This window comes from uncultured Phascolarctobacterium sp. (assembly GCF_958349595.1).
Lineage (GTDB): Bacteria > Bacillota > Negativicutes > Acidaminococcales > Acidaminococcaceae > Phascolarctobacterium.
Genome location: NZ_CATWDQ010000001.1, coordinates 173,015 through 288,357, shown reverse-complemented (window position 1 = coordinate 288,357; position 115,343 = coordinate 173,015). Strand labels below are relative to the sequence as shown.

Below are 115,343 nucleotides of genomic sequence, written 5' to 3'. Positions count from 1 at the left end.
TTTGGTATCCTCGTGGCTACCATTTTTCTTGCCCTTAAATAGCAAGAAAATGAGCCCAACATAAGTATGCGGGCCCATCTTCAAGTCTACATTGTTACGAGATGAGCCAACGCGACTAAACATTTGCTATCTCTTTTGCTAATATTATATCGCATTTGTCAAGTAAAAGCAAAAACCGCATAACCTTGCGGCTAAGCGGCTTCCTGTCGAATTCAAAATTCTAGAGAGGAGAGCCGACTTACCCAATCAGCTATCTCTACTTCGTATTATAGACTGTTCGTCAAAGAATTTCAAGTGAAAGTATTTTACGATCTATGGACGGCAAACCTTGCAAGGAACCATACCCATATCAATAGCTTCCTGCCGGCTGGAAAAATAAATACGGTTACTTTCATTCATTTTACGTTCCCAGCGGCAGCCCTGATAATGGAACTTCCAACTGTTGCGGTTGCCAATATAAGTTGTAGCATATGCTGCCAGTGGAATAGCCAGAGCAATAATAAACGCTAATGTGATAGTTATAAATTTCTTCATAAGAAATCACTTCCGTATTTCATTTAATTTTATTATCAAATTCAATAATAGAATCAGCGTAGAATAAAAATATAAACGACAAAAGTCGCATAACCTTGCGGCTAAGCGGCTTCCTGTTGATTTTAATATTCACGGGAAAGCCAACTTACCACAATCAGCTATCTCTACTTTGTATTATAGATTGTTCGTCAAAAAATTTCAAATAGATTTTTATTTACTGATAGTTAAATGAGCAGTTGTTCCCCGCCTACTTTGGTAGGCGTTTTTTTTATGCCTTTTTTGGGGTAAGACGGGTCAAAACTGCATCAGGCGGCAGCCTTTTTAGCTGTATAGAAAATTTTATTGCTGCCTGGCCACGTAAAGAGTTGCAAGACAAGCTTAAACATTTACTTACAGTTAAAGTAAATGTCTTGCGGGGGGGGACAGAGATGTTATAATACTTATAATTACCTCTGTATATAAATTGTATGTATTAGTTAAACTACTTGAAATAAAAGAAAGAATAAATTAAAGAAAATTAAAGTATACAGGGGGTTCAGCTAAGGGAAGCGGGGATAGGGATGAAGAGATCAAGCAAGCATAACAGACGTTTAGCCAAGACAGTTGGGCTGACGCTCCTGTTATCCGCAGCAGTTGCCAGTCAGGGCATGGCGGCGGAGGTCATTACTGATGGGATCACTTTAAATGGGGGCACGAGAACATTAACGGAAGATACTGAGGTTTCAAATTCCGCTGCAGGCACGGTTATCAGTTTAAGCGGCGGCGCTGAATTGACAGCCGAAAAAGATTTAACGGTCACAGCAGCCAACGGAACAGGTAAGAGCGAAGGGATGAATATCAACGGCTCTACGCTTACAGTGGCCGGCAAAACAGTGATCGGCGTTACATGCACCAGCAGCAACACTAGTCACTATGCTTACGGTATCAGTATGTCAAGTTTGTCTGGAGCCAGCAGCGCCAGTTTTCAGGATCTGGAGATCAACTCCTCCTCTGCGGCAGGAGCGGCATTTGGTATATCCGGTAGTGATGCTTGCACCAATACGGTTAACGGTACAGCGAAGCTGAATGTGACGGCTGGAGGCAGCAGTGGTGCGATCGGTATTCAGACCATCGGTACTAATAATTTTGGAAATTTAGAAATCACTGCTGTTTCGGCAGCAGGTAGTGCTACCGGCATCAACTATCAGTCTAAGGCGGGTAAAACGGCGTCAGTTACAGTTACTGGTACTGCTTTACTTACAGTTAAAGGTCAGTCGGCCTGGGGCATCAAATCACAGCAAGGCAGCAAAAGCAATTTTAATGAGTTAATGATCATAGCTGAAGCGACTCAAAGTGATGCTTATGGCATACATTCGCTTAGCGATGCAGAAAATACAGCAGCAGGCACTGCTGCTATTACTGCTAATGCCATCGGTACTGCTGCCTCCAGTACTGCCCGTGGTATCTATGCGCAAAACACGAGTAAAAATACTTTTGAAAAGGATCTGACGCTTACCTCCATCTCAGAAGCAGGTGCTGCAACGGGTATTAGTAATTATAATGATGCAAGTACTGCTGTAGGCGGTAATACCATGATCACTGTTCGTGGTAATAGTGAAACTTCGGGAATATATTTGGGTAACAACGCTACAGGAACATTTGGCAAGGATCTGACGATAACTGCTGAATCGTCTGTATATCATAGCCGCGGTATCCGTATAAACAGTACGGCGGCCAATGCGTTGACGGTAGGCGGCAACACCAATATCATGGTCACTGCCGGCGCTCAGGCTCAAAATGCGGAGGTCTGCGGAATCAGTCTTGAGTCTACTGCCACCAATAAATTCCAGGGTAATACCGTGATCAGCGTAATTGATCATAGTCTTGCTGCCACCGGGACTACTTATGGGATCGCCTACGGCGTTAAGGAAAGTTATGGATCAAATACCTTTGAAAAGGATCTGACGATTACCGTTGTATCTGACAACAATAAAGCTTACGGCATGAATTTAGTTGGTAGTGGTTCAGCGCCAACCCAAGTGACAGGCGGTGATAATATTATCACTGCTATTGGCAAAACAGGGGCTTACGGCATCAATATCAGCAATGGTGCCGGCAAGACCTTTGCCGGAGGTACGGCTACCTATATCAATCTTGGCAACACAGACGCAGGCGTTAGCGGCAGGGCGCCTGTCGAGAATTACGGTATCCAAACTAGCAGGGAAAGCGCTGCTTTTGCAAATAAGGTCATTATCAACAATGCCGGCTGCCTGCAGGACAGCGTTACTTATGGCGTTTACGGCGAAAATAAATGGAATTATATCCCGGTAGTAATAGATTTTCAAAAGGGGCTGGTGTTTGCCAACCAGACGGACGGCTATGCCCTGTATGCTACGGGTGAGGATAATAGTAGTCTTACTAAAATCTTAGCCAATAGCAGCGGCGGCAGTCAGGTTTATCTGACAGGAGCAATCAAGGCCTGCCAAAACGGTGAGATCCACTTGAAGCTGGATACGCAGGATTCCTATTACAAGGGCACGGCGACCATAGAGCAAGCAACCAGCGGCAATAATGCAGGCGTCATTGATCTGGAGCTGGCTAACGGAGCCAAATGGGACGTTACAGGCGACAGCCATATTACAAATCTGGTACTGGGGGCCGGCGGCGGCATCGATCTGCAGCAGCAGGCAGGGCATCAGGAATTACAGGCCGATAACTTGAGCGGCAGCGGCGGGACGATCGTCATCGGTTCTGACCTGCGCAGCGATCAGGCGGATAAGCTGATTATCGGCTCCGGTTCCAATGCAGGCAGCCAAAATATTATAGCTAAGGATGCCAATGGTACTGCCAGCGGCAAAGCTTTGATTGCCAGTGACGCCAGCAACACTTTAGATTTAGAGGGCGGCAGCGGTTATTTTGGTGGACTGCATACCTATACTGCTGATGTTGCAGCGGAAAGCAATGGTTCAGGCACAGACTGGTATCTGCGGAGCGTAACAGAAGAACTTACCGAAACAGCGGCAACGCTGCTGCAGAGCAGTGACGCTGTCTATTCCGGCTGGGTGCACAATAACGACAGCCTGAACGAACGGTTGGGAGAAGTACACGCCGACGTGTCAAAACAAGGTGTCTGGGCCCGTGTAAGCGGCGGCAGATTAAAGGGCAGCGGCTTAAAAAATAATTATCAAACTTATCAGCTGGGCTATGATGCGCTTTTGGAAGCCGGTAAGGACAATGCGGCTAAATATAAGACCAGCAAGTGGCTGGGCGGCGCGGCTATAGAATATACTGCGGGCAGCACCGGGTATACAGCCGGCAGCGGTGAGAACAATATGACTTCCCTGGCTCTGTATGGTACGAAATACAACGAAAAATCAGGCGATAAGCTGGATATTGTTTTGAAACACGGACAGATCAAAGGCGAGCTGACGGCCTACGGTATTGGCAGCGACAGGGCCGACTATAAAACCAGGGCCAGCTCGCTGAGCCTGGAATACGGCAAGCGGCTGCAGCAGCAAAGCGGTTGTTTTCTTGAACCGCAGCTGCAAATGACTTTGGGGCATATCAACGGCAACAGCTATACTACTGCCGGCGGGACCAGAGTAGACTACGACAGCATCAACAGCGCCGTAGGGCGGTTGGGCATAGCTGTAGGCAAACAATTCCGTCAGGGCAATGTGTATTTGCAGGCTTCAGCTTTGCATGAATTTGGCGGCAGCGGCGGCATCAGCCTAACGGCGGCCAACGGCGAAACTGCGCAGGAGAAGAAGGATTACAGCGGCAGCTGGTATGAGCTGAAGGTGGGCGGCAACGTCAGTCTGAACCCAAACAACGACCTGTATTTTGATGTGGCACGCTCTTTTGGCGGCGATTTCCAAAAACAGTGGCAGATCAATGCCGGATTGAGGTTCAGTTTCTGAGCAGTATCTGCGCGATCACCCTGAGCTTGTAAGCAGGTAAAAAGTAAAGCTTGTATGAGGATAAGGCAGCCAAGCTGCGGCGAAAACATCTGCTTATATGTCTTGCGGGGGGGTACAAACGTGCTATAATGAATGCGGATATTATCTTAACAAATGTTTTTGAAGTTTTAATAAATAAAATCTGTTTTTTAACAATGTAAGTGACAGGAAAAACAATATTTTCAAGAGTGCAGGAGTGGTGATGTAAAGGTGTACGATGAAAAATGCCTGACGCGTATCGGCGGCAATATCCGTTTTCTACGCACTGCCTGTCAGCTCAACCAGCAGGAAATGGCAAAACGCATTGGTATCAGTCAAACCCATCTGAGTAATTTAGAGCATAATCATACGCAGGTCAGCCTGAAGCTGCTGCTGCGGATCGCCAATGTGCTGGAGTGCCCGCTGCAAGTTTTTTTGGATACCCAGGCGGCACTGGATTGGGGCAAAGAACAGGCTAAAAAAGATGCGTCTGAGCAGGAAGAAATTACAGAAACCTATACCTTAGAGGAAGTGCGGCAGCTTTTGCAGCATGTGCGGCTGCCATACAAGTAAAACGCTGTAACCGCAGCAGTTGCTGCGGAGGATATATATTTAATCTGCAAAACGGGGAGGCGGTAACGCAGGCAGAGCAGGAAAAATAAAAATGCTGTAATGGCAAAGAGAGGAGGAGTAAAGTGCCCGAACAAATACATCTTGGTTTCGGCATTGATAAGAATTTTGGCAAATTCGCCGGCATCACCATCACCTCATTGGTGCATAACAATATCGAGCATGATCTGATCGTGCATATCGTCTACGACGAGCTGCTGCAGGAGGATATGGAAAAATTACTGCAGATGGAAAGGCTGTACCGTAATCTGACACTGCGCTTTTACCAGATCACAAGTACCGAAGGCATGACCTTCGTCGTACCGCCGGGACATATCACGCAGGCGATGTATTACCGCTATCTGTTTGCCGATATGCTGCCGGAAACGGTAACGCGGCTTATCTACATGGATGCGGACATCATCTGCAAAGGCGATATCCTGCCCTTGTGGCAGCTGGACTTGCAGGGGAAGGTGCTGGCAGCGGCGCGCGATTACGGCGAGGACCGCAGCTGTGACCGTATCGGTCTGAAAAACGGCCGCTATTTCAATTCCGGCGTGCTGCTGATGGATCTGACTAAGTGGCGGCAGCAAAAACTGACGCAGAAGCTGTTTCAGTGGCTGGAGCAGGTCGGCGGCACGAAGATCCTCTGGGGCGATCAGGACGCGCTCAACGGCGTTATCGACGGCGAGTTTACCGAGCTGCCGAAGAAGTACAACGGTATCGTTATCAACAACACGACATTGAATGAGAATTTGGAATTAGTGATCGTGCATTATATCGATTACGTGAAGCCCTGGCATATTTATTATGTAGACAGCAATGCGAAAGAACTGTACTGGCAGTATGTCAAAAAATCCCTGTGGAGCGATTTGAAACCGCAGGATGGTAAGACTGTGCAGACAGTGATGATGACGGCGCGGCTGCTGCACAAGCAAGGCAAATATGCCGAATCAGCGTCGTATTACGAAGCCTTATTAAAGTATTTTCTAAAAGATAAATATGAATAAAAATGATGGATTTGAGAAAGAAGGATGCAAATGTCTCGTAAAAAGAGCTTAACTAAGAAAATAGCCCATACTTTAATGGCGATGTCGATAGTTTATTCCAGTGGTATCAACATTGTAGTCAACGAGGTTTATGCCGCAGAGACAACAAAAAACATTACCAACAATAGCAATACTGGCCCTTTTACTGAAACCGGCGCAGCTGGCACCGGCTCTTCATCTGGTTCCGTTACCGATGGTGAAAATGTTGAGCTTACCGGCAAGATCACAGAGGCTACTATCAACGATGCTATTGAGGTTACAGCGACCGGGGGTAAGGGCGGTAATGATGATAGAGACTCACCAACAGTAATGTTAGGCGCTAAAGGCGGCGACGCTGTGTCCAGGGTAACGGTAGATGAAAGTCTCAGCAATATTGAAGTAGGCAATATATCAGTTACCTCCTACGGCGGCGTTAATGGCAGCGCTTATCAGGGGGCAGCTCAGGTTTCCGGGGCTGCTGCGGCATATGGCATAGAGGTCAAGCATGATCTGACGATCACAGCGGCTGATATAACAGTAAAAGCAGAATCAAAATTCGTAAATCCAAGTGTTGACGATCCGGTAGAGATAAACGCAGCTAAACATAGTGGTGCAGCAGCAACGGGGCTGCAGGTCAATGGAGGGAAGGTTGCTTTTACCGGCAATAGTATCAATGTTTTAGTTGCTGCGAGCATGGGAAACTCCTTCAAGAGTGTAGAGGATGGTGTAAATAAGCTTGCTGCCGGCGGTGATATCGAGGCTTATGGGATCAGGGTCACTGGCGGCGAGTTAACGGCCAAACTGACAGGCGCAGTGGATGTTAGTGATTTGACGAGTTCTAAAGGCGATAGTATTGGCGCAACAACTTCAGCGTCACTAGGTCATGCCGTAGCCGGCGGTGACGGCGGCAATGTGTTGGCTTATGGTGTTGCTGTAGATGGCGGTATCGTCCATTTAGATTTGCAGGATATAAAATCGAGCAGTAATTATGCAAGCGGAGGTGCAGGCGGGGACGGTTCTCTTGGCGATGCCAGCATCGGGGGAGGCAATGGCGGTAAGGGCGGTAAGGCTGATATTGTCGGCGTCCATATTGCCAGTGGTAAGGCAGACGGCAAGGTAGGTACAATAAGCGTAAAAACTACTTTAAGTAGTGCTGCTGGCGGCAAAGGCGGTACCGGCGAAAATTGTATCAGCGGTTTTGGCGGCGCTGGCGGCGCTATTTATGCAGCAGGTATCAGTAATAATGGCGGCGAGGCAGAACTGACTGTTGGTGGAATTGATATAGAGATAAAAGGCGTTACAGGAGGCGCTTTACAGGATGTAAAAATAACTGATTTGAACTCAATAAAAGCTGCAGGGGAAATACAGGCTGCTGCCGGTAAGGGCGGCGAGGCGCTGGCAGTCGGTGTGGATAACCGGGGTGGTAACAGCAGTATTACTGTAAATGAAGAGATTTCGGTTCAGGCTAGCGGTGGTGCTGGTGGCAGTGGCGCCAATGTAACTTTCGGAGATAATATAACAGCAATAGATAGCAGTGTTGATCAGATACTGCGGTCAGAAAAGGCTTGCGGAGCTGGCGGCGAGGCCATAGCCGTTGGTTTGCAGAATACGGACGGCAGCTTGACGGCGAATGTGAAGAAGCTTTCAGTCACAGCTACTGGCGGCAGGAGCGGAACAGGCTGTAAAGGTTCTATTATGGGCGCTGGCGACAGCAATTTTGGCGGAGCCGCTGCCGCTTATGGCATCAATGTTTTAGGCGGATTGGCTGAAAGTTTAACGGCGTCTGAAATTGAAGTAACAGCTACTGGTGGTTCCAGTTATTATGCCGGGGATGCTAATGTTGGGGGGAGTGCAAATAATCAGGGCGCTTCTGGCGGCAATGGCGGCCAGGGGGCAAACGGTGCTGCGTATGGCGTCAGCAACAGCGGCGGCAGTGTCGGTTTGACAGTCGGCAAAATCACAGCTAGTGCCAACGGTGGCAATGGTTGGGGCGGCGGTATCGGTGGAAGAAATGGTACCGGCGGCGATGGCGGCGACGGAGGCAGTGCTTATGCTTATGGTGTTTTTGGCAAAGGCAGCGGCAGCCATACGGTGATCGCGGTGGATCAGATCATTGCAGAGGCGAAGGCTGGTGATCGCGGTGTTGGTGGTGAGGCAACAGGAGGTCAGAAAGGTCAGAATGGCCAGAAGGGTGAAGCAGCCGAGGCTTACGGCATATATGCCGAAGATGGCGCTGTGATAATTTTAAGCGCTACACCTGATAATACTGACAACGGCACGATCAAGATAGCCGCAAAAGCAGGTAATACTGCGATCACAGCGGGCAGTAAAGCCTATGCCGTATATGCCGATAATGCGACAGTGCTGTTCGACAGCAATGCCGAGCTGAACACCAGTGACGGCACAACGGCTAATCCTGATATCATTACTTATCTGAAGGATGCGACTTTAGGCTTTGGTACTCCAGGTGAAGGGCAAAATGTGGGCCGCACTATTACCGGCAGCACTTTGCAGCTGGAGGGCAGCAATACCTTCCGGGTCGCTACCGACCTTGCCAATAACAAGGCTGACAGCTTTAAGTTTGAGAGTCTGGCAGGCAGCAGCACGGCAACGCAGTATATAACTGTCGGTTACGACAAATCTTTTGACGGCAGCAAGCTGGACAGCCTTGTGGGTGATGTGACGGTACTGACGATAACTAATTTAGGTGCTGACCAGAACTTGAATAATTTTGTGGGTAAAGAAAGCGAAATGGACGACCCGCTGACCAGATTCCTGGCAACGCCGACCGTAGAGGTGGGTGCTGACGACACTGGCAATGGCGGTGTCGTTAAAATCACGCAAATAGATTTTAAAGAAGATGGCGCTTCTGAAACAGTGCTGACAGTAGCTGACGCCCAGATGTCGATAGCGAACCTGTGGCGCGTCGAAGGCAACAATCTGATGAAACGCATGGGCGACCTGCGCAGCGACCCGGAAGCTGCTGAGGGCGGCGTTTGGGCCCGTTACTACCGGGGCGAGATGAGCGCCGACAGCGCCTATGACCGCAGCTTTGACCAGGATTACACAGCTTTCCAGGGCGGTATCGACAAGATGCAGGACTACAAGGGCGGCAAGCTCTATACCGGTATCGCCGTCAACCGCATCGACAGTAATGCTAATTATCTTGCCGGCAGCGGCGACCTGAGCAGTACCGGCGTAGGCGTATACGCCAGCTGGCTGGGCAGCAAGGGGCATTATCTAGATGTTATCGCCCGCGGCAGCAAGCTTGCCAACGACTTTAAGCTGGTAGATAAAAACGGCAGGGAAGCCAACGCCGATTATGATACCTGGGCTTACGGCATCAGCGCCGAATACGGCTACAGACAGAACCTGAACGCAGGCTGGTTCGTAGAACCGCAGGCAGAGCTGAGTTTGGGACGTATCGGCAGCGCTGATTATACGACCAGCAACGGCGTCAGCATCAAGCAGGACGCAGTCAACAGTGCTGTGACCCGCTTAGGCGTTTTGAGCGGTAAGGAATTTACCATGAATGGACGGCAGGGCAACGCTTATGTGAAAGCCTCGCTGCTGCACGACTTTGGCGGCAACGGCGGCGGAGCTGCCTATTACAACGACAGAAGCACTGTTGTGGAAAGCGCCGATATGAGCGGCACCTGGTGGGAAATCGGTCTGGGAGCCAATCTGGGGATTGCCAAAAACAGCAATCTGTATTTTGACGCCTTGAAAACCTTCGGCGGCGACTTGCGCACCGACTGGCAGTTCAATGCCGGGTTGAGATTTACGTTCTAAGCGGCGTACCTTTAGACTTGCTTTTAAGAAAGTCTAAGCAACAAAAATAGGATCTGAATTTAAAGAAAAAGAATAAATAAGTTTTCTGAACCTTATTCACCACTTTAACAACATACATAAAAACAATGACGGTATGAATATTATTTTCGTGCCGTCGTTGTTTTTTTATGCCTGTTTGCGGCAAAAATGCAGTTACACAAATTTTATTTTGCAGAAAATTTTTGTAATGAGTGCATAAAAACGCGAATTTGCTGCTCTTTTATATATAGAGGCTGTTTTACCTTTTCTTTTATTAAGTTTTCTTTTGGTCTTACGTTCAGGTTTTAAACCGAAGGTTTTTAAAACCGACTGTATCCCGTTGTAGCTGGCTATGGCCAGCGTAGAACAAAGAAATTTTTAAAAGAAATCATAGTTATACTAACGTAGTAAGTACCTGCATAGCAGCGGCAGCCTTAAATAAAAATGCGAAGGAGCAACAACATGACAAAATCTGGAAACACAAACAAAAAGAAAAAAATCAGCCCTATGGCGGCTAATCTGCAGGGGCGGCTGGTGCTGATGGCGCTGCAGTGCCCGCTGGTGAACGGTGGCAGCTGCGGTATGGCAAAGCGTCAGTCACAGGCTAAAGGGCAGCGGACGGAAAGGACGTTTGCGCCGGATGAGCTGGTGACGGTACATGTGGCGCTGCCGTATGAACTGCGGCGTCAGGCACGTAAGGCCCGTTTAAATTGCAGCGCTTTGCTGCGTGAGGCTTTGCGCAGTCAGCTGCGTATTTTGGCCGATGTCTGAAACGGCAGGTTTTTTTAAGTTGGAGGAGATGTGGCTGCGATGCAGAGAGCCGCAGGCCGTATGTGGGTGCAGTTGGTGCGGCTGCCCGATCTATGCCGGTGAGGAATTTGCCGAGCTGGATAATGCGGGGGCCGTATGTTTGGAATGTATTGAAGGCTTGAGCGGCAGGGAGCTGGTAGAGGCTTTGTCGATAGGAAAAATAAAAACAGCGGATACAGATAGGAGATAGGGATATGAACAAGGTAACGACAGAGCTGACAGCAGGCAGCAAAGAGATGGAGGACGAGAATTTTATGGTATTGGTGAAGCTGGCGCAGGCTGAGCCTAATCTGAAACTGGAGGCAGTGATGGAGGGGTTGAAGTTTTTGCTGCTGAGAGTGCGGCGGCAATATGGCTGGGGCTTGGAGGAGGATGTGGAGCGGCAGATGGAACGGATCGGCGTGTTTACGGCGCTGCAGCTGTGGCATGGCAGCGACAGGCGTCAGTTTGCGGCACTTGCTGCCTGGCAGGTGCGGCGTGAGTTGTGGAACGAGGTGCGGCGTGAGCGTGATTTTAAGAAGCACCGTGCTTACGAAAGTCTTGACGAGCACGGCGAACTGGCGCAGGAACAGGAGGTGGTGAATGATTTTTACCAGCTTGACGAACGTCAGACACAGCTTTTGGCTGTGCGGGTGCTGCTGCCGCGGCTGCCTGAGGTGCAGGCTGTGGTGATGCGGGCGCTGTATATCGAGGGCAAGGAACCACAGCAGGTGGCACGCGAACAGCGGATCAACGTCAGCAGTGTGTACAGGCGGCGCGATCGGGGGATCGCCAATCTGCACAAACTGCTGGTTACGGCCAGGGAGGTGGCCTGATGCAGGAACCGTATATGATGATGCGGCGGGTGATGGTGCTTTTTAAGGCGGCCGGGTTAAAGGTGCCGGCAGTTACCCGTGGCGAGAAGCTGCGGCTGCTGGATGTGTGGGTGGCGCGTTATGGCGCGGTGGATGCGGCTGTATTTTTGGCGGCGGTACGCAGGCTGATGGGCGGTTGTTATTTTCCGCGTTTTTGTGATATGGACGCGGCTGTGCGTGAGGAGCAGCGCCGCCGTAAAAGGATGGCTGAGGTGATTGCCGGGGCGCAGCGGGCTGATGCTGGCGACAGGGAAGCTAACCGTCGGCGCGTACAGGTTTTGATCGAGAATTTGTCAAAGCGGCGGCTGTAGCTGACCGCCTGACTGCTGTTAAGTGGCGTCAAGCGGCATGGGCAGCGGCTGGGCGCTTATTCCCAAAAAGAATGAAGCCGATAGTTTTTTGGAAATTCCGAAAACGCATATCCTTGCGATGTAACTGAATTGCTATTAGACGCCGTCAGTTCTAGTATATAGATAAGGGGTAAACCTTACCAAGTGCAACGATGACAAAGGAGGTCAAAAACATGGCAAAAGTTTACAAAGATTTGAGAGAATTCTTAAAAACATTAGAAGAAGAGGGTCAGCTGATCCGCGTTAAAGACGAGGTCGATCCGGAACCTGATATTGGCGCTGCCGGCCGTGCCTGCGCTAATATGGATAAAAAACCCGCAGTTTTGTTCGAGAAGGTGAAGGGTTACAAGTATTCTGTTGTAACTAACGTTCACGGTTCCTGGGCTAATCATGCTTTGATGATGGGCATGCCTAAAGACACTCCTGTCAAGGAGCAATTCCATGAATTGAACCGCCGCTGGGATAAATTCCCGGTACCGCCGGTAGTTCTTCCTCGTGAAAAAGCTTTGTGTAAAGAAAATACTATCAGCGAAAATATCAATTTGTTTGATGTTTTACCTCTTTACAGGATCAACGATCAGGACGGCGGCTTCTTCCTTTCTAAAGCAGCTGTTGTTACAGGCGACCCGGCTGAACCTGATAATCTGGATAAACAGAATGTCGGGATTTACCGTATCCAGGTCAAAGACGTTGACCGTATCGGTATCCAGGCTCTGCCTTTCCATGATATCGCTATCCAGCTTGCTAAAGCTGAAGAAGTGAACGAGCCTTTGCCGGTTGCTATCGCGCTGGGCAACACGCCGCTGGTAAGCTTTATGGCAAGTACGCCTGTCAATTACGACCAGAACGAATATGAATTCGTAGGCGCTTTGCAGGACGGTGTGCCGACTGAGATCACTAAAGCTGATACTGCCGAGCATCTGTATGTTCCGGCTCATGCCGAGGTCATTCTTGAAGGTTACATTATGCCGCGCGTTCGTACCTGCGAAGGTCCGTTCGGCGAGTTCCCGGGTTCTTATTCCGGCGCCAGAAACCAGTGCGAGATCAAGATCACACATATCACGCACCGCACCAATCCGATATTTGAAAACCTCTATCTGGGTATGCCCTGGACTGAGATCGATTATCTGATGGCTCTTAATACCAGCGTGCCGCTGTACAAACAGCTGAAAGCTACCATGCCTGAAGTTCAGGCTGTCAACGCTATGTATACTCATGGTATCGGCGTTATCATTTCTACGAAGGTCCGTTACGGCGGCTTTGGTAAGGGCGTTGCTTTCCGTCTGCTGTCTACGCCGCATGGTATGCCTTATTCCAAGGTCATTATCGTTGTCGACGAGTTTGTCGATCCGTTCAATCTGGAGCAGGTCATGTGGGCGCTTACTACCCGCGTCAAACCCAGCAAGGACGTTGCGATCATTCCCAACTGTGCAGGTATGCCGCTTGATCCGTCTTCGGTACCGGCAGTCATGCATGATAAGCTGATCATCGACGCTACGACTCCGGTCGCTCCGGAACCGAATCCGCGTTCTGTTGAATTGCTGAAACCGTCTCCGGCTACTCCGAAATGGGAAGCTATTTTCAGAGATTTTATGGCTGCACAAAAAAATAAATGATAATTTAAGGTACAAAGGAGGCAGATTTTTATGAAATGTCCACGTTGTGGTGCTGATACTATTAGAGTTATGACTAAATCTCCGGTCGGTAATGTGTGGGAAGTTTATGTATGCGATACCTGCTGCTATTCCTGGCGTTCTACCGAAGAGATCCATGTGCATGATGTGTTTAAACTGAAACCGGAAGATATTCCTAATTTACAGCAAATTCCGCCGGTTCCACCTTTAAAGAAATAAACGGCTGCTTGGGGCTTTGACAAGTCCTTGTTGGCGGGGGAGTTAGCTCCTCCGCCTTTTTTATATAAGACGGGGTGATGAAGAATGGCTGATTTGAAAACGCAGCTGGATCTGCGGCAGATACCAAAAATAGTAGGCGAAGATGGGACGCGGCTTTTGGAGTGCTGTTACGCGGTGCTTGAGCATACCCGGTGGCCGCTGTATATCGTGGGGCCTTCGGGCAGCGGCAAAAGCATTATCGCGATGAATTTGGCGAAGCAGTACGCGCTGGCAAAAAACGTGCCGGCCTATTATGTGCAGCTGAGTCCGGAGCAGACGAAAACCAGCCTGATTTTGGGGCTGCGGCTGGAGGGCGGCAGTTTGACGGTCAAAAACGGCGTCGTGGCCGATTGTATGGAACGGGGCGGGGTGATCGTCGTCGATGAGGCGACCCATTCGGTGCAGGAGATTCTGCTGATGTTCAACAGTATTTTAGACCGTACTTCGGTGACGGCGATCGGCGACAAGATGATCTATGCCCACGAGGATTTCCGCATCGTGTTCTGCTCGAATGACAGCCGTTATGCGGGCAATGTGAAGCTGCCGCAGAGTTTTGCGCAGCGGCTGGTGTCGTTTTATTTCGATTATCCGGCAGCGGCGGACGAGCTTTTGATCGTGGAGCAGATCGTAGCGGAGGAGTGCCGGGCCGCCGATGTGGTGCCGGCAAGCTTAAAGCGTTATATCATCGAGCTGATGCGGGAGGTGCGCAGTAATACTTATCCGCTGTCGGTGCGTAATGCGGCGATCGCCGTGGTGCTGTGCAATCTGGAGCTGCTGCGGCGCCCGGACTGGCGTCAGGCGGCAGTCGATCCGTATTTTTATGATGACCGGAATGTGGAGAGCGTCAAACGGTATCTGGCGAAACGGGTCCTGGGCTGTGAGGCGGCCAGCGTGTCTGATCTGACTGATAAGCGGATCACAGAGCTTGAGCAGGCGGTGAGCGCGATTGGGATCGGTAATTTTAAAGAGATCATTTTGCAGAGCTTTATGTATTATCTGGATGTGGATCTGGGCTTTTATGATTTGCAGCTGGTGAAGGAGAAGCTTGATTCCTCGATCATTTGAGGTGGCTGGTATGGAAAATTTTGCGGTATTATGCCCGGAGCTGGCGTTTAAAATAGAATATTATGCGGAGGCTGACGCCTATAAAAATGCTGTCGGTACGGAGTGCGGGCAGTTTTGCTGCTGCACCGGCAGCCGTGAGGACGGCTATATCCTGTCGCTGAACAGTGAGCTGCTGCAGGAGGCCTGGGAGCAGTCGGCGCTGCACGGACTGCTGACGTTAGAGCGTTTTACCGATTGCTTTATCGTCAATGAGTTAAGCGCGCTGCGCTACGAAAAGGCGGCGCTTTTTGCAGGGGCGGAGGGGTACAGGCATACGGCGCGGCTGCAGGAGGACAGTTTATACCGCTGCGTCTATAAAAGTTTGTTTCAGACTTTCTGCGAGTATAAGCTGGCGCGTGAGCTGCCCGAGTTCGGCAAGCTGCTGACATTGTTCAATCTGACGACGCAGGATGCGGAGCTGGAGCGGCTGGCGAAATATCTGCCGCGGCGGCAGCAGCTTGCTGAATTGCAGGCATTTTTGAAGTACGGCATTATCGAGCGGCGGGCTGACAGCAGTTTTTATGATTTTATGGTGCCGCTGGCGCTGTCGGCGGTGCGGACGGAGCTGCGCAATGTGATCGTGGTGACGGGGCTGCTGACCCGATGGCTGCAGGGCTTACAGGCAGGCGACACTGCTGAGGAAGCGTGGGCGGAAAAAGCGGCAGCAGAGGCGGCAGGCGCAGCAGGTTCGCTGCCAGAGGTGAAGATGCTCAGCGACGAAGAATTATGTGAGGTCGTGCGGAAGGAACATATCCGTGAGCTGAAAGCGAAAATGCAAAACGCCGCTACCCAGGTCGGCAAGCTGGCCGGGGCAGGGCGCATGGTCAGCCGCGCCGGCGATACTTCACAGTTCTTTTTGGATACGGTGCACAAATACAGGCGCGAGATCAGCGAACTGGAATATATCTTTAAGCAGAGCTTTACGTCGATGAAGATCATTGACGCTTACGACGGCGACGTGAATCTGAAAAAGCAGCAGGAAGCTTATCTGGCTTCCAAAACAGCCGAGGAAAGCAAGGTCTATCAGTATTATCTGCGGCGCAAGGTCTCGGTCGATATCATGATCCTGCGCGACGTATCGGGCAGCACCTACCGCTTTGAACGCGAATACGCCGAAGCGCTGGTCGAGATTCTGGCGGCGGTCAATAATTTTGACGGCATCAGAACGCTGGTGATAGATTTCGAGGGCGGCGCCAAAGTGCGTAAAAGCTTTACCGATAAGGCGGAGCAGACTTCGATCGTGCCGCTGTCGGGCGGGGGGACCAATCTGCTGCCGGCAGTCAGGCTGCTGCAGGAACAGGCGCTGAAGGGCAAGCGGCGGTTGCTGTTCCTGTTATCGGACGGCGAGATCAACGACCGTGAGCAGGCGGAAAAGGAGTTGGCTGCTTATTGCCGCCAAAACCTGATCGAGCTGGTGAAGATCACCTTTGAAGAAGAAGATAAATACGGCTACGAGCATACGACGATCGTCAATCTGCACAAGTTTCTGGCCCGCAGGATCATCGAAAAGGGGGCGGTCTACTGATGGAAAGCTTATTGAAATGCCCGCACGGGCTGGCAGCAGGCTGTGAGCAGCGGCAGGGGCTGAAAATCTACCGGCATCTGCAGGACGGGGCAGCGTGCGCTTTACTGAACGGTTTGCAGCTGACGCCGGAGGAAATTTTGCTGGCTATGGGGCAGACCTTCGTCAGCAGCGGCAGCTGTGCTGCTTTGGCGCCCTATGTGCGGTGCGGCGAGCTGGCTGCAAGTTATGTGCCGCCGCAGGTCAGCACAGCGCTGAACGAATTTATTTTGTTTTTTCACGAATGCAGCGAGGTGCGGCAGCTGGTATATCAAACAGTGCTGACGGCAGCCACAGGCGGCGACGTTAAAGCTTTTGAGGAACTGCTGGAATTGACGCTGTTTGCCTTGTGCTATGCCCGCTATCAGGAAGACGCCAGAAGTTATAAAAAGAAGATCAAGGAGCTGCTGGCATATTTTGGTACAGGGCTGCCTGATATTTTAATGGCGTTTAAAATAGACTGCTCAAGGCAGACGGCGGTCAGCAGCTTTTATGACGAGGTGTGCTTTCAGCTGAAATATGAATATTGGGACAGGGAAACGGGCACAGACAGGCAAAAGCAGCGGCTGGCAGTAAAGCGGCTGCTGGAAAGCAGGAAGTAAAAAGTAAAGAGCGCAAATAAAAGAAGCGGAGTAGTTAGATGCTACTGCCGCTTCTTTTATTTGTTTCGGTGAAATTATTATATTAAACAGAAAAGTGTAAAGTCATTCTGTTATTATGAAAAAATGTAAAATTTGGAAAAACAATGCATACGTCTTGCGTATTTTAAGACAAAGTGATATTCTTTTATATAATAAAAGAATATTAACAAATATAAAAATAATATAATTGGCAAAACTGGTGAAAACCAGCGACGCAAAGCTACAGGGTCTAAACCGTATGGAATGACAGCCAGCTGCGCTTAACAGGGATGTGCTACGCAGTTGTGTGACATCTCTGTTTTTTATTTCTCAAGAAAATTTTAAAATAAAAAGTAAAAAGTCTTGTGGGGGGGTACAGAGGTGCTATAATAATTTAAAAGCGACTTTTACAATCGTTAATAAAATATTGCGATTGAGGTAGAAGTGGTTTGCTTGCATTTCCAGTGAATAGTGTTGGCAAAATTTGGAAAGGTGGTCGTGATGATGTCCGGAAATTCTATAAGAAAAAGAGAATTGCAAAGAAAAGTATTATGTTCGCTGCTTGCAGCAGGTGTAATGTCCGTTTGTATATCTGGGGGGGACGTATGGGCGGCAGGAACTATCAAAGATAAGGATACTACTATTACTAGTAATATGAACATTATTGCAGACGACGGTAATTTTGAAGGTGCCAATAACAGATATGCTGCGATAGGAAATACACAGGCGGAAACAATGACAGTTACTGCTGCGTCAGGAGTTGTTGTCAGCAGTAGTGTAACGACGACAAATGGCAGAGCTATGGGTATTGTTAATACAGGTAATGGAATTTTAAATGTCAACGGCAGCTATATTTTTGACTTAGAAGCTGATACTGTAAGGGGTATTAGAAATAATGGTTACAATGACCTAAATTTAAATGGCGATTTTACGATTAAAGCAGTAAGTAAAAGTACAAATGCCGCTAATGATGTAGTTGTTGGAGTAGAGGCATTTAACGGGACTAATATTACTGTTAATGGAGATAAATTAGATATTGATATTACAACTGATAATGCTAGAATAATTGGCGTACAAAATTTTGCTAATAACGGTAACGTTATTACTTTTAACAGTAAAGATATGTCAATAAAAGCCGTGCAAACAGGTGAGGGTAGTTATTGTCAAGGTGTTCTAGGATACCAAAGCACGACTAATTTTAATGGGAATGTAGTTATTGATCTTAAAGCTGATCAAGTATCTTCTCAGGTTCATGGTGTAGATATTCAATGTGATCCTGGGAATGCTTATGAAACTGTTGTCAATTTTAATAATCAAAATACTGACATAAAAGTTGAAGGTGGATCAACGGCAACTGTAGCTGCCATCAGGGCATCAGGTGTTCCTGGAATCGTAAGCTTGAACGGTACGGTAACCAATCTCACAGCTACAAACATTGACGATGGATTGGCTGCTGCAATCATCAGTCAATATGGAGCGCACGTTAAATCCGGCGCCGATACGAATGTCAATGCTATTGTAAATTCTAAGAATGGCGATGCAGTTGCGATTTATATAAGTGAGTATGCCGGTTATAATGGAAATGTTGAATTAAAAGGAAATCTTACAGCAGATGTCATTAGCGAAAATGGTGACGCTTATGGTGTTATGGGAGAATTGTCTGATGATGTAAAGTCGGAGAATGATGGAAAGATTTATATCGGTAAAAATTTAGATTTGGATGTTCAGGCAAGTAATGGCAATGCCATAGGTATTGGTGCTGTTGGTAAATATAATAAAACTGTGATTGATGGCGATACCACTATTACAGCGGTAGGTAAAACTGCTGCAACTGCTTTATCAGCTAAAGATAGCGGTCAGATCATCGTCGGCAGTGCAGGTAAAACTGTTACGCTAACAGCAGGAAGCACAGGTGGAAAAGTAATAGGTATAAATGCAACTGGCGGTTCTGATGTTACTGTAAATGGTGAAAAATTAGTTCTTGATTTAAATTCCAAAGTGACCAATGGAACAGTCGATGACAGGATTATAGGTATTGACGGTTCAGCCAATGAGGGCGGTAAAATAACTATCAACAGCGCTGAAACATTACTTACAGGAGTACAGGAAGGTTCCACAGTATATAGTGATGGTGTACGCGCTAACATGAGTACGATCGATTTCAATGGTAATGTAACGATTGATCTAAAAGGCGATTTAAAAGATAATGTCAAACAAAGTCAGTTTGCCGGTGTTAATGTACAATGTGATCCTGGGGATAATTGGGATACAGCAGTCAATTTTAATGGTATAAAAACAGGCATCAAAGTTGCTGGTCAATCGTCCTGGCTTGCTGCTGTACAAGGTTCTGGCGTTCCGGGTTCGATAAATTTTACTGGTGAAAAGGTTGATTTAACGGCAATAAATAATAAAGCTGTTAGCGATGGCGCATCGACAACTGTCGGCATTTATTCTCAGTATGGCGCAACGATAAATTCCGCTGCGGATACTGATATTACGGCAACGGTACAGGCAAACGGTTATGCCAATGGTATTTATAATACCAATGCTTATGGTTATAATGGTAAGGTAAAATTAAACGGCAGCTTTACAGCAACAGTTACCAGTAATGAAAAAAGTGCCTATGGCATTTATAATGATCCTCTTGCCGAAGACAGTACCGGCGGCTCTGTTTTGATAGGTAAGAATTTGCAACTGCAAGTTACAGCTGCAAATGGTGAGGCTATAGGTATTTATGGAGAAGGTAAATATAGTAATACTACTGTTTTAGGCAATACAACTATCACAGCTGCAGGTAAAAATGGTTCTTATGCCCTGTACGCTGAGGACGGCGGCCAGATCACCGTCGGCAGCGAAGGCAAAACTGTCAGCCTGACGGGCGACGTGGTTGCTGAAAACAGCGGCGTTGTTACGCTGGCAGGCGATACCAACACTGTTAAAGGCATTGTTACAGCTGATGGCGGCAGCGTTGTTTTGAATGGCGGCGACAAGGCGACTTATACTGTGGATAAATTTGTTGCTGCTAACAGCGGCAAGATCATTGTCAGCGGCGGTACTTTGAATATCGATGAGTTAAGTAACGCAAATAAATTTGAATTGGGTAAAAAAGATAACCCTAATAACAATTCTCTGGAAGTTACCGGTAAAGGTGTGCTGCAGGCAGCAGCAAAAAATATTTTTGATGCAACGGGAAGCTCTGCTTCTAAAGTAGCCGATGCTGTAGATGCGAAGGTTCTCTTTAGCGGCGGTAAACTGGCTATCAGCGACGCCAGCTATAAGTTGGCTGACAGTAAAGCCTACAGCACTGCTTTGGCAGCAGCGGAAGGTAATGCGGCTAAAACAACACTGGTCATGACCGGTACTTTGCAGCAAGAAGATATTCCTAACAATACGGCAGGTGTAGAAGATTTAGCGCCTACTGGCGCAGTACATACCCAGGTCACAGGTACGGTAGAAAGTGATACGTTGAATATAGGTGGTGCAGGTATTGGATCGCCTGATACTGGTACGTCTGTTAATAATGATCTGGGCGTCAAAGACCTGGATTTCAGCGGCGGCAGTAGTGGTACAGTAGAGAGTGCAAAGGTCAATATCAGCAACGATACCGGACTGACGTTAGTCGGCGACGGCAGCGGAGATTTGCTGAAAGGTACTAATGGCTCCAATAATACTGTAACGGTAGGGAGTATTGATTCCAGTGGAAAAGGTTCAGCCGGAACGCTGACCTTGGGCAGCACTGCGGTAACCAATAGCGGCGGCACTTTGAACGCCGAGGTAAAAGTGCAGGCTGACAGCCAGATGAAAGTTGAAGCAGGCAGCTTCACCGTTAATAAAATCGAAGCATCCCAAGGCACAGTAGCCGTCAATGAAGGTGCGGCCTTAAAAACCGCAGAGCTGACAATCGGCACGTCTACCGGCAATCCTGATACCAGTACCGCAGGTGCGGTACACGCGGCAGGCAGTGTAGAAGTTGATAAGCTGACCGTAAATAAAGGCACAGTAGCCGTTACCGGTACCTTGGCAGCGACTACCGAATTAAAAGCTTCCAGCGATACCTCTATCGCAGTCGGCGATTCTACAAGCGCCGGTACGCTGACAGCTACAGGCGTACAACTGCAAGGTGCAAGCATCGTCCTTGACCCTGCCTGGAGAGACGGCAATACTATTGAGACAGCTTCCAAAGCAGGCTTGGAATTTGCCAATAGTCATCAAATCGACGGCAAATTGACCGTCGGCCAGAACTCAGTTTTAAGCTTGGGTACCACTGATACCAGCAAAGCCGAAGCTGCCTTTGCCGCTACGGGCCTGACCTGGGGTCAAAATGATATCACCGCCGCCTTATATATCGATGCGACGCAGACTTTGGATAACTCTAACGGCGGGCTTAAAGTAGACGGCACGCTGACTCATGAAAGCTTAAGTGGTTTCGCCGAAGCCAACACGGCAGAATTTGCCGATAAATCTCTGCTGATGGTAAACAGTGCTGCGGCAGCGGCAACTGACGGCGCATTAAAAGCCAACAGCGGCAAATTGACCGTAGACGCCGGTGCTAAACTGTACATCGCCAACGCCCAAGCCGGCCAAACTTATACGGTGGTCAGCGGCTTTGGTGGTGCTGGCAACAGTGTCGATAAGAACGGCTGGACGGGAACGAACCTGCTTCTGAACAAACTGCTCAAAGGCGAAGGCAAATTTGACAGCGGTAACTTTACCGTAACCACGAAAAAAGTGAAAGCCAGTGAAGCCTTGCCGGGCGTAGCCCTGCCGAATATTTTGGACGCCATGACATCAGATACCAATTCGGAGTACGCAGGCGTAAAATACCTGAGCAATGCGATCAGCGGCCTTAACACCGACGCACAGACCATCGCCGCCATCAATAGCTTCGCCCAGGGCGCAGAAAACAGCGGTGCCAGCCACAGCAGTGTTTTAGCAGCCTTTGATATAGGTTCTATCGTACAGGGACACTTGTCACTGGCAAACAAAGGCAATAAGCTGGCTGGCGGCTTTGGCAAAGCAGCAGCAGACCGCGAAGATAACGGCGGTATCTGGGTACAGTACCTCCACAACAAAGACAAATCAGACGCCGGTTATGAAGGCCAGTATAACGACTTTGTACTTGGCGGAGATTTTGCCGACAAAGGAAAATACAGCAGCGGCGTAGCCTTCAGCTATGGCAGCGGCGACAGTACAGGCAGCGCCTCGAAAAACGAATATGATTTCTGGGGCCTCAGCTACTACGGCGGCATTCGTAATGACGATACCAATTTGATCTTTGACGTTGGCTACAGCAAAAACAGCAGCGAGATCAAAGGTGTGGTCAACGCCGATCCCGATACCCGGATCATTACCTTAGGCGTGAAGGGTGAAAAAATGTATACTAACGGTCACGATACTAAATTTGTACCGTATGCCGGCCTGCGGTATATGAATGTGGATACTGACAGATATACAGGTACGATCGACGGCAAAACCGCGGCTCATTACAGACCGGACAAAGCCAATTTGTGGCTGCTGCCAGTAGGCGTCAGCATTACCAACGAAACCGTTAGCGAAAGTGGTTGGAAGGTGCGCCCGACAGCAGATATCGCTTATGTCTGGACGATGGGCGATAATGATAATGCCATGGGCATCACTGTACCGGGCATCAACGCACAGGACCGTTTGGGCTATGAGCTGATGGACAGCGGTTTCTTTGTAGGCCGCCTGGGCTTGGAAGCCGAGAAGGATGACTGGACTTACGGCGTCAGCTACAGCTACCAGAAGGGCAGCGACGCACAGAGCAATAAATGGTTCGTGGATGTGAAATACAGTTTTTAAAAATTAGCAAACCTCAGTAAACATAATTTAAGAGTTTCAATAATATAAAAAGAACACCCGCATTGGTGATTACTCACTAATGCGGGTGTTTTATGTTTTCTGCTCAGTACTTATTTTTTAAATAATTCAGGTACCCATTTTGCCGGGTCGACTTCTTTAAATTTGCTGCGCTCAAAGTGGTCTTTCAGTCCGAAAGGCACGGTGCAGTCAAAAATAGTTTTGCAGGAGATGCCTACATCACGCACAGAGGGCGAGAAGTCGGGGCGTTGGGAAGGATCGAGCGGATGGCAGCGGACGCCGGGGATCGTGATAACGTCGACGTCGCCCTGGAAGCGGGTATTCAAAGCCCACAGCACGTCATCGGTATCGAACAGATCAACGTCGTCGTCGACCAGGATAACGTGTTTCAGTTCCGAGAAAGCGGAGAAGGCAAGCAAAGCAGCCTGTCTTTGACGTCCTTCGTCAGGCGGAGCTTTTTTGACGAACTGGATAACTGCCATATATTTGCCGCCGCCGGAGCAATGGGCGTAGACGTTTTTAACGTTGCCGGGCAGAGCTTTTTCGGTCATACCGAGGATAGATGCTTCGGTCGGGATACCTGCCATGTTGACATGTTCTTCAGAAGGACCGATGCAGGATTGCATGATCGGGTCGCGGCGGTGGGTAACTGCTTTGACTTTGATCAGCGGGATCGCGGGTTTCATAGCGCCGGTATAGCCTGGGAATTCCGGCATGGCTTTACCGGTGTTGGTGTTCTGGTCTTCGCGGACGCGTACGTCTGGCAGCAGTTCGCCTTCGATGACGTATTCAGCGCGGGCGATCGCTTTTTCGTTGATGGTTTTACATTGTACCAGCTGTACGCCTTCACCACGCAGACTGCCGGCGATGCTCAGTTCATTGAAGCCGAGCGGAGTAGTAGGCGGCTCGAAGCAGGCTGCGATCTCGATTGCGGGATCAACGCCGATGCTGATGGAGATCGGCATGGGTTTGCCTGCTTTTTCGTATTTCTGACGGAAGGTGTCTAAATGACGACCGGGAACGAAATACATGGAAATTTCATCTTTGCTTTGCAGACATAGTCTGTGGATGGTAATATCCGTATTGCCGTTTTCAGGATCGGTGCCGTAGCACAGGCCCATGGTAATATACGGGCCGGCGTCTTCTTCAGTATTGGTCGGTGCCGGGATAAGTTTGCGAATATCGAAGCCTTCGTCAGTTGCCAGATGCACTACTTCCTGGCAGGGGGCCTGATCTGCGCCGACAACTACAGGTGGGATCGGGGTAGCGACGGAATCTTTTAAAAGGAAACCAAGTTTTTCAGGCTCGCAGCCCAGCAGGTGACCAACACGTTCACGGCTGGAAAGTACGCCGATAGCGACTTTAGCGTCAGGATGTCCTTTGACGTTGTTGAAGATCATGGCAGGGCCCAGGCGGGTCGGGCGTTTGACGGTGCCTTTGGCGCCGACGTAGCGGTAAATGCCGGAGATCTCGGCCATCGGGTCTGCTTCGACATCGGTTTCTACCAATTGTCCGGGGATAGTACGCAGGTAATCAAGTGCGGAACGTAAATCATTGATTTTGGTTTTCATAAATAGAAGCCTCCTTAAATTTCCTCAATAAAAAATAGTATTGATAGGATACGAAAGAAACTGCCGCCTGTAAGAAAGTTGGAATGTTTTTGCGGAGACTGTTTTTTGCAATATCTAACAGTTTGCTGAACCGGCGCCGGAGCTGCACCAACCGGCGGCGGATTCCAGGCAGCGTTTCCTGTTACAAACATCATAATACTTTCAGCCACTGCAAGGCTATTCTAAATGACGAAGCTGTTGTGACATATTGGAAAGATAGGATCAGACCATTGCTTTAAGGTAAAGTTTATGAACTTTTAATTCAATAAAGGCAAGAGGTTATGCTGTATTGGAATAAGCCAAAGCTTATTTTTAACGTATAATCGAAGTAGATTAAGATGATATGGACCGCAAGAGGGCAGGTGAAGAAAATGAATTTTAATCAGTTGAAATACTTTGTTGCGATCGTGGAACAGGGAAGTTTCTGGGCAGCGGCGCTGGAAGAATATATTTCTCAGTCTTCACTGTCCAAGCAGATCAAGGCGTTGGAAAACGAGCTTGGAGTAGTGCTTTTTAACAGGAGCGGCAATAAAATAACATTGACAGAAGCCGGACAGTGCTTTTATGAATACGCTTTGAAGCTGCTGGAAATAAAAAACAGGATGCAGCAGGATTTGATGGATTTTAAAGAAACGCCGATCGAAGAGGTGAAGTTTGCCTCTATCCCTATCGTCAGTTCTTATAAAATATCGTTGTTGCTTTCTGAATTTCAAAAGGTCAATAAAAACCGGAAGCAGGTAGTCAACTATAATATTCTGGAAGAAGAGCAGAAAGACGTGCTGATGCTTCTGAAAAACGATAAAGTAGATTTTGCTTTTGTGCGTGACGGGTTTAATATGCTGCCTGATTATGAGCACCGTTTGTTCCTGACAGATGAGATCGGTTTGATCTGCTCACAGGAAAGCGGATTAGCGCAGCTGGAAAAATTTGATTTTTCGATGCTGCGGGATGAAAAAATCATTCTTATTTCGCCTAAATCGGAAATCTACCGCCTGCTGATGGAAGAACTGCATAAGGTGAACAAGGAATGCAATGTGACAGCGACAATGACGCGGCACCGCAATGTTTTTTCGATGGTAGCCAATAATGTCGGCATTACTTTCTTCACTAAAAGGATGTTTGAAGAAGGGCATACGATCAAAGGTTTGAAATATGTACCTTTAGTTATGCCGATCTACAGTAATGTGTATATCGTCAAACGTAAGGAAAAGGCTTTGAATGCGACTACGGAACGCTTTTGGGAATTTCTTTGCAGTAAGTATCAGGAATATCTGCTTTAAAAGTAATAATAGATGTTATAAAAAAACCACTGCGATGCAGTGGTTTTTATTTATTCCGGTTTTGGTTTTTTCTGCCAGAAATTCCAGAAATCTTTGGTGATCTTATTGAGTTTCCGGTTTTTCAGCTTGATCAGCGCCACATTGCTGGTAACTTCTTCCGTTAGGGGAATAGTAGTGATATGCGGGAACTGGTGCAGATCGACCAGACTGTAAGGCAGCAGAGTGATGTCGTTGGAGGTCTGTAGGATCTCCATCAATATTTTATGACGGGTTGTAAGACATTTGGCGCGTTTTTCAACACCATACTTTTCAAAAGCTTTTCTTACGATCGTATTGATTACCGATGAGGTATCGAGCAGTGAAAGCGGATAGGGAATAATATCTGTAGGAGAAATGGACGCTTTTACTGTCAGCGGGTGATTTTTATTGCAGACCAGAACGAAAATATCTTTTTTATAAGGCATTATATCAAAGGCTTCAATGTTTTCTAAATAGTCTGTGCGAACCAGGGCAATATCAATAGTACCTTCAAAAAGTTCTTTCATGACACGCTGCTGATTGTTTTCGTGCATATCGATAACGACGTTGAGATTAGGGTTGTAGTGATTGGTAAAATCGGCGATCAGTGCGCTGATACCATAGGATGAAACGACGGGGATCGAACCAAAACGAATAGTGTTGGATTTTTTGGTAGCAAATTCGTCCAGATAAAGCAGCATCTCGTTGTGCTGTTTGATAGTTGTTTCGGCATATTTGGCAAATTCTGCGCCTATTTCTGTTAAATAGACTTTGGAATGTTCGCGTTTGAACAAATCGACACCCAGTTCGGTTTCCAAAGCTTTTATCTGCTTCGACATTGATGATTGGGAAATATACATATCATCAGCAGCGTTTGAAAAGCTGCCTGTTTTAACGATGGCGAGAAAGTATTTTAACTGATTAAGATTCATATAATATCAACCCGCCTTTCTGTACCGGTTAATAATTGGATAGCATCGTTGAACAAGTTAAATTGCGATAAGGGAACATAACTGCTTTCCATTTAAATTATATTCGATTTTGGTATTTACACATATTCGAGTATGGAATACAAACTTGCGGCTTTGGAAATTCCTAACAAGAATGACGTGTTTATTTAACTGAATTGCCTTTTGAACGGGCTGGTTCTATGATGAAAAGCAAGAAAGAGTTTTGCTGGAGATAAAAGGCAGGGAGGCGAAAAAGATCTATCAGGAGCTGTGGAAAGCTCGATTCTCAAGTATAATGATATGCTATGACTTAATAAATTGCAATAATTATATTTGCTGCACATGAATTTAATTATTGAGAGAGATAGTTTATTGGTTGTAGATGGTTGAAATCGTAAGAGATAGGAGGTTTTATTGTGAAACTGAATAAGGCAAGGATTGGATTTATTTTAGGCATCATCGTAGCGCTGCTTATTGGTACGGCTGATATCCCCGGACTGGCAAGAAACGGTCAGATCTGTATGGCGCTTTCGTTTATGACGGTAATCTTCTGGGGCTTTCAAATTGCTCAGCCGGGTTATACTTCAGGACTTTATTTATTGTTACTGGCAGTTTTTGGTGTTGAAAAACCAGGACTTATTTTTTCGACCTGGACCGGGCCGATGATGTTTTTGATCGTGGGTGCGTATCTGATAGCCGGCGCGGTTAAGGAGTCGGGACTTGGTGAACGTATCGCTTATAAGTTTATTATTTCGTATGTAACTTCGTTTAAGAGTATTATCGTGGCGATTTTTATTCTTACTTTTATCCTCAGTCTTTTGATCCCGCATCCCTGGCCGCGTGCATTTTTGATCATGTCGGTTATGGCGGTCGTTATCAAGAGTGCTAATATCCCCAGAGAAGATGCTGTCAAGATCGGTTTTACCGTTTTTGCTTCGTCTGTTCCTGTTTCGTTGATTTTCCTGACCGGCGACGCTACGATCAGCCCGCTGGCAGTTCAATCTTCCGGTGTTCCCTTGGGATGGCTGGGCTGGTTCAAGCTGATGGGGCCTCCCAGTATCATCGTCAGTATCATTACCTGCTTCATGATTTTGTTCCTGTTCAAACCAACTCAGGAAGTGCATGTCAATAAAGACGATATGCGTGAGAAATTAGCAGGTTTGGGACCAATGAGCGGTAAAGAAAAACGTACTGCTTTCTGGGTAACCCTGGCAATCATCTTGTGGATGACTGATACCCTGCACGGCGTTGATATTGGTTGGGTAACGCTCTTTATCGCTATGGCGATGAGTATGCCTTTGATCGGCGAGATTTTGACGCCTGCCAGCTGGAACGGTGTGCCGCTGCATGTTTTGATCTTCTTGACTGCTGCTGTTGCTATCGGACGCGTTGGCGGAGCTACTGGCATGAATGCCTGGATCGCTCAGACCGTATTACCGGGAACTGTACCGACTGATCCGTATATCCTGGTAGCGTTTATCACTACTGTTTCCATCATTATCCATATGCTGCTGGGCAGTGTTATCGCGGTTATGGGCATCATTATTCCGGCCATGATCACTTTTACCAGCCAGATGGGTATCACGCCGTTAGTACCGGCATTGATCGCTTATTCGGCAGTTGCTTCTCACTATGTACTGCCTTTCCAGCATTTGAATATGCTGGTCGGTATGGGTGAAGATAACGGTATGTATACGCAGAAGGAAACGATCAGGCTGGGTATTCCGTTCATCATCGTTATTTATGTAATGACAGTACTGATCGAAGTTCCGTATTGGTCGCTGTTAGGTTTGTTCGATAAATAATTTTTCTTGAAGGAGGGCTGGAGATGCGTCTGATCGTTGGTATTTCCGGAGCCAGCGGGGTCGTTTTAGGCTATGAGATGCTGAAGGCTTTAAAACTGATCCCCGATTGTGAAGTCCACTTAGTTGTAACTGAAGGTGCAGTTAAAAATTTTGAGTGTGAAACGGAGCTTACCGTACAGGAGGTCTGCGCTCTGGCCGATGTTGTTCACAGTAATAAAAATATGGCTGCCAGCATTTCCAGCGGCTCGTTTAAAACTGACGGGATGATCGTTATTCCCTGCAGTATGAAAACAGTCGCTGGGATCGCAGCCGGGTATGCTGATAATCTGCTGCTGCGTTCTGTTGATGTTTGTCTGAAGGAGGGCAGAAAGGTGGTCATCGTACCGCGCGAGATGCCTTTGAGCAGGCTGCATCTGCGGAATATCAAGGAAGCTGCCGATTACGGCTGCATCGTAGTGCCGCCGATGCTGACTTTTTACAACGGGTCTAATTCGGTCGAAAAACAGATGCAGCACATCATCGGGAAAGTCCTGATGCAGTTTGGCATTGATTATAAGCATTTTGTGGCATGGAAAGGAGAGGACTGAAATGCAGGCGAAGTCTTTTTCCTTAGGTACGGAAGCGTATTTACTGGAAGCGGTGGCAGTACGCTGCGGTGACGATCTGACAGTCGTTATCGGAGGCGGCGAAAAGCAGCATATCGGCGCTGTCGCTGTAGGCGTGCCGCGTCCCAGCTTAAAAGATAAAAATGTAGTTTCTTCTTCGGCATCAGTCTTGTGCCTGACGGGGCATAAGGAGGATCTGCTGGCCCGCAGCGCCGCTTTAGAGCTGGCTAAGCTGCTTGGACATACGGTCACAGTGACCGTGGGGCTGCATATCGACGATGCGCCGGCAGCTGCGATCATGCTGCTGGAAGAAAATTTTCAAGAGCTGTTACGGCAGATCTGTCATTGGGCTGTTTCTGCTAAACAATAAGTTTACACCTCAATTCCTCCATCTTTGGAAGCGGGCGGGAAGAGCAAGCTCGCCTGCTTCCAAAAAATCAGTCAGTGCCAGACGGCACGCTGTTTGTTCACAGGAAGTTCGCTTTTAAAAAATTGACGCTGTGAATATTTTATGCTATATTTAAAAGGTAATTGAATACGGTAGCCTTTGGGGCAGGGTGCGATTCCCTACCGGCGGTTATAGTCCGCGAGCTTCTTCGGGAGCATGATCCGGTGTGATTCCGGTACCGACAGTACAGTCTGGATGAGAAAAGGCGGCTATGAGTTTGTTTTGCGAGCCATAGACAAAACCCCCAAAGGTTTTGCCTGTGGTTTTTCTAATTTCAGGGCAGGAACCGTAACTTGCTTGAAGAAGGTGACTTGATGGACGATGAATTATATATGCGGCAGGCTTTAGCTTTAGCCTGTCTGGCTGAGGGCGATACCAGCCCCAACCCGATGGTGGGGGCAGTGATCGTCAGCGCTGACGGGGAAGTTGTAGGCGAAGGCTATCACCATAAGGCAGGGCAGCCTCATGCCGAGATCAATGCGTTGAAGGAAGCGAAGAAGCTGGCCCGCGGCGGCACGATCTATGTGACGCTGGAGCCCTGCTCACACTTTGGGCGCACTGGTCCCTGCTGTGAGGCGATCATTGCTGCCGGTTTAAAACGGGTGGTAGCTGCGATCGAAGACCCGAATCCCAAGATTGCCGGCAACGGTTTTCAGCGTTTGCGCGCTGCCGGGATCGAGGTTACTGTAGGCGTGTGTGAGGAAGAAGCGCGGCTGCTGAACGAGAAGTTTTTTCACTGGATCGTAACCGGCAGGCCCTTTGTTTCACTGAAATATGCAATGACCTTAGACGGCAAGATCGCGACCAGGACCGGCGATTCCAAATGGATCACCGGCGAGGACGCCAGGGCTTACGGTCATTATCTGCGCAAAGCCCACGACTGCATTTTAGTTGGCAAGAATACGGTGCTGGCTGATGATCCTGAACTGACGACACGGCTGGTAGAGGGCAGAAACCCGCTGCGGATCGTGCTGGACAGTAACTGCGAAATTCCCATGACGGCAAAGGTTTTTGACGGCGAAACGGAAACGCTGCTGGTTACCGGCAATGCTTTATCAGGTGCGAAGCAGGCGAAAGCAGACGCCTTACGGGAGCTGCCAAAGGTAGAGGTGCTGCAGCTGCCGGCTGTCAATGGCAAGCTGCCGGTAGCACTCCTGCTGGAAGAGCTGGCCCGGCGCAATCTGACCAGTATTTTGGTGGAAGGCGGCAGTACGGTGCATGGCGACTTTTTAGAAGCCGGTTTGGTCGACCGTATTTATGCTTTTATCGCGCCGAAGCTGATCGGCGGCAGGGAAGCGCTGACTCCGGTCGGCGGTACTGGCCTGGCGCTGATGGAAGATTGCTATATTTTGAAGGATACGGAAACGCTGCCTTTGGGAGCAGATATTTTGCTGACGGGCAGAGTGGAAAGGAATAAATGCTGATATGTTTACGGGTTTAGTTGCAGAGCTTGGCACGGTGCGCGGTTTAAAAAGAGTGCAGAACAGTTATCATCTGACTGTAGCCGCGAAAAAAGTGCTGGAGAATTTAAAGATAGGCGACAGCGTCGCAGTCAACGGTGTCTGCCTGACCGTAGTTGTTTTAGGCAGCGGCGAGTTTACAGCCGATGTGATGCCGGAAACAGTACGTCTGAGCAATCTGCGTGATCTGCGCAGCGGCGACCGGGTCAATCTGGAACGGACGCTGCGGCTGATGGATGGTCTGGACGGGCATATCGTCAGCGGGCACGTGGAGGGCATCGGTGTGATCGCAAAATGCCGTCAGGACGGGATCGCCAATGTGGTGACAGTCAAAACGCCGCCTGAGCTGATGCGGTATATCCTGCATAAGGGTTCTATCGCTATCGACGGTATCAGTTTGACGGTGACGGAGGTAACAGGTGACACCTTTTCCGTCTCGCTGATCCCGCATACATCGAAGGAAACCACTTTAGGCTTTAAGACGGTTGGCGACGAGGTCAATCTGGAAACGGACATCATCGGCAAATATGTCGAGCAGATGCTGCGGTTTGGCGAAAAGACAGAGCAACAGGATAAAGCCAGTGTTTTGAGTAAAGCGACTTTATTCGAAAACGGATTTATTTAAATAAGGAGGCTATGAAAATGGAAGAGTTTAAATTTAATACAGTTGAAGAAGCGATAGCGGCAATGAAAGCCGGAAAAATGGTGCTGGTGACTGATGACGAGGACAGGGAAAACGAAGGCGATCTGATTATGGCGGCCGAGCTGTGCACGCCGGAAGCGGTCAATTTTATGGCAAAATATGCCCGTGGGTTGATTTGTATGCCGGCAGCGCCTGAGATCATGGACAAGCTGCAATTTGGCGCTATGGTGGCTAAAAATACCGATAATCACGAAACTGCGTTCTCCGTGTCGGTCGATCATGTGGATACCACAACAGGCATTTCGGCACATGAACGTGCTTATACAATGAAAAAGTGTGCTGACGCTAACGCACAGCCTGAGGATTTCCGCCGTCCGGGGCATGTGTTCCCGCTGCGTGCCCGTGAAGGCGGCGTGCTGCGCCGTACCGGACATACCGAGGCGACTGTTGATCTGTGCACTTTGGCAGGCTTGAAGCCGGTCGGTATCTGCTGCGAGATCATGAGTGAGGACGGCAATATGGCCCGTACTCCCGAATTGAAAGAATTTGCTAAAGAGCACGGTTTGGTATTCATTACAGTAGCGGCTTTGGTTGCTTACCGTAAAGCACATGAAAAAATGGTGCACCGTGCGGCTGAGGCAGCTCTGCCGACTAAATACGGTACTTTCCGTGCCATCGCATACGAGAACGATCTGGATGATCTGTGCCACGTAGCTATCGTGAAGGGCGATGTGGCTGGCAAAAAAGACGTTCTGGTACGCGTCCATTCCGAGTGTCTGACCGGCGATGCTTTCGGTTCACTGCGCTGCGACTGCGGCGATCAGCTGGCAACAGCGATGCGGATGATCGAAAAAGAAGGCTGCGGCGTCGTGCTGTATATGCGTCAGGAAGGCCGTGGGATCGGACTGGCAAATAAGATCAGGGCTTACGCGCTGCAGGATCAGGGGTATGATACAGTGGAAGCTAATGTGAAGCTGGGCTTTGCTCCCGATCTGCGTGATTACGGCATCGGCGCCCAGATCCTTGCTGACCTGGGGTTGACCAGCGTGCGTCTGATCACCAACAATCCGGCGAAACGGGTAGGGCTTTCCGGCTATGGCATTACTGTCAGCGACAGGGTGCCCATCGTTATCGACGCCAATCCTTTCAACGAATTTTATCTGGAAGTCAAAGAGGAAAAAATGGGGCACGAGCTGCACGAAGGACATACGCATAAACACTGCAATTGCTGCAGCTGATATAAAAAATCAAATCAACGAAGATGGAGGCAATGAATATGAAAACTTTAGAAGGTCAATTAACAGCACAGGGTATGAAAGTGGCTATTGTTGTAGCCCGTTTTAACGAATTTATCACCAGCAAGCTTTTGAGTGGTGCTATCGATTGTCTGGAACGTCATGGTATGGAAAATGAAAATATCACCGCCGTTTGGGTGCCGGGTGCTTTCGAGATCCCTTTGGCTGCCCAGAAGCTGGCTGTCAGCGGCAAGTATGACGCCGTTATCTGCTTAGGCGCCGTTATCCGCGGTTCAACTCCGCATTTTGATTATGTTTGCGCTGAAGCTTCCAAAGGCGTGGCGCATGTGGGACTGCAAACCGGGGTACCAGTAGCCTTTGGCGTACTGACTACTGAAAATATCGAACAGGCTGTAGAACGTGCCGGTACCAAAGCTGGCAATAAAGGCGTTGACGCTGCGATGACTGCTATCGAAATGGTCAACCTGCTGAAAAACATCTGATTTAAAAACGTAAGTTAAGCGTAGAATTCCAAGAGGTAAATATAATGAAAGATATTCTGACTAAAGGCACGGCTGAAGGCGTGCGCATTTATGCACTGTGTACTACCAATCTGGTACAGGAGGCTGCCGCCAGGCATCATACCTCCCATTTGGCTAGTGCCGCTTTAGGCAGGGCAATGAACGGCGCCCTGCTTTTAGCAGCCACTATGAAAGATAATGAACGCATCACCCTGCGTCTAAAGGGTGACGGTCCGATCGGTGAGGTTGTTGCCGATGCCGAAGGCACGAACGTGCGTGGGTATGTAGGCGACCCGGACGTGTTTTTGCCGCTGAAAAACGGTAAGCTGGATGTGGGCGGCGCTCTCGGTGCCGGCAATATCATCGTGACCCGCTATCTGCAGAACGCTGAACCCTTTACCGGTTATGCCGAGCTGGTTGACGGCGAGATCGCCAGCGACCTGACTAATTATCTCTATACTTCCGAGCAGACTCCGTCTTCGGTGGCATTGGGTGTTTTGGTCAATAAAGAGGGACAGGTCATAGCCTCCGGCGGCTATTTTATTCAGGCCATGCCTGGCTGCGCCGAGGAGACGCTGGCAAAACTGGAAGAAAATATCAGTTTAACGCCTTATGTTACACAGCTGCTGGAGCTGGGCTATACTCCCGAAAAGATGATCGAAACGATTGCCCGCGGTCTGGAGGTAACGATCCAGGAGAGCGTGGAGCTGAGCTACAAATGCCGCTGCAGCAGAGAAAAGATTCTGGGTGCGCTGGCGACTTTGGGGCAGGAAGATCTTACTGCCATGAGCGAGGATGAGGAAACAGAAGTGCATTGCCAGTTCTGCAACGAAACCTATAAATTCAGCGGGGCAGAAATTGCCGGCCTGCTGAAAAAATAAAGCAACTGCCTGAAACCGCAGGAACATTTTGTTTTTGCGGTTTCAGTGTTTTTGTCAGGTGGGCTGCAGGCAGCTCTTTAAAGCTGGCAAGGTTTGATTTTGCGGCAGCAGATAAATAAATCTTGACATATCGAACAGCTGTTTGTATACTATTGATAGATGATAATTGACAGCAATTAAACAGGAGGCTTGATTAAATGAGTACGGAAAAACTGAACGCTGACAAAACAAAAGCGTTAGAAAATGCAATGCGCCAAATCGAAAAAGATTTCGGTAAAGGTTCGATCATGAAATTGGGCGAAGCCAGCGCAAAAATGAACATTGAGGTCATTCCGACCGGTGCTTTGTCTTTAGATATAGCTTTGGGAGTAGGCGGTATCCCCCGCGGCAGGGTCATCGAGATCTACGGTCCTGAATCTTCCGGTAAAACTACTGTTGCCCTGCATATGATCGCCGAAACACAGAAAATCGGCGGTTACGCAGCGTTTATCGATGCTGAGCATGCTTTAGACCCTGAATACGCACGTAAATTAGGCGTTGACGTCGACAATCTGCTGATCTCTCAGCCTGATAACGGCGAACAGGCTTTGGAGATCGCCGACGCTCTGGTACGCAGCGGCGCCATCGACATCATCGTTATCGACTCCGTTGCGGCTTTGGTACCGCGTGCCGAGATCGAGGGCGAGATGGGCGATTCGCACGTTGGTCTGCAGGCCCGTTTGATGAGCCAGGCGCTGCGGAAGCTGACCGGTATCATTTCCAAATCGAAATGCGCCACTGTTTTTATCAATCAGATCCGTGAAAAAGTCGGTGTTATGTTTGGTAATCCTGAAACGACTACCGGCGGCAGGGCACTGAAATTTTATTCAACTATCCGTCTGGACGTACGCCGCATCGAAACACTGAAAAACGGCAACGATATGATCGGCAACCGTACCCGTGTTAAAATCGTCAAAAATAAAATCGCTCCGCCTTTTAAACAGGCTGAATTTGATATCATGTACGGCGAAGGCATCTCACATGAAGGCTGTATCGTTGACCTGGGCGCAGAGTTTGACATCATCAACAAAAGCGGCGCCTGGTATTCCTATGGCGAAGTACGTTTGGGCCAGGGTAAGGAAAAGGTCAAAGATTTCCTCAAAGAAAATCCGGAAATGGCTGCCGAGATCGAAGCGAAGATCCGTGAGCTGACCATTGCCAAACCAGCCAGTGCAGAAAGCGGTGTAAGCGATGCTGAACCGGTCGTCCAAGAACTTAACGACTGAGCAGGAAGCGTATGATTATGCTTTGGATATGCTGAGCTACCGTGATTACAGCCGCAAGGATATGGAGCTGAAGCTGAAACGCAAAGGCGCAGCTCCCGGCATTATCGCAGGCACTATGCAAAAGCTGCTGGAATATGGTTTTCTGGATGAAAAACGTTATGCCCAGAAGGTTTTTGAAGCATGGCTGGCTAAAAAATATTATGGCAGAAATCATCTGCGGCTGGAGCTGCAGAAAAAAAATGTAGCTGAACGTTATATCAACGGTATTTTGGCGCAGCTTTCTGAAGCAATGGAGCAGGAACGGGCCGAGTATGCTTTGGGAAACTGCCTGAAACGTAATCCTGAAAAATATGATCCTGCTACCAGGGAAGGACGTGCCGCTATCGGCAGATTCCTGTATGCGCGGGGCTTTGCAAGTAAATATATTCAAAAAAGCATTAATAATATACATGGCTCAGTGATACTAATGGATGATTGTTAACTTGACTTTTATATAAAATCCATTTAAAATTATAGTATCCAATCGTGTTAATAATTAATGAATGTTATCCACGAGGCGACAATAGTTTGTTGCCTCATTTTTTTTAAAAATTAATAAGGAGGTGAAAATCATTTTAGAACTTATCGGTATTACTATCGGTGCTGGTGCCGTTGGTGGTGCGATCGGTTATTTAGTACGTAAAAATGTTGCTGAAAACAAAATTGCTACTGCTGAAGAAACCGCTATTCGTATCATTCAGGACGCGGAACAGACCGGTGAAGCCAAACGCAAAGAAGCGTTAGTAGAGGCTAAAGAAGAAATCCACCGCATGCGCAGTGAGATGGAACGAGAAAATAAAGAGCGTCGCAGTGATATCCAACGTCAGGAAAGACGTCTTTTACAAAAAGAAGAAAATCTTGACCGTAAGATAGAATCTTTTGAGAAAAAAGAGGAACACTTAGCCGTCCGAGAGGCATTCCTCAGTGACAGTCAGGCTAAAGTCGATGCATTATATCAAAAACAACTGGGTGAATTGGAACGTTTGTCCGGTTTATCTACCGAAGATGCTAAAAAAGAACTTCTTCAATCCGTTGAAGAAGAAGTGAAACATGAAACCGCTATGCTCATTAAAGATTTGGAGCAGCAGGCGAAGGAGGAAGCAGACAAGAAGGCCAGAGAGATCATTTCCCTGGCGATTCAGCGTTGTGCTGCCGACCACGTAGCAGAAACTACTGTTTCTGTAGTAGCCCTGCCTAATGATGAAATGAAAGGCCGTATCATCGGTCGAGAAGGCAGAAATATCCGGACTCTGGAAACTTTGACCGGTATTGACCTGATCATTGACGATACTCCGGAAGCGGTAATTATTTCCGGCTTTGACCCCGTACGCCGTGAGGTCGCCCGCGTTGCTCTGGAAAAACTGATCAACGACGGCCGTATCCATCCGTCCCGTATCGAGGAAATGGTTGAAAAGGCACAAAAAGAGGTTGAGCAGAAGATCAAGGAAGCAGGCGAGCAGGCTACTTTTGCAGTAGGTGTGCACGGATTGCATCCTGAGCTGATCAAGCTGCTGGGCCGCTTAAAATATCGTACCAGCTATGGTCAAAATGTTCTGAATCATTCTATCGAGGTCGCTCATCTGGCAGGCCTGATGGCTTCCGAATTGGGTGTAGACGTAGTTTTAGCCAAACGTGCGGGCTTACTGCATGATATTGGCAAAGCTATCGACCACGAGATGGAAGGTTCTCACGTTGAGATCGGTATGGAAATCGCTAAGAAATATCGTGAATCTGAATTGGTACTCAATGCTATCATGGCCCATCATGGCGATGTAGAGCCTAAGAGTGTTGAAGCAGTTCTGGTAGCTGCAGCTGATGCTGTTTCTGCCGCAAGACCTGGCGCGAGACGCGAAACATTGGAAAGCTATTTGAAACGGTTAACTCGATTGGAAGAGATTTCTGAATCTTTTGAAGGCGTTGAAAAATGCTTTGCTGTCCAAGCAGGACGCGAGATCCGCATAATGGTCAAACCTGACCAGATCGATGATGCTACATCTATTTTGTTGGCACGCGATATTGCTAAAAAGATCGAAGCCGAGATGGAATATCCCGGTCAGATCAAGGTTGTCATCATCCGTGAAACACGCGCTGTTGACTACGCAAAATAATAGGTTTGAAAATAAATCCCCGAGCCGTCAGGTTCGGGGATTTTTTACATAATTGTTACGATTTATTCGTTTAAAGCACTGCGCTAGCTGTTTGTTTTATGTTATAATATGAGTACTGATTCATTATTTAAAATTTTCTGGAGGTCAGTTGATGAGAATTGATGGTGCCGGCGGTTGTTTTGATAACCGCATTTACGAAATAAACAATAAAAGTGCGTGGAATCTGCTGCTGCTTACAGTCAACGAAATGGGCGTGACGGTTGATTCCCGTGACGACGAAAACTGTATTCTTGAGTGTCACAGCGAGCAAAAACTGATGCGTTTTTCGGCACAGGCAATGGATGAAGAAACGACGCAGGTTTTTGCTGATGTGCATGGAAAAAGGATCCAGGTCTATAATTGGAAGCCTCAGGATAAAGAGGTCAACCTTTTTTATGACTTATTTGAAAACAAACTGCGCGAATACAGGGCTTTTATTCTTTGCCCCGGCTGTAAAGCAAAAATCAGTTCACTGGTAAAATTTTGTCCGGAATGCGGTGTACCGGTAAAATAAAAATAAACCAAATACCGTTAGGTATTTGGTTTATTTTTAATAATCATAGATTAGATAGCGCGGGTAACTTTACCGGAACGCAAGCAACGAGTGCAAACATTAACGCGTTTTACAGAATCGTTAACAATAGCCCTTACTTGTTGAATGTTCGGTTTCCAAGCACGTTTAGTATGTCTATTGGAATGGCTGACGTTATTGCCAGCGAGAGTACCTTTGCCGCAGACTTCGCAAATGGATGCCATGAGTCCCACCTCCTTAACGTATTACGAGCATTAGTTACAAATTTAACAAAAGTATCATACCATAGACTGTAGGTAAAAGCAAGTAAATTTTATAGATTGGCAGTGATTTTATGTGGTGGCGTGAGCCTGTTACCAGTTTAAAGGGTATAGGGATAAAAAAGGCTTTAGATTTTCAGAAATTGAATATTGAAACAGTCGGCGATCTGCTCAACAGGTTTCCGCGCATGGACAGTTACCTTGATTATTCCAAGGTAAAAAGCATCGGCGAATTGACTACTGATAACGAAAAACAGCTTTTCAGCGGCGAAGTATTTCGGATCGCCGATAAATATTCCGGCAAAGGCAGACGTTATACGGTAGTTACAGTTCAGGATGAGAACGGTTATGCCGATATTTTTCTTTTTGCAGCACAGCGTTATCAGGCGCGCAAATATAAGCCGGGGATGCGGTTGATCGTTATTGGCAGGGTGCGGCGTGGTCCAACGGCTAAATTTGTTTCTGAGGCGTTTATTCAAATTGCTGACAGCGACGATAATGTAGCTGCTTTGGGGATTTTACCTGTCTATAGTCTGGCTGGCTCGTTAACGCAGGGTGTTATACGTACGGCGGTCAAACAGGCGCTGGCTAAAGCCGCGCAATATCTGCCGGAAACGCTGCCGGCAGGTCTTATTGCTGCAAGGCAGCTGCCGGACCGGTATACTGCTTTGAAGAATATTCACTTTCCTGAGAACTTTGCCAAATTGGCAGAAGCTAAGCAAAGATTTATTTTTGAAGAACTGTTTTTACTGCAATGCGGGCTGCTCTATTATCGTGACCGGATCAAAGAGGTCAGGCAGGGGATCAAGCACAGCGCGGACGGTAAGCTTGTTCAGGCTTTGAAAAGCTCGCTGCCCTTTGAGCTGACTGAAGCCCAGCAGAAGGCCTGGCAGGAAATATCGCTGGATATGCAGGATAATAAACCAATGCACAGATTGCTGCAGGGCGATGTCGGGTCCGGTAAGACCGTTATATCGGCTCTGGCTTTGGCTAAAACTGCTGAAAACGGTTATCAGGGCTGCATTATGGTGCCGACAGAGATTTTGGCGCAGCAGCATTTTGAGACCCTGACAGAGTATTTAGGCAAACAGGGCTTGCGGGTAGAGCTTTTGACCAGCAGCGTGAAAAAAGCTAAACGCCGGGAAATCTTAGAGGATCTGGAGTTGGGTGAGATAGATGTGCTTGTGGGAACCCATGCCCTGATCCAGGACGATGTTGTGTTTGCCAGATTAGCGTTGGTAGTTACAGACGAACAGCATCGTTTCGGTGTCGAGCAGCGGGCAAAATTATCTAATAAATCCCAGTTTGCTCCCGATATTCTGGTTATGACAGCGACGCCGATCCCACGAACTCTGGCTTTGACTATTTATGGTGATCTTGATACTTCCATGATGCAGGGCAAGCCGGTGGGACGCAAGCCGATCGAGACCTTATGTTATACCGGGGAGAAGCGTAATGCCGTTTATGAGGGACTGGTGCGTCAGGTCCAGTCTGGTCATCAGGCTTATGTTGTCTGCGCTCTGATCGATGAATCTGAAGGTGTGGAAGCGCGTTCGGCAATAGAAGTTTATACGGAGCTGCAGGCAACGTATTTAAAAAATATTCCCTGCGCTCTGCTGCATGGGCGGTTGAAAAATCAGGAAAAAGAAGATATTATGACCCGCTTTGCCGCAGGTGAGATCAAAGTGCTGATCACAACGACAGTTATTGAAGTCGGGGTCAATGTTCCTAATGCAACGCTGATGATCATTGAAAATGCCGACCGATTCGGCTTGGCACAAATGCATCAGCTGCGCGGCAGGGTAGGACGCGGCAAGGACCAGTCATACTGCGTGCTGCTTACGGACAACGATAATCAGGAAACACTGGAGCGGCTGCAGGTGTTGCGTGACAGCGATAACGGTTTTTTCCTGGCGGAAAAAGATCTGGAACTGCGCGGCGCCGGTCAATTATTCGGTTTACGTCAGCACGGCTTGCCTGATTTATATATTGCTGATATACTGCAGGATATAGGTGTTTTGATAGAAGCGCGCGAATTAGCTAAAAAAGCGTTTCAGGACCCGCAGATGCTGCGAGAGATAGAAGGTGCCCTCAGCAGTCAATTTGATGAACGGTTCCAGCGTATTTTTTATTCTTAGATTACTGAGGGAGATAAAATGGAGAATGGAACAAAATGGTATCGCGATCCCGATATCATAACTAAACTTGTTGCAGTAGCGTTATTAGTAGTGCTGGGGTGCTGCATTCATTTCTTTGCACAGGATTTTTTTGATAAAGCTCTGAGGCTGGTAGTCAGCGGCAATGTCAACGCATTAGCGGAATACTTGCGTTCCTTCGGCCCCTGGGCAATAGTCATCAGCTTTCTGCTGGATGTTTTTATCAATGCTGCCAGTATTTTTCCGTCGATCTTTCTTTCAACTGCCAACGGTTTGATTTTTGGTTTGCCTTTAGGTATTCTGATCTCCTGGCTGGCAGAAACAGTCGGCGTTGTTATCAGCTTTTTGCTGATGCGCTATTTCTTTCGCGGAGCAGCTGAAAAAATCATTGCAACCAGCAACAGCTTAAAAAATATCGATGAAGCCAGCGGCAAAAACGGTCTGCAATGGATGGCCTTTGCCAGAGCGCTGCCGTACTTCCCGTCGGGGATATTGACCGCTGTAGGCGCGCTCAGCCGGATCAGCGTCCGTGATTATATCATTGCCAATCTGATCGGTAAATTCCCTTCAACGGCGCTTGAAGTAGTTATCGGGCATGACGTAGTAAATTTTCGGCAGAATAGTATGCGTCTGACGATTTTAGTCATAGTTACAGGCGTCGTATTTTGGGCATATAAAAGATATAAAAAATAACTGTATAAGCTGAAAAATTGAATTATATCACATTTAAAATGTAAATATATATACTTTTGGCTAATAAGGTGTATTAAACAAATCGGTATTTGCTGGAGGGATAAAATGAATGTAGAATATCGAGCATATAAAGATTTACCTTGTGATAAGTTATATCAATTATTTCTGGCGGTAGGCTGGGCGGAAGATAGTACAACATCACAAGGAATGATAGATAGTTTTAATATTGGTTTCGTTAATTCAACGTTTGTTTTTTCTGCGTGGGTTGATGACAAATTAATAGGATGTGTAAGGGTTTTAAGTGACTTATATTTTCGTTCGATTATTTATGATTTGGCCGTTTTGCCTGAATTTCAAAATAAAGGTATTGGTAAAGAATTAGTGCAAAGATGCAGAAATGCTTGTGAAAGTTCAGAATGGTTAGTGCAGACAGATATAGCAAAAGGTTTTTATGAGAAAATCGGTTTTAAAGAAAATAATGATTCTTTTCTTACAATTCCTTGTAAATTGTTTCAAACAATGAAGGTCAAAAAATAACTGCTTAATTGCAGTTATTTTTTGGTGCAATCAGGATAATAATTTTCTTTTAGTATCTCTTGTAAGAATAATTGAAAGCAGTTATAATATGTAGAGTAATAAAAGAGGAGGGTCTTTTATATGAGTAAACATCAATTTACGGATAACCGTGTTGCAATCGAGCCGGATAATCCTGCTGTACAAAGGCTTGAATTCAAATGCATCAAATGTGGTTCCTGCAAAACAGTCTGCACTGATTATATCGGTGTCTGCGGCACCTATGATCTTAAGGCGACCGGAGATGTGCCTATCTGCATCAACTGCGGCCAGTGCGCTAATGTGTGCCCGGCAGACAGCATTACCGAAAAGGTTGAGGCTTATGAAGTAGCGGCTGAAATGCGCGATCCTGAAAAGATCGTGATTTTCAGCACTTCTCCTTCTGTGCGTATTGCTTTAGGTGAAGAATTTGGTATGGCGGACGGCAGCTTCGTTGAAGGTAAAATGGTAGCGCTGCTGAAAAAACTGGGTGCAGACTATGTGCTGGATACTAATTTCGCCGCTGATTTGACGATCATGGAAGAAGCCAGCGAGCTGGTGGAACGTATCACTAAAGGTGAAAAGCCGCTGCCGCAGTTTACCAGCTGCTGCCCGGCCTGGGTCAAATTCGCTGAAACCTATTATCCGGAAATGCTGCCGCATATTTCCAGCGCAAAAAGCCCGATTGGAATGCAGGGGCCGACGATCAAAACTTATTTTGCCAGGAAAATGGGCATTGATCCTCAAAAAATCGTTAATGTTGCCGTTACTCCCTGTACGGCTAAAAAATATGAGATCCGCCGCGACGAGATGAATGCGGCCGCCAGACATTTGGGCATTGAAGGTATGCGTGATATGGATTATGTGATCACGACGCGTGAGCTGGCACTGCTGGCGAAGGATGCAAATATTGATTTTACCACTTTGGAAGATCAGGTATATGACGACTTTATGGGTCTTGGTTCCGGTGCCGGCGTGATTTTCGGCAATACCGGCGGCGTTATGGAAGCCGCTGTACGCAGTGCTTACACCTTCGTTACGAAAAAAACTGCGCCGGCAGCTTTATACGACCTGCAGCCTGTGCGCGGTCTGGAAGGTATCAAGGAAGCTTCGGTAGATATTGACGGTCTGGAAGTAAAGGTCGCTATCGTCTATGGTACTGCTAATGTCCGTAAATTGATCGAAAAAATTAAAAGCGGCGAAAAAAGCTATCATTTTGTTGAGGTCATGACTTGTCCGGGTGGCTGTATCGGCGGCGGTGGTCAGCCTAAAGATAGGGAATATAAAGGCGATGCTTTGCGCGCCAAGCGTATCGAAGGTCTTTATAAACGTGATGACTCGATGCAGCTGCGTTTAAGTCATGAAAATCCTGAAATCATCAAATTATATGAAGAATTTTATGGTGAACCGCTCAGCGAACTGGCCGAGCAGATGCTGCACACCATGTATTTCGATAGAAGCGCTGATCTGGGCGGAGTTTATATCGCTCCGACAGAAGTTAAACCTGCGGCTGGCTTAAAACAATTCCGCTGTAAGGTCTGCGGTTATATCTACGAAGGCGCAAGCCTGCCGGAAGATTATACCTGCCCGACCTGCGGCGTTGGCGCCGAAATGTTTGAAGAAGTACAATAAAGTTTAAGTAAAAAGCTGAAACCAAAAGGTTTCAGCTTTTTATCATTTATCCAGCAGTTTATAAATTTGAGGGAAGGGCTCGACCGTACGTTTTAAAATGCCGTTGATGTAGGCGATAGTAATACCGTAGTTGGTGATGGGAATATTTTGATCGACGGCACATTTGAGGCGGTACTGCATTTCCCGTTCATTCAGCATACAGGCGCCGCAGTGGATGATCATTTTATAAGGGGAGAGGTCAAGCGGAAATTCTGTGCCGCTGGTAAAAATAAATTCAGGATTTTTACCTGTATATTCTTTGATCCAGCGGGGCAACTTGACAGTGCCGATATCGTCGCACTGGCGGTGATGGGTACAGCCTTCGCCGATCAGTATCTTGTCACCGTCCTGAAGGCTGTCGAGTGCTGTAACGCCCTGGACTGCGGTTTGCAGGTTGCCTTTATATCGGGCAAAAAGGATCGAAAAAGAAGTCAGATGAATATCGGCAGGCGTTTCTGCGGCAACTTTTTTAAAGACCTGGCTGTCGGTGATAACCAGCTGTGGACGTTTGCCTAAATTTTGCAGTGTGTTTGCCAGTTCATTTTCTTTGACGACGATGGCGGTAGCGTCTGCTTCCAAAATATCACGGATCGTTTGCTGCTGCGGCAGGATCAGGCGTCCTTTGGGAGCGGCAGAGTCAATGGGGACGACCAGAACTACGAAGTCGCCTGGAGATAGCAGATCAGCAACCAGGCGTGCTTTGTTTTCATCTACAGGTGCTGCTTTAGCAATGGCTTCTTTAAGTTCAAAAATATTGAGCTTCTGTGCTGCGCTGACGAATAGAGGCTTATTTTCTGGCAGCAGCGCCTGGCAGGCAGTTTTTTTATCTTCATCTATGGTTTCGCATTTATTGATAACCACGAGCAGAGGGATTTTTTTGGCATTGATCCGTTCTATCAAACGCAGGTCTTCAGCAGAAGGCCCGGCAGCGGCATCAATAACCAAAAGCGCTATATCGGTTTTATTAAGAACCTGATAGGCTTTTTGGATGCGCAGGCTGCCTAGCACGCCTTCGTCGTCAATACCGGGAGTGTCGATAATCATTACGGGCCCCAGAGGCAGGATCTCCATAGCTTTATAAACAGGGTCGGTAGTGGTACCCTTTGTTTCAGAAACGATTGCCAGATTTTGACCGGTGATAGCATTGATCAGACTGGATTTTCCGGCGTTGCGTTTACCGAAAATACCAATATGAACACGTTCTGAAGCTGGGGTGGTATTTAAACTCATAAAATCACTTCCTTCTATATAAATTATATACTAAAATAGTGCAGAAATAGTACAAATAAGTTTTCTGAAAAATATACAATATCACACTTGTATACAAAATTGCTAAATTTTTGTAACAGTTATTGACGATGCTGTTAGTTTTAAAGTATATTATATATGCGTGTGGAATAATTCACAACCAAACCAAAATAAAGGAGGCGTATGAATGAGTACTAATAATGATTCAACGCAGCATGTTCAAATCGCAGTAGCCGACCCTACACCCTTGGGACTGTTTGGTCTGGCCGTCGTAACAATGGTGGCTTCTGCACAAAAATTGGGTATCGTTGAAGGTGTATCCTGGGTTTTGCCGTGGGCACTTTTCTGCGGGTCCTTTGCCCAGCTGTTAGCTGGTTATTTTGATTATTGTCATCGCAATATTTTTGGCGCAACCATCTTCAGTGCTTTCGGCTTTTTCTGGTCCGCAGTAGGTATGAGCTGGATGATTAAAGCAGGAGCTTTTGGTCCTGGTCTTGCTGCCGGTGTGGACACTAAAGCTATTGGTTTTGCATTTTTGGCCTATTTTATATTTGCCTGCATTGGTACCATTGCTGCGTCCTCTGCAAGTCTGTTCTTATTCGTAGATATGGTTTTCATTGATATCTTACTTTTAGGTTTAGCTTTAGACGGGCTTGGTATCGGCGGTCATTTCCCGCATACCATGGCTGCTTATGCTGAAATGGCAGTAGCGCTTATTTCCTTATACGGCGCCGGAGCAGGCTTCCTCAATAATTTCTATGGCCGTCAGTTCTGGCCGGTTGGAGCTCCGCTGGGTATCTGGAAAAAATAATCTTGTTTGCTAAAAAAGCACTGTGAATTGCTCACAGTGCTTTTATTTTTTCAAAATTACTTAACCAGTTCCAAACGGGGGTTGGGCAGATAAACGCGTCCTGCTTTGGCGCATTCTTTGCCGTTGACCATAACTATATCGGCAGTAAAGTTGATGTTGCCGTCAAAAAGGCTTGAGCCGACGGCATAAGTATCTACAGGTATATTTAAAGCTTCAAATTCAGTGATGCGTTCGACGTCGAAACCACCGGAAACGATGATTTTTACATAATCGAAACCTTCTGCGTCTAAAGCTTTTCTGACATTCTGCACAAGTTCTTTGCAGACGCCAGTCGGTTTGAACATGCCCATCTGGCTGAGCAGACTTTTGTCTACCATAGTGCCGGAGGTGTCAAGGCGTACTCCCGCTAATTTGCGGCCTAATTTGCGCGCTACCTGCAGGGATGTTTCAACACAATCATTATCAAAATCAACTAAAGCGATACGGGCGATGTCGGGTGCGACATACTTATCAAAAGCACAGGTTGCCGCTACCGTGTCGCCGTTGTAGGCAGCGATCAGAGCGTGGGGGATAGTTCCCAGGCCGATGCCGTTGCTGGCTAAAGCGTTAGCGTCAGTAGAAAAGCCTTTGATGCCGCCGATCATCGCGGCATAACCGTCAGATTCCTGGGTTTGCCAGGTGTCATAGCGGGCGGGGAAGAAAAGTACAGGTTTGCCGTTGGCGGCAGTTACGACGCGGCGTACGTTAGTGGCGATACGGCTCTGACGCGCCAGAAAACCAAGATAAACCGTTTCCAGATGGGCAAAGTCGGCCAGATCACCTTCGATAGTCATCAAAGTTTCCCACGGAGCGACTTCGTCACCGTCGTGTAAAGCGTGGATCGTAATATTTTCAGGATTGTGTGCGCAGGTTTTGATCAGGGCGATACTTTCATCAATACCGCAAACAACTACCGGTTCACGGGTGAAAAGCTGCATCATGACCCTGGGATGGTGATTATCGCCATTCAGTATCTCCTCGGTACGCATAAAATAAGCGTCGGTGTAATAACCGGCTTTGATTTTTTCTACCGGAAAATGAAAATGTTCAACTGGTAAACGATTTTTCATGATAACCTCCATCATTAAATATAGAATAAATTAGCTCTTGATATTGTGCTAATTACATTTTATGATACAATAATAGCGCTACAGGTTCAAGTTTTTTGATAAATTTTTCTTAAATGGAGTTTCTAAATGGCATCTTGCGAGAAGAAATATACAATATTATTATTGTCAGCTCCGATAGGCTCAGGGCATAAACTGGCTGCTCAGGCACTGGAACAGTCTTTTGCACTGGCAGAGAATGTGTGTGTTGTGCACGGAAGTGTTTTTGATTTTTTCCCGGGCAGTATCGGCAAGGCTTTCTTAAGTTTTTATTTATGGGTACTTTCTTACTGTCCCTGGTTGTATGAACTGGCGTATAAGTGGGGAAATCGTCAAAGCGGTTCTTTATGGCTGCGCAATTTGATCAACAGTATCTTAGCAGGGCTGGCACAGGATTTTCTGACCAGAACAAATCCTGACGCTGTAATTGCGACGCACGCTACACCGGCAGGTATCATGGCGATCTATAAGAAAAAATTCAAGCCTGATTTGTTGTTGGGCGCGGTGGTTACTGATTATACGGTGCATAAATGGTGGCTGTGCGAAGGAGTAGATGTATATTTTTCGGCGGCAGAAAACCTGCTTCCGCAGTTTGCTGCTTTGAGCACTGAGGTTTTACCAACAGGGATACCTGTTCGAAGGCAGTTTTATCAGGAGCACGACCGTCAGGAGCTGCGCCGTAAATTTAACTGGTCTGAGCAGGATATAGTGTGTCTGCTGATGGGCGGCGGCGAGGGACTGCTGCCTATGGAAAGTATTGTTAAAGCTTTTCACGGTAATTTACCGCAGCATTTGAAAATTATTGCGGTCGCCGGCCATAATGAAGGCTTACAGCACCGGCTGGAAATTTTTAAAGAGGTGCCTTTGACGGTCTATGGATTCACAGATGATGTGCCTGAGTTATTACTGGCGGCAGATATAGTTGTGACCAAAGCGGGCGGCTTGACAGCGGCCGAAACTTTGATTGCCGGCTGCAGCTATATTATTTATAAACCGCTGCCGGGGCAGGAAACCGGTAATGCTGTTTATTTGGAGCAATATTGCGGAGCGCAGGTGGCACGATCGCCGCAGGAGGTAAAAACTATGGTTTGCCGTTATGCAAAGCTTGCCGCGCCTGTACGTCTTGCAGAAAGGCAGCAGCGCAGCATGAAATATGGCAAGCCTGAAGCAGCCCGAAAAATCAGCGATTACATTTTAAAAAAACTTGAAAAATAAGTAAAAACTTGACCGCTGGCTAAATCAACTCTATAATGAAATGGATTTGGAAAAAATAATATTTTGCGACACCCGGTTTTCGTGTGGATGCCTGCAATCTATCGGAGGCATTGACTTGGAACGTTATTATTGGGGTGCTTTAAGCGCTTCTGTCGGCTTGGGCAACAGCAAGCTTGAAGCTTTAGTTACAGTATTTGGCAGTGCGCGCAGTACATATCTGGCTGAACGCCAGGAGCTTTTGGCTGCTGGAATATATAAGGAAGCTGCTATTGACAAGTTTTTGAAGTTCAGGGATCTGTATTTACCTGAGCAGCTGCAGCGGTTTTGTGAGCGTCAGAAGGTGCGTCTGATGACGAGCAGTGATGCTGATTATCCAGCTATGTTAAAGCATATTGCCTTACCGCCGAAGGTTTTATATATCAAAGGTAATTTGCCAAGACTTGATTACAGTCTAGGTATCGTTGGTTCGCGCAGAGCTTCTGCTTATGGTTTGAAGGCGGCAGGAGATTTTGCTGCTGATCTGGCGGCTGCGGGACTGGTTATCGTCAGCGGCGGGGCCAAAGGTATTGACAGTGCTGCCCACAAAGGCGCGCTGCAGGCTGGCGGCAGTACCGTCGCAGTGCTTGGCTGTGGTATAGATGTTGTTTATCCTCGTGAAAATGCAGCGCTTTTCGAGCAAATATGTGCAAATGGGGCACTGGTTACAGAGTTTGCCCCGGGAACAGAACCGCTTGCGGCTAATTTCCCTTCGCGCAACCGGATTATCAACGGAATGACGAAGGGCATACTGGTGGTGGAAGCGGCAAAAAAGAGCGGTGCCATGATCACGGCGGAGTTTGCCGCGGATGAAGGACATGATGTTTATTGTATTCCAGGAAGTATCTACCTGCCTAACAGTATCGGCTGTCATAGCCTGATAAAATCCGGGGCACAGCTTGTGGATAGGCCGGAAGATATTTTGAATGATCTGGAATTGGGCCGCGGCAGCAGGCAGAAAATAGAGAATTTATCATTGTTTGCCGGTACTGAAACAGAAACTGTTTCAGAGCTGGCGCAGCAGTTGATGGATATAATGACACAGGAACCGGTTACTTTAGAAGAACTGGTAGAATTAAGCGGTCGCTCTCTGGCAGAGATCAGCGGGGAACTGCTGGATCTGCAAATGCAAGGTAAACTGGGCCTGGCAGACGGGCGCAGATATTACCGAATTTAGGAGGACTTATTATTATGACGAAAAATTTAGTAATCGTGGAATCACCTACTAAGTCAAAAACTATTGAAAAATTTTTAGGGCGTAACTATACGGTACGCGCTTCGATGGGACATTTGCGTGATTTGCCGAAAAGCCTGTTCGGTGTTGATATTGAACATGATTTTGAACCTAAATATATCAATATTCGCGGCAAGGGCGAACTGATCAAAGAATTGAAAACTCTGGCTAAAAAAGCTGATAAAATTTATCTGGCAACTGACCCTGACCGCGAAGGTGAAGCTATCGGCTGGCATTTAGCACATATTCTGGGCGTCGACCCGGAAGCAAACTGCAGGATCGAATTTCACGAGATCACGTCCGGCGCCATCAAAGACGCGTTGAAAAATCCTCGTCCGATCGATCTGGATAAAGTCGACGCGCAGCAGGCACGCCGTATTATTGACCGTATCGTGGGTTATCAGCTCAGCCCGTTGCTGTGGCGGAAAATCAGAAAAGGCTTGAGTGCCGGACGCGTGCAATCTGTAGCAGTAAAAATTATTGCTGACAGGGAAAAAGAAATTGCTGATTTTGTACCCAAAGAATACTGGACGCTGAATGCGAAGCTGCGCGAAAAAGCAAAAGCACCGATTTTTGAGGCAGAGGTCATCAAACATCTGGGTAAAAAGCTGGAAATTCGCTCGGCTGAAGAAGCGGCTGTTGTAGAAAAGGCTTTGGCTAAAGCTGCTTATGTTGTTGAAGAAGCAACGAAAAAGGAGCGTAAACGTAATCCGCTGCCGCCGTTCACTACCAGCAGCCTGCAGCAGGAAGCAGTGAAGCGTCTGAATTTTACTACTAAAAAGACGATGATGGTAGCGCAGCAGCTTTATGAAGGCGTCGCTGTGGGTAAAGAAGGCTCTGTCGGTCTGATTACCTATATGAGAACTGACTCTGTGCGTATTGCTGACGTCGCCGCTGAAGATATTCGCGGTTATATCGAAAGTGAATTTGGTAAGGAGTTCCGCCCTGCGCGTGCCAACAGCTATTCCAGTAAGAAAAATGCTCAGGACGCACATGAAGCGATCCGTCCTACCAGCGTACACCGTACACCAATGGAAATGGCAAAATATCTGAATAAAGATCAGCTGAAGCTATATTCTCTGATCTGGAACCGTGTCGTTGCAAGTCAGATGGCTCCTGCTGTTTTTGATGTCACTACCTTATTGATTGCCGCAGGAGATTATCAGCTGCGGGCGACAGGTTCGGTTTTGAAGTTTGAGGGCTTCTTAAAGCTCAGCGATAAAAAAGATCTGCTGGAAGAGAAGGATAAAAGCGTTCCCTATCTGGCAGCTAAAACACCAGTAGAATTATATAAGCTTTTACCGGCTGAACAGCACTTTACCGAGCCGCCTGCTCATTTTACCGAGGCTACGCTGGTTAAAGAGCTGGAAGATAAAGGTATTGGCCGCCCAAGTACTTATTCGCCTACGATCCAGACTATTCTGGACCGCGGTTATATTGCCAAGGAAGGCAAGAAACTGATGATTACTGAGCTGGGGCTCATGATCGTCGAGATGCTGACTAACTATTTTAAAGATATCATCGATATTCCTTTTTCGGCTGAATTGGAAACAGAGCTGGATGAAATTGCTGAGCATAAAGCCGATAAAACCCAAATACTGGAAAAATTCTATGGGCCGTTTGCTAAATTGATGGAAAAGGCCGATAAAGAAATTGAAGCGGTAGAAGCACCGGTAGAAGTCAGCGATGTGCAGTGTGAAAAATGCGGACGCATGATGGTGATCAAACAGGGGCGATTTGGTAAATTCCTGGCCTGCCCTGGCTTTCCTGAATGCCGCAATACAAAACCTATCCTGCATAAGATCGGTGTCAAATGCCCCGAATGCGGCGGCGAGGTTATCGAACGTAAAACAAAAACGCGCCGTATCTTTTACGGCTGCGCTAATTATCCTGACTGCAAATTTACTTCCTGGGACAGACCTACGGAAGAAAAATGTCCTAAATGCGGTAAGGTAATGCTGGAGCGCCTTGAAAAGAACGGTAATAAAAAATTGTATTGCTCCAACGAAAATTGTGAAAATGGCTTGCAAGTCAAAAAAGGAAAGGCAGGGCGTAAAAGTGCCAAAAGCAAATGAGCCGATTCATGTTATCGGCGCAGGTTTAGCCGGCTGTGAGGCCGCTTATCAAATAACCAAATATGGTATTCCTGTGATTTTGCATGAAATGCGTCCTGGAAAATCTGACGAAGCACATAAAACGGCAGATTTTGCTGAACTTGTTTGCAGTAATTCTCTGCGCGCCAATAATCTGGAAAATGCTGTCGGGCTTCTTAAAGAAGAGATGCGTCGCCTTGACTCGCTGATCATGCAGCAGGCTGATAAACATCAGGTCCCTGCAGGCGGAGCCCTGGCAGTTGACCGGGAAGGGTTTGCGCAGGGTATTACGGAAGCTGTCAAAAAACAGCCTTTGATCACTGTAGTTCATGAAGAAGTAACTGATTTACAGAAGCTTGAAGGTTATGTTGTTGTTGCCAGCGGTCCTCTTACTTCGCCGGCATTAGCCGAAAATATCAAACAACTGGTGCAGGCCGATTATTTTCATTTTTTTGATGCTGCGGCGCCGATTGTTACCGCAGAGTCTTTGAATTATGAAAAGGTCTATCGCGCCTCGCGTTATGATAAAGGCGATGCCGATTATCTGAATTGCCCGTTTGAAACAAAAGAAGAATATCTGGCCTTTTGGGAAGCGTTACGGACAGCTGAACTGGCGCCTGTCAAAGAATTTGAAAAAGAGGTCTTTTTTGAAGCCTGTATGCCGATCGAAGAAATGGCCCGCCGTGGCGAAGATACTATGCGTTTCGGACCGCTTAAGCCTGTAGGATTGGTTGATCAGAGAACGGGCAGGCAGGCTTATGCCGTAGTACAGCTGCGTCAGGACAATGCTGCTGCTTCGCTGTATAACTTAGTCGGGTTCCAGACCCATTTGAAATGGTCGGAACAAAAACGTGTTTTTGGTATGATACCAGGATTGGAAAATGCTGAATTTGTCCGGTATGGTGTGATGCATAAAAACTCTTATATAAATTCGCCTAAATTATTGAATGATAAATTTAATTTTACAGCCGCACCCAGATTTTATTTTGCCGGGCAAATGACCGGTGTGGAAGGTTATGTAGAATCGGCTGCCTCAGGCCTGATGGCTGGCATCCATGCCGCCAGGGCATATTTGGAGCTGCCGGCGGTAACCTTTCCGGAAGAAACGGCTCACGGTGCTTTGGCGCATTATATAAGCAATCCTGAAATCAAAGATTTTCAGCCGATGAATGTTAATTTTGGTCTGCTGCCGTCTTTAGGCAAAAAGATCCGCAATAAAAAAGAAAAAAACGGTCTGATTGCAGAACGTGCTTTAAATGCTTTGCAGGATGTACTGCAGGCAATCAAATAAATCGTTATGAGCAGGAAAGACACGCATACTTTATTTTATAAACTGCTGCGGCTACACTTTGGGCTGGCCTTATATTCTATCGGTTTGACGCTGGGAATACAGGCTAATATAGGTTTGGCGCCCTGGGAGGCTTTCGGTATCGGCGTTTCTTATGTTACCGGATTGTCCTACGGGACGATCAATGTTTTGACCGGACTTTTGATTTTGGTCGTGACAGTTGCTATGGGTGAGCGTTTTGGTTTAGGTACGATCCTCAATGCTGTTTTGATTGGCTTTGGCGTTGATGTACTTCAGTATTATCACGCTGTACCGCTGATAGAAAATTACTGGCTGGGTATTATCATAATGTTTTTAGGTCAGTTTTCTATCAGCCTGGGTACTTATTTTTATATCAGCGCCGGACTTGGTTCGGGTCCGCGTGATTCCCTGATGATCGGGTTAAAAAGGAGAATGCCCAGGGTGCCCATAGGTATGATCAGAGGCTTGATCGAAGGCAGTGTACTATTGGCCGGCTGGCTGCTGGGAGCGAAGGTCGGCTTAGGTACTGTGATCGCTGCTTTTGGTATCAGTACCATTTTACAGATGACGTTTAACTGGCTGCATTTTGACGCCAAGTCGGTTCAGCACGAAGGCATCTGGCAGACTTTGGGTATAAAAAAAGTTTGAAATTTTAAAAATAGCGGTCCAATGATTGGGCCGTTATTTTTGTTTATATTCAGATTTTTACACATTTTTGTGTATTCAATAAAAAATTCAAAAAATTTAGCACTTGGTTATTGAAATAGTTTCCTGGTTTATGATACTATAAGTCTACATAAGAAGAAGAGGTTTATTATGGCAGAATCAGCATTGCAATATCCAATGGTAGATAAGTTCCTCAGATACCTGCAGGTTGAGAAAAACACTTCGCCGCTGACTGTTAAAAATTATGCTGCTGATATAAGTTTATTCAGCAATTTTTTAACAGAACGGTTGGGCGGAGATTTTCAATGGCAGAAAATTGGAGTACTGGATATTCGTGCCTATCTGGCGCTGCTCAATAAAGAAAAGTATGCGCGGACAACTATTGCCAGAAGGATTTCTTCGCTGCGTTCTTTTTACAAGTTTTTGCTGCGCGAAAATTATGTAGAACAAAATCCTTTTGTAAAGGTAAGAACGCCGAAGCTGGAAAAAAGGCTGCCGGTATTTTTGGAAGAGCTGGAAATCAATGAAATTTTGACTATGCCTGACAAAGATACACTTGGACTGAGAGATCAGGCTATTTTAGAACTGCTTTATGCTACAGGCTGCCGTGTTTCCGAATTGGTAGGGCTTACAACAACTAACATTGATCTTGGCAGTCAATATGTCTTACTGCTGGGCAAGGGAAACAAAGAACGCATCGTGCCGATAGGGCATACCTGCTGTCAGGCTGTGCGGCAGTATTTGCAGGTTACACGCGGAGCTTTGATGGAAAAGTATAAAACAGCGGTGCATGATAAGGTTTTTGTTAATAGCAGGGGAGGTCCGCTGACGGATCGCAGTGTCCGCAGGATCTTAGATAAATATATAACCCAGCTGGCTATGCAGAAAAAAGTCAGTCCTCATACTATCCGGCATACTTTTGCCACACATCTTTTGGATCATGGTGCTGATCTAAGGGCTGTTCAGGAACTGTTGGGGCATGCCAACCTGTCTACAACGCAGATTTATACTCACATCACAACCGAACGTATTACTTCTGTATATCAGAAAAATCATCCGCGCGCTTAAAATTTGAGGGAGGAATCATCATGGAACTTTTGGAGAAAACAAGAAAAATCAACAAATTGCTGCAACGGGGGGAAAAAGTAGAATACAACGCTATCGCACGTCTGCTGCGCGATGTTATCGGCGCGAATATTTATATTGTTGGGCGTAAGGGCGGCGTCAAAGGCAGCGCTCTTCAGGATGATTTCGAATGTGATATTATGCGCGAGCAGGTTTTGGATGTCAAAAGATTTCCGCAAAAATATCTGGATTTTATTATGGATGCAAAAGAAACAGTTTCCAATATTGAACATAAAAATCAGGAATGTTCCTTTGTCAAAGGTACGAAGTGTTTTTTTGATCAGAAAAAAACTACTATCGTTCCCATTTATGGCAACGGCGAACGTATCGGTACTTTGATCGTTGCTAAATACGATAAACCATTTGACGACGAGGATCTGCTGCTGGCTGAATATGCTGCGACAGTTATCGGTGTTGAGATCCTGCACGAGCGGGCAGCTAAAGTAGAAGAAGAAGTGCGTAAAAAAGCAATGGTTCAGATTGCTTTTTCAACTCTGTCGTATTCTGAACTGGAAGCTATTGTTAACATTCTGGGCGAATTGAAAGGCATGGAAGGTTTACTGGTCGCTTCTAAGATTGCAGATCGTGTCGGTATCACCAGGTCGGTGATCGTTAACGCATTGCGTAAATTTGAAAGTGCCGGCTTGATCGAAACGAAATCTCTGGGCATGAAGGGAACCTATATCAGGATCAAAAATGAATTTCTGCTGGAAGAACTGCGTAAAAATAATGCTTAAATAAGTAACGGCTGATTTACTGTAAGATTGCGGTAAATCAGCCGTTTTTATTAGCTTGTAGGGCAAACTGATAAGATATTGTTAAAATTTTTACAAAAACTACTTGCTTTTGTGTAATCACTGTGCTAGTATAGTAAAAATATTTCAAAGAAGAAGGGAGTTTTATAATGCGTACAGACAAATTTGCAAAAGAAGGTTTGACTTTTGATGATGTGCTTTTGGTTCCGGCAGAATCTGATGTTTTGCCGCGTGATGTAGATGTTTCAACTTATTTGACTAAAAACATTAAATTGAATATTCCTCTGATCAGCTCCGGTATGGATACTGTAACAGAGTCAAAAATGGCGATCGCTATTGCCCGCGAAGGCGGTTTAGGCGTTATCCACAAAAATCTGACGATTGAAGAGCAGGCTGGGGAGGTTGCCAAAGTAAAACGCAGCGAACACGGTATCATCGTCGATCCTTTATTTTTGGCTCCGGATAATATTCTGGCTGACGCCGTCAAAATGATGGAGCATTATCATATTTCCGGTGTGCCTATCTGTGACCCTGACGGTAAGCTGCAGGGCATTATTACAAACCGTGACCTGCGCTTTGAAACTAACCTTAATAAACTGATCAAAGAGTGTATGATCGGTGAAGGTCTGGTAACTGCTCCGGTTGGCACCAGCCTTGAAGACGCCAAAAAATTACTGCGTGAGCATCGCATCGAAAAATTGCCTTTAGTTGACAGTGAAGGCTACCTTAAAGGGCTGATCACGATCAGCGATATTGAAAAAGCTAAAATGTATCCTAATGCCTGCAAAGACAGCGACGGCCGTCTGCGTGTAGCAGCTGCCGTAGGCGTTGGCGCTGATATGATGGACCGCGCCTCTGCTTTAGTTGCTGCTAAGGTAGATGTTATCGTTATCGATACCGCTCACGGACATTCGCATGGCGTTCTGAGTTCAGTACGCCGCCTGCGCGAAGCTTTCCCTGAATTAAATATCATTGCTGGCAATGTAGCTACAGGAGCTGCAACCGAAGCTTTGATCAAATGCGGCGTTGATGCCGTTAAAGTCGGTATCGGACCGGGTTCTATCTGCACGACCCGTGTTGTAGCCGGTATTGGTGTGCCTCAGATCACTGCCGTCAATGATTGTGCCGCTGTGGCCCGTAAATATGGCGTGCCGATCATCGCTGATGGCGGCATCAAATATTCCGGTGATATTGCTAAAGCTATTGCCGCCGGTGCAAATGTTGTTATGATCGGTGGCTTGCTGGCAGGAACTGAAGAGTCTCCTGGCGAAACTATTATCTATCAAGGGCGTTCTTATAAAGTATACCGTGGTATGGGTTCCTTAGGAGCTATGGAACGCGGTTCCAAAGACCGTTATTTCCAGGAAAACGCCGATAAGTTAGTGCCGGAAGGAATTGAAGGCCGCGTACCTTTCAAGGGCCTGGCAGCGGAAACTATTTTCCAGCTGGTTGGCGGCTTGCGCGCAGGTATGGGTTATTGCGGTGCTAAAGACATCGAAGAAATGATCACCAAAACTCAATTTATTCGTATGACTGGCGCCGGGTTGAAGGAAAGTCATCCGCATGATGTCATCATTACGAAAGAAGCTCCTAACTATAGCCTGTAATAAAATTTAAGGGAGGTTTTTCGAGTATGGAAGATGCAGTTTTATTTTCTTTAAAAGGTCAGGTTGCCGTAATTACCATGAACAGACCGCAGAGCTTGAATTCGATGAATGAAGCTTTGATCGACGGGCTGCATGCGGCGCTGACCAGGGTGGAAACCGATCCAAGTGTTAAATGCGCTGTGCTGACAGGTAACGGCAAGGCTTTTTGTGCCGGCGGCGATCTGCCGTTTTTAGAAACACTGGCAGATACTGCTGCTAAAAAGGCTTTCATTGCTAAAGTAGGGCAGGTTGCCAAACGCATTACAGCGATTGAGAAACCGATCATTGCTATGGTCAATGGCGTTACTGCCGGTGCCGGTGTTAATCTGATGCTGGCCTGTGACCTTATTTATGCAGTTGATACCGCTAAATTTGCTCAAAGCTTTGCTAAAGTCGGATTGATCCCTGACTGCGGCGGGCTGTACTTTCTGCCGAAAGCCGTGGGCGTACATAAAGCGAAAGAACTGATGTTTACTGCTGATTTGATTGATGCGGCCACAGCTGAAAAGCTTGCATTGGTCAATCATATCTGTCCGGCAGCAGAGCTTGAAACTGCAGTTATGCAAATGGCTGAACGCCTGGCAGCTTCAGCACCATTAGCTATCGGCCTGATCAAAAAGTATCTGAACAATACGGCGATGACTTTGGACGAAGTGTTGGAAACGGAAGCAGTTGCTCAGCCGTTGTGTATGGCGACCGCTGACAGCGCTGAAGGAATAACCGCTTTTAAGGAAAAACGTGCTCCTAAATTTACAGGTAAATAAGAATTCACAAAAAAGACGGAATCGCTGACAGCGGTTCCGTTTTCTTTTCACGTAAAATACTGTATAATATTAATATTGACGATTATGGAGGTTTGCATGTTAGATTTTGATTTTTTATCAATGTTATATAGGATCCCGGCGCTTTTGATTGCTATCACCATTCACGAATATGCGCACGCGCAGACTGCAGAAGCCATGGGAGACCCAACGCCGCGGTTCATGGGCCGGTTAACTTTTAACCCTTTGGCTCATCTCGATCCTATCGGTGCCCTGATGCTTATTGTAGCAGGCTTTGGCTGGGCCAAGCCTGTCGGGATCAATCCTAATAATTTCAGGAACCGCCGTGAAGGTATTTTAAAGGTATCTTTTGCAGGGCCAGCCGCCAATTTGTTTTTATGTTTTCTGGCGGCTTTGATCGTTGCCTTAATGACTAAGTTTGGTGTAATGACCAAAGGGGTTTATTCATTTTTGCTGTGGACACAGCTTTATAATGTCTGGTTTGCGTTTTTTAATCTGATCCCGATCCCGCCGCTGGACGGTTCCAAGATTTTAGGCGAACTGCTGCCGCCGCGTACTGCTTACCAGTATGAAAATATGGTTGGTCAATATGGTTTTTATATTTTGCTGGCATTGGTTTTTACCGGCATCGTCGGTGTGATCATCAGACCTTTGGCAAGCATATATATGACTTTGGTAAACAGTATTTTGGGGATAGTATTTTAATAAAAACAGCTTATTGAATTATGATCATGAAGGGACTTGATGTTGATGACTAAAGGTAGAATTTTCAGTGGGATGCAGCCGTCCGGCCGCTTTCACTTAGGTAATTATATGGGAGCGCTGGAAAACTGGGTGCGCCTGCAGCATGAATATGAATGCTTTTTCTCTATTGTTGATCTGCATGCACTGACTTCGTCTTACAGCGATACTTCCAAATTACAGGAAAACGTTATGGAAATGGCGATAGATTGGCTCAGTGCCGGTCTTGATCCTGAGAAAAATGTCATCTTTGTACAATCGCATGTTAAAGAACACGCTGAACTGGCCTTGCTTTTGGGTATGAGCACGCCCTTGTCCTGGCTGGAGCGTGTACCTACTTATAAAGATAAATTGCAGAACTGGTCTGTCCAGGGCAAGGATAATAATACCTATGGCTTTTTGGGGTATCCTGTGCTTATGGCGGCTGACATCATGCTCTATAAAGCGACTTGTGTCCCTGTAGGTGAGGATCAGTCTGCCCATTTAGAGCTGACTCGCGAGATCGTACGCCGTTTTGACTATCTTTATAATAAAGAGGTATTTCCTGAACCGCAGGCAGTATTTTCCAAGGCAAAGGTCTTGCCGGGGATCGATGGACGGAAAATGTCAAAATCCTATGGGAATACTATTCCTTTTGGAGCCGGGCCAGAAGAAATGTGGGAACGTATCCGCATGATGACCACTGATCCGCAGCGTATTAAAAAGACTGATCCGGGACATCCGGAAGTTTGTATCGTTTACGCTTTCCATAAGGTATTCAACCCGGAAGAGTATGAAGAGATCGGCGCTAAATGCCGTGCCGGTGAGATCGGCTGCGTACAGTGCAAAAAGCGCCTGGCAGAAAAAATGAATGCTCTGCTGGCTGATATCCATACGAAACGGGAAGAGTTATCTAAAAAGCCAGAGTATATCAAAGAAGTACTTGAGTATGGCGCTCAGCGCGCCCGTAAGGAAGCTGAAAAAACTATGGCGGAAGTCAAAAGCGCCATGAATGTGCTGTAATGTATGGCTAATCTGTCAATCAAGGTCCAGGATTTTGAAGGTCCGCTGGATCTGTTGATACATTTAATAGAAAAAGAAAAAATTGATATTTATGATATTCCTATTGTAGAAGTGACCGAGCAGTACATCGAATATTTACAGGCAATGACAGAGTTTGATATGGAGATTGCCAGTGAATTTTTACTGATGGCCGCGACGCTGCTGCAAATCAAATCGCGGATGCTTTTACCAAAGCAAACTGCTGAAGGCGATGAAGATGAAACAGATCCGCGCCAACTGCTGGTGGAAATGCTGGTGGAATACAGGCGGATCAAGGCCTGTGCGGCCAATTTAGCAGAACTGAAGCAGCAGGCAGAACGCTGCCGTTATCGGCTGCCGCTTTTGGCCGGCTTTGTTGAACGCAGTTTAAAACAGTATGAGGCTTCTGAGTTGATCAGCGCTATGCTGACTTTGCTTTCAGTGAAAACTGAAAATACTGCTTATATCGAGCGGCAGGAATTTAATGTGCAGGATAAAATGAACGAGATCGTGCATATGCTTGCGCAGCATCTTAACGGCGTCGAATTTGCTAAAGTATTTTCACGTACTGGTTCCCGCAGTGAGAAAGTCGCTTCCTTTTTAGCTGTTTTGGAACTTTTAAAGCTTGGTGTGATCACTATCAATCAGACAGCTGCCTTTGCCCCAATCTATATATTCCTGCGACAGGGGGAACGATAAATGTTTCATGATTATTTAAGAGGTTCTTTGGAAGCCCTGCTGTTTGCAGCCGGTGAACCGTTATCTGTAGCTAAGATAGCTGAGATCATGCAGCTTGACAAGCCGCAGGTCTGGGAACTGTTATCGCTTTTGGAACAGGATTACGAAGATGAAAAACGGGGCCTCTATCTGAGAAAAGTTGCAGAAGGTTATCAATTATGCACCAAAGAACAGCACTATGAACTGATCAAACAGCTGGCGCGGTCGCAGGAAATGAAATTGTCGAATGCCGCTATGGAAACATTGGCGATCATTGCTTTTAAGCAGCCTGTTACCAGAAGTGAAATGGAAGCTATTCGCGGGGTCAAGGTCGACGGCGTTGTCAATACGCTTTTGGAATATGGTTTGATAAATGAGGCAGGTCGTAAGGATTCCATTGGGCATCCTATTTTATATGGTACAACAGATAAATTTTTGATTACTTTTGGTCTGAATTCTTTAAAGGACTTACCGGATTTTCCAGATCTTTTGTCGGAACAAGAAAACGAACCGGAACAAATGTCGTTGATGGCTGAATTTAATGAAGAGCTGACTAAAACAGAAGAAACAGGGGATTTATAATTTATGGAAGAACGCTTGCAGAAAATTTTAGCTGCGGCTGGGGTAGCGTCCAGACGTGAAGCTGAAAAATATATTTTAGCCGGACGCGTAAAAGTTAACGGTAAGATCGTTAAAGAATTGGGAACCAAAGTAGGTGAAAAAGCGTTTATTCTGGTTGATGGCAAACCAATCAAACGTGAGAAAAAAGCCTATTATTTATTTTATAAGCCTCGCGGAGTTGTTACTACGATGATCGATCCGCAGGGACGCAGAACTGTCGCCGACTTTGCCAAAGATTTGCCGGAACGGGTTTTTCCGGTAGGAAGATTAGATTATAATACGGAAGGTCTGCTGCTGCTGACCAATGATGGCGATCTGGCGCAAAAACTTACTCATCCTAAACATGAAGTAAATAAAACCTATAGAGTTACCGTTCCTGGACTGGTGCCTCAGGAGAAACTCGATTTGCTGAGGGTCGGTGTCAAGTTGGAGGATGGAATAACTGCTCCTGCTATTGTCACGCTGATCGGTTACGATAATGAAAAAAGTAATACTACTTTTGATATTGTTATTCACGAAGGGCGTAACCGTCAGGTACGCAGAATGTGTGATTTTATCGGATTTCCAGTCAGACAGTTAAAACGTATAAAATTAGGGAATTTAACGCTGCAGGGGTTAAAACGCGGCGGTTACAGGATTTTGAGCGAAGATGAAGTTAATGCTTTAATAAAGGCGGCGGCTATCAATGAATAAAGTTATCGTTGTAGGCGGTGGCGCGGCAGGATTATTAGCGGCTGTCGCAGCAGCGGGGCAGGGGGCCAGGGTAACTGTCCTCGAAAAGATGTTTAAGCCCGGCAAGAAGCTTTTGATTACAGGCAAAGGCCGCTGTAATATTACTAATGTCTGTGAAGTGCAGGAGATCATAAAAAATATGCCCGGCAACGGGCGCTTTTTGAATAGTGCTTTGCGCCAGTTTACCAATGAAGATATGGTAAAACTGTTAAATGATAATGGCCTGGAGACTAAGGTTGAGCGCGGCGGCCGGGTTTTCCCGGTGAGCGATCAGGCCAAAGATGTTGTAGATACGCTTTTAAAAATCCTGCATGATTTAGGTGCAGAAATACTTACAGATGTTTATGTCGCAGAAGTTTTGACTGATGCAGATAAAGTTATCGGCGTAAAAACGAAAAACGGTAAGGTATTTAAGGCGGATGCGGTCATCATTGCTGTAGGAGGTGCGTCTTATCCTGGGACCGGTTCAGATGGAAGCGGTTTTAAACTTGCTGAAAAACTTGGCCATACGATCATACCGCTCAAACCTTCCCTGGTACCCTTAACGAGTGATTCTCCGTATATCCCTGATCTGCAGGGATTATCTTTGCGTAACGTGCAGGCTACGGTTTGTTCTTCTGGCAGTAAAATAGCTTCGGAATTTGGTGAAATGCTATTTACGCATTTCGGGGTTTCCGGACCGATTATTTTATCGCTCAGTAAAACTGTAGCGTCACTTTTAGAAGCAGATAAAACAAATATTGATTTGCTGATAGATTTAAAACCGGCTTTGACTTTGGAAAAGCTGGAAGCGAGGGTTCAGCGTGATTTTGCTCAATACAGCAGGAAACAACTGCTGAACGGGATGAAAGATCTTTTGCCGCAGCGGCTGATTCCGGTGGTTTTAGACCAGGCGTATCTGGATGAAGAAAAGCCGGTCAATCAAATATCCAAAGAAGAACGCAGGCGTTTAGTGGAAACATTAAAAGGACTGTCGGTTTCGATTACGGGCACTCGCCCTTTGGCTGAGGCTATCGTAACAGCCGGCGGAGTATCCACAAAAGAAATCGATCCCAAAACGCTGCATTCTAAGCTGTGGCAGGGCTTGTATTTTGCAGGAGAAGTCATTGATATAGACGGTTACACCGGCGGTTATAATCTGCAGGCAGCATTTTCAACAGGGTATGCTGCTGGAACAGCGGCGGCATATCAATAAACAGGCAGGGTGGTAAAGTGATGGAGAAGAAATTAGTAGTTGCTATCGATGGTCCGGCTGGAGCAGGTAAAAGTACTATTGCTAAACTGGCGGCTGAAGAATTGAACTATATTTATATCGATACCGGTGCTATGTATCGCTCGGTAGCATGGAAATTTTTACAGAGCAGGCAGGAATTTTCGCCTGAATTAGTAAGTAAACTGGCCGAGGAAATGACTATTACTTTTAAACCGGAAGCAAAACTGAATCGTGTTTTTGTTGACGGTATCGAGGTAACAGAGGCAATCAGAACCCCTGAAGTGACAGAGATCGTTTCCAGGGTATCCGCTGTAGGCGCTGTGCGCGAAGCTATGGTAGCACAGCAGCGCCGAATGGGAGAAGCTGGCGGCGTAGTTATGGATGGGCGCGACATTGGGACAGTAGTGTTTCCGCAGGCTGACTTGAAAATCTTTTTGACTGCTTCTGCCGAGGAACGCGCATCGCGAAGATATAAGGAAATGCTTGCCAAAGGAATGCAGGTCGATCTAAGGCAGCTGCAGTCTGATATAGAAGCGCGTGACAAACAGGATCGTGAGCGTAAAATCGCGCCGCTTTGCTGTGCGGAAGATGCGATTTATCTCGATAGTTCTGCGATGTCTATTGAAGAAGTGGCTTCTAAAATTTTAACTTTAGTGCGGGAGCATTAAATCATGTTTTATTCAGTCTTGAAGGTTATTTTAAGAATAATGTTCAAAATATTTTTGCGGCTTGAAGTAAAAGGGACGGAAAATATCCCTGCGGCAGGTCCGTTGGTAATTGCCAGTAACCATTTAAGTTTGCTTGATCCGCCTGTGATCGGTGTAGCTGCTACCAGAAAAGTACACTTTATGGCAAAGCAGGAACTGTTTGTACCTGTTCTGGGTGATATCTATAAAGTTTTGGGCGCATTTCCGGTTAAAAGAGGCGGTGCCGATAGAACGGCAATAAAACACGGTATAGATCTGATGCTGGACGGTGGTGTGCTGGCCATTTTCCCGGAAGGTACCCGCAGCAAAACAGGTGCGTTAGGCAAGGCCGAACCGGGAGCTTTGATGATGGCAGGAAAAGCAAACGCTGCTATTGTTCCGGCCTGTGTAAAAGGTACTGATATCAAACGCCAGGGACGATTATGGCCCAAAGTGAGCGTATCATTTGGCAAGCCGATTTTTTTCCCTCAGGGTGTACCGATAAGCAAAGAACTTCTGCATGAACTTACAGAGGCTCTGATGTTGGAAATAAAACGCTTACAAGAAGCGGAGTGATAATATGAAAATCAGGATTGCTGAATATTGTGGTTTTTGCTATGGCGTTGAACGTGCAGTAGATATGGCATATAAGGCCGCTGCAGAGAATGTTCCTGCGGGAACATTTGGACCTTTAATCCATAATCCGCAGCTTATTGAGGATCTGGCAGCTAAAGGTGTGCCCTGTCGTGAAAGTCTGGACGAATTTCAGGCCGGAGAAACTGTTATTTTTCGTTCACATGGAGTTGGGCCTGATGTTTACGAAGCAGCTCGGGCAAAGGATCTGACGATTTTGGATGCAACCTGTCCTAATGTCCGGGCAGCGCAAAAAAAGGGGCAGGACTTAGCTGCAGCTGGTTATTTACCGATAATTATTGGTGAAAAAAATCATCCGGAAGTAAAAAGTATTGTACAATGGGCAGGAAAACATGCTATAGTTATAGAATATATTAAAGATATAGGTAAAGTACCCTTGGCAGATAAATATGGCGTTTTGATTCAAACTACTTTTGAATTAGCGAAGTTTGAAGAAATTCTGGCAGCACTTAAGAAAGAACGGCCCGGCGAATATAAAGTAGAAAAAACTATTTGCCTGGCAACGTCTCAACGACAAAATGCAGCCTTGAAATTAGCAGACGAAGTAGACGCCTTTATTGTGATAGGCGGCAGGAGCAGTGCCAATACCAGGCACTTATATGAGCTTGTTGCAGAACACTGCAAGCGTGCTTACCATATCGAAACAGCCTCGGAATTAACTGAGGAGATGTTTAAAAACTGTCAAAATATAGGAATAACGGCAGGCGCATCAACGCCGGACCGTATAATTAAGGAGGCTATACGTGTAATGGAAAACATGGAATCTTTTGAAAGTATGCTGGAACAAAGTCTGGAGGACGCACATGTCTATCCTGGTAAAATTGTTAAAGCTACAGTCATCCAAATAGGCAAAGATGAGGTATATGTTGACTTCGGCTATATGAAGGAAGGCGCTATCGCTTTTTCTCAGTGGTCTAACGAAGATCCGGAAATTTTGGCTCAGACTATTAAAGTCGGTGATGAAGTAGAGGCTAAGGTTATTCCCGGCACATCAAAAGATGATTTTATTCGTCTTTCAAAAATCAAAGCCGAACAGGATGCCGCATGGAATGATGTAGCAGAACTGGCAGAAGGTGAAAAACGTCCTGCTACGGTAAAAGTTTTGCGTATTATTAAAAACAAAATGAAAAATATTGTCGGCCTGGCTGTCGCAGTCGAAGGCGTAGAAGGCTTCATGCCTGCTTCCCATGTAGAACTGCGCCGTGTAGAAGATTTTTCCGATTATATCGGCAAAGAACTGGAAGCAGAAGTTATTGAAGTAGATACGGCGAAAAAGCGTTTAGTTGTTTCTCGCCGCGATTTACTGAGAAGTGAAAAGGAAGCAAAAGCACAGGCGTGGCGTGATGCAAAAGAGGCCAGGATCCAGGCTGCTAAAGAAGCTCGTGCTGCCGCTGAGGAAGCCGCATACGCTTCTGTTGAAGAAGGTCAGACTGTTACCGGCAAAGTTGTAAGAATTGCTGATTTTGGTTTGTTCGTTGAAGTTGGCCAGGGACTGGTTGGTCTGGTTCATAATACAGAGTTGTCCTGGGACCGCAATGTAAAAGCAGAAGATGCTGCTAAAGTTGACGATGAAGTAACTGTACTCGTGAAAAAAATCGACCGCGAAAACAGACGCGTCGCACTCAGTATCAAAGCTACTCAGGAAGATCCGTGGCTGGCTGCTGCCGCCGATTTTAAAGAAGGCATGATTGTCGAAGGTACCGTAGAACGGTTCCTGCCTTTCGGCGCTATTGTAAAACTTGCCGATAAAGTTGAAGGTCTGGTCCATGTTTCTGAGATCGCTGAAACTCGTGTTGAAAAACCGGAAGATGTTTTGGAGATCGGTCAAAATGTTAAAGTCAAAGTAATCAAAGTCGATTTAAAACATAAAAAAATCGGCTTAAGTATCGCCAAAGCCGCTAACGAAGCAGAAAAAGCTGAGTATAGCTCTTTTATCAATGATAAACCGGAATTGACTCTTGATTTAAAAGAGCAACTGGAAGGTTTGAAGGATTAATTAAACGGATGGTAGATATGTCGCGAGAGCAAAGAAAATTAGATCATATCAGATATGCATTAGAAATTGGCGACGGGCCGCTTGCTAACGGTTTTGCCGATGTGCATTTTCTGCATAACTGTCTGCCTGAGCTTGCTCCTGCTGATATTGATATTACAACGACGCTGGGCGGGATTAAGCTCAGCGTTCCCTTTTTGATAAATGCGATAACCGGTGGTACTGATAATGTTATCGACGTCAACCGTAAGCTTGCTCAAACAGCAAAAGTGGTCGGAGCAGCTATGGCTGTCGGGTCGCAATATGGAGCTGTAAAAAGCAGAAGCAGTTACCGAAGCTTTGAGGTAGTACGCGAAGTTTATCCAGATGGGATAATTTTTGCTAATATCAGTGCTCTGGCAACTCCGGCTGAGGCTGCTGAAGCCGTCAGGATGCTTGCTGCTGATGCGCTGCAGATCCATTTAAATCCAGCTCAGGAGCTTGTTATGCCTGAAGGTGACAGGGATTTTAAAGGCCTTCTGTATAATATGCGTAGTATTTTAGAGCAGAGCGAAGTACCGGTTATTGTCAAGGAGACCGGTTGTGGTATGGCGGCGGAACAAATCAGTCAGATGCTTGCTGCCGGCTTTAGCTGGTTTGATATTGGAGGGGCCGGTGGTACTAATTTCCCTGCTATAGAAGCTAAACGTTTTACTTCTCAAAAGACTGTTTTGGCTGAGTGGGGGATTGCTGCTGCAAAAACTCTTATGGAGGCATTTTCCGTTTGTAATGGTAATAATATTATTATTGCCAGCGGCGGAATACGTGATGGACTGACTGCTGCTAAAGCGTTTGCTTTGAGTGCTGACGCTGTAGGTATGGCGGGAAATATTCTGCATTATATTATGGAAGACGGCGTTGAAGCAGCTCAAAAGGCGTTAACAGAAATGATAACTGATTTACGGATGATAATGCTGCTCACAGGTTGTAGCAATTTGAAAGCTTTACGTAAGACCCCATTATATTTTACTGGTGAATTGCGCGAGTTTTTGCTTGGACGTAATTACGATATTCCCAAAATAAGCGCAGGTAGAAAAAGATAACTTGTTTGTCCCGTTCTTTTTCAAAGAACGGGATTTTTGTATGTTTTGTCAAATTTGAAATTATAATGTATAATATTAAGATACCAAACTGTGCTTTTAGAAAGGGAAACTATGCAGGGAATCATTAGTGCCGTCCGCCGCAACAGTTTAGCTGATAATGCCGGTATCAAAGCCGGAGAAAAGTTGTGTGCTGTTAACGGAGTATTAGTGCGTGATATTATAGAATTAAGTTATTTAGTTGCAGACGAACAGGTTACTTTGACAATTGAGAATCAGGAAGGTAGGCAGCGTCAGGTTGTTATTGAGAAGTATCCTGATGAAGACCTGGGGCTGGAATTTGCGGCTGCTGTTTTTGACAGTGTTACAACTTGTTATAACAACTGTGTTTTCTGCTTTGTAGATCAGATGATCCCCGGTATGCGGAAATCATTATATGTGCGTGATGACGATTATCGCTTATCTTTTCTGTATGGTAATTTTATTACACTCACCAATATGAAAGAAGAAGATTTTGAGCGGATCATAAAAACGCATATGTCGCCGCTGTATGTTTCCGTGCATGCAACAAGACCCGAAGTACGCTGCAAAATGATGAACAACCGTTTTGCCGGTGAATTGATGTCTAAAATCAAGCGGCTGACAGAGGCCGGGATTTCAATCCATACACAAATTGTTTGCTGTCCTGGTTATAACGATGGTGAAGTTCTGGAACAGACTTATCATGATCTGAAAGCTTTAGCGCCCATGGTAGAAACTATGGCCGTGGTTCCGGTTGGTATTACCAAGCACAGAGAACATCTGACACCAATGCGTTTGTTTTCTAAGGCGGAAGCCGCCGCTATAGTTGATAAGGTCACTGTCTGGCAGCAGGAATGCCGTGAAAAATTTGGAAAATCTTTTATCTATTTGGGCGATGAGTTTTATTTATTGGCAGAAAAACAGTTGCCTGAAGCCCTATGGTATGACGGATTTCCGCAGCTTGAAAACGGTATTGGTCTGAGCAGAAGCTTTCTTGACGAATGGCAGCTGGCGATTGCGAAAAATCTGACTTTAAAAAAAGGTGCCGATGCAGTGATACCAGTTGGTACCAGCGCTTTTAAAATTTTACAGCCGCTGGTAGACGAGTTTAATAATAAAAATGGTTCCCACCATCGTTTTTTACCTGTAAACAATGAATTTTTCGGAGATACTATCAATGTTACTGGATTATTGGTTGGCAGGGATATTTTAAATGCTTCCCAAGGTATGAAACGAATTATTTTGCCTGCTGTTGTTTTGAATCAGGATAATTTGTTTTTAGATGATATGTCCTTAGATGACTTTAAAAAAGCTTTTGCAGGCAGGGTAGAGCGTGCGGCGAATGCGCACGAACTAGTTGCATTGCTTAACAGGTAGGAGGACGGATTATGAAAGGTTATGGTTTGCTGCAGGTTTATACAGGTTCAGGTAAAGGAAAAACTACTGCGGCGTTGGGTGTGGCTTTGCGTGCTGCAGGCAGAGGCGCCAAAACGATAATGCTGTCCTTCCTTAAAGATGACCCTGCTTATGGCGAAGCTTTAGCAGCGACATATCTGCCGAATTTTTTACTGAAGCAGGTCGGACGTGACGCTTTCGTAAATTTTCATAATCCAGATCCTGCTGATCTTAAGATGGTTCGCGATGGTTGGGAAGAAGCAAAAAAGATCATTGTTGAAGGTACTGCTGATTTATTGATTTTAGACGAACTGAATATCGTTTTGGCAACAGGTATGCTGCCGGAAGAAGAAGTTATTGGATTTTTGAAAAAATACAAAGGTAAGACAGAGATCATTACAACGGGACGTGGAGCTCCTGAGGCATTGATCGCTATAGCCGATTTAGTTACGGAGATGCAGGAAGTAAAACATTATTTCCATAAGGGTGTAAGCTCCCGTGACGGAATCGACCATTAGAGAGTGAGGATGAGAATGTTATGGGAAAACCGATAGTTGCTATCGTAGGCCGGCCAAATGTTGGCAAATCGACATTATTTAATATTTTTGCCAACAGCAGGATTTCAATCGTGGAGGATACTCCGGGTGTGACCCGCGATCGCTTGTATGCGGATACTGAATGGCTTGATAATGAGTTTATGATGGTAGATACCGGCGGTATCGAAATCATGAATAATGATAAAATCGCTGTTTCCATTCGTCAGCAGGCACAGATCGCTATTGCGGAAGCAGATGTCATTTTATTTGTTTGTGATGCACGTGCAGGCATTACTCATGAGGATGCAGAAGTCGCCAGACTGCTGCGCCAATCAAAAAAGCCGATCGTACTTGCTGTCAATAAAGCTGATTCACCCAAGCAGGAGATGGAGATCTTTGAATTTTATAACCTCGGCATAGGCGAACCGATTCCAGTTTCAGCCGCTAACCACCTTGGATTAGGTGATCTACTGGACGCTGTTGTAGAAAAATTCCCGGAAACTTCCGCTTATGGGGAAGACGGTAATGAAGATGAAATCAAAGTAGCTTTGATTGGCCGCCCTAATGTTGGCAAATCTTCTATTTTCAATACTTTGGTCGGTGAAGAGCGTTCCATTGTAAGTGATGTGGCAGGAACTACCCGTGATGCTATTGATACCCCTGTCGTAAGGGATGGGCAGAAATTCCTGTTTATTGATACGGCTGGTATGCGACGTAAAGCGCGTATAGATGAGCCTATAGAAAAATACAGTATAATTCGTTCGTTGAGAGCTGTCGACCGCTCAGACGTTGTTCTGATGGTTATAGATGCTATCGACGGTGTGACGGAACAGGATAAAAAAATTGCCGGCTATGCCCACGAAGCTGGTAAGGGTATCGTTTTGGTAGTGAATAAATGGGATCTGTATGATAAAGATAATACTTCTACTTTGCGTTATACAGAAAATCTGCGCAGAGAGTTGGTATTCATGCAGTATGCACCGGTAGTTTTTGTTTCCGCAATGACTAAGCAGCGTATACACAGGCTGCCCGAGGTCATTCATTATGTAGCTGAACAAAATGCCATGCGCATTTCTACCAGCGTTCTGAACCAGGTCGTTGAAGATGCTATTGCTATCAATCCGCCTCCTACCGAAAAAGGTCAGCGCTTAAAAATACTGTATGCCACACAGGTCAAGATCAAGCCGCCGACATTTGTTATTTTTGTCAATGAACCGGAAATCATGCATTTTTCGTATCAGCGCTATTTAGAAAACAAATTACGCGAAGCTTTTGGGTTTGAGGGAACACCGCTGCAAATGATCATCCGCGGTAAAAACGAAGAAGAATAAGGTGGGGGAGAAATGGCAGAAAGCTTAATCTGGCTTGTTTGCTTTATCATTGGTCATGTATTCGGATCGATACCATGCGGGCTATGGTTGGTAAAAGCAGCGCACGGTATCGATATCAGGGAATATGGCAGTAAGAATATAGGAACAACTAACGTATTTCGTACTGTAGGCGGTAAAACAGCAATTTTTGTACTGCTCTGCGATATGCTGAAAGGTATTGCCGCTGTAGCGTTAGTGGCTTATTTTACTAATAATGCTATGGGGGCAATGGTTGCTGCCGGTATCGGTGCTCTGCTTGGTCACAATTATTCAATGTTTTTGGGCTTTAAGGGTGGCCGCGGTGTTGCTACCGGTCTGGGCTTGATCCTTTATTTTATGCCGAAAGTGTGTCTTGCAAGTTTTGGTGTCTGGCTGGTTTTAGTTTTACTGACGCGTTATGTTTCGCTGGGATCAGTTGTAGCAGCTATTTGTACACCTGTTTTTGCTTATTATTTCGGTTACCCTCAGTCTTTAGTGATTTTTGCTGCTGTAGCAGGAGGCTTTGTGGTCATACGACATGCTGAAAATATCAAAAGATTGCTTAACGGTACGGAAAGTAAAATAAAACAAGGTAATGCCAAAGATCTACAAAAAAAATAATAACACGGATAACAGCCGTATTTATGTACTAAAAACGGCTGTTTTTTTATTTCTATAAGAAAATCTTAAAACATATGGCTTTTACCACGAAACAATGATATAATAAAACACATGTAAAAACCATATGGACATTTAATTAAAGGGAGGACGATATCAATGTCTGACAAATCTACTTTTTATTTAGTGCGTGAAGAAATTTTACCGGAAGCAATCAAAAAAACTATCAAAGTAAAAGAAATCCTGAAACGCGGTGAAATCAAAACTATTAATGAAGCTGTTGAAAGAATGGGGTTAAGCCGCAGCGCTTATTACAAATATAAAGATTATGTTTTTCCGTTTTATGAAGCCAGCAAAGAGAAAATCATTACTTTATCCTTATTGCTTGAACATAAAGCGGGTGTGCTTTCAAGAGTTTTGAATACCGTTGCCGGTGACTCCGGCAGTATCATGACTATTAATCAGGGAATTCCTTTGCAGGGCGTTGCCAATACTACTATTTCCATTGAAACTAAAGATCTTACAATTGATCTGGAAGCTTTATTAGATAAACTGCGTATGATCGACGGAGTAAAACGGTTGGAGGTTTTGGGCCAAGTTTAAGTTATATCCGTTGATGCGCTTGAAACCTCGGAGGGGATATTGTGAAAGAGTGCATTAGAGTAGGGCTTTTAGGTGCGGGAACCGTTGGCAGCGGCGTGTTGAATGTTTTAGAAGAAAATACCGCTGAGATCGAGAAAAAGGTCGGCGTCCCCATCAAAGTAGCTAAAATTTTAGTTCGTGATATAAAAAAAGCCAAAGAATTAGCAGCAAAATATCAATTGACCGACAAGATAGAAGATATAGTTGAAGACCCTCAAATTGATATCGTTGTTGAGCTTATAGGACGTGAGCATCCGGCAAAGGAATATATAGCCGCTGCTTTAGAGCATCAAAAAAACGTTGTAACGGCTAATAAAGATGTTTTGGCAAAGTATGGCAAAGAACTATTTCCGTTGGCAGAAGAAAATAAAGTTGATTTTATGTTTGAAGCCAGTGTAGGCGGCGGTATTCCCATTATCAGACCGTTAAAATCATGTCTGGCTGCAAACAAGATCACTTCTGTAATGGGTATTGTTAACGGTACCACTAATTATATGCTGACAAAAATGTCGCAGGAAAATATGGATTATGCTGATGTTCTGCGTGAAGCGCAGGAAAAGGGATATGCCGAATCTGACCCTACTGCAGACGTCGGTGGTTTGGATGCCGCCAGAAAACTTGTTATTCTTGCGTCAATAGCTTTTAATACCCGTATTGATCTAAGCGATGTTCTGGTAGAAGGTATTGAGGGACTTGATTTGTGTGACATTGAACACGGTAAAGAACTGGGTTATGCTATTAAACTTTTAGCAATTGCTAAAAATAATGCCGAACATGGTATCAGTGTTTGTGTGCGCCCAACGATGCTGCCAGTTTCACATCCATTAGCAGGCGTCAATGATGTGTTTAACGCAATTTTTGTTACAGGTGATGCTGTTGGCGATGCAATGTTTATGGGGCGCGGAGCCGGTAAAATGCCGACTGCCAGCGCTGTCTGCGGAGATATTATCGATGTGGCCCGTAATATCATTCATAATTCCAACGGACGTATCAACTGTACCTGTTTTGATGAAAAACACCTTTGCAGCCTGGAAAATATGATGTCGCCCTGCTATATCCGGTTAAATGTGCAGGATAAACCAGGTGTTTTGGCAGCTATTGCCGCTGCTTTTGGCGCACAGAATGTCAGCTTAAAAAACGTTGTACAAAAAAGCAAAGCCAAGGGTGTTGCTGAATTAGTTGTTATTACTTATGATGTCTCTGAATTAAATTTACAGATGGCGTTACAAACATTAAAAGCCCTGCCGATTGTTGAAAAAGTTTGCAGTGTTATCCGTGTTGAAGATCACGATCTGGAGTAATTGGACATGAAAAATAAAATAACTGTTATTGTTCCTGCTACATCGGCTAATTGTGGTCCGGGTTATGACTCTTTGGGCCTGGCCTGCGATTTATATAATGATTTTACCTTTGAAATTTCAGAACGTCCGGGCTTTGCACTGGAAGTCATTGGTGAGGGTGAAGACAGACTATACGCCAGCGGTAGAAATTTAGCTTTTCTAGCTTTTTTCAAGGTCTGGAACGAAGTGCAAGGGACGAGGATCGGACTAAAAGTAACAATGCAGAACCGTATTCCGCTGTCACGAGGTCTTGGCAGCAGTTCTACCGCTATCGTTGCCGGACTTGTAGCAGCCAATCTGCTTACAGGAGCAACTCTAAGCAAAGAACAGCTTTTAAATTATGCCACTGAAATAGAAGGTCATCCTGATAATGTAGCACCGGCACTTTTAGGTGGCATTACAATCAGTTATATGGATGAACAAGGGGCACATTCACTGCGGTTTCTGCCGCAGAAAGAGCTGCGGTTTATAGCTGTAGTACCAGAACAGCCTCTTTCCACGCATAAGGCACGTCAGGCTATACCACAGCAGATCCCACATCAGGATGCTGTTTTTAACGCCAGCCGTACTGCGCTTTATGTAGGTGCTTTGATGAGCGGCAATTATCAGTATCTTAGCGCTGCTTTAGAGGATCGTCTTCATCAACCTTACCGTATGCCGTTGATTACAGGCACAGAAGCTGTTTTTGAGGCCGCCAAAGTCAGTGGAGCTTATGGCGCGATTATCAGTGGTGCAGGGTCTACATTGATGGCATATGCTGACCCGGAAAAAGATTGTACTAAAATTGCAGCAGCTATGATCGATGCTTTTAAGAAACATGGTCAAAATAGTACTGCCCATATTCTCAAGTTGGATTTTGCTGGCGCAAGGGAAAAATAACACGGTCAAAATTAAAATATTACTTGACTTTTATATGCAGGATGGGTATAATACTCATTGTGATTCGGGGCGTGGCTCAGCTTGGTAGAGCGCTTCCTTGGGGTGGAAGAGGTCGTGGGTTCGAATCCCGCCGCTCCGACCATTTCGGATCGCCAGCCTTTACGGGTACCCCCCGTAAAGGCTTATTTTTTTGTCTGTTGGCAAGGAGGGTTATAGTTATGATTCGTACGCTGCCTTTAGTTTGTGGTGACTGCGATAAGAATTTCATACCTGCTGGAGAGTTGTATTATCGCGATAACTTTATAAGCAACAGTATTAGAGATGTACATTTTATCTGCCCGGACTGTATAAAAAAGTGGCTGGATAAATGGCAGATCAAAACAGCAGATTTTTTTGAAAAAGACTATGTGCTGACAGTAAGTATTACTCTCGAAGATGGTACGGTCTACGAGAACCTTGATTGTACGCCATTGGAAAAAACAGTTGTCACAAGTGAGGAAATACCGGAAGATGCACAGAGAAAATTATTCGCGATCTACAGTCAATGGGACTCCGACCGTAAAAAGAATTCACTGAAAGACTGTACTTTTAAAGACGAGTTTATGCGTACAACTTTTAGCTGTGAAACTTACGGCGGAGAAACGTTTACTGATATTGCTTTTCGCTTTAATATGAAAGGCCAGCTGGAAACAGAAACGCCGGTACCGGAATATGTACTAAAACAAATAATAGATGCCTATCGTTTATACGAGATGCAGAATAAAGAATAATTAGGGGGATAATATGCAGGAATTGTTGGAGAAAATTGAGAAAAGGCGTACTTTTGCCATTATTTCTCATCCTGATGCCGGTAAAACAACTTTAACTGAAAAACTTTTGTTATATGGAGGCGCTATCCATCTGGCAGGCTCAGTAAAAGCGCGTAAAAGCAATAAACACGCAGTGTCTGATTGGATGGAAATCGAAAAGCAGCGTGGTATTTCTGTCACGTCTTCCGTTTTGCAATTTGATTATGCCGGGCACCGCGTCAATATTCTTGATACTCCCGGACATCAGGATTTCTCGGAAGATACTTATAGAACTTTGATGGCGGCAGACAGTGCTGTAATGCTTATTGATGCTGCCAAAGGCGTTGAACCGCAGACGAAGAAGCTGTTTTGGGTTTGCCATCGCCGGAAGCTGCCTATTTTTACTTTCGTCAATAAATTAGACCGTTACGGCAGAAATCCGTTTGATTTGATGGCAGAGTTAGAGCAAGTTCTTAGTATTCATGCGTATCCTATCAATTGGCCTATTGGAATTGACGGTAATTACAAGGGCGTTTATGATCGGATCAAAAAACAGATCGAACTTTTTGAAGATGATAATAGTCATGGTTCTAAAATCTTAAAATCAACAACAGGTTCTCTTGACGATCCTCAAATCATTGAGGCCTTGGGCCAGGAACTGTATGATAACCTCTGCAATGATATCGAATTGCTTGATTTGGCTGGCGATGAATTTGATATGTCACGTGTCAATAACGGCGAGCTGACGCCGCTGTTTTTCGGCAGTGCGATGACTAATTTTGGTGTCCGCAGCTTTTTAGAGAAATTTTTGGAACTTTCACCGCAGCCGCAGCCAAGAATTTTGCAAAACGGTGAAATTTTAGATCCAGCAACAGAAGAGTTTTCTGCTTTTATTTTTAAAATTCAGGCCAATATGAATCCGGCACATCGTGATAGAATTGCGTTTATGCGCATCTGCTCCGGTGTTTTTGAAAAAGGTATGTCCGTTTACCATAAACAGGGTGGAAAAGTAGTCAAGCTTTCGCAGCCGCAGCAATTTCTTGCCCAGGAACGTACAATTGTTGAAAAGGCTTACCCTGGCGATATTATCGGCGTTTTTGATCCTGGGATTTTTGGAATCGGAGATTCCCTAAGTGATGAAAAAATGAAAGTCCAATTTGAAGACTTTCCTGTTTTTCCGCCGGAAATTTTTGCCAGAGTACAGCCCAAGGATTCATTGAAACGGAAACAGTTTGTCAAGGGCATTACGCAGCTGGCACAGGAAGGCGCGATCCAGGTTTTTGAGCAAAAGGATGTTGGTATCGAAAGCTTTATTGTCGGTGTTGTTGGTGTCTTGCAGCTGGAAGTATTAGAATACAGGCTGCTCAACGAATACAGCGCGCAGCTTTTGATGAACCAGCTGGCTTATACTGTCGCACGCTGGGTTTATGCAGAAGATAAAAAGCTTATTGAAAATATTAAGGGATTGGACAGCGGGATGCTGGTTTACGATCAAAAAGACAGACCTGTTATTTTAGTTAATAATGAATGGTCTTTGAATTGGATATTAGAGCGAAACCCTGGCATTCAATTTTTGACAGTTCCTTCAGATGTTGCTAAAATTTAGATATTAAAATATAAATTATCTAATAATTTAAGTAAAGTTAATTGTAAAAACTTTAAAAAGTGGTTTATGCTATAAACAGTGGCAAAAGAATTTTTGGTGAGGTGAAAAGTATGACATATAAAAACGGAACAAATAAATTCACCTTATCACAAAAAATAGTGCTTCTGATAACATTTGTTATCGTTGCATCATTATTACCAGCCAGTCTGCTTATAGCGCATAGGGTTTCAGGTGTTGTTGATGAACGTATAAGCGTAAACGCGGTAAGCATTACTACCTTGCTTTCTCATTCGCCGGCGGTAATTCGTTCTCTGACGTATGAGACTGACATCAATAGTACCAATGAAACTCTGAATAATGTCGTTAATATGGCGGCAAAATCCTGTAAAGCAAGTATTATTATTTTAGACCGCAATAAAAATATCCGTGTATTTCATAATCCTACTTCAATAGATGGATTTGAGGATGAAGCGCGTCAAATAGTAGCTGAACAGGGGTCAACCACTAATTTGAACTGGTATGATACTTCGGTTTTCAACGAAAAGGCAGTAGGGGTTATTCGCGATGACCGTAATACTGTTATCGGCTATATCGTAGCTGGAGTGTCGCCGAAAATGATTCAGGATTTAACGGTTGAATCAGTGCTGCTTATCTTTCTGGCAAGCCTGTTTGGTTTATTTGTAGGTATAGGCGGTGCCGTTTTTTTAGCCAGGCATGTAAAAGCAACTTTATTTGGATTAGAGCCGGAAGATATTGCCACTTTATTGCAGGAACGTAATGCTTTGCTTAATTCTGTTAAAGAAGGCGTTGTTGCAATCAATAAGGATGCAGAGATAACCTTGATCAATACTGAATCAGAGTTTTTGTTTGCTCAGGCGGGAATAGCAAATCCGCATACGCTTTTGGGCAAGCCGCTTGAAACCGTTATGAACGGACTGACTCTGGATACTGTTTTAAAAGAAGGCAGGGCAACGCTCGATATGCCTGTGCAGGTAGGTTCTGTTTTATTTATTGCAACGTTAGTGCCTTTATTTGATAATGGACATATCGGCGGCGCAATTATAACGTTCCGCAAAAAAACTGAACTGGAAGAGCTGGCTAACCAGTTAACCGGCGTACGTAATTATGCTGATGCGCTTAGAGCTCAGACCCATGAATTTATGAATAAAATGCATGTTATCATGGGCTTGATCGATATGAAGGCTTATGACGAATTAAAACAGTTTACGATGAAGATCGCCAATAACAGGCAGGCAGAAGCCGCTTATGTAGTGACAAGATTAAAAGACATCACATTAGCAGGTTTTATTTTAGGAAAAATCAGCCGGGCCAGAGAGTTGGATATTGAATTTTCTTTGACTGATGAAAGTGAACTGACGACTGAATTTATTCGGCCTACAGTGCAGGAACTGATTCTGATCATTGGTAATCTAATTGAAAATGCTTTTGACGTTTTACGCGATCACCCCAGTGAAAGAATCGTAAACCTGAGTATTCTGACCTTTGATAATGAAATTATGGTCATGGTCGAAGACTCTGGTCCTGGTATTCCCGAAAATAAACTTGAAACTATCTTTGAAAAAGGTTATTCTAGTAAGGGGCCCAGACGCGGTATCGGACTTTTTTTAGTAAAACAAACAGTTACCCACTTAAAAGGTACTATCGAAGTTGAATCAACTGTAGGCGAAGGGACCACGTTTACCATAAGATTACCAATCGTAAGGACGGTGAAAACATCATGATCAAAGTTTTAGTAGTAGAAGATGACCCGATGGTAGGAAAACTTCACGAACATTATCTGACCCAAATCAAAGGTTTTCAACTCTGTGATATCGTTCGCAACAGTGACGAAGCTTTGAAAATTATGCAGACCAAAGAGTATAATCTTGTCATTCTTGATATTTTTATGCCTGGAATGGATGGTTTGCAGTTACTGGCAAAAATAAGGGAACAGGAATATGACGTCGACGTCATTATCGTATCGGCTGCTAATGATAAAGATAAAATCAAAGCAGCGCTGCGTTTAGGGGCATTTGACTATATCATCAAGCCCTTTGAATTTGAAAGATTTAATCTGGCTTTAAACAATTATAAGAGCCGTTATAATTTAGTTGAAGAACAGTCTATTCTTAAGCAGGATGAGCTTGATAAAACTATCATTCATCAGGACACTGATGTAGAAGTTACTTTACCTAAAGGTTTGGATAAAAATACTCTGAATACTGTCTGGTCTGAAATTATTAAAATCGACGGAATGTTTACCACAGAAGAAATTTCAGCTAAAGTTGGTATTTCGCGTGTCTCGATCCGTAAATATTTAGAGTTTCTGAAATCCTTGAAATTATTGAGTCTTGATCTTCACCGCGGCAGTGTAGGACGCCCGGTTTACAAATATAAATGTATTGATAAAAATGCCAATATCATTGATTTATATATTCAATAAGGGTTATTACTAATGGAAAAAATCACTGCTATTCAGGTTTTGGATGTGCCGGTTCATCCTTATAGTATGGATGCTGCTGTTCAATATCTTGATGACAAAATACAAGCGCAGGCACACTCTTTTGTCGTTACTGCTAATGCTGAGATCATCATGATGTGTCAGGATGATGCGGAATATAAAAATATTTTAACTAATGTTGCTGATTTGGTCCTGCCGGATGGTGCTGGAACTGTCTGGGCAGGAAGAAAATTGGGGCATGATGTGCCTGAAAGAGTTGCCGGTTTTGATTTATTTAATCGTTTACTTAACCTGGCTGCAGAAAAAGGATATAAAGCTTTTTTCTTTGGCGCAGCTCCTGGTATAGCTGAAGCTGCAAAGAAAAAAGCGGAAAGCTTATATCCGGGTGTAAATATAGTAGGCTGCAGAGACGGCTATTTCAAAGATAGTGATGAAAAAGTTATTATTGAAGCCATCAATAACAGCGGTGCGCAGATCCTTTTTCTGGCTTTAGGAGCACCAAAACAGGAAAAGTGGTTGAATTCCCACCTTCAGGAACTGATGCCTTGTATTACTATGGGTATAGGCGGAAGCTTTGACGTGTTAGCAGGAAAAATGGAACGTGCTCCGTTATGGATGCAGAAATATTCGTTAGAATGGCTTTTCCGTCTTTATAAACAACCAAGCCGGTTTACAAGAATGCTCGCTCTGCCAAAATTTGTTATTAAAGTAATTTGTTCCAAATGAAATAAAAATGGACAAAAAGATATGGCTGTATTATAATAATGTGATGAACTAAAGGCTCATCACATTATTATTTTGCTTTTTGTTTTCTTAAATTTGCTGAAAGAGAGGGGCTCTCTATTATGAATATAGTCAAAGACGGTCATCCGTTTATATTCGCTTTTGCTATTATTACTTTTGCTGTAGGCTATTGGGGGAGCCTGGTCTGGGCTGTTGTTCCTGCAGTATTCATGCTGTTTTTTATTTATTTTTTCCGTAATCCCAATCGACCTACACCAGCAGATGATTCCGTTATTTATTCTCCAGCAGATGGAACTGTAATGGCTATAGAAGATTTTTATGACGAAGAATATTTAAATGAAGATGCTGTAAAAGTTACTATTTTCCTTTCTGTTTTTAATGTACACGTTAATCGCAGCCCTGTAAATGGTGAAATAAAATATCAGCGTTATACCTGCGGTCAATTTGTGCCTGCTTATAAAAAATCTGCTTCATTTGAAAATGAACGCCATGCTATCGGCGTACAAAATGACAAAATGAGAGTTTTGGTTATTCAGGTCGCCGGATTACTGGCACGTCGTATCGTATCCTGGGTGACTTTAGGCCATAATTTGAAACAGGGTGAATGTTATGGTATGATTAAATTTGGATCAAGTACTGAAATTGTTTTGCCGAAGAATGTTGAAATTCTTGTTAAAAAAGGCGATTCAGTAGTTGGAGGAGTTTCTATGATCGGGAGGGTTCATTAAGAAATGAATTATCGTCGTATCATCCCTAACAGTATTAGTGCTTTAAGTTTAACATTTGGTGTTTTATCTATTTTTGATACATTTGAAGGCAATTTTTCCAGGGCAGCTATCTTTATAATACTCGCTGTTATTGCAGATTCTCTGGATGGAAGAGCAGCCCGCTTTTTGGGAGTAGGAGGCGGCGAGTTTGGTAAAGAGCTCGATTCTTTGTGCGATTTAGGTTCGTTTGGCGTTGCTCCGGCTATTCTTATTTATCAATATGGTATGACGGATCTAGGTTTGCTGGGCAAGCTTATTGCTTCTGTTTTTACAATCTGCGGAGCTATGCGATTAGCAAGATTTAACGTAAATGTAGGGGAAGTAAAAGGCTACTTTCAAGGGATGCCAATTCCTGCCGGCGCTTGTGTTCTGGCAACATATGTTCTTTCAGGTTATTCCTTTTCCACTTATTTTGTTGCTGTTTTAACTTTTGTAATTGGCTGTATCATGTACAGCAACGTTAAATTCCCGGATTTTAAAGGTAAAGGCAATCCGATGTTTTTACCGCCGGTAATAATTGCTGCAGCTGTTGGCCTGTATTTACTGTATACGAATCTTTCAGCCTGGCCGTTTGCCGCTATGTTCACTTATTCGTTAGCTGGGATTATTAACTGCGTTTATGCAAAAATGCTAAGTAAGCAGTAAATATTTTTAGAAAGCAAGGAGATTTTTGATGAGTACCTATTTTGACTTGATCATGATTCCGTTGCAGCTTTTAATTGTATTCTTTACGATCTATTATTTTACGCTTTCTTTCTTTGGCCTTTTTGGCCGCAGACCGGAAGAAAAAATTTACGACGAGCAAAAAACTTTTGCAATGATCGTTTGTGCACACAATGAAGAGCAAGTTATCGGTCAATTGGTCGAGAATCTGCATCTGCTGAATTATTCTGATCGTTTATATGATATTTTTGTAGTTGCAGATAACTGTAAAGATAATACAGCGCAAATTGCCCGTCAGTCAGGAGCCATTGTTTATGAACGCTTCAATGATAATGAAAAGGGTAAAGGCTTTGCAATGGATTGGATGTTCCAAAGACTTTTTGAAATGGAGCGTCAATATGATGCTGTCTGTGTTTTCGATGCTGACAATCTAGTCCATCCTAACTTTTTAAAAGAAATGAACAGCCGCTTATGTAAAGGTGAACAACTTATTCAAGGTTATCTGGATTCCAAAAATCCTAATGATACCTGGATTTCCGGTGTATTTTCGATTTCTTTCTGGGTAGTAAATCATGTATGGCATTTGGCGAAATATAATATCGGTTTATCAAGCTGTCTTGGCGGTACTGGTATGTGTATTTCTACCGATATCTTGCGCAGACACGGTTGGGGAGCCACCTGTCTTACTGAAGATATGGAATTTACCATGAAGGCCCTGTTGGAAGGTATACCTACTACCTGGGCGCATGATGCTATTGTTTATGATGAAAAGCCGCTTACATTTATGCAGTCTTGGAACCAGCGCAAACGTTGGGCTCAGGGGCATTTTGATGTAGCTAATCGTTATATCGGTAAATTATTTGTCAAAGGGATTAAAGAAAGAAATATTGTTGTACTTGATGGTATCATCAATTTGTTCCAGCCGTACTTCTTGCTTATCTCTACTTTTTTTGTAATTTGCAGTTATATCTATCAGTTTTATCCTTTCTATACGAATGTATTATACGCTATTCTGCCGTTGGAAGTTTGGACGCTGATAGGTATTGGTCAGTATATTTTTCCGATGATCGTACTTTTTAAAATTCATGCTTCGTTTAAATCCTGGATATACCTCCTCTTGTATCCACTTTTTATTTACAGCTGGATACCTATTACAGTGTTGGGATATATTCATAGACACGATCATGAGTGGAGTCACACCGCGCATACTCGAGGAATCAGTTTTAACGAAGTTTTGATTCCGGAAAATGCTGAATTGGGACCTAAGCAGGTCGTCTTTCCTAAAAAACAATAAATTTTGACCGCTCGTAGCAAGAGCGGTCTTTTTCTTTATAAAATACTTGAATTCTTTATTTTATAAGGCTTTTATGTTATTATAAGACGATAAGATGTAAAAGATTTAAGGAGAAGTTTGTGAAGATACGTGGAGTCTTATTTGATCTGGACGGCACATTGATCGATACTGTCGATCTGATAATTAAAGCATTTGAACATAGCTTCGCAGTGTGTCTGAATAAAAAAATGCCACATGCAGAACTGGTAAAATATTTTGGATTACCACTGCGCAGCGCCATGAGAAACTATGTCAATGAAAATCAGGTAGAAGAATTATGCGCTGTTTATAGAGAGTTTAATCTTAAGCACCATGATGAGCTTATTAAACCTTTCGCTGGAGTAAAAGAAACACTGGCTGAGCTGCAGCAGCGGGGAATAAAAATGGCGGTTGTTACTTCTAAGAAGGTCCCGATGGCTAAGCGTGGGCTGCAATGTATGGAGCTGGAAAATTACATAGAGACAGTCATTGGCTGCGATATATGTCAATATCATAAGCCGCATCCCGAACCCATGGCAAAGGCCCTGGCTGCTTTAAATCTGAAAGCTGATGAATGCCTTTGTATTGGCGACAGCCCTTTTGACTTGCAAAGCGGTCAGGCTGCTGGTTGTTATGGCACAGCAGCTGTACGTTATACCAGCTTTGACTGGCAGCAGATGCTTGGCGAAGGCAACCCTGATTATATCCTGGAAGAAATGCCAGATCTGATAAAGATTATTGATGATCTGAATAATAAACACTAAGGAGGAACATATGCGTAAAATAGCAATCATAGGTGGAACTGGAATCTATAGTCCGGAAACCTTACAATGTTTTGAAGAAAAGGTGATTCAAACTCCTTACGGACCTGCTTTATGCAATATTGGAACAATGTGCGGCAATCAGGTGATCTTTATCACCCGTCATGGTGTGGGGCATAAAACTGCTCCGCATAAAGTAAATTATCGTGCCAATATCTGGGCGTTGAAAAGCCTTGGTACAGAAGAAATATTTGCAACTACTGCAGTTGGATCTTTGAATTTGGATATGGAACCGGGGCATTTTGTTGTATGTGACCAGGTTTTGGATTTTACGAAAAGCCGTATCAATACTTTTTATGATAATCCGGAACGTGGTGTAGCTCATGTTGATTTTACCAACCCTTACTGTCCCAGACTGCGCGATAAAGTTATCAATTGCCTGTATAAGACAGATATAGTTTTTCATAAAAAGGGCTGTTACGTCTGTACAGAAGGACCGCGTTTTGAAACTGCTGCGGAAATTAAAATGTTCGCAATGCTGGGAGGTGACCTTGTCGGCATGACCAATATGCCGGAGTCACTGCTTGCCAGAGAAGCAGAAATGTGCTATACAAATTGTTCTATCGTCACTAATATGGCTGCAGGTATTTCACCGACGCCGCTTTCTCACAGTGAAGTGGTTGAGGCTATGGATAAAAGCATTAAAAACATGGAAAAGCTTATCAGTGCCTTTATTGCGGCTAATGAAGCAGACAGTATGGAATGCGGCTGTCCGAAGTGCATGACAGAATTTGGCGGTTTTACTTTATAAGGAGCCTGTAAACATGGTCAAAACTATGGAATGGCAAGGGCAGAGCCTGCTTTTGTTAGATCAAACTAAGTTACCGGCAGAAATTGTAACTATCATTTGTGAAGACTACCGAAGAGTTGGAGAGGCAATAAAACGCTTGGAAGTACGTGGAGCGCCTGCTATTGGCGCAGCCGCAGCTTTTGCCATGACTTTAGGCTGGCAGGAAATTATTGTAAAATATACTGGTGCCGGTTCTGAAACGCTTTTAATAGAGTTTAAGAAGATAAAAGACTTTTTGCTTTCTACGCGTCCAACAGCAGTCAATCTTGCCTGGGCAGTTAATAAAATGTATATGCAGGTCGTTTCCTTGACTAAAGAACAAAGATCGCTGCAAGATATTGGGACGGCATTAGAAAATTTAGCCTGCAAGATTTATCAGGATGATATCGCGATCAATCGACAGATCGGGGTCCACGGTGCAGCTTTACTGCCTCAGCAGGCCAGTATCCTTACTCATTGCAATGCGGGTACTTTAGCTACCTGCGGATGGGGAACCGCCTTAGGCGTTGTCAGACAAGCTTTTGAGGACGGACGGCTGGCGATGGTTTATGCAGATGAAACGCGGCCGTTGTTACAGGGCGCACGTTTAACAGCCTGGGAGTTAACAGAAGATAATATTCCGGTTACTTTGATCACTGATAATATGGCGGCGTGGGTCATGCAGACTCAGCATCTGGATGCTGTTATCGTCGGCGCGGATAGGATCGCCGCTAATGGTGATACGGCCAATAAAATCGGTACTTACGGAGTAGCTTTGGCAGCTAAGCATCATCATATACCTTTTTATATCGCTGCTCCAGTCAGCACTTTTGATTTTACCTTGGAAAATGGCAACCAGATCCCAATCGAAGAACGGGCCGCTGATGAAGTACGATTACTGCAGGGAGTAGTAACTGCTCCACGGCAGGTAAAAGTTTTCAATCCTGCTTTTGATGTAACTCCGGCAGAATTTATTACTGGTATTATTACCGAATACGGTGTAGTATCTGCGCCGTATACAGAAAATATAAAAAAATTGCAGCAAAAACTGCAAGAGGAGGACTAATATTGATTATGGAAAGTATGATTCGTGATATCGCTTTAGCACCATCCGGGAAACAAAAAATTGCCTGGGTAAAAGAGCACATGCCCTTGCTTAATATCCTTAATGAAAAATATAGTAAAAACCAGATTTTTAAGGGTCTTAATATGGTAGTTACTATTCATTTAGAAGCAAAGACAGCATATCTGGCACAGGTGCTTAAAAACGCTGGGGCCAATGTTGTTGTAACCGGCAGTAATCCCTTATCTACTCAGGATGATGTTGCCGCGGCGTTAGCAGATAGCGGTGTCACTGTTTTTGCGACCCATGACTGTACTGATAAAGAATATGATATGTATCTCAGTAAAGCATTAGACGTTGAGCCGGATCTGATCATCGATGACGGCGGGGATCTGGTCAATATGCTGCACGGTGAACGCAGGCATCTGGTTGCTAAGCTTATTGGCGGCAGCGAAGAAACTACTACTGGCGTACACCGCTTAAAAGCTTTGTCTAACAGCGGTAAGCTGGCTTTTCCGATGATTGCTGTTAACGATGCCTATTGCAAATATCTTTTTGATAACCGTTATGGAACCGGTCAATCTTCCTGGGACGGCATTATGCGCACGACAAACCTTTCGGTGGCCGGTAAAACAGTAGTAGTTGCCGGCTATGGCTGGTGCGGAAAAGGCGTGGCCATGCGTGCCAAAGGCTTAGGCGCTAATGTTATCGTCACTGAGATCGATCCTATCAAAGGCATAGAAGCGGTTTTTGATGGTTTCAGGGTAATGCCGATGCAGGAAGCCGCTCAATATGGTGATTTCTTTGTTACTGTTACCGGCTGCAAAGACGTTATCACCAAAGAGCATTTTGCCGTTATGAAAGATGGCGCTATTCTCAGCAATGCAGGTCATTTCGACGTTGAAATCAATATTAACCATCTTGAAGAATTGACCGTAGAGCCGTCATATGAAGTAAGAAAAAATATCAGGACCTTTACGATGGCTGATGGCCGTAAAATCAATTTGCTGGGCGAGGGACGCCTTGTAAATCTGGCTTGTGGTGATGGACATCCTGTTGAAGTAATGGATCTTTCTTTTGCGATGCAGTTTTTAGCAATGAAATATTTATGGGAACATAAAAATGATCTGGAAAATAAACTTTACGTTTTACCGGAAGAATTAAATACTGAAATTGCTGCGCTTAAATTACAGGCTATGGGCATTGGTATCGATAAGTTGACTCAGGAACAGGAAGCTTATCTGCATCAAGCCTAAAAGGAAGTGTTAATATTGCAGGATGATCGCATTATCGATGCAGCGCGTCAGCAAATTGTTGCCGCCGGCCTAAGAATGATCGAGCAGAAAATGATTGCAGGATCATGGGGAAACCTAAGCATCAAAATCAATACTTCATGCTGCGCAATAACGCCGTCCGGCCGCAGTTATGACAGCTTAAATACTGAAGACATTGTCGTTGTGGATATGCAGGGCAATAAAATTGATGGCGCATTGATTCCCTCATCCGAAACGCCCCTGCATCTGGCGGTTTATAAGGCAATACCTGAAGCGCAGGCCATAGTACACACACACAGCATTTATGCCAGTGCCTGTGCCGCAATGCATAAACCTATACCGGCTTTGATTGAAGATCTGGTACAAATAATAGGCGGCAGTGTAGATGTTGCTGAATATGCGTTACCGGGAACGGAAGCTTTAGCTGCAAATGCTGTAAAAGCTTTACAAAATAAAAAAGCCGCCTTATTAGCTAATCATGGCGTCGTGTGCTGGGGCAGTTCTTTAAATTCCGCTTTAATGACTGCCGAAATAGTCGAAAAAGCAGCACAGATTTACTGTATCTGCGAAACTATGGGCGGTGCAAAATTATTGCCGGAAGCAGATATTGCTGTAATGCATGATTTCTATAAGCAGCATTATTCTAAACGTCAAACAGAAAAGGGAGATGAAGTACTTGGGTAAATTACTGATAAAAAATGTAGAAATAATTTCGGCTCCCGACAATGAAAAGTATTTTTTAGGAATTGACAACGATACGATCAGTGTTATCAGTAAAGAACTGCCAGACGGTTTTGAGAACGCTGAAATAATTGATGCTGCGGATAAGATCGCAGTTCCCGGCATGGTAAATACACATACCCATGCTGCTATGACTTTATTACGCAGTTATGCAGACGATATGGCTTTGATGGACTGGCTGCAAAATAAGATTTGGCCTGCAGAAGCAGGCTTAAATGATGACGACATCTATTGGGGCACAATGCTTTCAATCATGGAAATGCTGAAAACAGGTACTACATGTTTTGCCGATATGTATTTTGCGATGGACAGAGTTGCTCAGGCAGTAGAAGAAACCGGCATGCGTGCTTCTTTAAGCCGCGGTTTGGTAGGCCTTACACCTGATGCTGATGAAAAACTGCAGGATAATGAAACGCTTTTTAAAAACTGGCACGGGAAAGCTGATGGCCGTATCAGGGTAATGTTTGGCCCACATGCTCCCTATACCTGCACTGTACCTTATTTAAAGAAAGTTATAGCCAAAGCCGGTGCATTGGATGCAGAAATTCATATGCATCTGTGTGAAACGGCAGGAGAAGTGAGTGATTGTGTAAAAGAACATCATATGACGCCTATCAAACTGATGGAAAGTTTGCAGATGTTTGATTGTGGGACTTTGGCTGCACATTGCGTACATGTCAGTGAAGAGGATATGGAAATAATGGCCGCGAAAAAAGTGCGTGTGGCGCATAATCCGCAGAGTAATCTGAAGTTGGCCAGTGGTATTGCTCCGATACCGGCCATGCTGAAACGTGGTATTATAGTCGGACTTGGTACAGACGGGACTTCCAGCAATAATAATTTGGATCTTTTGGAAGAATGTCGTCTTACAGCTATGCTGCATAAAGGCATCAGCGGAGATCCTTTGCTCATTCCAGCTAAAGAGGCTTTAGAACTGGCCACTAAGCAAGGCGCTTTGGCCTTGGGCTTTACCGATGTAGGGCAGATAGCGGTAGGGCAGAAGGCGGATATAGTCCTTTACGATATGCAAAAACCCTATTGGTATCCACGGCATGACCATATTTCGTTGTTAGTTTATGCTGCAAATGCAACTGACGCTGATACAGTTATCGTCAACGGTAAAGTTTTGATGAAAAATGGTGAACTGCTGCACATGGATGTAGAAAAAATTTATGCGGAGGCCAATACACGTGGTCATCGCTTAACTAAATAAAGATAAAAACTTAGGAGTGACGATAGTGGCAAAAATACTTGTAAAAAACAATTTAGCACCGGCTGTTTATGAATTTATCATTGAAGCACCAATGATAGCGCATAAATGCCAGCCAGGTCAGTTTGTGATGATCCGTACAGATGAAAACAGCGAGCGTATACCTTTGACTATTGCTGACTTCGATCGCGAAAAAGGAATTATTACTTTGATCGTGCAAACAGTAGGTAATACTACAACGCATCTTTGTGAAGCTTTCAACGTTGGTGACGAAATACTTGATGTGCTTGGGCCTTTAGGTATGCCTTCACACATGGGGAAATTCGGTACTGTTGTTTGTGTTGGCGGCGGCATCGGCGTTGCGCCTGTTTATCCTATTGCCCGTGCTTATCATGAGCTTGGCAACAAAGTAGTTTCGATTATCGGCGCCAGAAATAAAGATCTGATCATTTTTAAAGATAAAATGGAAGCCGTAAGTGACGAAGTCATTATCACTACTGATGATGGCAGTGCCGGTCATAAAGGTTTTGTTACAGATCCTCTGAAGGCAATGCTCGAAGCTGGTGAAAAAATTGATTTGGTTCTGGCTATCGGGCCTGTTATCATGATGAAAAATGTTGCGGAAACTACCAGACCTTATGGTACTCCAACTACTGTCAGCTTAAATACCATTATGGTTGACGGAACAGGGATGTGCGGTGGCTGCCGCGTCATGGTAGGTAATGAGAATAAATTTGCCTGTGTCGACGGTCCTGAATTTGATGCTCATTTAGTAGATTTCGCTAATCTTGTTCAGCGTCAGCAAATGTATAAAGGTCAGGAAATGCTCGAATATAGCTGCGGAGGTCATTGCAAATGCGTGGAGGAATGAGAAATCCTATGCCGGAACAACCGGCTGATATTAGAAATAAAAACTTTGAAGAAGTAGCACTTGGCTATGACATGGATACTGCTGTCGATGAAGCACAGCGCTGTTTGAATTGCCCCAAGCCGCGCTGCGTTGAAGGATGTCCGGTGAATGTGGAGATACCTGCTTTTATCCAGGCTCTGGCACAAAGCAGAATGGACGATGCTATCGCTATATTAAAACGCAAAAATAGTTTGCCGGCTGTTTGCGGACGTGTTTGCCCTCAGGAAAACCAGTGCGAAAGCAAATGTGTTTTAGGTATCAAAGGTGAATCTGTAGCTATTGGCCGTCTGGAACGTTTTGTTGCCGATTACGCCCGTGAACAGGGGATTGATGTTACACAAGCTGATACAGCATCCGCAAAAGGTAAAAAAGTAGCCATTGTGGGCAGTGGTCCCTCTGGTTTGACTGCCGCAGGTGATCTTGCAAAAATGGGCTATGACGTTACTATGTACGAAGCCCTGCATGCTCCTGGAGGCGTTTTAATGTATGGTATCCCTCAATTTCGTTTGCCGAAAGAAATTGTAAAACACGAGATTGACGCTTTAAAAGACCTGGGAGTTAAAATACTTCCTAATGCTGTTATTGGCAGAACCTTCACCATTAGAGAATTAATGGAAGAAGAAGGATTTAGTGCCGTTTATGTTGGTACAGGAGCAGGATTGCCGCATTTCATGCATATCGATGGCGAAAATTTAAACGGAGTATATTCTGCTAATGAATTCCTTACCCGCGTTAATTTAATGCGCGCTTATCAATTTCCGAATGTTGCAACTCCGGTATATGTAGGTAAAAAGGTTGCTGTTGTAGGCGCCGGTAATGTTGCCATGGATGCTGCACGTACTGCCAAACGACTTGGTGCTGAACAGGTATACATCGTTTATCGTCGCAGTGAAGATGAGATGCCGGCTCGTAAAGAGGAGATAGGGCATGCCAAAGAAGAAGGTATAGAACTGAGACTGCTCAATAATCCCACACGTATTCTTGGAAACGAAAAGGGATGGGTCAGTGGTATGGAGTGCGTGAAAATGGAACTTGGCGAGCCTGATTCATCAGGGCGCCGTTCTCCTGTGGAAATCAAAGGCTCAGAATATGTTCTTGATGTTGATATGGTGGTTATGGCGATCGGGCAGGGGCCCAATCCTTTGCTTAAACAAACAACGCCTGAACTGGGAACTAATAAGCGCGGCAATATAGTTGCCAATGAAGAAGGCGCTACTTCTATTCCAGGCGTTTTTGCCGGCGGCGATATAGTGACCGGGGCAGCAACAGTAATTTCTGCCATGGGTGCCGGTAAAAAAGCGGCGTTGGCAATTGATGAATATTTGTCAAAGATTTAAAGAATAGTTTCCTTACTAATCCGGCAGAATTCTGCCGGATATTTTTTTAATTTTCTTTTCATATTTGTTCTTATTTTACTTAACTGTAGAATGGTAAAAACTTCTATGATATGTTAAAATAAATAAGATCAGTTCTATATTAAAAATTTTTCTTCGAGGTGAATAAAATGCAATTTCCATTAGTATTAGGAGTTTCAGCACGTCATGCTCATTTATGCCGCGAGCATATGGATATTTTATTTGGTAAAGAATCTGAATTACACCCTAAAAAATATATTGGTCAGCCAGGGCAGTATTCTTCAGAAGAACAGATTACTTTAGTAACTGCAAAAGGTGAAATGAAATTAAGAATTATTGGTCCGCTACGTAAATATACGCAACTGGAGCTATCTTTTACTGATGCCAGAAAAGTCGGACTGAATCCGCCAATCAGAAATTCTGGCGATATCAAAGAGTCTGCGGGCGGAAAACTGGTAGGGCCTAAAGGCGAAGTAGAAATTACTGAAGGCATAATTATTGCCGCCCGGCATATTCATTTATATCCTGAAACAGCAGAAACCTACGGATTAAAAGATGGCGACATTGTTTCTATCCAAACAACAGGGGAACGTGCTTTGACTTTAAATAATGTTTTAGTACGTGCCGGTGAAGGTAATGCTGATGAAGTTCATATTGATACTGATGAAGCTAACGCCTGTAATTTGGACAGTGGCGTGATGGTTGAAATTATTACAAAATAATTAACGAGGTGGCAAAGTGGCAAAGTTTTTGATATTTCTATCCCTGTTAATTCAACTGTCATTAGTAAATACCGGTTCTGCAGCCGAATATCGTAATCCTGAAGCGGGCTTTAAGATAAATGTACCACAGCAGGAAATAAATATTGTAGGCAAAGATTTTTATGGCGGAATGCAGTCTAATGGTAGTTTTATTTACGTTTACAGTCTTAATCAAAAACAGGCATCGGATCTACTGGAACAAAAATTCACTACCGACGCTTTTAATGATGATTATGCATCAATCGAATTATTGGAACGTTCTGGTATCGATCCTAAAAAAGCAGATTTAAAACTATTGAATCCTTCACTTTACTGGCCTGCTGATAAACCTTTTATTAAACAGCTGCCAGATGATCTTGCTTTTAACATTCACGCACAAAAACTTCACGGCAAAAAAAGTTTGACTCTACAGTTTACAGATAATGCAGTCAATAAAAGTGATGATCAGAACTCATATTTATGTTCTGTTGATTTACTTTCCGCAAATGACAGATTGTATGTAATAACTACTAAAACTTTAGACAATAAAAAGGACTCTGAACAATCGACTGAGTCGGTACGCGACGAGTATCGTCAAGGCGTGGCCATAACAAAACCTGTTGAAGTCATTAAGCCATTAGTTTATACTGACAAAATCGGAAAATTTAAATTTGAGCTTCCAGACAACTGGTATTATGTTCAAAGTTATTTTTCAGACGATCCTAAAGCCTGTCTGACATTTGCCTTACCTTTGGAAACCTTAGCCAAAATTAAAGAAAAATCCCAAAATTTAGAGGCTGATGATTTAGATAAAGAGAAAATAGCGGATAATGTTTCTGAAGAAAACATAGCTTCATGGATGGATTTGCTGACAGAGAGCGTATGGTCAGTTTCCTGTGAAACAAAGGACTTTGAAACCGCTGCTTATTTAGAAAATCCAGAAGCTACTAAAGCAGAGATGCAGCTATTGTTTTCAGAGTTAAAAACCTATATCGAGAGCAGTCGCTATTATAAAAACAGTAAATTTGATTTTGATATTAACATCACTCCTAAAATAGGATATATAAATTTCGATTTTGCCTTTAACTTAAAAGGTAAAAAAGATTTCGATAATACCGGTAGAATTTTCTTTACAAAGAAAAAAGGCGGCCTTATAGTCTATACATCTACTCTTGGCAATACAGAACAACCGGTTTCTAAAGAGCTTCTAGAGAACATTAAAAAGCTTGATTTGCAGTGATTTTTGATGCCTCTTTACTTAGCAGTATTTATGCAAAGGAGACATAGCTATGAAAAAAACAATCTGTTCAGGAATTGTCGCAGTTAGTATTTTAGGCAGCCTTGCTACTTGTTATGCGTTCGACTATCGCAGTGAAGAAGCTGGTTTTAGTGTTGATATCCCTGACAATAACAATAATAATACTGTTATTGTCAGTAAAGATCTGTTTGCAGCCGGCAGTAATAAGGCTGGCATGCATGGTATAGCTGCAATCAGTCAGCAATCAGTTGAAGCATATACTAAAACTGATTTTGCCACAGATAAATTTGAAGAAGATTTAAAGAAAATAGCTGCAGATATTAAAGCAGGAAAAGATATTTTAGCTGATCCTGCTTATGCGTATCTTACTGCACCACAAAATGAATTGCAGGTATATATGCAAAAACTTATGCAGGAAAATATGCAATCCTTACCAGGCGAAAAGAGCTATAAAATAACAAAGCTTAATAAGATACCAGCATTAGAAATCAATAATGATATGCTGCTTAACTATGCTATTGAACTGCCGGTTGCCTATAGTAAAAAGGAACAGCAGGCTGTGCAAAAATATAATCCTTCGGTAAAATTTAGTGCTGATGGCAAGCAAATGACAGCACAATATAATTTGATTTCGAAGATATATATATTATCACAAAATGATCAATTATATAATATAAGCAGCGGTTATGTTGAATTTCCTGAAAATGAACAGACTGAGACCAGTCTGGAAAAAGATGGACTGGATAAATTTATTCAAAAACTTGCGGATAACAGAGTAGATAAACGTGCATATAAGAAACTCTCTAAAGAGTTTACCAAAAAACTAAATTTCTTTAAACCGCAAGCGTCGAATTCTGGACTTATAATTAAAGATGGTATTTTTGACAAAGATTTTAAAATACCTCATGACTGGCTTTATATCCAAAGCAATCAAAAATTTGAAAATATGCCCATCAGTTTCTTTTCTGCATTACCTGTAAAAAGCTTGGAAATGATGGGGAAGGAGTATATAGACTCCAAATTATTCAATATTAAAACTACTGATACCAGTATCAATGTAGAATCGAACATTAATACCAGTGAATTTGATTTAGGAAAAATTTTAAAGGCTTATTCCGAAGGCCTTATAGGTATTTCAGCAAAATATCAATCGAATCGTCCGCATGATCAGGGTCCCAGGCAATTTTTAGAAAATCCTTTCTTTACAAAGATGATGTTTGAAGAATTTATGAATAAACCATTTTTAAATCCTCGTGAAAAAGCAAAGCTGGAAAAGTTTGTTCAGGTCAAAAATTTCACACATGATATGGAGATCAATCAAGAAAACTGTCTGATCAAATTTACTTATGACCTGGATTTGCATCTACCAAAGAATTTATCAAAAATCAATCAATCTGGTTATGATGTATTTAAAGAAAATAATTTAACAGATCTGTCTATCAGCGGACAAAAGAAAATTTATTTTGATGCTGATAACAGGATCAGTTTGCTCTGTTATTTTACTCAAAAGCAAACAGGACAAGCAGATTTGATTCAAAAAGAATTTGATAACTATGATTTATTTAAAAGTTCCTTGCTGACAGAAAGACATTAAAAAATATTAGTTCTGATACCTGGATAATAGCATCAAAATATTATCCAGGTATTTTTTATAAAAAAGCATCGCTATAAATCGTTTTAAAGACGTTGTAAAAACAAAGCAAGTATAAGTTGTAGTATAATCGTTTAAAAATGCTTATATGTCAAATATATGTCTGACATAAGGTTTTATGTAAAATCCTTAGTGAATAGCATATTACACATTTATAATTCGAGTTTAGTATTTTACATAATATATATTATCGGACATAAAATAAAAAGCCGAGAATTTTCTATAAATAAGGTTGACTATAAGGTTCTTTTGCTAAGTTCATTAAACGAACAACTACAAACAGATGTTTTGACATTCTCTTCTGTTCCTGATATAATAGAAGAAATTAGAAACGATAAATTTTATTGTCTAAAATTTTACGAGATATTATGAGGATTGGAATTGGAGGCTGGTTTTATGGCAAGAAGAGCACGTTTTAGTGATTTTGATGGCGTTATTACAGAAGAAATGCTTTCTGATCGGCAAAGAGCGATTTTAGATTTTATTCGTGAGCATGTTTATGCTAAAGGCTATCCTCCTGCTGTACGCGAAATTGGCAAGGCTGTAGGTTTGTCTTCAAGTGCTAGTGTACATACGCATTTGCATAAATTAGAAGAATATGGCTTTTTGCAAAGAGACCCTGCTAAACCACGTGCTATTGAATTAACACAAGACAGCAGCTGGCGTCAGAAAACAGTTGTTCCAGTTCCTCTGGTTGGTAAAGTTACTGCTGGTCAGCCTATTTTAGCAGTGGAAAACGTCGAAGAAACCTATCCTATTCCTTTGGATTTAATTGGTTGCCAGGAAGATGTTTTCATGTTATCAGTATCGGGAGATAGTATGATCAAAGCTGGTATTCTTGATCATGACTATATTGTTGCCAGAAAGCAAAATTTTGCTAATAATGGCGATATAGTTGTTGCTCTTATTGATGGCGAAGAAACAACCGTTAAGCGTTATTTCCGCGAATTACGTTCAATTCGCCTGCAGCCTGAAAATGATGCTTATACTCCTATAACAGGAACTGATAATATTCAGGTTCTTGGTAAGGTAATAGCTGTATTCAGAATGCTATAACATCTATTTTACGCCATAAAAATATCATAAAGACACCCATGTGACATCACATGGGTGTCTTTATCTTTCTTAAACAGTAAAAAGCAGCTAAGGTGATTTATCATTCATCTTAGCTGCTTTTTTAGTATTTATAAGAATATTTAATTTTAGCTATTTCTCCCCTACCATTTTGGCTGCTGACATAATTGCAATACGTCCATGCTCAAAAGTAAGTCCTCCCTGGAAATAGACATTATAAGGTTCACGACAAGGGCCGTCCGCACTTAATTCAATTGATGCACCCTGGACAAAAGTACCTGCTGCCATGATTATCTCATCCTGATAGCCGGGAATCATGGCAGGTACTGGCGCCACATGTGCGTCAACTGGAGAGTTGCTTTGAATGGCCACACAAAAATTACATAAACGTTCTTTAGTTTCCAAGCAAATTGCCTGTATGATATCACTTCTTCTGTCACCTGCAGCGGGAGTAACCTGATAACCTAAACGGTCAAAAACTGCTGCGGCAAAAATTGCTGTTTTAACAGCTTGTAACACGACATGAGGAGCCAGGAACAGTCCCTGATAGAACTCTCTTGCTGTATCGCCAAGGGTAGCGCCCATTTCTCCACCTAAACCAGGTGCAGTTAATCGATAGGAAGCAAGTTCTACTAAATCTCTTCTGCCAACAATATAGCCGCCTGTAGGAGCAAGACCACCACCAAGATTTTTGATGAGAGAGCCTGCCATAAGATCAGCTCCAACTTCTGTTGGTTCTTCCTTTTCAATAAATTCGCCATAACAATTATCAACAAAACAAATGATCTCAGGATTTACTGTTTTAACAGCTTTGCAGATCGTCCCGATTTCTTCTACGGTTAATGTTTTACGTACACTGCTGTAACCGCATGACCGTTGGATATGCACCAATTTTGTTTTAGCTGTAATTGAGGACTTTATTTTCTCAAGATCGACCTGCGAGCCTGTCATTGGAATTTCTTTATAGATTACTCCCAGATCAGCAAGCGAGCCTGGCGTTTTTACAGGTACACCGATAATAGTCTGCATCGTATCATATGGAGCCCCCGTAGCAGCTATTATCTCATCGCCTGCTTTTAAAACTCCCAGTAAGGCAACAGCTAAAGCGTGGGTTCCGGAAACAAATTGTGATCGCACTAACGCCGCCTCAGTTTTAAAAATATCAGCGTATATTTCATCCAGTTTTTCTCGACCAACATCAGAATAAGCATATCCTGTAGTGGGTTTTAGATAAAAGTCTGATACCATATGCTTTCTAAAAGCCTGCATAACTTTTTCGGTATTATATAAAGCTGCTTCTTCATAGCGTTTAGCAGCTTGCAATACCTCTAATAAAGCTGCTTCTTCTATTTTCTTAAAATCAGTCATTTTTATGCCGCCCTTATATTATAAATTTTTCAAAATCAGTTAATTGTTCAGATGCCAGACGTACTTTTAACAAAGTCCCGCTGTCTTTGTATTCCTGTTCTAAAACAGTGCCTATAGTATGTAATTTAGCTGCTTTATCGGATTCGGTGTAAGGAATAAGTAAAGTCACTTCTATAGATTTTAGCTTTAGATTTTCTGAAATCAAAATTAAAAGTTCATCAATACCAGCACCACTTTTGGCTGATATGCAAACACTGTTTTCCTGCTGTGACAAGCGCTGTACCAACGCATTTTCAGGAGGCAACTTATCTATTTTATTAAAAACAGTCAGTATTGGTTTATCCTGTGCACCAATTTGTTCCAGGACCTTATAAACAGCATCACTTTGTTCCTGATATAATTCATGGCTGACATCAATGACATGCAGCAGTAAGTCTGCTTCCGCCACTTCTTCTAAAGTAGATCTGAATGCCGCTACTAATTGGTGCGGCAGGCGTTGAATAAAGCCGACCGTATCAGTGAGGATAGCTTCATGCTTATCAGGCAATATCAACTGACGTGTAGTAGGATCAAGCGTTGCAAATAATTGATCTTTAGCATAAATATCAGATTGTGTAAGGAGATTCAATAATGTAGATTTGCCGGCGTTAGTATAACCGACAAGGCTTATAGAGGGAACTTGATTTTTTGTTCTTTTTATACGGTGTAAGGTTCTGACAGCACGGACTTTTTCAATAGATTCTTTAATAAAAGCGATACGGTCACGAATACGCCGGCGGTCAACTTCCAATTTGGTTTCACCGGGACCGCGGGTACCAATACCACCGCCCAAACGTGACAAAATAAGCCCTTTACCCATGATTCTTGGTAAATTATATTGTAATTGCGCTAATTCTACCTGTAATTTACCTTCATTTGTACGAGCTCGTTGAGCAAAAATATCTAAGATCAACGCGGTTCTATCAAGAATCCGTACGCCCATTACCTGTTCTATGTTTCTTTGTTGTGCCGGTGTCAATTCATCATCAAAGATACACAGATCAATATTTTCCTGCTGTGCGTACAATGCCAGTTCCTGCACTTTACCTTTGCCGATAAAAAACGCCGGATCAGGTTTGGCGCGGCGTTGGATAAATCTGTTTACTACTACGGCTCCAGCAGTATCCGCAAGCTGTTTCAGCTCTTCAAGCGAGTCTTCAGCAGTCCAGCCGCCTTTTATTTGTCCCCGGTCCATACCGACTAAAATAGTTTTTTCTGCAGCAACTGCCAAACTCGAACTGCTGGTTTGCTTATCTAAAATGCGCTCTATCGTATTGATGATATTGAGAAAATTAATATTTTCGGCTTCTGCCAGTGAAAAGGGACCATATTCATCACAGATAAACTGCTCTTCTTTATCGAGCCCGACTATCATGGCAAAAGAAATTAGGGACTGCGTATAATCAGGTGCGGTAACACCTATTGTAACCATGGCATCGAATTTATTATTTTTTAAAGCTGAAAAATCAACGCCGCTCAGTGCCGGATTACCATTTGGATGTGTATGAACGCAGCGTATGCCGCTCAATCTGCCACTTCCCCTGCGGCCTTCTACTGCCGGTAACTCAACACTGTCATTACCGCCGATCACAATATTAGTTATTTGTCCGCTTCGAGAAATATAAAGAGAGATTTCTCTGTTAATAAATTCAGTAATATCGGCTAATTTTAAAGCTAATTCAGCAGAAATAAGCTGTCCTAACGGCACTTGTATATCATACAAAGTAATTAATTCATTTAAAACAGAGTCACGTATTCCTTTTTTATTACCTGAAATTTCACGCATGATTTACACCTCAAAGAGCAGACATGGCATTTATACCATATCTGCTCTTCCTTTACTTACTATTATTGACGAGCTTTCGCCGGTTCGACATTGACTTTATAACCCTTAATCGTGTTTTTGTGCATAGAACCTAATACTTTTTCAGCAAAGTCTGCCGGGATTTCTACAAAAGTAAATTTGTCGTAAATATTTATGAGACCAATCTCTTTGGCAGGAATATCCGATTCAATAGCAATAGTACGAACTATATCCTGAACAGTAACTTTTTGACTGCGGCCGATGTTCATGAAAAGACGTACCATGCCAGGACGACCACCAGTATTGCTTAAATCTTTAGATAAAACATCTTCTTCAGGAGCTTCTAAAGCTTTATTGCCTTCCTGCATCAGTTTTAAAGCAGCAGCAACAACATCTTCCGCTTCATATTCCTTTAACAGGCTTGCGGCAATAGGCATATAGTCATGATAGTTAGCCTGATCAAGCACGCTCTGCATTTTCGAAACGATCATTTCACGCTGACGTTCAACAACATTGGCTGTAGTCGGCAATTGACGGCGTGTTATTTTAGTTTTAGTAGTACGTTCAATAAGTTTCAGCTGACGGAATTCGCGCGGAGTAATAAAGGTCATCGCCACACCGGTATTGCCGGCACGGCCGGTACGTCCGATACGGTGAACATAGCTTTCCGGATCCTGTGGGATATCAAAATTGATAACATGGGTAATATTATCAATATCGATACCGCGGGCAGCAACGTCAGTTGCGATAAGTATATCAGCACTTCCGTCACGGAATTTTTTCATAACGCGGTCACGCTGAGTCTGGCTCAGATCACCATGCAGGCCCTCGGCCATATAACCGCGGCTGCCTAAAGCAATAGCAAGGTCATCAACACCCTTTTTAGTGCGGCAGAAAATAATCAGTTTACCGTCTATTTCTGCATCCAGCAAGCGGCACAAACCTTCAATCTTATCTTTTGTTTCAAAATAATACTGATCAATAAGAGGAACTGTAAGTTCTTCTTTGCTGATAGTAACATTTTTCGGAGCCTTCATATATTTTTTGGTAAGGCTCAAAATAGGTCTGGGCATTGTTGCTGAAAACAACAATGTTTGACGTTCTGCCGGAAGATTTTTCATGATTTCTTCCATATCGTCAACAAAGCCCATATCAAGCATTTCATCAGCTTCGTCAAGGACCAGGAATTTGATATGATCAAGTTTGATAGTATTGCGTTTGATATGATCTATTAAACGTCCCGGTGTACCAATAACGATGTGTACACCGCTGCGTAAAGCCCTGATTTGACGATCGATCGGCTGGCCGCCATATACCGGCAGTGCTTTGATTTTAGAACTGCGTCCGATCTTACCTACTTCTTCTGCGACCTGGATTGCCAGTTCGCGGGTCGGAGTCATAATTAAAGCCTGGATATGACGATGATCGGTGATACTTTGAACAACAGGAATACCAAAAGCAGCTGTTTTACCAGTACCGGTTTGAGCCTGACCGATAACATCGCTGCCTTCCAATACTAAAGGAATAGTTTGCTCCTGAATTGGTGAAGGTTCTTCAAACCCCATAGCTGTCAAAGCTGATACGATTTTTTTATCCAGCAGTAAGCTGCCGAACATTTCTTGTGAATTAGTTGTCATTGTTTAAATTTCCTCATTTCTTCCATCTTTTATTTTATCTATTACCATAGAAATAGCCGCTAACGCACTACGCAATTTATTTTCAGTTCTGGTTCCGCCGAAAAGATGTTTAACACAACGTACGTCATTGCCATCAGCTACAGCCATATAAACTAAGCCTACGGGTTTTTCTTCTGTAGCGCCCCCGGGACCTGCGATCCCAGTGATACCTACACCATAAGTAGTTCCAAAAAGGTCTTTTACTCCGGCAGCCATCTCGCAGGCAACCTGTTCACTGACAGCGCCGTATTTTTCCAGATTTTCAGCAGATACATTAACAAGCTTCTGTTTGGCCATATTGCTGTAAGTCACGACGCTGCCTAAGAGATATTCGCTGCTTCCGGGAATATCAGTGATCATACTGCTGGCTAAGCCTCCGGTACACGATTCTGCAAAGGCAATCGTACTGCCGCTGTTTAAAAGCTCCTGGCCAAGATATTCTGCTAAAGAAGCATCATCAACACCGTAAATAAATTTACTCAAGCGTTCATAAATCTGTGCTTCTGTACCGGAAATCATTGCTTTGGCTGCTTCAATATCCGCTGCTTTGGCTGTGATACGAACAATAATCTCTCCACGACGCGCATAAATAGCAATAGTAGGATTGCTCTGAGAAGTAATGATATCATCCAGCTGAGCTGCTACAGATGATTCTCCAATACCACGCATTTTTAAAATCCGCGAATAAATTACTCCCTGTTGAGAGTAGCGCCGCATAAGCAAAGGCAAAAATCTCTGTTCACAAATATAAGTCAATTCTGACGGCGGTCCAGGCAATAGAACAATCAGCTTTCCATCATGTTCCAGGGCCAACCCAGGCGCAGTACCAACTTCGTTAGTTAAAATTTCTGCTCCCAACGGGACCATAGCCTGTTTATCATTATTAGACGACATGCACAAACCTTTTTTTACAAAAAAGCTGTTGATCCTGTCCCATGTATCTAAATCCAGATACATTTCCAACCCCAGCATATCGGCGATAACTTCTTTCGTTATATCGCCTCTTGTTGGGCCCAGGCCTCCAGTAGTAATAACAATATCCGCTCTTTCTAAAGCAATCTTTAAAACGCTTCTCAAGCGCTCTTCGTTATCACCAACAGTAGTCTGATAAAGTACATCATAGCCCAATTTATTTAGTTGCCGTGACAAATACTGAAAATTAGTATTAAGTATTTCTCCCAATAGCAATTCAGTACCTGTATTTACTACTTCAACTATCATTTGTTTTGCCCCCTTGCCGGCAAATTAAATTCGCTCTCCTACCATTTCATAGGTAAAACCCTGCAAAATTTTTACTTTGATAAATGCGCCCGCCTGAACTGCTCCCGCATTTTCAATAAAAATACTGCCGTCGATATCAGGTGCTTCTCTATAAGAACGCCCAAAAGCAAGCTCAGGGTTTTCTTCATCGCGGCCTTCTACAAGTACTTCCAGTATCTGCTCTTCCATTTCCTGATGCAGTTCTTCGGATATTTGCGCCTGCAAAGCCATCAATTCGTGAAAACGTTCTTCCTTGACTTGTTCAGCTACTTGTTCCGGCAATGTTGCTGCCACTGTCCCTTCTTCCTGGGAATAAGCAAAGACACCGGCATTATCAAAACGCTGCACTTTTACAAAAGCCTTCAGTTCTTGAAAATCGGCTTCTGTTTCTCCGGGAAAGCCCACAATAAATGTGGTTCTGATCGTGATACCTGGTATACGCTTCCGTAATTTGCTCAGTAAAGCTTCTACTTCAGCTTTAGTATCATAACGATTCATGCTGCCCAGCAGTCTGTCACTGGCATGCTGTAATGGAAGATCCACATATTTACATACTTTCTCCAAGCTGGCAAAAGCTTCGATCAAATCGTCAGTAAAATTATTAGGATAACAATACATGACTCTGATCCATTTTAAACCTTCCAGCTTGTTAAGTTCACTTAACAGCTCTGGCAGACGCAGCTTACCATAAAGATCTTCACCATATCTGGTGGTATCCTGAGCGACAACGATCAGTTCTTTAACGCCTTTAGCAACTAATGCTTTTGCTTCGCTGAGAAGCTGTTCAAAGGGTCGGCTTACATACGGTCCGCGCAGTTTTGGAATAATGCAGTAAGAACAGCAATTGTCGCAGCCTTCTGCGATTTTTAAATAAGCCATATAATCAGGAGTCGTTAAAATACGCGGAGCAGCAGTTGGCGCCATTTCCGGTTTCTTCCGGGATTTCAGCATGATGAAGCGTTCTCCCTGTATAACTCTCTGGATTACATAAGCAATATCCTCATAACATTCGGTACCGATAACGGCATCGGCTTCAGGGATATTATCTAAAAGTTCTTCGGCATAACGCTGTCCTAAACAGCCTGTAATAATTAGATATTTACAGCTGCCTGTATTTTTATATGCACCCATTTGCAGGATCGTATTGATCGATTCTTCTTTGGCCGATTCTATAAAACCGCAGGTATTGACGATAATTAAGTCTGCGTCTGCAGGATCGTTGGTAATAGTTATTTGCTGTTCATGAATCAGTCCCAGCATTCTTTCCGAATCGACAAGATTCTTGGGACAGCCAAGACTTACTAAGCCTAGTTTCACGTTTCTTCCTCCATCTATTTTGTTGCAAATCTTGCTGACTGCAGCCATTTATTTGTTAAAGCTTCCTGCTGAGTCAGAGTATCATAAGCCGTATTGAGCCATAATTTCTCAGGCTGCTCTATATGATTTCTATTTAACCCATTGGCTAACAAAAATATATAGCCTGTATTTTGTTCTAAAGCAACTTTCTGCGGCAGTGCAGATACTAAAAGCCAATCTCTGAACAGCTGGGCGGACTCGTATTTTTTGGAAGCAGCGTCTACAGCAACTCCATACAAGCTGACAGGAGTCCCCTCGCTTGGTAAAACAATATAAGCAGGAAAATCATTTTCCAAATATTTAAATACATAGCTGCGGCGAGTAATCGCCAAATCAGCATCACCAACAGTAGTCAAACGGATAGGTGTGAAAGGAAAGCGGGAATATTGAGGAATCTGTCTGTTAAGCCCCCTGAAATATGCCAGCGTTTTTTCTTCACCTCGCCTGCTTGCAAATGCGGCTAAAAAATTTCTGGTACTTGCTGAATCTGAAAGATTTTCCATTGCAACACGCACGTTTTGAAGCTTAATGATATCCTGCCAGCTCAAGATATTTTCCTGACCATATTTTCTGGCATAATTTTGATTGACTAAAAAAACTATCGGATCATAAAAAACGCCAAACCACTGGCTTTGCTCATCTTTAAAAGCTGACGGCAATAAGTCGCCGGCTTCGCTTAAAATGGCATATAAACGCTGTTGTTTACTTAAAAGCTGCAGTTCATTATGCTCTAAAAGATAAAGATCCGGTAATTTACCCTGTTCTCTTTCTTCCGGCAATAATAATTTTATAACTGTGTCCCGGTCGTGTTCCTTATTATATTCACTGATTAAAGCCTGTAAAAAACTGTTATCCAAGTTGGAATATAATAACAATTCAGTTTTTCCATGTACCGCCATAGTTGTTTCATTTTTATCAGTATCCAAAACAAACCAGGCTATACCTACGAATAGCAGGACAATGATTAACAGTATCTTTTTCTGAGGCATCTTCAACCTCCTGTCTTACCGCCGTTTATTCATTTTAGGATTTGCCGTATTTTTACTATGACGTGCTTTAGGATTATACGAAGCTGCTATTTTTAACAGGCAGCCTGCATTATCACCAATAAGGTCGCCGCGATTGGTTTTCTGTAAAGCTTCTTTCACCAATTGACGGTTTTTAGGGTTCCTGTATTGCATCAGGGCACGCTGCATAGCCTTGTCATGAGGGTTTCTGGCAACAAAGACTTTTTTCCCGGTCTCAGGATTGATACCGGAATAATACATCGCGGTTGAAGCACTTCCAGGAGTTGGGATAAAATCCTGTACCTGTTCAGGCTGATGCCCTATATCACGCAGGAACTCGCTTAACTCTACCGCATCACGCAGAGTACAGCCGGGATGACTGGAAATAAAGTAAGGCACTAAAAACTGTTTTAAACCAATCTCTTTATTTTTTTTATTAAAGGCACGCATGAATTTAAGATAAACTTCTTTGCCAGGCTTGCCCATATTAGCTAAAGCATGTTCGGCCACATGTTCAGGAGCAACTTTTAACTGTCCGCTGACATGATAACGACATAATTCATCTAAGAAACGATCGTTTTTATCTGCCAGCAAATAATCATAGCGGATACCGGAACGAACAAATACTTTCTTTATTCCCGGAAGCGCACGGACTTTTTGCAGTAATTCTATATAATCACTGTGGTCAGCATCAAGATTAGGACAAGGCTTGGGAAACAGGCATTGCCTGTCACGGCAAACCCCAACTTCCAATTGCTTGGCACATGAAGGATGTCTGAAATTGGCTGTTGGACCGCCAACATCATGGATGTAGCCTTTAAAATTTGGTAATGCAGTTATTTTTTTCGCTTCGCGAAGGATAGATTCATGGCTGCGTGTTTGAATGATTCTTCCCTGATGAGAATGAATAGCGCAGAAAGAACAACTGCCAAAGCAGCCACGACAGCTGATTATACTGAACTGCACTTCTTCTATGGCAGGTACACCGCCATATTTTTCATAGGCAGGATGATAGGTGCGCATATAGTCCAGATCATACACAGCATCCATTTCTTCCTGTGACAGCGGAAATGGCACTTGATTTTGAACAACAAATTTCTGACCATTTTTCTGCACAACAGTTTTTCCTGAAAATGGGTCCAGTTCTTTACTTTGCAAACGGTATGCATCAGCGAAAGCTTCCCTGTTTTTTAAAATATTTTCCAGCGAAGGCAATTCAACGAATTCATCCAAACCTTCCAGGTTATCTGTTAAATAAGCTGTGCCGCGTACATAATGAATATCTTCAACAGCAGCTCCGCCAGCTAAATAGTCGGCAATTTCTACGATCTGCTTTTCGCCCATGCCGTATATCAAAAGATCAGCCCTGCTGTCAACTAAAATTGAAGGCAGTAACTTATTTTCCCAATAATCAAAATGCGCAAATCTGCGCAGGCTGGCTTCAATCCCGCCGATAATAACCGGTATTTCCGGCCATAAGCGTTTTATTTGCTGTGAGTAAACAACAGTGGCATGATCGGGACGCTTACCCATCTCACCACCAGGGGTATAAGAATCTTTTTTTCTTGGTTTTTTAGCTGCTGTATAATGACAAAGCATCGAATCAAGATTACCGCCTGAAATAAGCACGGCTAAACGTGGTTTACCCAATGCTTCAAAATTCTTCAGTTCGCGCCAATCTGGTTGGCAGAGCAATGCAACTTTATAACCTTGTGCTTCCAGTACACGACAAATAACGGCCGGTCCAAAGGAAGGATGATCAACATAGGCGTCGCCGCTGATAAACAAAAAATCTATTTGTTCCCAACCGCGGGCATTGATATCTTCCTGTGAAATCGGCAAAAATTCTTTCATCAGGATTTCTGTCCTCCGATATTATTTCTTATATTCCTTAACGACAACACCATCAACTTTTTCTGTGGGAACAGGTTTTCCATTGACAGCAATCTGCATTGCTTTGATATTGCCATATTTTACAATAATTTTTTTGTTAGCTGAGAAGTTCTTATCCTGATTGCTGATCAAAGTTCCTTCAAAAACTTTTTCGCCGTCCGCAACAACCTCTACCCAGCATCTGTCATTACAGAACATATAAAGATTTACATTTTTCTGATTCGCGGCAGCTTGTTTCTGCTGCGCCTGCTTATCAGCAGCAGCTTCTTTTTTTGTTTTAGCAGCCGCGGCCTGTTCGGCACGTTCTTTCGCTTTTTTCGCGTCTGCTTCTATTTTTGCTTTTTCCTGATCAGTTATTTCACTGGGTTTAGAAGTCTCGTGACCCAGCGCTGATTGTTTTGGCGTTACAACATTTTCCGGTTTATCACTACCATTAAGCAGAAAAACATAACCAGCAGCTGCAACTATAACTAACAAAAGGAACGACAGCAAATAAGTAAATATACCTGGAGAACTTTTTTGTGGTTTTAAATGAGGAGTAACACTTATTTTAGAAGTTGTACGGATTTCAGCAGGTTTCACTTCTTCCGGATCAACTCCCGCACAGGCGGCTTTATAAATGGTAACTAATTCAGGTCCATTTAATCCCAGATAATTACCATAGGTACGTATAATGCCTTTAGTAAAAACATCTCCGGGAATTTTTGCATAATCACCTGCTTCAATAGCCGCTAAATAGATTTTTCGGATACTGGTAGCTTCTTCTACCTGCTCTAAAGAAAGTCCCTTTTCAAGTCTGGCATTTTTTAGAATTTCTCCTATATTATCCATAAGCTTACCCTCCTCCATCTCATTTATTGTGCTGTAAAAAAGCGTTCTTCTATTTCATGACGCGACATAATCAGTTCGCGGGGCTTACTGCCAACAGACTGGCCTATAATACCAAGTTCTTCCATACAGTCTACCAACCTGGCAGCACGCGTATAACCGATCCTGAACTTACGCTGCAGCATCGATGAAGAGGCCTGGCCGGTATCCATTACCAAACGGACCGCATCTTCGAAAAGCTCGTCACTCATCAGGTCATTGCCGTTTTCAGCCATTCCATTAGAGCTTTTGCTGTCACTTTCAAGTGCCTGCTGAGTAACTTCTTCAGAATATTCGACTGGAATGGATTGCTTCTTTATGAAATCAACTATCTTATTTAATTCACTGTCACTGACAAAAGCACCCTGCACACGTACCGGTTTGTTTGTCCCGATAGGATAAAAAAGCATATCGCCTTTGCCTAAAAGCTTTTCGGCGCCGCCCATATCCAGAATAGTACGAGAGTCTGTCTGCGAAGAAACTGCAAAAGCAATTCGTGAAGGTATATTTGCTTTTACAATACCGGTAATGACGTCAACAGAAGGACGCTGCGTCGCTAAAATGAGATGAATACCAGCTGCCCGGGCTTTCTGGGCCAAACGCAGGATAGCATCTTCAACATCTACTTTTGCCACCATCATCAAATCAGCTAACTCATCGATAATAATGACTATAAAAGGCATTTTTTCTGCTGCCTGAGCATTATAACTGTTGATCTCGCGCACATGATTATCAGCAAAGGCCTTATAACGGCGCTCCATTTCGGCAACAGCCCAGTGTAAGGCCGAAGCTGCTTTTTTAGAATCAGTAACGACAGGCGTCAGCAAATGCGGAATACCGTTATAATTCGAAAGCTCAACAACCTTAGGGTCAACCAGGATCATTTTCACTTCTTCAGGCCGGGCTTTGTATAAAATACCGGCAATGATCGTATTGATACATACTGATTTACCTGAGCCTGTGGAGCCGGCAACCAGCATATGCGGCATTTTAGACAGATCCACAGTAATAATATTACCGCTAATATCTTTGCCAAGCCCTACACAAAGTTTTGACTCGGTTTGACGCACCAAATCACAGTCAACTACTTCTCTGAAAAATACCGGATCATTTTTTCTGTTGGGAACTTCTATACCAATAGCTGCTTTACCTGGTATCGGCGCTTCAATACGAACGCCTGATGCAGCAAGCTTTAAGGCTATATCGTCTGCCAAGTTCACCACCGAGCTGACTTTAACACCCGGAGCAGGCTCCAGTTCGAACCTGGTAACAGAAGGGCCGCGGGTAACGGCAACGACGCTGGCGCGAACACGGAAATCTTCAAGAGTCTGTTCTAAAATCGCGCATTGTTCGCGAATATCTTCTTCTGTATGCTTGTCTTTGGAAACATACGAAGGATTGAGCAGTTCCAGAGGCGGAAACAAGTAGGTACTTGGTTCTGCTGCCGGCGGAACTTCTGGCTGCAATTTTTCACTCACGGTTTTTTTGGGAACCGGAAGATCAGCAGCAATATTTTTATCAGCAGTATCAATAATTTTTATGTTGCCAGAAGCTTGATTTTTGCTGTGATCCTTGTAAGGATTAAGAAAATCCTGCTCAGGCATTGGTACTGCAGTTTCTTTCGGTTTATTAAAATCTATGATCGGCCGCGTAATAATATGCGGCTCGTTTTTTTCAATAACAGGGAATTCTTCTATAAAGGGCTGTTCATTTTCTAAAAATGCTTCTTCAGTACTGGCTGCATTTCTGCCAACAGCTTTACGAAGAATTTGTTTAAACTGACTTTCTTTTTTGATGCCGGAAGTAAAACCTGAAAATTCCTCGCTATTATAAGGATTGGCAGTATTTAAAACTTCCATATTCTTGAATTCAGAAGTTTCAGCAGTAGTTTCAATATCCTGATTCTGGTAGGTTACAATATTTTTAGCTTTACGTCCGGCTGTTTCTGCCGAAGCCTTCAACGATAATTTTCCTGTTAATAAAACGCTGCAGATAATACCAGCCAGTAAAATTATTAAGGCTCCCGCTGTTCCCGCCAGACGCCGCAAAGCTAAAAGAAAAACCCCGCCCAACAAGCCGCCGCCTTCTTTAAGGCGTTCGGGAATAAGCTCTTCCCCGGCTACAGGCACAAAAACATGATGAGCTGTGCCTAAAAGGCACAGCGTCAATAATGTCAGGGCTAATCCTTTTTTGGAAATACCCAGTCCTCGATGGGTAAAAGAAAATCTAATGCCAAGAGCTATACAGGCAAGCGGAAATAAAAATGCCCCTTTACCTAAAGTATAACTCATAATTTTATCGACAAAGGCACCTATTGTTCCTGTGGGAAGGCCCAAATAAGCTGCTGCCGCAAAACATCCTAAAGCAAGCAAAAGAACGCCGCTTATCTCCAAACGACTGTTATTCTGTTGTTCTGTACGTTCTGCTTTGGTTCTTCTCAAATTAGGCACCTCATTTACAACATTAAATCTCCATTATAATAGGTAAAATCATCGGTCTTCTGCGTGTTTTCTCATATAAGAAGCGACCCAGTGAATCACGGACAGCCGATTTGATGACCGACCATTCAGAGACATTGCTTTGCTCGCATTTATCCAATGCCTGCTGCACTTTTTCTTTAGCAGTTTCCATCAAACCTTCGGCTTCGCGTACATAGACAAAACCGCGGGAAACGATGTCAGGGCCGGAAACAACGGTACAGGTATTTTTATCGATAGTAACTACTACTATCATAATACCATCCTGCGAAAGCTGTCTGCGGTCACGCAGGACGATATTACCTACATCACCTACGCCAAGTCCGTCTACCAGTACTTTACCGGAAGGAACGCGGCCATTGATACCCACACTGTTGGCAGTCAATTCTATGATACAGCCATTTTCGCCAACGACGATATTTTCGCGTGGCATTCCCAGACTGCCTGCCAGCTGAGCATGTTTGATCAGGTGACGATATTCGCCGTGCACAGGAATAAAGAACTTCGGACGCACTAAATTATGCATCATCTTGATCTCTTCCTGACTGGCGTGTCCGGAAACATGTACGCCGTTACTTTTTTCATAAATAACATCGGCGCCCAGTTTATATAAGTGATCGATCGTTCTGGAGACCAGCTTTTCATTGCCGGGAATAGGTGTTGCGGAAATAATAACGGTGTCTCCGGGAACTATATCTACTTTTTTATGATCTGACATGGCCATTCTGGTCAGAGCCGACATCGGCTCGCCTTGGCTGCCTGTTGTAATGATCACGATTTTATCGGGAGTATAATTGCTTGTTTCATCAATATCGATCAGAACTCCTTCAGGTATTTTTAAATACCCCAATTCCATCGAAATATTGACGACATTGACCATACTGCGTCCAATAACAGCTACTTTACGTTTATAACGGATAGCGCTGTCTACGACCTGCTGGATACGGTGAACATTAGAAGAAAATGATGCTACGATAATGCGGTGTTTGGCATAACGGAATTCATCGTCAAAAGTTTGGCCGACGACCTTCTCGCTTTGTGTATAACCGGGTCTTTCTGCATTAGTGCTGTCTGCCAGCAGAGCCAGAACACCCTGATCGCCAAATTCGGCAAATTTATTGAATTCTGTTACCTGACCGTCAACCGGCGTTTGATCGAATTTAAAATCACCGGTATGGATTATCAGTCCGACAGGAGTATGGATCGCCAGGGCTACCGCGTCGGGAATACTGTGATTGACACGGATAAATTCTACCTTAAAGCAGCCGGCATGGATCTTATCGCCGGGTTTGATGACTTTGCAGGCATTCGAGCTGACGCCGTTTTCTTTTAAACGGCCCTGCAGGATACCCAGTGTCAAGGCAGTACCATAAACCGGAACATCTATTTGTTTCATTACATAAGGCAAAGCGCCGATATGATCTTCGTGACCATGCGTTAAGAATATGGCTTTGACTTTATCTTTATTTTCCAAAAGATAGGTAATGTCAGGAATGACAAGGTCAATACCAAGCATGTCATCTTCCGGGAACATTAAACCGGCATCGACAAGAATGATGTCGTCGCCATAGCGGAATACCGTCATGTTCTTACCAATTTCCCCTAATCCGCCCAAGGGAATAATATTTAGTTTACTTTGTGTTTTACTCAAAAAAAATACACCTCCAAAAAATTTTAAAATTATTTCCGTACAAGTATTTAGACCTCTAGTAATAAAATCTATTAACCGCACACCTACTCTACGGTATATTATACATTAAACCATGCAGAAAAACAAATGTTTAATCAATTATCAGTAAATTTTTATTGTAAATATTACGTGAACTGCACATAAAAAAACAAGCATACCTGAAAAGGTATGCTTGTTTGAAAGCTTTTACAGATCTTCACCGTGATTTTCGATAGGTCCTTTATTTTTATTCATACGCTGCCAGAAGAAAGCAGCTGCAAGAATAACTACGCCAATAGCATCGGTAACAGCACCAGGAATAATCATATTCAGGCCGCCGATAAAGAACAGCAGTCTTTGCAGAGCATTCAGCTTGGACTGACAGAAACCAATCATAGCGATTGACACACCCCACATACCAATAATTGCCGTTGTGCAGGCAAAAGTAATCGTAAACGGAGTTGCATCAATCATCAGCAGTTCAGGTGATAACACGAAAATATACGGAACGATAAAGGCCGCGATCGCCAGTTTGGCAGCAGCAACGCCGGTTTTCATTGGATCAGCACCAGAAATACCAGCTCCTGCGTAAGCTGCTAAAGCAACAGGAGGAGTTACGTCGGCAACGATACCAAAGTAAAACGCAAACATATGCCCTGCTAAAACAGGAACGCCCATCTGCACCAGAGCCGGTGCGGCAATCGTCGAGGTAATAACATAGTTGGCAGTCGTAGGCACGCCCATACCAAGAAGCAACGATGTGATCATGGTAAAGAACATAGCCGGCAATAAATTGCCGCCTGCCAGATCAAGCAGTGCTGTCGCCAGTTTAAGACCAACGCCGGTCTTGGTAACAACACCAATGATAACACCAGCCGTGGCACATGCTATCAAAACGCCAAGAACACCTTTAGAACCTTCGATCAAGCCCCTGACAACATCTTTGAAAGTGATCCTTGTTGATTTACGCAGACAGGAACAGATAAGAGTCAGAGCGATAGCCCATAAAGCCGCACGCATCGGCGTATAACCGGATACCAATAAGTACACGATGATCGCCAGCGGTAAAATCAAATGGCCTTTTTCCATAAACAATTTACCAAACTTTGGTAATTGATCACGCGGTGTTCCCTTTAAGCCGTATTTTTTAGCTTCATAGTGAACGCCAAGCCAAACACCGATGTAATATAACAATGCCGGAATAACGGCAGCTTTAACAACTTCGATATAAGGAACGCCAACAAATTCTGCCATTAAGAACGCGGCAGCACCCATAACCGGAGGCATCAGCTGTCCGCCGGTGGAAGCAGCTGCTTCTACTGCGCCTGCAAACGCAGGACGATAACCCAGTTTTTTCATCATAGGGATCGTAAAAGCGCCTGTACCCGCTACGTTAGCAACGGAACTGCCTGATACTGTACCCATTAGACCGGAGGATAATACGGCAACCTTGGCAGGTCCGCCTGCCGCCCAGCCTGCAACAGCATTAGCCAGGTCAATAAACAGCTTGCCAAGACCGGTAGCTTCCAAATAAGAACCAAAGAGGATAAATAAATAAATGAATGTCGAGGATACACCCAGCGGCGTACCAAAAATACCTTCAGTCGTAAAGAACAGATGGTCGAACATTTCCTGCATACCTACACCGCGATGTGCCAGGATACCCGGCATATACGGACCAGCAAAAGCATAGAACATGAAAAACAGCGCTACTGTCAGCATAGGCCAGCCAACAACACGGCGGGCTGCTTCAAACAGAAGTAATGTGCCAATAAAAGCAATACTGAAATCGAATTCAGTATTCATGCCTGCCCTTAAAACAAGTTCATTGTAGAAAACTACAATGTAAAGAGCACTGGACACGCTTAAAACGGCAAAAATAACATCTAAAGGATGCATAGCTTCCCGAGACCAGCTTTTTCTGCCCGGATATAAAAGGTAAATCAGTGAAAAACCAAATGCCAGATGAATCGCTCTTTGTAAGTGCGCATCAAGTACACCAAACGTTGCAGTATACAACTGAAAAACAGCGAAGGCAATACAGATAAAGGAGACCAGTTTGTCCCACAATCCTGTTAAATTACGTTTGTCAGATTCTTTGTCAAACTTCTGCATGACTTCTTCAGCAGACATGCCCGTTTTAGAATCCTTCTCGTTGAATTTGTCATCAGGTGATGCCATATTCTTTTTTTCTTCCATACGGCCCTCTCCTCTCTAAAAAAATCAATTAAACCAATACTGATAACGTCTCTCAGCTTTAATTTCTATTAATGTACCATGCCCATATAATTCACATAAATCATAAACTTTACCATTGTGAATCACTTTCTGCCTGGCCTGAACAGCCGGTCTTATTTTTACTGTTTTGTATGGTCTGTTCATAACTAATTTAAATTTCCCGTCTGGTTCGGTAACAAGTTTACCTTCACTGCCAGAAAAAGGTAAACCACAGCCAAGAGATTTATATTTAGTGTAAATCATAGTCATATCGTCCACACCGTTCACCTGGAAAAACTCTTCGACTTGCGTCAGTTCATAAGAATGTTTAAATTCTATATTCCAAAGCTCTCCCGGTTCAACAGTAAAATATTGTTTTGGCAACCCACCTTCCGGGTTCAATGAAACTATCAATTGATCAGCATACCAAAACAACATACCCAAACACGTTAATACAATAACGGCACCAACCAAAATTTTTTTATAAAAAGACCGGCCCCCGGATATGTCCGATGACCGGTCTTTTTTATTTAGTGTTTCGGTCAACTTTTTTTATTTTTCTTTCAGGAATTTGTCAGCGCCTGCGTTTACAGGAATAGACATACCGTCCATTGCGCTGGCTTTGGATACTACGTTTGCTGCGGAATGAGCTGCTTTCAAACGATCAAGATTTGTGAAAATAGCTTTAGTTACAGCATAACCAGTATCTGCATCCATCTTATCAGTTACTGCCAGCATGCAGCGTACTGCGATTGCCGGGCAATCAGTAGTTTGGTTGGTATAAGTTTTTGCGCCAATATTTACTTTAGTATAGAACGGATATTTTGCAATCAAAGCATCAGCTTTATCAGCGTCAACCGGCAGCAATACAACAGTATTCTGCGTTGCGATATCCTGGATAGCTGCGGTCGGATGACCTGCAGTTACAAAAGCAACGTCAACATTACCGTCTTTTAAAGCATTGGAAGCTTCTGCGAAGGAGAGGTATTGGACTTTGATATCATCATAAGTAATACCATAAGCTTCGAGGATCTGACGGGCATTTGCTTCAGTACCGGAACCTGCGGCACCTACTGCAATACGTTTGCCTTTAACATCATTCAAGGATTTGATACCGGTTTTATCCAAAGTAACGATCTGTACGGTTTCCGGATATAAAGTAGCCAAACCCTGCAGGCTGGGCACTTTTTTATCTTTGAACATTTCAATGCCTTTTACAGCATAATAAGCATTATCATTTTGAATAAAAGCTATATCGACCTTGCCTTGTTGTAAAAGATTGATATTAGCAATAGACGCACCGGTTGATTGTGCGGATGCATTGACACCAGGAATATTTTTATTCAGAATGTCAGCAATAGCACCGCCCAGCGGGAAATATGTACCGGCAGTACCACCGGTAGCGATATTAATGAATTTTTGCGCAGCCGGTTTTTTCTCGTCTTTTTTCTCGGAACCACCGCCGCAGCCGGCGGCCATTGTAGCGAAGACCATAATTGCCATCAGAAAAGCTAAAAGTTTTTTCATAGGATCCCCTCCTCGTTTTTTTGTGCCCACAGCTATCTTCTGAAAAACAAACAGCTTATTTTTCAAATGACAATGACTATGACACTTACTAGTTAAAATAATTCGCTAAAATTTTACAAAATCCTGCTGATCCTGCAGTCAGCTATATTGTATACAATATACTTTATCTATTTTTCTTAAAATTACCCGGATTTTGCGAAAAACAAAAGAATATGATATTATATATATCGTTATAAAATACTTAAAGGGAAAGAACTTCCCTTAGACAATAAGAGAAAAGGATGTGTGTTTCATGAGCTCCGGAGCTTATACTCTCAAACTTTCGCGGACACTTTACAACGATACTTTCCGTGCCCAGCTGCTGGATGAAAATCAACAGGTGATCGGACATCTGCGTATCGTTCCCGGTGTTCCCCTTGACCGCAGTCAGGTCCCGGAAGACGCGCCCAGCGTTCCGGCCTATCTTTTAGTAATCGTCGACGATGCTGATATCAACAAAGATAATCTGATCGACTTTGAAGAACGTGCCAGTTATGCTTTATTGAAACGCTTTTCAACGGAAGCGATCACCTTTCAGCACTGCCAGTTTTATTATCCTTCGCCGGCTTTTATTTTTGAGCAGGCTGACGCCCTCAACAATCCGGTTATGTAAAAAAATCCCTTCAACATTTCTTGTTGAAGGGATTTTTTATATACATTTTAGGATCGCTGTCAAATAAATTTCTCATTTACCTCTGCAGTTTCACCGTTTTTGAAACTGCGGTATTTATCGTAAATAATGCGCATGGCAGTCGCTACTGCTTTTTTGGCACTGCCCTGATACTGGTGTTCCAAAATGTTCTGTAATTCTTCGTGTCCATTCGCAAGATTATAGCCTACAAGACACTGTGAGATATATTTTCTTGCCAGTTCTGTAGCCAGTGTACAGTCAGCCTCGACGATCATTCCGCTTTTCATATCAACAACGACGATCACAC

At 44.3% G+C, this 115,343-nt stretch carries 100 protein-coding genes, 1 tRNA gene and 2 riboswitches (2 of these 103 running past the window's edge); of the genes, 81 read left to right on the top strand and 20 right to left on the bottom strand.

Features of this window, described 5'->3' with window-relative positions:
- A protein-coding gene (locus Q4G98_RS12365) for a putative holin-like toxin (protein ID WP_366780843.1) crosses the window boundary here: on the top strand, positions 1-42 show its 3' portion. It extends 36 nt beyond the left edge of the window; only the last 42 of its 78 coding nucleotides appear in the window; the start codon falls outside the window, past its left edge; it ends in the stop codon at positions 40-42.
- Between the two features lie 270 nt (positions 43-312).
- Here the strand turns inward: Q4G98_RS12365 and Q4G98_RS01200 are convergent, their stop codons facing one another.
- The gene (locus tag Q4G98_RS01200) at positions 313-534 is read right to left on the bottom strand and encodes a hypothetical protein (protein WP_177561270.1); all 222 of its coding nucleotides are present in this window, start codon (positions 532-534) and stop codon (positions 313-315) included.
- A gap of 560 nt (positions 535-1,094) precedes the next feature.
- On the opposite strand from Q4G98_RS01200, the gene Q4G98_RS01195 reads away from it, so the two are divergent.
- The 14 genes from Q4G98_RS01195 (at position 1,095) to Q4G98_RS01130 (ending at position 22,909) form a co-directional block, all read left to right on the top strand.
- Positions 1,095-4,433, top strand: a complete 3,339-nt coding sequence (locus tag Q4G98_RS01195) for an autotransporter outer membrane beta-barrel domain-containing protein (RefSeq protein WP_301961804.1) — start codon at positions 1,095-1,097, stop codon at positions 4,431-4,433.
- A gap of 249 nt (positions 4,434-4,682) precedes the next feature.
- Positions 4,683-5,024 carry a helix-turn-helix domain-containing protein gene (locus Q4G98_RS01190; protein ID WP_298564959.1) on the top strand — a complete coding sequence of 114 codons (342 nt, stop codon included), beginning with the start codon at positions 4,683-4,685 and terminating at the stop codon, positions 5,022-5,024.
- A gap of 122 nt (positions 5,025-5,146) precedes the next feature.
- The gene (locus Q4G98_RS01185; protein WP_301961803.1) at positions 5,147-6,070 is read left to right on the top strand and encodes a glycosyltransferase family 8 protein; all 924 of its coding nucleotides are present in this window, start codon (positions 5,147-5,149) and stop codon (positions 6,068-6,070) included.
- 30 nt (positions 6,071-6,100) lie between these two features.
- Positions 6,101-9,880 (top strand): autotransporter outer membrane beta-barrel domain-containing protein, encoded by a 3,780-nt coding sequence (locus Q4G98_RS01180; protein WP_301961802.1) that lies wholly within the window; start codon positions 6,101-6,103, stop codon positions 9,878-9,880.
- 480 nt (positions 9,881-10,360) lie between these two features.
- Positions 10,361-10,669, top strand: coding sequence for a hypothetical protein (locus Q4G98_RS01175; RefSeq protein WP_177561819.1), 309 nt, complete (start codon positions 10,361-10,363; stop codon positions 10,667-10,669).
- Between the two features lie 19 nt (positions 10,670-10,688).
- Positions 10,689-10,898: a hypothetical protein gene (locus tag Q4G98_RS01170; protein WP_177561821.1), complete on the top strand. Its 210-nt coding sequence runs from the start codon at positions 10,689-10,691 to the stop codon at positions 10,896-10,898.
- Between the two features lie 4 nt (positions 10,899-10,902).
- Complete coding sequence (locus tag Q4G98_RS01165; RefSeq protein ID WP_177561823.1) at positions 10,903-11,523, top strand: sigma-70 family RNA polymerase sigma factor; 621 nt, start codon at positions 10,903-10,905, stop codon at positions 11,521-11,523.
- A complete protein-coding gene (locus tag Q4G98_RS01160) occupies positions 11,523-11,873 on the top strand; it encodes a hypothetical protein (RefSeq protein ID WP_298565657.1) in 351 nt (116 codons plus the stop codon). Before Q4G98_RS01165 ends, Q4G98_RS01160 begins: the two co-directional genes overlap by 1 nt.
- A 212-nt stretch (positions 11,874-12,085) precedes the next feature.
- A complete protein-coding gene (locus Q4G98_RS01155) occupies positions 12,086-13,528 on the top strand; it encodes a non-oxidative hydroxyarylic acid decarboxylases subunit C (protein WP_298565658.1) in 1,443 nt (480 codons plus the stop codon).
- 30 nt (positions 13,529-13,558) lie between these two features.
- Positions 13,559-13,765 carry a non-oxidative hydroxyarylic acid decarboxylases subunit D gene (locus Q4G98_RS01150; protein ID WP_177561828.1) on the top strand — a complete coding sequence of 69 codons (207 nt, stop codon included), beginning with the start codon at positions 13,559-13,561 and terminating at the stop codon, positions 13,763-13,765.
- Between the two features lie 84 nt (positions 13,766-13,849).
- On the top strand, positions 13,850-14,869 hold the full coding sequence (locus Q4G98_RS01145; protein ID WP_298565660.1) for an AAA family ATPase: 1,020 nt from the start codon (positions 13,850-13,852) through the stop codon (positions 14,867-14,869).
- A gap of 10 nt (positions 14,870-14,879) precedes the next feature.
- The gene (locus Q4G98_RS01140) at positions 14,880-16,433 is read left to right on the top strand and encodes a vWA domain-containing protein (RefSeq protein ID WP_298565662.1); all 1,554 of its coding nucleotides are present in this window, start codon (positions 14,880-14,882) and stop codon (positions 16,431-16,433) included.
- Positions 16,433-17,071, top strand: coding sequence for a hypothetical protein (locus Q4G98_RS01135; protein ID WP_298565664.1), 639 nt, complete (start codon positions 16,433-16,435; stop codon positions 17,069-17,071). The genes Q4G98_RS01140 and Q4G98_RS01135 overlap by 1 nt, the downstream gene beginning before the upstream one ends.
- Positions 17,072-17,289: 218 nt before the next feature.
- A riboswitch (cyclic di-GMP riboswitch) is annotated at positions 17,290-17,372 on the top strand.
- 293 nt (positions 17,373-17,665) lie between these two features.
- Positions 17,666-22,909, top strand: a complete 5,244-nt coding sequence (locus tag Q4G98_RS01130) for an autotransporter domain-containing protein (RefSeq protein WP_298565666.1) — start codon at positions 17,666-17,668, stop codon at positions 22,907-22,909.
- Positions 22,910-23,019: 110 nt separating this feature from the next.
- On the opposite strand, the gene Q4G98_RS01125 is transcribed toward Q4G98_RS01130, so the two are convergent.
- Positions 23,020-24,498 (bottom strand): UbiD family decarboxylase, encoded by a 1,479-nt coding sequence (locus tag Q4G98_RS01125; RefSeq protein WP_293662246.1) that lies wholly within the window; start codon positions 24,496-24,498, stop codon positions 23,020-23,022.
- Between the two features lie 410 nt (positions 24,499-24,908).
- Here Q4G98_RS01125 and Q4G98_RS01120 point away from each other — a divergent pair, with 410 nt between their 5' ends.
- A complete protein-coding gene (locus Q4G98_RS01120; protein ID WP_298565669.1) occupies positions 24,909-25,817 on the top strand; it encodes a LysR family transcriptional regulator in 909 nt (302 codons plus the stop codon).
- Between the two features lie 50 nt (positions 25,818-25,867).
- On the opposite strand, the gene Q4G98_RS01115 is transcribed toward Q4G98_RS01120, so the two are convergent.
- Positions 25,868-26,767: a LysR family transcriptional regulator gene (locus Q4G98_RS01115; protein WP_177560922.1), complete on the bottom strand. Its 900-nt coding sequence runs from the start codon at positions 26,765-26,767 to the stop codon at positions 25,868-25,870.
- Positions 26,768-27,207: 440 nt separating this feature from the next.
- Between Q4G98_RS01115 and Q4G98_RS01110 the strand changes: the two genes are divergently transcribed.
- The 12 genes from Q4G98_RS01110 (at position 27,208) to Q4G98_RS01055 (ending at position 38,348) form a co-directional block, all read left to right on the top strand.
- Positions 27,208-28,590, top strand: coding sequence for an SLC13 family permease (locus tag Q4G98_RS01110; protein ID WP_366780842.1), 1,383 nt, complete (start codon positions 27,208-27,210; stop codon positions 28,588-28,590).
- Positions 28,591-28,613: 23 nt separating this feature from the next.
- Entirely contained in the window at positions 28,614-29,177 is a 564-nt protein-coding gene (locus tag Q4G98_RS01105; RefSeq protein WP_293662251.1) for a UbiX family flavin prenyltransferase, read from the top strand.
- Between the two features lies 1 nt (position 29,178).
- Entirely contained in the window at positions 29,179-29,565 is a 387-nt protein-coding gene (locus tag Q4G98_RS01100; RefSeq protein ID WP_298565673.1) for a hypothetical protein, read from the top strand.
- A gap of 169 nt (positions 29,566-29,734) precedes the next feature.
- Positions 29,735-29,854: riboswitch (FMN riboswitch) on the top strand.
- A gap of 103 nt (positions 29,855-29,957) precedes the next feature.
- Entirely contained in the window at positions 29,958-31,067 is a 1,110-nt protein-coding gene (gene ribD, locus Q4G98_RS01095) for a bifunctional diaminohydroxyphosphoribosylaminopyrimidine deaminase/5-amino-6-(5-phosphoribosylamino)uracil reductase RibD (RefSeq protein ID WP_298565676.1), read from the top strand.
- Between the two features lies 1 nt (position 31,068).
- Positions 31,069-31,728 carry a riboflavin synthase gene (locus Q4G98_RS01090; protein WP_177560918.1) on the top strand — a complete coding sequence of 220 codons (660 nt, stop codon included), beginning with the start codon at positions 31,069-31,071 and terminating at the stop codon, positions 31,726-31,728.
- Positions 31,729-31,745: 17 nt separating this feature from the next.
- On the top strand, positions 31,746-32,984 hold the full coding sequence (locus Q4G98_RS01085; protein ID WP_177560917.1) for a bifunctional 3,4-dihydroxy-2-butanone-4-phosphate synthase/GTP cyclohydrolase II: 1,239 nt from the start codon (positions 31,746-31,748) through the stop codon (positions 32,982-32,984).
- 38 nt (positions 32,985-33,022) lie between these two features.
- Positions 33,023-33,484 (top strand): 6,7-dimethyl-8-ribityllumazine synthase, encoded by a 462-nt coding sequence (gene ribE, locus Q4G98_RS01080; protein WP_177560916.1) that lies wholly within the window; start codon positions 33,023-33,025, stop codon positions 33,482-33,484.
- Between the two features lie 44 nt (positions 33,485-33,528).
- The gene (hslO, locus tag Q4G98_RS01075) at positions 33,529-34,383 is read left to right on the top strand and encodes an Hsp33 family molecular chaperone HslO (protein ID WP_177560915.1); all 855 of its coding nucleotides are present in this window, start codon (positions 33,529-33,531) and stop codon (positions 34,381-34,383) included.
- 197 nt (positions 34,384-34,580) lie between these two features.
- The gene (gene recA / locus Q4G98_RS01070; RefSeq protein ID WP_177560914.1) at positions 34,581-35,648 is read left to right on the top strand and encodes a recombinase RecA; all 1,068 of its coding nucleotides are present in this window, start codon (positions 34,581-34,583) and stop codon (positions 35,646-35,648) included.
- The gene (locus Q4G98_RS01065; protein ID WP_177560913.1) at positions 35,614-36,129 is read left to right on the top strand and encodes a regulatory protein RecX; all 516 of its coding nucleotides are present in this window, start codon (positions 35,614-35,616) and stop codon (positions 36,127-36,129) included. Before recA ends, Q4G98_RS01065 begins: the two co-directional genes overlap by 35 nt.
- Positions 36,130-36,250: 121 nt before the next feature.
- Positions 36,251-37,795: a ribonuclease Y gene (gene rny / locus Q4G98_RS01060; RefSeq protein WP_177560912.1), complete on the top strand. Its 1,545-nt coding sequence runs from the start codon at positions 36,251-36,253 to the stop codon at positions 37,793-37,795.
- Positions 37,796-37,946: 151 nt separating this feature from the next.
- Entirely contained in the window at positions 37,947-38,348 is a 402-nt protein-coding gene (locus tag Q4G98_RS01055) for a hypothetical protein (protein ID WP_177560911.1), read from the top strand.
- Between the two features lie 50 nt (positions 38,349-38,398).
- On the opposite strand, the gene rpmB is transcribed toward Q4G98_RS01055, so the two are convergent.
- Positions 38,399-38,590: a 50S ribosomal protein L28 gene (gene rpmB, locus Q4G98_RS01050; RefSeq protein WP_177560910.1), complete on the bottom strand. Its 192-nt coding sequence runs from the start codon at positions 38,588-38,590 to the stop codon at positions 38,399-38,401.
- 110 nt (positions 38,591-38,700) lie between these two features.
- Between rpmB and recG the strand changes: the two genes are divergently transcribed.
- From recG to Q4G98_RS01030, 4 genes are all read left to right on the top strand, one after another.
- Positions 38,701-40,764, top strand: coding sequence for an ATP-dependent DNA helicase RecG (recG, locus tag Q4G98_RS01045; RefSeq protein ID WP_177560909.1), 2,064 nt, complete (start codon positions 38,701-38,703; stop codon positions 40,762-40,764).
- An 18-nt stretch (positions 40,765-40,782) separates the two neighbouring features.
- Positions 40,783-41,475: a TVP38/TMEM64 family protein gene (locus Q4G98_RS01040; RefSeq protein WP_177560908.1), complete on the top strand. Its 693-nt coding sequence runs from the start codon at positions 40,783-40,785 to the stop codon at positions 41,473-41,475.
- Positions 41,476-41,580: 105 nt separating this feature from the next.
- Entirely contained in the window at positions 41,581-42,012 is a 432-nt protein-coding gene (locus Q4G98_RS01035; protein WP_177560907.1) for a GNAT family N-acetyltransferase, read from the top strand.
- A 120-nt stretch (positions 42,013-42,132) separates the two neighbouring features.
- The gene (locus tag Q4G98_RS01030) at positions 42,133-43,659 is read left to right on the top strand and encodes a [FeFe] hydrogenase, group A (protein WP_177560906.1); all 1,527 of its coding nucleotides are present in this window, start codon (positions 42,133-42,135) and stop codon (positions 43,657-43,659) included.
- A 42-nt stretch (positions 43,660-43,701) separates the two neighbouring features.
- Here the strand turns inward: Q4G98_RS01030 and hydF are convergent, their stop codons facing one another.
- Positions 43,702-44,928 (bottom strand): [FeFe] hydrogenase H-cluster maturation GTPase HydF, encoded by a 1,227-nt coding sequence (gene hydF, locus Q4G98_RS01025; RefSeq protein ID WP_298565683.1) that lies wholly within the window; start codon positions 44,926-44,928, stop codon positions 43,702-43,704.
- 205 nt (positions 44,929-45,133) lie between these two features.
- On the opposite strand from hydF, the gene Q4G98_RS01020 reads away from it, so the two are divergent.
- Entirely contained in the window at positions 45,134-45,757 is a 624-nt protein-coding gene (locus Q4G98_RS01020) for an acetate uptake transporter (RefSeq protein WP_177560904.1), read from the top strand.
- Positions 45,758-45,813: 56 nt separating this feature from the next.
- Here the strand turns inward: Q4G98_RS01020 and Q4G98_RS01015 are convergent, their stop codons facing one another.
- Positions 45,814-46,866: a nicotinate phosphoribosyltransferase gene (locus Q4G98_RS01015; RefSeq protein ID WP_177560903.1), complete on the bottom strand. Its 1,053-nt coding sequence runs from the start codon at positions 46,864-46,866 to the stop codon at positions 45,814-45,816.
- Positions 46,867-46,992: 126 nt separating this feature from the next.
- Here Q4G98_RS01015 and Q4G98_RS01010 point away from each other — a divergent pair, with 126 nt between their 5' ends.
- The 47 genes from Q4G98_RS01010 (at position 46,993) to lexA (ending at position 95,188) form a co-directional block, all read left to right on the top strand.
- Positions 46,993-48,117 carry a glycosyltransferase gene (locus Q4G98_RS01010; RefSeq protein WP_177560902.1) on the top strand — a complete coding sequence of 375 codons (1,125 nt, stop codon included), beginning with the start codon at positions 46,993-46,995 and terminating at the stop codon, positions 48,115-48,117.
- A 115-nt stretch (positions 48,118-48,232) separates the two neighbouring features.
- Positions 48,233-49,330 carry a DNA-processing protein DprA gene (gene dprA / locus Q4G98_RS01005; RefSeq protein WP_298565688.1) on the top strand — a complete coding sequence of 366 codons (1,098 nt, stop codon included), beginning with the start codon at positions 48,233-48,235 and terminating at the stop codon, positions 49,328-49,330.
- A gap of 14 nt (positions 49,331-49,344) precedes the next feature.
- Positions 49,345-51,462, top strand: a complete 2,118-nt coding sequence (gene topA, locus Q4G98_RS01000) for a type I DNA topoisomerase (RefSeq protein WP_293662271.1) — start codon at positions 49,345-49,347, stop codon at positions 51,460-51,462.
- Positions 51,446-52,771, top strand: a complete 1,326-nt coding sequence (gene trmFO, locus Q4G98_RS00995; protein WP_301961801.1) for a methylenetetrahydrofolate--tRNA-(uracil(54)-C(5))-methyltransferase (FADH(2)-oxidizing) TrmFO — start codon at positions 51,446-51,448, stop codon at positions 52,769-52,771. The genes topA and trmFO overlap by 17 nt, the downstream gene beginning before the upstream one ends.
- Before the next feature lie 6 nt (positions 52,772-52,777).
- Positions 52,778-53,437, top strand: coding sequence for a YitT family protein (locus Q4G98_RS00990; RefSeq protein WP_293662273.1), 660 nt, complete (start codon positions 52,778-52,780; stop codon positions 53,435-53,437).
- 168 nt (positions 53,438-53,605) lie between these two features.
- Entirely contained in the window at positions 53,606-54,523 is a 918-nt protein-coding gene (gene xerC / locus Q4G98_RS00985; RefSeq protein WP_177560897.1) for a tyrosine recombinase XerC, read from the top strand.
- A 17-nt stretch (positions 54,524-54,540) separates the two neighbouring features.
- Positions 54,541-55,317, top strand: a complete 777-nt coding sequence (codY, locus tag Q4G98_RS00980; RefSeq protein WP_366781041.1) for a GTP-sensing pleiotropic transcriptional regulator CodY — start codon at positions 54,541-54,543, stop codon at positions 55,315-55,317.
- 167 nt (positions 55,318-55,484) lie between these two features.
- Entirely contained in the window at positions 55,485-56,942 is a 1,458-nt protein-coding gene (gene guaB / locus Q4G98_RS00975) for an IMP dehydrogenase (protein ID WP_177560895.1), read from the top strand.
- Between the two features lie 26 nt (positions 56,943-56,968).
- Positions 56,969-57,745 carry an enoyl-CoA hydratase/isomerase family protein gene (locus tag Q4G98_RS00970; RefSeq protein WP_177560894.1) on the top strand — a complete coding sequence of 259 codons (777 nt, stop codon included), beginning with the start codon at positions 56,969-56,971 and terminating at the stop codon, positions 57,743-57,745.
- A 96-nt stretch (positions 57,746-57,841) separates the two neighbouring features.
- Positions 57,842-58,468: a site-2 protease family protein gene (locus Q4G98_RS00965; protein WP_298565693.1), complete on the top strand. Its 627-nt coding sequence runs from the start codon at positions 57,842-57,844 to the stop codon at positions 58,466-58,468.
- 45 nt (positions 58,469-58,513) lie between these two features.
- On the top strand, positions 58,514-59,506 hold the full coding sequence (gene trpS, locus Q4G98_RS00960) for a tryptophan--tRNA ligase (RefSeq protein ID WP_367949970.1): 993 nt from the start codon (positions 58,514-58,516) through the stop codon (positions 59,504-59,506).
- A gap of 3 nt (positions 59,507-59,509) precedes the next feature.
- Positions 59,510-60,223 carry a ScpA family protein gene (locus Q4G98_RS00955; protein WP_177560892.1) on the top strand — a complete coding sequence of 238 codons (714 nt, stop codon included), beginning with the start codon at positions 59,510-59,512 and terminating at the stop codon, positions 60,221-60,223.
- Complete coding sequence (scpB, locus tag Q4G98_RS00950) at positions 60,224-60,823, top strand: SMC-Scp complex subunit ScpB (protein WP_177560891.1); 600 nt, start codon at positions 60,224-60,226, stop codon at positions 60,821-60,823.
- Between the two features lie 3 nt (positions 60,824-60,826).
- The gene (locus Q4G98_RS00945) at positions 60,827-61,555 is read left to right on the top strand and encodes a pseudouridine synthase (RefSeq protein ID WP_177560890.1); all 729 of its coding nucleotides are present in this window, start codon (positions 60,827-60,829) and stop codon (positions 61,553-61,555) included.
- Entirely contained in the window at positions 61,548-62,789 is a 1,242-nt protein-coding gene (locus Q4G98_RS00940) for an NAD(P)/FAD-dependent oxidoreductase (RefSeq protein ID WP_177560889.1), read from the top strand. Before Q4G98_RS00945 ends, Q4G98_RS00940 begins: the two co-directional genes overlap by 8 nt.
- A gap of 20 nt (positions 62,790-62,809) precedes the next feature.
- Positions 62,810-63,475, top strand: coding sequence for a (d)CMP kinase (gene cmk / locus Q4G98_RS00935; protein WP_177560888.1), 666 nt, complete (start codon positions 62,810-62,812; stop codon positions 63,473-63,475).
- Positions 63,476-63,478: 3 nt separating this feature from the next.
- A complete protein-coding gene (locus Q4G98_RS00930; protein WP_177560887.1) occupies positions 63,479-64,069 on the top strand; it encodes a 1-acyl-sn-glycerol-3-phosphate acyltransferase in 591 nt (196 codons plus the stop codon).
- A gap of 4 nt (positions 64,070-64,073) precedes the next feature.
- Positions 64,074-66,143 carry a 4-hydroxy-3-methylbut-2-enyl diphosphate reductase gene (gene ispH / locus Q4G98_RS00925; RefSeq protein ID WP_298565700.1) on the top strand — a complete coding sequence of 690 codons (2,070 nt, stop codon included), beginning with the start codon at positions 64,074-64,076 and terminating at the stop codon, positions 66,141-66,143.
- Positions 66,144-66,151: 8 nt separating this feature from the next.
- The gene (gene fni / locus Q4G98_RS00920; RefSeq protein WP_298565702.1) at positions 66,152-67,222 is read left to right on the top strand and encodes a type 2 isopentenyl-diphosphate Delta-isomerase; all 1,071 of its coding nucleotides are present in this window, start codon (positions 66,152-66,154) and stop codon (positions 67,220-67,222) included.
- Between the two features lie 111 nt (positions 67,223-67,333).
- Positions 67,334-68,617, top strand: coding sequence for a DUF512 domain-containing protein (locus tag Q4G98_RS00915; protein ID WP_298565705.1), 1,284 nt, complete (start codon positions 67,334-67,336; stop codon positions 68,615-68,617).
- An 11-nt stretch (positions 68,618-68,628) separates the two neighbouring features.
- The gene (locus Q4G98_RS00910) at positions 68,629-69,153 is read left to right on the top strand and encodes a cob(I)yrinic acid a,c-diamide adenosyltransferase (RefSeq protein WP_298565707.1); all 525 of its coding nucleotides are present in this window, start codon (positions 68,629-68,631) and stop codon (positions 69,151-69,153) included.
- A gap of 20 nt (positions 69,154-69,173) precedes the next feature.
- A complete protein-coding gene (gene der / locus Q4G98_RS00905; RefSeq protein ID WP_177560255.1) occupies positions 69,174-70,502 on the top strand; it encodes a ribosome biogenesis GTPase Der in 1,329 nt (442 codons plus the stop codon).
- Positions 70,503-70,514: 12 nt separating this feature from the next.
- Complete coding sequence (gene plsY / locus Q4G98_RS00900) at positions 70,515-71,141, top strand: glycerol-3-phosphate 1-O-acyltransferase PlsY (RefSeq protein ID WP_177560252.1); 627 nt, start codon at positions 70,515-70,517, stop codon at positions 71,139-71,141.
- Between the two features lie 156 nt (positions 71,142-71,297).
- Positions 71,298-71,741: an ACT domain-containing protein gene (locus tag Q4G98_RS00895; protein WP_177560249.1), complete on the top strand. Its 444-nt coding sequence runs from the start codon at positions 71,298-71,300 to the stop codon at positions 71,739-71,741.
- A 41-nt stretch (positions 71,742-71,782) separates the two neighbouring features.
- The gene (locus Q4G98_RS00890; protein ID WP_298565712.1) at positions 71,783-73,081 is read left to right on the top strand and encodes a homoserine dehydrogenase; all 1,299 of its coding nucleotides are present in this window, start codon (positions 71,783-71,785) and stop codon (positions 73,079-73,081) included.
- Positions 73,082-73,087: 6 nt separating this feature from the next.
- The gene (thrB, locus tag Q4G98_RS00885) at positions 73,088-73,999 is read left to right on the top strand and encodes a homoserine kinase (RefSeq protein WP_293662296.1); all 912 of its coding nucleotides are present in this window, start codon (positions 73,088-73,090) and stop codon (positions 73,997-73,999) included.
- Positions 74,000-74,064: 65 nt separating this feature from the next.
- Positions 74,065-74,141: transfer RNA gene (locus tag Q4G98_RS00880), tRNA-Pro, on the top strand.
- Positions 74,142-74,217: 76 nt separating this feature from the next.
- A complete protein-coding gene (locus Q4G98_RS00875; RefSeq protein ID WP_298565714.1) occupies positions 74,218-74,769 on the top strand; it encodes a hypothetical protein in 552 nt (183 codons plus the stop codon).
- Positions 74,770-74,782: 13 nt separating this feature from the next.
- Entirely contained in the window at positions 74,783-76,393 is a 1,611-nt protein-coding gene (locus Q4G98_RS00870) for a peptide chain release factor 3 (RefSeq protein WP_298565716.1), read from the top strand.
- A 110-nt stretch (positions 76,394-76,503) separates the two neighbouring features.
- On the top strand, positions 76,504-78,135 hold the full coding sequence (locus Q4G98_RS00865) for an ATP-binding protein (RefSeq protein ID WP_301961799.1): 1,632 nt from the start codon (positions 76,504-76,506) through the stop codon (positions 78,133-78,135).
- Entirely contained in the window at positions 78,132-78,836 is a 705-nt protein-coding gene (locus Q4G98_RS00860; protein ID WP_021718485.1) for a response regulator, read from the top strand. Before Q4G98_RS00865 ends, Q4G98_RS00860 begins: the two co-directional genes overlap by 4 nt.
- Positions 78,837-78,848: 12 nt before the next feature.
- Positions 78,849-79,580: a WecB/TagA/CpsF family glycosyltransferase gene (locus Q4G98_RS00855; protein WP_298565721.1), complete on the top strand. Its 732-nt coding sequence runs from the start codon at positions 78,849-78,851 to the stop codon at positions 79,578-79,580.
- A 119-nt stretch (positions 79,581-79,699) separates the two neighbouring features.
- Positions 79,700-80,326 (top strand): phosphatidylserine decarboxylase family protein, encoded by a 627-nt coding sequence (locus Q4G98_RS00850; protein WP_298565723.1) that lies wholly within the window; start codon positions 79,700-79,702, stop codon positions 80,324-80,326.
- A gap of 3 nt (positions 80,327-80,329) precedes the next feature.
- Positions 80,330-81,010: a CDP-diacylglycerol--serine O-phosphatidyltransferase gene (pssA, locus tag Q4G98_RS00845; protein ID WP_293662300.1), complete on the top strand. Its 681-nt coding sequence runs from the start codon at positions 80,330-80,332 to the stop codon at positions 81,008-81,010.
- 28 nt (positions 81,011-81,038) lie between these two features.
- Positions 81,039-82,322 carry a glycosyltransferase family 2 protein gene (locus Q4G98_RS00840; protein WP_177561744.1) on the top strand — a complete coding sequence of 428 codons (1,284 nt, stop codon included), beginning with the start codon at positions 81,039-81,041 and terminating at the stop codon, positions 82,320-82,322.
- Positions 82,323-82,441: 119 nt separating this feature from the next.
- Positions 82,442-83,104: a pyrophosphatase PpaX gene (ppaX, locus tag Q4G98_RS00835; RefSeq protein WP_177561746.1), complete on the top strand. Its 663-nt coding sequence runs from the start codon at positions 82,442-82,444 to the stop codon at positions 83,102-83,104.
- 10 nt (positions 83,105-83,114) lie between these two features.
- Positions 83,115-83,912, top strand: a complete 798-nt coding sequence (gene mtnP, locus Q4G98_RS00830) for an S-methyl-5'-thioadenosine phosphorylase (RefSeq protein ID WP_177561748.1) — start codon at positions 83,115-83,117, stop codon at positions 83,910-83,912.
- A 13-nt stretch (positions 83,913-83,925) separates the two neighbouring features.
- Positions 83,926-84,996, top strand: a complete 1,071-nt coding sequence (mtnA, locus tag Q4G98_RS00825) for an S-methyl-5-thioribose-1-phosphate isomerase (RefSeq protein WP_293547466.1) — start codon at positions 83,926-83,928, stop codon at positions 84,994-84,996.
- Positions 84,997-85,004: 8 nt separating this feature from the next.
- Positions 85,005-86,249 (top strand): adenosylhomocysteinase, encoded by a 1,245-nt coding sequence (locus tag Q4G98_RS00820; RefSeq protein WP_298565747.1) that lies wholly within the window; start codon positions 85,005-85,007, stop codon positions 86,247-86,249.
- A gap of 15 nt (positions 86,250-86,264) precedes the next feature.
- The gene (locus Q4G98_RS00815; protein ID WP_298565727.1) at positions 86,265-86,951 is read left to right on the top strand and encodes a class II aldolase/adducin family protein; all 687 of its coding nucleotides are present in this window, start codon (positions 86,265-86,267) and stop codon (positions 86,949-86,951) included.
- Positions 86,944-88,221 carry an amidohydrolase gene (locus Q4G98_RS00810; RefSeq protein WP_366917027.1) on the top strand — a complete coding sequence of 426 codons (1,278 nt, stop codon included), beginning with the start codon at positions 86,944-86,946 and terminating at the stop codon, positions 88,219-88,221. The genes Q4G98_RS00815 and Q4G98_RS00810 overlap by 8 nt, the downstream gene beginning before the upstream one ends.
- 25 nt (positions 88,222-88,246) lie before the next feature.
- Positions 88,247-89,089 carry a sulfide/dihydroorotate dehydrogenase-like FAD/NAD-binding protein gene (locus Q4G98_RS00805; RefSeq protein ID WP_293547476.1) on the top strand — a complete coding sequence of 281 codons (843 nt, stop codon included), beginning with the start codon at positions 88,247-88,249 and terminating at the stop codon, positions 89,087-89,089.
- Positions 89,074-90,465, top strand: a complete 1,392-nt coding sequence (gene gltA, locus Q4G98_RS00800) for an NADPH-dependent glutamate synthase (RefSeq protein ID WP_298565731.1) — start codon at positions 89,074-89,076, stop codon at positions 90,463-90,465. Before Q4G98_RS00805 ends, gltA begins: the two co-directional genes overlap by 16 nt.
- Positions 90,466-90,632: 167 nt before the next feature.
- Positions 90,633-91,205 (top strand): phosphate propanoyltransferase, encoded by a 573-nt coding sequence (gene pduL / locus Q4G98_RS00795; protein WP_177561756.1) that lies wholly within the window; start codon positions 90,633-90,635, stop codon positions 91,203-91,205.
- 16 nt (positions 91,206-91,221) lie between these two features.
- A complete protein-coding gene (locus Q4G98_RS00790; RefSeq protein WP_298565734.1) occupies positions 91,222-92,463 on the top strand; it encodes a hypothetical protein in 1,242 nt (413 codons plus the stop codon).
- Positions 92,464-92,512: 49 nt separating this feature from the next.
- On the top strand, positions 92,513-94,075 hold the full coding sequence (locus Q4G98_RS00785; protein WP_177561760.1) for a hypothetical protein: 1,563 nt from the start codon (positions 92,513-92,515) through the stop codon (positions 94,073-94,075).
- 453 nt (positions 94,076-94,528) lie between these two features.
- A complete protein-coding gene (lexA, locus tag Q4G98_RS00780; RefSeq protein ID WP_177561762.1) occupies positions 94,529-95,188 on the top strand; it encodes a transcriptional repressor LexA in 660 nt (219 codons plus the stop codon).
- 150 nt (positions 95,189-95,338) lie between these two features.
- On the opposite strand, the gene Q4G98_RS00775 is transcribed toward lexA, so the two are convergent.
- From Q4G98_RS00775 to Q4G98_RS00715, 13 genes are all read right to left on the bottom strand, one after another.
- The gene (locus tag Q4G98_RS00775; protein WP_177561764.1) at positions 95,339-96,574 is read right to left on the bottom strand and encodes a methionine gamma-lyase family protein; all 1,236 of its coding nucleotides are present in this window, start codon (positions 96,572-96,574) and stop codon (positions 95,339-95,341) included.
- A gap of 13 nt (positions 96,575-96,587) precedes the next feature.
- Positions 96,588-98,399 (bottom strand): GTPase HflX, encoded by a 1,812-nt coding sequence (hflX, locus tag Q4G98_RS00770; RefSeq protein WP_298565737.1) that lies wholly within the window; start codon positions 98,397-98,399, stop codon positions 96,588-96,590.
- Between the two features lie 62 nt (positions 98,400-98,461).
- The gene (locus tag Q4G98_RS00765; RefSeq protein WP_177561768.1) at positions 98,462-100,054 is read right to left on the bottom strand and encodes a DEAD/DEAH box helicase; all 1,593 of its coding nucleotides are present in this window, start codon (positions 100,052-100,054) and stop codon (positions 98,462-98,464) included.
- A 3-nt stretch (positions 100,055-100,057) separates the two neighbouring features.
- Positions 100,058-101,314 (bottom strand): competence/damage-inducible protein A, encoded by a 1,257-nt coding sequence (locus Q4G98_RS00760; RefSeq protein WP_177561770.1) that lies wholly within the window; start codon positions 101,312-101,314, stop codon positions 100,058-100,060.
- Between the two features lie 24 nt (positions 101,315-101,338).
- Positions 101,339-102,670 (bottom strand): 30S ribosomal protein S12 methylthiotransferase RimO, encoded by a 1,332-nt coding sequence (rimO, locus tag Q4G98_RS00755; RefSeq protein WP_298565741.1) that lies wholly within the window; start codon positions 102,668-102,670, stop codon positions 101,339-101,341.
- A gap of 14 nt (positions 102,671-102,684) precedes the next feature.
- The gene (locus Q4G98_RS00750) at positions 102,685-103,698 is read right to left on the bottom strand and encodes an ABC transporter substrate-binding protein (protein WP_298565743.1); all 1,014 of its coding nucleotides are present in this window, start codon (positions 103,696-103,698) and stop codon (positions 102,685-102,687) included.
- Positions 103,699-103,713: 15 nt separating this feature from the next.
- The gene (locus Q4G98_RS00745) at positions 103,714-105,570 is read right to left on the bottom strand and encodes a YgiQ family radical SAM protein (protein ID WP_301961798.1); all 1,857 of its coding nucleotides are present in this window, start codon (positions 105,568-105,570) and stop codon (positions 103,714-103,716) included.
- Between the two features lie 21 nt (positions 105,571-105,591).
- On the bottom strand, positions 105,592-106,440 hold the full coding sequence (locus Q4G98_RS00740; protein WP_298564578.1) for a helix-turn-helix domain-containing protein: 849 nt from the start codon (positions 106,438-106,440) through the stop codon (positions 105,592-105,594).
- A gap of 23 nt (positions 106,441-106,463) precedes the next feature.
- Positions 106,464-108,917, bottom strand: coding sequence for a DNA translocase FtsK (locus tag Q4G98_RS00735; protein ID WP_298564580.1), 2,454 nt, complete (start codon positions 108,915-108,917; stop codon positions 106,464-106,466).
- 22 nt (positions 108,918-108,939) lie between these two features.
- Positions 108,940-110,604: a ribonuclease J gene (locus tag Q4G98_RS00730; protein WP_177561782.1), complete on the bottom strand. Its 1,665-nt coding sequence runs from the start codon at positions 110,602-110,604 to the stop codon at positions 108,940-108,942.
- Between the two features lie 225 nt (positions 110,605-110,829).
- Complete coding sequence (locus tag Q4G98_RS00725) at positions 110,830-112,803, bottom strand: TRAP transporter fused permease subunit (RefSeq protein WP_177561818.1); 1,974 nt, start codon at positions 112,801-112,803, stop codon at positions 110,830-110,832.
- Between the two features lie 42 nt (positions 112,804-112,845).
- Entirely contained in the window at positions 112,846-113,277 is a 432-nt protein-coding gene (locus Q4G98_RS00720; RefSeq protein ID WP_293662333.1) for a DUF1850 domain-containing protein, read from the bottom strand.
- 114 nt (positions 113,278-113,391) lie between these two features.
- The gene (locus tag Q4G98_RS00715) at positions 113,392-114,366 is read right to left on the bottom strand and encodes a TAXI family TRAP transporter solute-binding subunit (RefSeq protein WP_177561786.1); all 975 of its coding nucleotides are present in this window, start codon (positions 114,364-114,366) and stop codon (positions 113,392-113,394) included.
- 292 nt (positions 114,367-114,658) lie between these two features.
- Between Q4G98_RS00715 and Q4G98_RS00710 the strand changes: the two genes are divergently transcribed.
- Entirely contained in the window at positions 114,659-115,018 is a 360-nt protein-coding gene (locus tag Q4G98_RS00710; protein ID WP_298564582.1) for a hypothetical protein, read from the top strand.
- A 59-nt stretch (positions 115,019-115,077) separates the two neighbouring features.
- Here Q4G98_RS00710 and Q4G98_RS00705 read toward each other — a convergent pair whose 3' ends face one another.
- Positions 115,078-115,343, bottom strand: partial view of a DUF3870 domain-containing protein gene (locus Q4G98_RS00705; RefSeq protein WP_298564583.1) — the 3' portion only. It continues 94 nt past the right edge of the window; only the last 266 of its 360 coding nucleotides appear in the window; its start codon lies off the right edge, out of view — the gene reads right to left on this strand; it ends in the stop codon at positions 115,078-115,080.

What these genes read in the sequence shown, in the direction of transcription:
- Q4G98_RS00945 (WP_177560890.1), top strand. Translation starts at nt 60,827, where the DNA reads ATGGAAGAACGCTTGCAGAAAATTTTAGCTGCGGCTGGGGTAGCGTCC.
- der (WP_177560255.1), top strand. Translation starts at nt 69,174, where the DNA reads ATGGGAAAACCGATAGTTGCTATCGTAGGCCGGCCAAATGTTGGCAAA.
- ispH (WP_298565700.1), top strand. Translation starts at nt 64,074, where the DNA reads ATGAAAATCAGGATTGCTGAATATTGTGGTTTTTGCTATGGCGTTGAA.
- Q4G98_RS00865 (WP_301961799.1), top strand. Translation starts at nt 76,504, where the DNA reads ATGACATATAAAAACGGAACAAATAAATTCACCTTATCACAAAAAATA.
- hflX (WP_298565737.1), bottom strand. Translation starts at nt 98,399, where the DNA reads ATGCGTGAAATTTCAGGTAATAAAAAAGGAATACGTGACTCTGTTTTA.
- Q4G98_RS00775 (WP_177561764.1), bottom strand. Translation starts at nt 96,574, where the DNA reads ATGACTGATTTTAAGAAAATAGAAGAAGCAGCTTTATTAGAGGTATTG.
- Q4G98_RS00895 (WP_177560249.1), top strand. Translation starts at nt 71,298, where the DNA reads ATGTCTGACAAATCTACTTTTTATTTAGTGCGTGAAGAAATTTTACCG.
- Q4G98_RS01020 (WP_177560904.1), top strand. Translation starts at nt 45,134, where the DNA reads ATGAGTACTAATAATGATTCAACGCAGCATGTTCAAATCGCAGTAGCC.
- topA (WP_293662271.1), top strand. Translation starts at nt 49,345, where the DNA reads ATGACGAAAAATTTAGTAATCGTGGAATCACCTACTAAGTCAAAAACT.
- mtnA (WP_293547466.1), top strand. Translation starts at nt 83,926, where the DNA reads ATGGTCAAAACTATGGAATGGCAAGGGCAGAGCCTGCTTTTGTTAGAT.
- Q4G98_RS01195 (WP_301961804.1), top strand. Translation starts at nt 1,095, where the DNA reads ATGAAGAGATCAAGCAAGCATAACAGACGTTTAGCCAAGACAGTTGGG.
- Q4G98_RS01115 (WP_177560922.1), bottom strand. Translation starts at nt 26,767, where the DNA reads ATGAATCTTAATCAGTTAAAATACTTTCTCGCCATCGTTAAAACAGGC.
- Q4G98_RS01100 (WP_298565673.1), top strand. Translation starts at nt 29,179, where the DNA reads ATGCAGGCGAAGTCTTTTTCCTTAGGTACGGAAGCGTATTTACTGGAA.
- gltA (WP_298565731.1), top strand. Translation starts at nt 89,074, where the DNA reads ATGCGTGGAGGAATGAGAAATCCTATGCCGGAACAACCGGCTGATATT.
- fni (WP_298565702.1), top strand. Translation starts at nt 66,152, where the DNA reads ATGGTAGATATGTCGCGAGAGCAAAGAAAATTAGATCATATCAGATAT.
- Q4G98_RS00970 (WP_177560894.1), top strand. Translation starts at nt 56,969, where the DNA reads ATGGAAGATGCAGTTTTATTTTCTTTAAAAGGTCAGGTTGCCGTAATT.
- xerC (WP_177560897.1), top strand. Translation starts at nt 53,606, where the DNA reads ATGGCAGAATCAGCATTGCAATATCCAATGGTAGATAAGTTCCTCAGA.
- Q4G98_RS00870 (WP_298565716.1), top strand. Translation starts at nt 74,783, where the DNA reads ATGCAGGAATTGTTGGAGAAAATTGAGAAAAGGCGTACTTTTGCCATT.
- recA (WP_177560914.1), top strand. Translation starts at nt 34,581, where the DNA reads ATGAGTACGGAAAAACTGAACGCTGACAAAACAAAAGCGTTAGAAAAT.
- Q4G98_RS00765 (WP_177561768.1), bottom strand. Translation starts at nt 100,054, where the DNA reads ATGACAACTAATTCACAAGAAATGTTCGGCAGCTTACTGCTGGATAAA.
- Q4G98_RS00965 (WP_298565693.1), top strand. Translation starts at nt 57,842, where the DNA reads ATGTTAGATTTTGATTTTTTATCAATGTTATATAGGATCCCGGCGCTT.
- Q4G98_RS00725 (WP_177561818.1), bottom strand. Translation starts at nt 112,803, where the DNA reads ATGGCATCACCTGATGACAAATTCAACGAGAAGGATTCTAAAACGGGC.
- mtnP (WP_177561748.1), top strand. Translation starts at nt 83,115, where the DNA reads ATGCGTAAAATAGCAATCATAGGTGGAACTGGAATCTATAGTCCGGAA.
- Q4G98_RS01180 (WP_301961802.1), top strand. Translation starts at nt 6,101, where the DNA reads ATGTCTCGTAAAAAGAGCTTAACTAAGAAAATAGCCCATACTTTAATG.
- guaB (WP_177560895.1), top strand. Translation starts at nt 55,485, where the DNA reads ATGCGTACAGACAAATTTGCAAAAGAAGGTTTGACTTTTGATGATGTG.
- Q4G98_RS00955 (WP_177560892.1), top strand. Translation starts at nt 59,510, where the DNA reads ATGGCTAATCTGTCAATCAAGGTCCAGGATTTTGAAGGTCCGCTGGAT.
- Q4G98_RS01145 (WP_298565660.1), top strand. Translation starts at nt 13,850, where the DNA reads ATGGCTGATTTGAAAACGCAGCTGGATCTGCGGCAGATACCAAAAATA.
- Q4G98_RS01165 (WP_177561823.1), top strand. Translation starts at nt 10,903, where the DNA reads ATGAACAAGGTAACGACAGAGCTGACAGCAGGCAGCAAAGAGATGGAG.
- Q4G98_RS00710 (WP_298564582.1), top strand. Translation starts at nt 114,659, where the DNA reads ATGAGCTCCGGAGCTTATACTCTCAAACTTTCGCGGACACTTTACAAC.
- Q4G98_RS01155 (WP_298565658.1), top strand. Translation starts at nt 12,086, where the DNA reads ATGGCAAAAGTTTACAAAGATTTGAGAGAATTCTTAAAAACATTAGAA.
- Q4G98_RS01105 (WP_293662251.1), top strand. Translation starts at nt 28,614, where the DNA reads ATGCGTCTGATCGTTGGTATTTCCGGAGCCAGCGGGGTCGTTTTAGGC.
- Q4G98_RS01200 (WP_177561270.1), bottom strand. Translation starts at nt 534, where the DNA reads ATGAAGAAATTTATAACTATCACATTAGCGTTTATTATTGCTCTGGCT.
- Q4G98_RS01065 (WP_177560913.1), top strand. Translation starts at nt 35,614, where the DNA reads ATGCTGAACCGGTCGTCCAAGAACTTAACGACTGAGCAGGAAGCGTAT.
- Q4G98_RS00785 (WP_177561760.1), top strand. Translation starts at nt 92,513, where the DNA reads ATGAAAAAAACAATCTGTTCAGGAATTGTCGCAGTTAGTATTTTAGGC.
- Q4G98_RS00740 (WP_298564578.1), bottom strand. Translation starts at nt 106,440, where the DNA reads ATGGATAATATAGGAGAAATTCTAAAAAATGCCAGACTTGAAAAGGGA.
- cmk (WP_177560888.1), top strand. Translation starts at nt 62,810, where the DNA reads ATGGAGAAGAAATTAGTAGTTGCTATCGATGGTCCGGCTGGAGCAGGT.
- hydF (WP_298565683.1), bottom strand. Translation starts at nt 44,928, where the DNA reads ATGAGTTTAAATACCACCCCAGCTTCAGAACGTGTTCATATTGGTATT.
- scpB (WP_177560891.1), top strand. Translation starts at nt 60,224, where the DNA reads ATGTTTCATGATTATTTAAGAGGTTCTTTGGAAGCCCTGCTGTTTGCA.
- Q4G98_RS00915 (WP_298565705.1), top strand. Translation starts at nt 67,334, where the DNA reads ATGCAGGGAATCATTAGTGCCGTCCGCCGCAACAGTTTAGCTGATAAT.
- Q4G98_RS00750 (WP_298565743.1), bottom strand. Translation starts at nt 103,698, where the DNA reads ATGCCTCAGAAAAAGATACTGTTAATCATTGTCCTGCTATTCGTAGGT.
- Q4G98_RS00855 (WP_298565721.1), top strand. Translation starts at nt 78,849, where the DNA reads ATGGAAAAAATCACTGCTATTCAGGTTTTGGATGTGCCGGTTCATCCT.
- lexA (WP_177561762.1), top strand. Translation starts at nt 94,529, where the DNA reads ATGGCAAGAAGAGCACGTTTTAGTGATTTTGATGGCGTTATTACAGAA.
- Q4G98_RS01090 (WP_177560918.1), top strand. Translation starts at nt 31,069, where the DNA reads ATGTTTACGGGTTTAGTTGCAGAGCTTGGCACGGTGCGCGGTTTAAAA.
- Q4G98_RS01040 (WP_177560908.1), top strand. Translation starts at nt 40,783, where the DNA reads ATGGAGAATGGAACAAAATGGTATCGCGATCCCGATATCATAACTAAA.
- Q4G98_RS01035 (WP_177560907.1), top strand. Translation starts at nt 41,581, where the DNA reads ATGAATGTAGAATATCGAGCATATAAAGATTTACCTTGTGATAAGTTA.
- Q4G98_RS01010 (WP_177560902.1), top strand. Translation starts at nt 46,993, where the DNA reads ATGGCATCTTGCGAGAAGAAATATACAATATTATTATTGTCAGCTCCG.
- Q4G98_RS00940 (WP_177560889.1), top strand. Translation starts at nt 61,548, where the DNA reads ATGAATAAAGTTATCGTTGTAGGCGGTGGCGCGGCAGGATTATTAGCG.
- trpS (WP_367949970.1), top strand. Translation starts at nt 58,514, where the DNA reads ATGACTAAAGGTAGAATTTTCAGTGGGATGCAGCCGTCCGGCCGCTTT.
- Q4G98_RS01015 (WP_177560903.1), bottom strand. Translation starts at nt 46,866, where the DNA reads ATGAAAAATCGTTTACCAGTTGAACATTTTCATTTTCCGGTAGAAAAA.
- rpmB (WP_177560910.1), bottom strand. Translation starts at nt 38,590, where the DNA reads ATGGCATCCATTTGCGAAGTCTGCGGCAAAGGTACTCTCGCTGGCAAT.
- Q4G98_RS00760 (WP_177561770.1), bottom strand. Translation starts at nt 101,314, where the DNA reads ATGATAGTTGAAGTAGTAAATACAGGTACTGAATTGCTATTGGGAGAA.
- Q4G98_RS01055 (WP_177560911.1), top strand. Translation starts at nt 37,947, where the DNA reads ATGAGAATTGATGGTGCCGGCGGTTGTTTTGATAACCGCATTTACGAA.
- plsY (WP_177560252.1), top strand. Translation starts at nt 70,515, where the DNA reads ATGGCAGAAAGCTTAATCTGGCTTGTTTGCTTTATCATTGGTCATGTA.
- pduL (WP_177561756.1), top strand. Translation starts at nt 90,633, where the DNA reads ATGCAATTTCCATTAGTATTAGGAGTTTCAGCACGTCATGCTCATTTA.
- Q4G98_RS01120 (WP_298565669.1), top strand. Translation starts at nt 24,909, where the DNA reads ATGAATTTTAATCAGTTGAAATACTTTGTTGCGATCGTGGAACAGGGA.
- Q4G98_RS01125 (WP_293662246.1), bottom strand. Translation starts at nt 24,498, where the DNA reads ATGAAAACCAAAATCAATGATTTACGTTCCGCACTTGATTACCTGCGT.
- Q4G98_RS00840 (WP_177561744.1), top strand. Translation starts at nt 81,039, where the DNA reads ATGAGTACCTATTTTGACTTGATCATGATTCCGTTGCAGCTTTTAATT.
- Q4G98_RS00715 (WP_177561786.1), bottom strand. Translation starts at nt 114,366, where the DNA reads ATGAAAAAACTTTTAGCTTTTCTGATGGCAATTATGGTCTTCGCTACA.
- Q4G98_RS00875 (WP_298565714.1), top strand. Translation starts at nt 74,218, where the DNA reads ATGATTCGTACGCTGCCTTTAGTTTGTGGTGACTGCGATAAGAATTTC.
- Q4G98_RS00860 (WP_021718485.1), top strand. Translation starts at nt 78,132, where the DNA reads ATGATCAAAGTTTTAGTAGTAGAAGATGACCCGATGGTAGGAAAACTT.
- Q4G98_RS00820 (WP_298565747.1), top strand. Translation starts at nt 85,005, where the DNA reads ATGGAAAGTATGATTCGTGATATCGCTTTAGCACCATCCGGGAAACAA.
- recG (WP_177560909.1), top strand. Translation starts at nt 38,701, where the DNA reads ATGTGGTGGCGTGAGCCTGTTACCAGTTTAAAGGGTATAGGGATAAAA.
- ribD (WP_298565676.1), top strand. Translation starts at nt 29,958, where the DNA reads ATGGACGATGAATTATATATGCGGCAGGCTTTAGCTTTAGCCTGTCTG.
- Q4G98_RS00990 (WP_293662273.1), top strand. Translation starts at nt 52,778, where the DNA reads ATGAGCAGGAAAGACACGCATACTTTATTTTATAAACTGCTGCGGCTA.
- Q4G98_RS00720 (WP_293662333.1), bottom strand. Translation starts at nt 113,277, where the DNA reads ATGTTGTTTTGGTATGCTGATCAATTGATAGTTTCATTGAACCCGGAA.
- pssA (WP_293662300.1), top strand. Translation starts at nt 80,330, where the DNA reads ATGAATTATCGTCGTATCATCCCTAACAGTATTAGTGCTTTAAGTTTA.
- Q4G98_RS01175 (WP_177561819.1), top strand. Translation starts at nt 10,361, where the DNA reads ATGACAAAATCTGGAAACACAAACAAAAAGAAAAAAATCAGCCCTATG.
- Q4G98_RS00910 (WP_298565707.1), top strand. Translation starts at nt 68,629, where the DNA reads ATGAAAGGTTATGGTTTGCTGCAGGTTTATACAGGTTCAGGTAAAGGA.
- Q4G98_RS01160 (WP_298565657.1), top strand. Translation starts at nt 11,523, where the DNA reads ATGCAGGAACCGTATATGATGATGCGGCGGGTGATGGTGCTTTTTAAG.
- Q4G98_RS00850 (WP_298565723.1), top strand. Translation starts at nt 79,700, where the DNA reads ATGAATATAGTCAAAGACGGTCATCCGTTTATATTCGCTTTTGCTATT.
- thrB (WP_293662296.1), top strand. Translation starts at nt 73,088, where the DNA reads ATGAAAAATAAAATAACTGTTATTGTTCCTGCTACATCGGCTAATTGT.
- ribE (WP_177560916.1), top strand. Translation starts at nt 33,023, where the DNA reads ATGAAAACTTTAGAAGGTCAATTAACAGCACAGGGTATGAAAGTGGCT.
- Q4G98_RS00745 (WP_301961798.1), bottom strand. Translation starts at nt 105,570, where the DNA reads ATGAAAGAATTTTTGCCGATTTCACAGGAAGATATCAATGCCCGCGGT.
- Q4G98_RS01130 (WP_298565666.1), top strand. Translation starts at nt 17,666, where the DNA reads ATGTCCGTTTGTATATCTGGGGGGGACGTATGGGCGGCAGGAACTATC.
- Q4G98_RS01140 (WP_298565662.1), top strand. Translation starts at nt 14,880, where the DNA reads ATGGAAAATTTTGCGGTATTATGCCCGGAGCTGGCGTTTAAAATAGAA.
- Q4G98_RS00930 (WP_177560887.1), top strand. Translation starts at nt 63,479, where the DNA reads ATGTTTTATTCAGTCTTGAAGGTTATTTTAAGAATAATGTTCAAAATA.
- Q4G98_RS01135 (WP_298565664.1), top strand. Translation starts at nt 16,433, where the DNA reads ATGGAAAGCTTATTGAAATGCCCGCACGGGCTGGCAGCAGGCTGTGAG.
- Q4G98_RS01150 (WP_177561828.1), top strand. Translation starts at nt 13,559, where the DNA reads ATGAAATGTCCACGTTGTGGTGCTGATACTATTAGAGTTATGACTAAA.
- hslO (WP_177560915.1), top strand. Translation starts at nt 33,529, where the DNA reads ATGAAAGATATTCTGACTAAAGGCACGGCTGAAGGCGTGCGCATTTAT.
- Q4G98_RS01030 (WP_177560906.1), top strand. Translation starts at nt 42,133, where the DNA reads ATGAGTAAACATCAATTTACGGATAACCGTGTTGCAATCGAGCCGGAT.
- Q4G98_RS01085 (WP_177560917.1), top strand. Translation starts at nt 31,746, where the DNA reads ATGGAAGAGTTTAAATTTAATACAGTTGAAGAAGCGATAGCGGCAATG.